This is a genomic window from Arcobacter caeni (assembly GCF_003063245.1).
Lineage (GTDB): Bacteria > Campylobacterota > Campylobacteria > Campylobacterales > Arcobacteraceae > Aliarcobacter > Aliarcobacter caeni.
The window spans coordinates 114,334-229,676 of record NZ_MUXE01000002.1 but is presented as its reverse complement, the minus strand read 5'-3'; the positions used below and the strand labels follow the sequence as shown (position 1 = coordinate 229,676).

112 protein-coding genes (2 of these 112 only partly in view) are annotated in these 115,343 nt (G+C 26.6%); 39 read left to right on the top strand and 73 right to left on the bottom strand.

Going from position 1 to position 115,343, the window contains the following annotated elements; translation table 11 throughout:
• The 11 genes from ftsH to B0174_RS02420 form a co-directional block, all read right to left on the bottom strand.
• Window positions 1–1,139, bottom strand: the 5' portion of a protein-coding gene (gene ftsH, locus B0174_RS02470; protein WP_108558058.1) for an ATP-dependent zinc metalloprotease FtsH. The gene continues 916 nt to the left of window position 1, outside the view; 1,139 of the gene's 2,055 nt are visible here — the first part of the coding sequence; the start codon lies at window positions 1,137–1,139; its stop codon lies beyond the left edge, outside the window.
• A gap of 3 nt (window positions 1,140–1,142) precedes the next feature.
• Window positions 1,143–1,961 (bottom strand): 50S ribosomal protein L11 methyltransferase, encoded by an 819-nt coding sequence (locus B0174_RS02465; protein ID WP_108558057.1) that lies wholly within the window; start codon window positions 1,959–1,961, stop codon window positions 1,143–1,145.
• Between the two features lie 93 nt (window positions 1,962–2,054).
• On the bottom strand, window positions 2,055–2,987 hold the full coding sequence (locus B0174_RS02460) for a tRNA dihydrouridine synthase (protein ID WP_108558056.1): 933 nt from the start codon (window positions 2,985–2,987) through the stop codon (window positions 2,055–2,057).
• Window positions 2,987–4,000, bottom strand: coding sequence for a hypothetical protein (locus B0174_RS02455; RefSeq protein ID WP_108558055.1), 1,014 nt, complete (start codon window positions 3,998–4,000; stop codon window positions 2,987–2,989). The genes B0174_RS02460 and B0174_RS02455 overlap by 1 nt, the downstream gene beginning before the upstream one ends.
• Before the next feature lie 64 nt (window positions 4,001–4,064).
• Window positions 4,065–4,520, bottom strand: coding sequence for a 23S rRNA (pseudouridine(1915)-N(3))-methyltransferase RlmH (locus tag B0174_RS02450; RefSeq protein WP_108558054.1), 456 nt, complete (start codon window positions 4,518–4,520; stop codon window positions 4,065–4,067).
• The gene (locus tag B0174_RS02445; protein WP_108558053.1) at window positions 4,510–5,118 is read right to left on the bottom strand and encodes a thiamine phosphate synthase; all 609 of its coding nucleotides are present in this window, start codon (window positions 5,116–5,118) and stop codon (window positions 4,510–4,512) included. The genes B0174_RS02450 and B0174_RS02445 overlap by 11 nt, the downstream gene beginning before the upstream one ends.
• 6 nt (window positions 5,119–5,124) lie before the next feature.
• Window positions 5,125–5,991 carry an acetyl-CoA carboxylase, carboxyltransferase subunit beta gene (accD, locus tag B0174_RS02440; RefSeq protein WP_108558052.1) on the bottom strand — a complete coding sequence of 289 codons (867 nt, stop codon included), beginning with the start codon at window positions 5,989–5,991 and terminating at the stop codon, window positions 5,125–5,127.
• A 19-nt stretch (window positions 5,992–6,010) separates the two neighbouring features.
• Window positions 6,011–7,219, bottom strand: a complete 1,209-nt coding sequence (gene metK / locus B0174_RS02435; protein WP_108558051.1) for a methionine adenosyltransferase — start codon at window positions 7,217–7,219, stop codon at window positions 6,011–6,013.
• A 202-nt stretch (window positions 7,220–7,421) separates the two neighbouring features.
• Window positions 7,422–9,224 (bottom strand): glutamine--fructose-6-phosphate transaminase (isomerizing), encoded by a 1,803-nt coding sequence (gene glmS, locus B0174_RS02430; protein WP_108558050.1) that lies wholly within the window; start codon window positions 9,222–9,224, stop codon window positions 7,422–7,424.
• An 85-nt stretch (window positions 9,225–9,309) separates the two neighbouring features.
• On the bottom strand, window positions 9,310–10,083 hold the full coding sequence (locus B0174_RS02425; protein WP_108558049.1) for an inositol monophosphatase family protein: 774 nt from the start codon (window positions 10,081–10,083) through the stop codon (window positions 9,310–9,312).
• A 56-nt stretch (window positions 10,084–10,139) separates the two neighbouring features.
• Window positions 10,140–12,785 carry an ABC transporter substrate-binding protein gene (locus B0174_RS02420; protein WP_108558048.1) on the bottom strand — a complete coding sequence of 882 codons (2,646 nt, stop codon included), beginning with the start codon at window positions 12,783–12,785 and terminating at the stop codon, window positions 10,140–10,142.
• Window positions 12,786–13,035: 250 nt separating this feature from the next.
• Between B0174_RS02420 and B0174_RS02415 the strand changes: the two genes are divergently transcribed.
• The 9 genes from B0174_RS02415 to B0174_RS02375 are packed head-to-tail and all read left to right on the top strand — an operon-like array spanning window position 13,036 to window position 20,988.
• A complete protein-coding gene (locus B0174_RS02415) occupies window positions 13,036–14,118 on the top strand; it encodes an ABC transporter permease (protein WP_108558047.1) in 1,083 nt (360 codons plus the stop codon).
• Window positions 14,115–14,738: an ABC transporter ATP-binding protein gene (locus B0174_RS02410; RefSeq protein WP_108558046.1), complete on the top strand. Its 624-nt coding sequence runs from the start codon at window positions 14,115–14,117 to the stop codon at window positions 14,736–14,738. Before B0174_RS02415 ends, B0174_RS02410 begins: the two co-directional genes overlap by 4 nt.
• Window positions 14,722–16,302, top strand: coding sequence for a heme-copper oxidase family protein (locus B0174_RS02405; protein WP_108558045.1), 1,581 nt, complete (start codon window positions 14,722–14,724; stop codon window positions 16,300–16,302). The genes B0174_RS02410 and B0174_RS02405 overlap by 17 nt, the downstream gene beginning before the upstream one ends.
• A complete protein-coding gene (locus B0174_RS02400) occupies window positions 16,290–17,258 on the top strand; it encodes a hypothetical protein (protein ID WP_108558044.1) in 969 nt (322 codons plus the stop codon). The genes B0174_RS02405 and B0174_RS02400 overlap by 13 nt, the downstream gene beginning before the upstream one ends.
• Complete coding sequence (locus tag B0174_RS02395) at window positions 17,251–17,775, top strand: YceI family protein (RefSeq protein WP_108558043.1); 525 nt, start codon at window positions 17,251–17,253, stop codon at window positions 17,773–17,775. The genes B0174_RS02400 and B0174_RS02395 overlap by 8 nt, the downstream gene beginning before the upstream one ends.
• Window positions 17,776–18,231, top strand: coding sequence for a hypothetical protein (locus tag B0174_RS02390; protein ID WP_108558042.1), 456 nt, complete (start codon window positions 17,776–17,778; stop codon window positions 18,229–18,231).
• On the top strand, window positions 18,228–18,956 hold the full coding sequence (locus B0174_RS02385) for a metallophosphoesterase (protein WP_108558041.1): 729 nt from the start codon (window positions 18,228–18,230) through the stop codon (window positions 18,954–18,956). The genes B0174_RS02390 and B0174_RS02385 overlap by 4 nt, the downstream gene beginning before the upstream one ends.
• Window positions 18,957–18,959: 3 nt before the next feature.
• Window positions 18,960–19,628, top strand: coding sequence for a response regulator (locus B0174_RS02380; RefSeq protein WP_108558040.1), 669 nt, complete (start codon window positions 18,960–18,962; stop codon window positions 19,626–19,628).
• A complete protein-coding gene (locus tag B0174_RS02375; RefSeq protein ID WP_108558039.1) occupies window positions 19,618–20,988 on the top strand; it encodes a sensor histidine kinase in 1,371 nt (456 codons plus the stop codon). The genes B0174_RS02380 and B0174_RS02375 overlap by 11 nt, the downstream gene beginning before the upstream one ends.
• A 307-nt stretch (window positions 20,989–21,295) precedes the next feature.
• On the opposite strand, the gene groL is transcribed toward B0174_RS02375, so the two are convergent.
• From groL to B0174_RS02345, 6 genes are all read right to left on the bottom strand, one after another.
• Complete coding sequence (gene groL / locus B0174_RS02370) at window positions 21,296–22,930, bottom strand: chaperonin GroEL (RefSeq protein ID WP_108558038.1); 1,635 nt, start codon at window positions 22,928–22,930, stop codon at window positions 21,296–21,298.
• A complete protein-coding gene (gene groES, locus B0174_RS02365; protein WP_108558037.1) occupies window positions 22,930–23,187 on the bottom strand; it encodes a co-chaperone GroES in 258 nt (85 codons plus the stop codon). Before groES ends, groL begins: the two co-directional genes overlap by 1 nt.
• Before the next feature lie 138 nt (window positions 23,188–23,325).
• Window positions 23,326–24,186 (bottom strand): polyprenyl synthetase family protein, encoded by an 861-nt coding sequence (locus B0174_RS02360; protein ID WP_108558074.1) that lies wholly within the window; start codon window positions 24,184–24,186, stop codon window positions 23,326–23,328.
• A 4-nt stretch (window positions 24,187–24,190) separates the two neighbouring features.
• Window positions 24,191–24,511, bottom strand: a complete 321-nt coding sequence (locus tag B0174_RS02355) for a YbaB/EbfC family nucleoid-associated protein (protein WP_108558036.1) — start codon at window positions 24,509–24,511, stop codon at window positions 24,191–24,193.
• On the bottom strand, window positions 24,504–24,887 hold the full coding sequence (panD, locus tag B0174_RS02350) for an aspartate 1-decarboxylase (RefSeq protein ID WP_108558035.1): 384 nt from the start codon (window positions 24,885–24,887) through the stop codon (window positions 24,504–24,506). The genes B0174_RS02355 and panD overlap by 8 nt, the downstream gene beginning before the upstream one ends.
• Window positions 24,888–24,901: 14 nt before the next feature.
• The gene (locus B0174_RS02345; RefSeq protein WP_108558034.1) at window positions 24,902–25,264 is read right to left on the bottom strand and encodes a (2Fe-2S) ferredoxin domain-containing protein; all 363 of its coding nucleotides are present in this window, start codon (window positions 25,262–25,264) and stop codon (window positions 24,902–24,904) included.
• A 145-nt stretch (window positions 25,265–25,409) separates the two neighbouring features.
• On the opposite strand from B0174_RS02345, the gene B0174_RS02340 reads away from it, so the two are divergent.
• Window positions 25,410–25,943 carry a peptidylprolyl isomerase gene (locus tag B0174_RS02340; protein ID WP_108558033.1) on the top strand — a complete coding sequence of 178 codons (534 nt, stop codon included), beginning with the start codon at window positions 25,410–25,412 and terminating at the stop codon, window positions 25,941–25,943.
• 37 nt (window positions 25,944–25,980) lie between these two features.
• On the opposite strand, the gene B0174_RS02335 is transcribed toward B0174_RS02340, so the two are convergent.
• The 15 genes from B0174_RS02335 to B0174_RS02265 all read right to left on the bottom strand — a co-directional run bounded on the left by B0174_RS02335 (window position 25,981) and on the right by B0174_RS02265 (window position 41,700).
• On the bottom strand, window positions 25,981–27,333 hold the full coding sequence (locus B0174_RS02335; RefSeq protein ID WP_108558032.1) for a response regulator: 1,353 nt from the start codon (window positions 27,331–27,333) through the stop codon (window positions 25,981–25,983).
• 23 nt (window positions 27,334–27,356) lie between these two features.
• Window positions 27,357–27,836, bottom strand: coding sequence for a chemotaxis protein CheW (locus B0174_RS02330; protein WP_108558031.1), 480 nt, complete (start codon window positions 27,834–27,836; stop codon window positions 27,357–27,359).
• 72 nt (window positions 27,837–27,908) lie between these two features.
• Window positions 27,909–29,162: an exodeoxyribonuclease VII large subunit gene (gene xseA, locus B0174_RS02325; protein WP_108558030.1), complete on the bottom strand. Its 1,254-nt coding sequence runs from the start codon at window positions 29,160–29,162 to the stop codon at window positions 27,909–27,911.
• Window positions 29,163–29,179: 17 nt separating this feature from the next.
• Window positions 29,180–29,890 carry a bifunctional demethylmenaquinone methyltransferase/2-methoxy-6-polyprenyl-1,4-benzoquinol methylase UbiE gene (gene ubiE / locus B0174_RS02320; RefSeq protein ID WP_108558029.1) on the bottom strand — a complete coding sequence of 237 codons (711 nt, stop codon included), beginning with the start codon at window positions 29,888–29,890 and terminating at the stop codon, window positions 29,180–29,182.
• A gap of 36 nt (window positions 29,891–29,926) precedes the next feature.
• Entirely contained in the window at window positions 29,927–30,166 is a 240-nt protein-coding gene (locus B0174_RS02315) for a hypothetical protein (RefSeq protein WP_228156399.1), read from the bottom strand.
• A gap of 5 nt (window positions 30,167–30,171) precedes the next feature.
• Window positions 30,172–30,963 carry a P-loop NTPase family protein gene (locus B0174_RS02310; RefSeq protein ID WP_108558027.1) on the bottom strand — a complete coding sequence of 264 codons (792 nt, stop codon included), beginning with the start codon at window positions 30,961–30,963 and terminating at the stop codon, window positions 30,172–30,174.
• An 86-nt stretch (window positions 30,964–31,049) separates the two neighbouring features.
• Window positions 31,050–31,874, bottom strand: coding sequence for a TIGR00282 family metallophosphoesterase (locus tag B0174_RS02305; protein WP_108558026.1), 825 nt, complete (start codon window positions 31,872–31,874; stop codon window positions 31,050–31,052).
• A 46-nt stretch (window positions 31,875–31,920) separates the two neighbouring features.
• The gene (locus tag B0174_RS02300; protein ID WP_108558025.1) at window positions 31,921–34,356 is read right to left on the bottom strand and encodes a PAS domain-containing sensor histidine kinase; all 2,436 of its coding nucleotides are present in this window, start codon (window positions 34,354–34,356) and stop codon (window positions 31,921–31,923) included.
• A complete protein-coding gene (locus B0174_RS02295) occupies window positions 34,357–36,288 on the bottom strand; it encodes a PAS domain S-box protein (protein ID WP_108558024.1) in 1,932 nt (643 codons plus the stop codon).
• 4 nt (window positions 36,289–36,292) lie between these two features.
• Window positions 36,293–36,670 (bottom strand): response regulator, encoded by a 378-nt coding sequence (locus B0174_RS02290; protein ID WP_108558023.1) that lies wholly within the window; start codon window positions 36,668–36,670, stop codon window positions 36,293–36,295.
• 1 nt (window position 36,671) lies between these two features.
• A complete protein-coding gene (locus B0174_RS02285) occupies window positions 36,672–38,075 on the bottom strand; it encodes a methyl-accepting chemotaxis protein (RefSeq protein ID WP_108558022.1) in 1,404 nt (467 codons plus the stop codon).
• Window positions 38,076–38,156: 81 nt separating this feature from the next.
• The gene (locus B0174_RS02280) at window positions 38,157–39,260 is read right to left on the bottom strand and encodes a BaiN/RdsA family NAD(P)/FAD-dependent oxidoreductase (protein WP_265734932.1); all 1,104 of its coding nucleotides are present in this window, start codon (window positions 39,258–39,260) and stop codon (window positions 38,157–38,159) included.
• Window positions 39,261–39,289: 29 nt separating this feature from the next.
• The gene (locus B0174_RS02275; RefSeq protein WP_108558020.1) at window positions 39,290–40,540 is read right to left on the bottom strand and encodes an ArsS family sensor histidine kinase; all 1,251 of its coding nucleotides are present in this window, start codon (window positions 40,538–40,540) and stop codon (window positions 39,290–39,292) included.
• Entirely contained in the window at window positions 40,537–41,217 is a 681-nt protein-coding gene (locus B0174_RS02270) for a response regulator transcription factor (RefSeq protein WP_108558019.1), read from the bottom strand. The genes B0174_RS02275 and B0174_RS02270 overlap by 4 nt, the downstream gene beginning before the upstream one ends.
• A 3-nt stretch (window positions 41,218–41,220) precedes the next feature.
• The gene (locus B0174_RS02265) at window positions 41,221–41,700 is read right to left on the bottom strand and encodes a Spy/CpxP family protein refolding chaperone (protein ID WP_108558018.1); all 480 of its coding nucleotides are present in this window, start codon (window positions 41,698–41,700) and stop codon (window positions 41,221–41,223) included.
• Between the two features lie 141 nt (window positions 41,701–41,841).
• On the opposite strand from B0174_RS02265, the gene B0174_RS02260 reads away from it, so the two are divergent.
• Window positions 41,842–43,950 (top strand): cache domain-containing protein, encoded by a 2,109-nt coding sequence (locus B0174_RS02260; protein WP_108558017.1) that lies wholly within the window; start codon window positions 41,842–41,844, stop codon window positions 43,948–43,950.
• Window positions 43,951–43,954: 4 nt separating this feature from the next.
• A complete protein-coding gene (locus B0174_RS02255) occupies window positions 43,955–44,956 on the top strand; it encodes an endonuclease/exonuclease/phosphatase family protein (RefSeq protein ID WP_108558016.1) in 1,002 nt (333 codons plus the stop codon).
• A gap of 4 nt (window positions 44,957–44,960) precedes the next feature.
• Here B0174_RS02255 and mfd read toward each other — a convergent pair whose 3' ends face one another.
• Together mfd and B0174_RS02245 are read right to left on the bottom strand one after the other, a co-directional pair.
• Window positions 44,961–47,948 carry a transcription-repair coupling factor gene (gene mfd, locus B0174_RS02250; RefSeq protein ID WP_108558015.1) on the bottom strand — a complete coding sequence of 996 codons (2,988 nt, stop codon included), beginning with the start codon at window positions 47,946–47,948 and terminating at the stop codon, window positions 44,961–44,963.
• Window positions 47,948–48,253, bottom strand: a complete 306-nt coding sequence (locus tag B0174_RS02245) for a hypothetical protein (RefSeq protein WP_108558014.1) — start codon at window positions 48,251–48,253, stop codon at window positions 47,948–47,950. The genes mfd and B0174_RS02245 overlap by 1 nt, the downstream gene beginning before the upstream one ends.
• Before the next feature lie 338 nt (window positions 48,254–48,591).
• Between B0174_RS02245 and B0174_RS02240 the strand changes: the two genes are divergently transcribed.
• On the top strand, window positions 48,592–48,846 hold the full coding sequence (locus tag B0174_RS02240) for a hypothetical protein (RefSeq protein WP_108558013.1): 255 nt from the start codon (window positions 48,592–48,594) through the stop codon (window positions 48,844–48,846).
• Between the two features lie 62 nt (window positions 48,847–48,908).
• On the opposite strand, the gene B0174_RS02235 is transcribed toward B0174_RS02240, so the two are convergent.
• Entirely contained in the window at window positions 48,909–52,037 is a 3,129-nt protein-coding gene (locus B0174_RS02235) for a DEAD/DEAH box helicase (protein WP_108558012.1), read from the bottom strand.
• A 200-nt stretch (window positions 52,038–52,237) separates the two neighbouring features.
• On the opposite strand from B0174_RS02235, the gene B0174_RS02230 reads away from it, so the two are divergent.
• Together B0174_RS02230 and B0174_RS02225 are read left to right on the top strand one after the other, a co-directional pair.
• Window positions 52,238–52,471 carry a hypothetical protein gene (locus B0174_RS02230; RefSeq protein ID WP_108558011.1) on the top strand — a complete coding sequence of 78 codons (234 nt, stop codon included), beginning with the start codon at window positions 52,238–52,240 and terminating at the stop codon, window positions 52,469–52,471.
• Between the two features lie 300 nt (window positions 52,472–52,771).
• Window positions 52,772–53,986, top strand: coding sequence for an ATP-binding protein (locus tag B0174_RS02225; RefSeq protein WP_108558010.1), 1,215 nt, complete (start codon window positions 52,772–52,774; stop codon window positions 53,984–53,986).
• Between the two features lie 25 nt (window positions 53,987–54,011).
• Here the strand turns inward: B0174_RS02225 and B0174_RS02220 are convergent, their stop codons facing one another.
• Window positions 54,012–54,719, bottom strand: coding sequence for a DUF445 family protein (locus B0174_RS02220; protein WP_108558009.1), 708 nt, complete (start codon window positions 54,717–54,719; stop codon window positions 54,012–54,014).
• 124 nt (window positions 54,720–54,843) lie between these two features.
• Between B0174_RS02220 and B0174_RS02215 the strand changes: the two genes are divergently transcribed.
• Window positions 54,844–56,547, top strand: coding sequence for a lysophospholipid acyltransferase family protein (locus tag B0174_RS02215; RefSeq protein WP_108558008.1), 1,704 nt, complete (start codon window positions 54,844–54,846; stop codon window positions 56,545–56,547).
• A gap of 26 nt (window positions 56,548–56,573) precedes the next feature.
• On the opposite strand, the gene B0174_RS02210 is transcribed toward B0174_RS02215, so the two are convergent.
• The 5 genes from B0174_RS02210 to hemP form a co-directional block, all read right to left on the bottom strand.
• Window positions 56,574–57,698 carry a PepSY-associated TM helix domain-containing protein gene (locus B0174_RS02210; RefSeq protein ID WP_108558007.1) on the bottom strand — a complete coding sequence of 375 codons (1,125 nt, stop codon included), beginning with the start codon at window positions 57,696–57,698 and terminating at the stop codon, window positions 56,574–56,576.
• Window positions 57,699–57,755: 57 nt separating this feature from the next.
• Window positions 57,756–58,862, bottom strand: coding sequence for an alpha-hydroxy acid oxidase (locus tag B0174_RS02205; protein ID WP_228156398.1), 1,107 nt, complete (start codon window positions 58,860–58,862; stop codon window positions 57,756–57,758).
• Entirely contained in the window at window positions 58,862–59,542 is a 681-nt protein-coding gene (locus B0174_RS02200) for a Fe2+-dependent dioxygenase (protein ID WP_108558006.1), read from the bottom strand. The genes B0174_RS02205 and B0174_RS02200 overlap by 1 nt, the downstream gene beginning before the upstream one ends.
• 89 nt (window positions 59,543–59,631) lie before the next feature.
• Window positions 59,632–61,920, bottom strand: a complete 2,289-nt coding sequence (locus B0174_RS02195) for a catecholate siderophore receptor Fiu (RefSeq protein ID WP_108558005.1) — start codon at window positions 61,918–61,920, stop codon at window positions 59,632–59,634.
• A 158-nt stretch (window positions 61,921–62,078) separates the two neighbouring features.
• The gene (hemP, locus tag B0174_RS02190; protein ID WP_205663484.1) at window positions 62,079–62,213 is read right to left on the bottom strand and encodes a hemin uptake protein HemP; all 135 of its coding nucleotides are present in this window, start codon (window positions 62,211–62,213) and stop codon (window positions 62,079–62,081) included.
• 205 nt (window positions 62,214–62,418) lie between these two features.
• On the opposite strand from hemP, the gene B0174_RS02185 reads away from it, so the two are divergent.
• The 5 genes from B0174_RS02185 to B0174_RS02165 are packed head-to-tail and all read left to right on the top strand — an operon-like array spanning window position 62,419 to window position 68,228.
• A complete protein-coding gene (locus B0174_RS02185; protein ID WP_108558003.1) occupies window positions 62,419–63,201 on the top strand; it encodes an ABC transporter permease in 783 nt (260 codons plus the stop codon).
• The gene (locus tag B0174_RS02180; protein ID WP_108558002.1) at window positions 63,189–63,938 is read left to right on the top strand and encodes an ABC transporter ATP-binding protein; all 750 of its coding nucleotides are present in this window, start codon (window positions 63,189–63,191) and stop codon (window positions 63,936–63,938) included. The genes B0174_RS02185 and B0174_RS02180 overlap by 13 nt, the downstream gene beginning before the upstream one ends.
• Window positions 63,938–65,173, top strand: coding sequence for an NnrS family protein (locus B0174_RS02175; RefSeq protein WP_228156397.1), 1,236 nt, complete (start codon window positions 63,938–63,940; stop codon window positions 65,171–65,173). Before B0174_RS02180 ends, B0174_RS02175 begins: the two co-directional genes overlap by 1 nt.
• Window positions 65,174–65,192: 19 nt before the next feature.
• Window positions 65,193–66,164, top strand: a complete 972-nt coding sequence (locus tag B0174_RS02170) for an ABC transporter substrate-binding protein (protein WP_108558000.1) — start codon at window positions 65,193–65,195, stop codon at window positions 66,162–66,164.
• 9 nt (window positions 66,165–66,173) lie between these two features.
• A complete protein-coding gene (locus B0174_RS02165; RefSeq protein ID WP_108557999.1) occupies window positions 66,174–68,228 on the top strand; it encodes a TonB-dependent receptor plug domain-containing protein in 2,055 nt (684 codons plus the stop codon).
• Between the two features lie 55 nt (window positions 68,229–68,283).
• On the opposite strand, the gene B0174_RS02160 is transcribed toward B0174_RS02165, so the two are convergent.
• Both B0174_RS02160 and fumC read right to left on the bottom strand, forming a co-directional pair.
• Complete coding sequence (locus B0174_RS02160) at window positions 68,284–68,475, bottom strand: hypothetical protein (RefSeq protein ID WP_205663483.1); 192 nt, start codon at window positions 68,473–68,475, stop codon at window positions 68,284–68,286.
• A 75-nt stretch (window positions 68,476–68,550) separates the two neighbouring features.
• Complete coding sequence (gene fumC, locus B0174_RS02155) at window positions 68,551–69,948, bottom strand: class II fumarate hydratase (RefSeq protein WP_108557998.1); 1,398 nt, start codon at window positions 69,946–69,948, stop codon at window positions 68,551–68,553.
• 142 nt (window positions 69,949–70,090) lie between these two features.
• Here fumC and B0174_RS02150 point away from each other — a divergent pair, with 142 nt between their 5' ends.
• On the top strand, window positions 70,091–71,068 hold the full coding sequence (locus B0174_RS02150) for a DUF438 domain-containing protein (RefSeq protein WP_165790379.1): 978 nt from the start codon (window positions 70,091–70,093) through the stop codon (window positions 71,066–71,068).
• A gap of 6 nt (window positions 71,069–71,074) precedes the next feature.
• On the opposite strand, the gene B0174_RS02145 is transcribed toward B0174_RS02150, so the two are convergent.
• Together B0174_RS02145 and B0174_RS02140 are read right to left on the bottom strand one after the other, a co-directional pair.
• The gene (locus tag B0174_RS02145; protein ID WP_108557997.1) at window positions 71,075–71,263 is read right to left on the bottom strand and encodes a hypothetical protein; all 189 of its coding nucleotides are present in this window, start codon (window positions 71,261–71,263) and stop codon (window positions 71,075–71,077) included.
• A 79-nt stretch (window positions 71,264–71,342) separates the two neighbouring features.
• Window positions 71,343–71,735, bottom strand: coding sequence for a hypothetical protein (locus B0174_RS02140; RefSeq protein ID WP_108557996.1), 393 nt, complete (start codon window positions 71,733–71,735; stop codon window positions 71,343–71,345).
• 268 nt (window positions 71,736–72,003) lie between these two features.
• Here B0174_RS02140 and B0174_RS02135 point away from each other — a divergent pair, with 268 nt between their 5' ends.
• The 9 genes from B0174_RS02135 to B0174_RS02095 all read left to right on the top strand — a co-directional run bounded on the left by B0174_RS02135 (window position 72,004) and on the right by B0174_RS02095 (window position 77,633).
• On the top strand, window positions 72,004–72,465 hold the full coding sequence (locus B0174_RS02135) for a Fur family transcriptional regulator (protein WP_228156396.1): 462 nt from the start codon (window positions 72,004–72,006) through the stop codon (window positions 72,463–72,465).
• Between the two features lie 84 nt (window positions 72,466–72,549).
• Window positions 72,550–72,864: a hypothetical protein gene (locus B0174_RS02130; RefSeq protein WP_108557995.1), complete on the top strand. Its 315-nt coding sequence runs from the start codon at window positions 72,550–72,552 to the stop codon at window positions 72,862–72,864.
• Window positions 72,865–73,572 carry a ferritin-like domain-containing protein gene (locus B0174_RS02125; RefSeq protein ID WP_228156395.1) on the top strand — a complete coding sequence of 236 codons (708 nt, stop codon included), beginning with the start codon at window positions 72,865–72,867 and terminating at the stop codon, window positions 73,570–73,572.
• Between the two features lie 3 nt (window positions 73,573–73,575).
• Complete coding sequence (locus tag B0174_RS02120; RefSeq protein ID WP_108557994.1) at window positions 73,576–73,812, top strand: YtxH domain-containing protein; 237 nt, start codon at window positions 73,576–73,578, stop codon at window positions 73,810–73,812.
• Entirely contained in the window at window positions 73,809–74,171 is a 363-nt protein-coding gene (locus B0174_RS02115; RefSeq protein WP_108557993.1) for a hypothetical protein, read from the top strand. Before B0174_RS02120 ends, B0174_RS02115 begins: the two co-directional genes overlap by 4 nt.
• Window positions 74,164–74,529 carry a hypothetical protein gene (locus tag B0174_RS02110; RefSeq protein WP_108557992.1) on the top strand — a complete coding sequence of 122 codons (366 nt, stop codon included), beginning with the start codon at window positions 74,164–74,166 and terminating at the stop codon, window positions 74,527–74,529. The genes B0174_RS02115 and B0174_RS02110 overlap by 8 nt, the downstream gene beginning before the upstream one ends.
• Before the next feature lie 2 nt (window positions 74,530–74,531).
• The gene (locus B0174_RS02105; RefSeq protein ID WP_165790378.1) at window positions 74,532–76,640 is read left to right on the top strand and encodes a heavy metal translocating P-type ATPase; all 2,109 of its coding nucleotides are present in this window, start codon (window positions 74,532–74,534) and stop codon (window positions 76,638–76,640) included.
• 181 nt (window positions 76,641–76,821) lie between these two features.
• On the top strand, window positions 76,822–77,052 hold the full coding sequence (locus tag B0174_RS02100; RefSeq protein ID WP_108557990.1) for a hypothetical protein: 231 nt from the start codon (window positions 76,822–76,824) through the stop codon (window positions 77,050–77,052).
• 62 nt (window positions 77,053–77,114) lie between these two features.
• Window positions 77,115–77,633: an ankyrin repeat domain-containing protein gene (locus tag B0174_RS02095; protein WP_108557989.1), complete on the top strand. Its 519-nt coding sequence runs from the start codon at window positions 77,115–77,117 to the stop codon at window positions 77,631–77,633.
• Window positions 77,634–77,669: 36 nt separating this feature from the next.
• Here B0174_RS02095 and B0174_RS02090 read toward each other — a convergent pair whose 3' ends face one another.
• From B0174_RS02090 to B0174_RS02075, 4 genes are read right to left on the bottom strand one after another with little or no spacing between them, the layout of a single operon-like run.
• Window positions 77,670–78,881 (bottom strand): ABC transporter permease, encoded by a 1,212-nt coding sequence (locus B0174_RS02090; protein WP_108557988.1) that lies wholly within the window; start codon window positions 78,879–78,881, stop codon window positions 77,670–77,672.
• Window positions 78,881–79,585 carry an ABC transporter ATP-binding protein gene (locus B0174_RS02085; protein WP_322873855.1) on the bottom strand — a complete coding sequence of 235 codons (705 nt, stop codon included), beginning with the start codon at window positions 79,583–79,585 and terminating at the stop codon, window positions 78,881–78,883. Before B0174_RS02085 ends, B0174_RS02090 begins: the two co-directional genes overlap by 1 nt.
• A complete protein-coding gene (locus tag B0174_RS02080; protein ID WP_108557987.1) occupies window positions 79,575–80,837 on the bottom strand; it encodes an efflux RND transporter periplasmic adaptor subunit in 1,263 nt (420 codons plus the stop codon). Before B0174_RS02080 ends, B0174_RS02085 begins: the two co-directional genes overlap by 11 nt.
• Window positions 80,837–82,018 (bottom strand): TolC family protein, encoded by a 1,182-nt coding sequence (locus tag B0174_RS02075; protein ID WP_108557986.1) that lies wholly within the window; start codon window positions 82,016–82,018, stop codon window positions 80,837–80,839. The genes B0174_RS02080 and B0174_RS02075 overlap by 1 nt, the downstream gene beginning before the upstream one ends.
• Before the next feature lie 153 nt (window positions 82,019–82,171).
• Between B0174_RS02075 and exbB the strand changes: the two genes are divergently transcribed.
• Genes exbB through B0174_RS02060 form a run of 3 tightly spaced genes read left to right on the top strand, consistent with a single transcriptional unit; the run spans window position 82,172 to window position 83,629 of the window.
• The gene (exbB, locus tag B0174_RS02070) at window positions 82,172–82,597 is read left to right on the top strand and encodes a TonB-system energizer ExbB (protein ID WP_407641245.1); all 426 of its coding nucleotides are present in this window, start codon (window positions 82,172–82,174) and stop codon (window positions 82,595–82,597) included.
• On the top strand, window positions 82,578–82,955 hold the full coding sequence (locus tag B0174_RS02065) for a biopolymer transporter ExbD (RefSeq protein ID WP_108557984.1): 378 nt from the start codon (window positions 82,578–82,580) through the stop codon (window positions 82,953–82,955). Before exbB ends, B0174_RS02065 begins: the two co-directional genes overlap by 20 nt.
• Complete coding sequence (locus tag B0174_RS02060) at window positions 82,952–83,629, top strand: energy transducer TonB (protein ID WP_108557983.1); 678 nt, start codon at window positions 82,952–82,954, stop codon at window positions 83,627–83,629. The genes B0174_RS02065 and B0174_RS02060 overlap by 4 nt, the downstream gene beginning before the upstream one ends.
• 20 nt (window positions 83,630–83,649) lie before the next feature.
• On the opposite strand, the gene B0174_RS02055 is transcribed toward B0174_RS02060, so the two are convergent.
• From B0174_RS02055 to yajC, 10 genes are all read right to left on the bottom strand, one after another.
• Entirely contained in the window at window positions 83,650–85,263 is a 1,614-nt protein-coding gene (locus tag B0174_RS02055; protein ID WP_108557982.1) for a cation:proton antiporter, read from the bottom strand.
• Window positions 85,264–85,280: 17 nt separating this feature from the next.
• Window positions 85,281–87,404 (bottom strand): DEAD/DEAH box helicase, encoded by a 2,124-nt coding sequence (locus B0174_RS02050; RefSeq protein ID WP_108557981.1) that lies wholly within the window; start codon window positions 87,402–87,404, stop codon window positions 85,281–85,283.
• Entirely contained in the window at window positions 87,391–88,563 is a 1,173-nt protein-coding gene (locus B0174_RS02045) for a bifunctional folylpolyglutamate synthase/dihydrofolate synthase (RefSeq protein ID WP_108557980.1), read from the bottom strand. The genes B0174_RS02050 and B0174_RS02045 overlap by 14 nt, the downstream gene beginning before the upstream one ends.
• Entirely contained in the window at window positions 88,564–89,091 is a 528-nt protein-coding gene (lptE, locus tag B0174_RS02040; protein ID WP_108557979.1) for an LPS assembly lipoprotein LptE, read from the bottom strand.
• A 7-nt stretch (window positions 89,092–89,098) separates the two neighbouring features.
• A complete protein-coding gene (leuS, locus tag B0174_RS02035; RefSeq protein ID WP_108557978.1) occupies window positions 89,099–91,564 on the bottom strand; it encodes a leucine--tRNA ligase in 2,466 nt (821 codons plus the stop codon).
• On the bottom strand, window positions 91,564–91,908 hold the full coding sequence (locus B0174_RS02030; RefSeq protein ID WP_108557977.1) for a DUF6394 family protein: 345 nt from the start codon (window positions 91,906–91,908) through the stop codon (window positions 91,564–91,566). The genes leuS and B0174_RS02030 overlap by 1 nt, the downstream gene beginning before the upstream one ends.
• A gap of 100 nt (window positions 91,909–92,008) precedes the next feature.
• Window positions 92,009–92,509, bottom strand: coding sequence for a hypothetical protein (locus tag B0174_RS02025; RefSeq protein ID WP_108557976.1), 501 nt, complete (start codon window positions 92,507–92,509; stop codon window positions 92,009–92,011).
• 515 nt (window positions 92,510–93,024) lie between these two features.
• The gene (gene secF / locus B0174_RS02020; protein WP_108557975.1) at window positions 93,025–93,993 is read right to left on the bottom strand and encodes a protein translocase subunit SecF; all 969 of its coding nucleotides are present in this window, start codon (window positions 93,991–93,993) and stop codon (window positions 93,025–93,027) included.
• Complete coding sequence (gene secD, locus B0174_RS02015; RefSeq protein WP_108557974.1) at window positions 93,993–95,558, bottom strand: protein translocase subunit SecD; 1,566 nt, start codon at window positions 95,556–95,558, stop codon at window positions 93,993–93,995. The genes secF and secD overlap by 1 nt, the downstream gene beginning before the upstream one ends.
• 79 nt (window positions 95,559–95,637) lie before the next feature.
• Window positions 95,638–95,907: a preprotein translocase subunit YajC gene (gene yajC / locus B0174_RS02010; protein WP_407641244.1), complete on the bottom strand. Its 270-nt coding sequence runs from the start codon at window positions 95,905–95,907 to the stop codon at window positions 95,638–95,640.
• Window positions 95,908–95,932: 25 nt separating this feature from the next.
• On the opposite strand from yajC, the gene B0174_RS02005 reads away from it, so the two are divergent.
• A complete protein-coding gene (locus B0174_RS02005) occupies window positions 95,933–97,165 on the top strand; it encodes an apolipoprotein N-acyltransferase (RefSeq protein ID WP_108557972.1) in 1,233 nt (410 codons plus the stop codon).
• 28 nt (window positions 97,166–97,193) lie between these two features.
• Here the strand turns inward: B0174_RS02005 and B0174_RS02000 are convergent, their stop codons facing one another.
• From B0174_RS02000 to B0174_RS01945, 12 genes are all read right to left on the bottom strand, one after another.
• A complete protein-coding gene (locus B0174_RS02000) occupies window positions 97,194–98,975 on the bottom strand; it encodes an Lnb N-terminal periplasmic domain-containing protein (RefSeq protein ID WP_228156394.1) in 1,782 nt (593 codons plus the stop codon).
• A gap of 4 nt (window positions 98,976–98,979) precedes the next feature.
• Window positions 98,980–99,417, bottom strand: coding sequence for a DUF3015 family protein (locus B0174_RS01995; protein WP_108557970.1), 438 nt, complete (start codon window positions 99,415–99,417; stop codon window positions 98,980–98,982).
• A gap of 68 nt (window positions 99,418–99,485) precedes the next feature.
• A complete protein-coding gene (locus B0174_RS01990; protein ID WP_108557969.1) occupies window positions 99,486–100,883 on the bottom strand; it encodes a CCA tRNA nucleotidyltransferase in 1,398 nt (465 codons plus the stop codon).
• A complete protein-coding gene (locus B0174_RS01985) occupies window positions 100,858–101,718 on the bottom strand; it encodes a mechanosensitive ion channel family protein (protein ID WP_108557968.1) in 861 nt (286 codons plus the stop codon). Before B0174_RS01985 ends, B0174_RS01990 begins: the two co-directional genes overlap by 26 nt.
• Before the next feature lie 10 nt (window positions 101,719–101,728).
• On the bottom strand, window positions 101,729–103,435 hold the full coding sequence (locus B0174_RS01980) for a proline--tRNA ligase (protein WP_108557967.1): 1,707 nt from the start codon (window positions 103,433–103,435) through the stop codon (window positions 101,729–101,731).
• A gap of 16 nt (window positions 103,436–103,451) precedes the next feature.
• The gene (gene hemA, locus B0174_RS01975) at window positions 103,452–104,750 is read right to left on the bottom strand and encodes a glutamyl-tRNA reductase (RefSeq protein ID WP_108557966.1); all 1,299 of its coding nucleotides are present in this window, start codon (window positions 104,748–104,750) and stop codon (window positions 103,452–103,454) included.
• On the bottom strand, window positions 104,751–105,650 hold the full coding sequence (locus B0174_RS01970; protein WP_108557965.1) for a polyprenyl synthetase family protein: 900 nt from the start codon (window positions 105,648–105,650) through the stop codon (window positions 104,751–104,753). It abuts the gene before it with no gap.
• Window positions 105,651–105,663: 13 nt separating this feature from the next.
• On the bottom strand, window positions 105,664–105,966 hold the full coding sequence (locus B0174_RS01965; protein WP_108557964.1) for a DUF2018 family protein: 303 nt from the start codon (window positions 105,964–105,966) through the stop codon (window positions 105,664–105,666).
• Window positions 105,967–106,011: 45 nt separating this feature from the next.
• A complete protein-coding gene (gene hisD, locus B0174_RS01960; protein ID WP_108557963.1) occupies window positions 106,012–107,313 on the bottom strand; it encodes a histidinol dehydrogenase in 1,302 nt (433 codons plus the stop codon).
• Complete coding sequence (locus B0174_RS01955) at window positions 107,314–107,823, bottom strand: shikimate kinase (protein ID WP_108557962.1); 510 nt, start codon at window positions 107,821–107,823, stop codon at window positions 107,314–107,316.
• Window positions 107,824–107,844: 21 nt separating this feature from the next.
• Window positions 107,845–109,773: a sensor histidine kinase gene (locus tag B0174_RS01950; RefSeq protein WP_108557961.1), complete on the bottom strand. Its 1,929-nt coding sequence runs from the start codon at window positions 109,771–109,773 to the stop codon at window positions 107,845–107,847.
• A gap of 19 nt (window positions 109,774–109,792) precedes the next feature.
• A complete protein-coding gene (locus B0174_RS01945; protein WP_108557960.1) occupies window positions 109,793–110,653 on the bottom strand; it encodes a 1-aminocyclopropane-1-carboxylate deaminase in 861 nt (286 codons plus the stop codon).
• 63 nt (window positions 110,654–110,716) lie between these two features.
• On the opposite strand from B0174_RS01945, the gene B0174_RS01940 reads away from it, so the two are divergent.
• The 3 genes from B0174_RS01940 to B0174_RS01930 all read left to right on the top strand — a co-directional run bounded on the left by B0174_RS01940 (window position 110,717) and on the right by B0174_RS01930 (window position 112,021).
• Window positions 110,717–111,190: a MotA/TolQ/ExbB proton channel family protein gene (locus B0174_RS01940; protein ID WP_108557959.1), complete on the top strand. Its 474-nt coding sequence runs from the start codon at window positions 110,717–110,719 to the stop codon at window positions 111,188–111,190.
• Between the two features lies 1 nt (window position 111,191).
• Window positions 111,192–111,584, top strand: a complete 393-nt coding sequence (locus B0174_RS01935; RefSeq protein WP_108558068.1) for an ExbD/TolR family protein — start codon at window positions 111,192–111,194, stop codon at window positions 111,582–111,584.
• A 218-nt stretch (window positions 111,585–111,802) separates the two neighbouring features.
• Window positions 111,803–112,021 (top strand): cold-shock protein, encoded by a 219-nt coding sequence (locus tag B0174_RS01930; RefSeq protein ID WP_108557958.1) that lies wholly within the window; start codon window positions 111,803–111,805, stop codon window positions 112,019–112,021.
• Between the two features lie 51 nt (window positions 112,022–112,072).
• Here the strand turns inward: B0174_RS01930 and B0174_RS01925 are convergent, their stop codons facing one another.
• Together B0174_RS01925 and B0174_RS01920 are read right to left on the bottom strand one after the other, a co-directional pair.
• On the bottom strand, window positions 112,073–112,447 hold the full coding sequence (locus B0174_RS01925) for a DUF779 domain-containing protein (RefSeq protein WP_108557957.1): 375 nt from the start codon (window positions 112,445–112,447) through the stop codon (window positions 112,073–112,075).
• A gap of 81 nt (window positions 112,448–112,528) precedes the next feature.
• Window positions 112,529–114,025, bottom strand: coding sequence for an aldehyde dehydrogenase family protein (locus tag B0174_RS01920; RefSeq protein WP_108557956.1), 1,497 nt, complete (start codon window positions 114,023–114,025; stop codon window positions 112,529–112,531).
• Window positions 114,026–114,244: 219 nt separating this feature from the next.
• On the opposite strand from B0174_RS01920, the gene B0174_RS01915 reads away from it, so the two are divergent.
• A protein-coding gene (locus tag B0174_RS01915; RefSeq protein ID WP_165790377.1) for an FIST N-terminal domain-containing protein crosses the window boundary here: on the top strand, window positions 114,245–115,343 show its 5' portion. 809 nt of this gene lie beyond the right edge of the window; 1,099 of the gene's 1,908 nt are visible here — the first part of the coding sequence; its start codon is at window positions 114,245–114,247; the stop codon falls past the right edge of the window.

Below are 115,343 nucleotides of genomic sequence, written 5' to 3'. Positions count from 1 at the left end.
CTTCCCTCATAATCAGGTTTATCAACTAAAACTTGTCTATCAAATCTTCCTGGTCTTAAAAGTGCAGGATCTAAAACTTCTGGTCTATTTGTAGCAGCAAGAACAATAACAGGAGCAGCATCAGTAGAGAACCCATCCATTTCAGCTAAAAGTTGATTTAATGTTTGTTCTCTTTCATCATTTCCACCCATTGGACCACCTGATGCTCTACTTTTACCAATAGCATCAATCTCATCAATAAAAATAATTGCAGGTGCAACTTTTTTTGCTTGTTCAAATAAATCTCGCACTCTTGATGCTCCAACACCTACGAACATCTCAATAAACGCAGAACCAGAAACCGATAAAAACTCAACATTAGCTTCACCAGCAACTGCTTTTGCTAAAAGAGTTTTACCAGTTCCTGGAGGTCCAACTAATAAAACACCTTTTGGAATTTGAGCTCCAAGTCTTACATATCTATCTGGTGATTTTAAAAAGTCAACAATTTCTTGAACCTCTTCTTTAGCCTCTTTATTTCCAGCCATATCATCAAAAGTTACATTGGGTTTTTCTGAATTAATCATTTTTTTAGATGAACCAATTCCAAGAATTCCTCCTGAACCTCCACCCATAGATTTTTGCATTCTTTTTGCAATAAACATCCAAATAGCAAAAAATATAAATATTGGTAAAACCCAACCAAATAAAATATCAGCTAAAACATTCTCTTCATTTATTCCACCATAAGAAATTGAATTTTTTTCTAATTCAGGAATTAATGTATCATCAGGAATAACTCTTCTTGCTGTAAAAGTTGTAACTTGTCCTGTTCCCATTTTAGAAACAGCTTTTATTTGTGTATTTCCAATTCCTACATATTCTATTTTTCCAGAACTAATTAATGCTTTTAAATCTGAATATGCAACTGTTTTATTTGAACTTTGTCCAAATGCTTGAATATTAGAATTTGTAGCATCACCACCCATTTGTTGTTCAGGGAAAATCGCTTTGAACGCAAATATTGTAACTATTGAAAAAATTACAAAGATTAATAATGGGTTATTATTAAAAAAATTATTACCATTTCCATTATTACCACTATTATTGTTATTGTTATTGTTATTAAGATTATTATTTTGTTGTTGTTTTTTAGCCATAAACTAAAACTCCTTCTTATTTTTAAATACTACACTCATCCACTCATTTTTATGAATAAGTTTGATTTGTTCTAAATCATTAAATTTACTTAATACTCTATTTATATGTTTATCTAAAATACCTGAAATAATCAATATACCATTTTCATTTAAACACTTTTTTAAATCAGAGGCAATCATCACTAAAACATCTGCTACAATATTTGCTATAACAACATCATATTTTTTTGCTGTTTTATTTGTTGAACCAATCCATGAATCATTAAAAGTCACACCATTTAATTCAAAATTTGCTTTTGTATCAATAACACAAACTTCATCTGTATCACAAATATCAACAATACATCCTTTTTTTGCAGCTGCAATAGCTAAAATACCGCTTCCTGTTCCTACATCTAATACTGTTTTATTCGTAGTTACAAACTCATCAATTGCTTCAATACAAGAAGATGTCGTCTCATGATGCCCCGAACCAAAAGATAAAGCAGGATTAATTATGATATCAATCTTCCCATCTTTTTTTTCTTCCCAAGATGGTCTGATATAAAAATTTCCAACTTCAACAGCTTTTACTGATTGTTGATATTGTTTTATCCAATCTATATTTTCTTTTTTTTCGTATGTAATTTGACATTTTGTATTTAATGCTTTAATAAACTCTTTAATTCCAAACATCAAATCATCAAGCTCTTCTTCGCTTCTGATTATCAGTATTCCATCTAGTTCTTCAATTGCATCTGTTGTTATAGCATTTACCAAATCTAGAAAAAGTTCATAATTAGCATCTGGTTTTAGTGTTAATTCATAATAGTATTTAGACAATTATTTCCCTTATTACAATTATATATAATTTTTCTTCATTTTTATAAAGAGATATATTTTATCTAAATATCTTTTGAATCATATTAAAAGAAATTAAAAAAAGTTATCTATCATATCTCGCATAACACTAATATCAGAGATTTTATTAACAATATCTCTAAATTCATTGGCTCCTGTATAACCTTTTGAATAAGAATGTAATAATTTTCTAAACATAATAGCACCATGAGGACCATGAAATTTTAACATTGCATCAAAATGTTCCAAAATTATCTCTTTTTTCATAGCATCTGAAATATCTTCAATTCCATGTTTTAATTGATAAAATACCCAAGGTTTACCAATAGCACCTCGACCAATCATTACACCATCTGCTTTTGTGTATTCTAAAACTTCTTTTGCTTTATCGTAATCTTTAATATCACCATTTGCAATAACAGGAATAGAAATAGATTCTTTCATCTGTTTGATTGCATCATAATCAACAGGTGCTTTGTATTTTCCTGCTCTTGTTCTTCCATGAACAGAAACAAAATCTGCTCCACAAGCTTCAACAGCTTTTCCAATTTCTACTGGAATTTTGTCATTCACACCAATTCTAACTTTTGCAGATGTATATTGTTTTTTTGAATATTTTTTTACAGTTGATAAAATCTCTTCAAGTTTTTTTAAATCTCCCAAAAGATTTGAACCTGAACCGTGATTATAAACTTTTGGTGCTGGGCATCCACAGTTTAAATCAATCCCATCAATTCCATCAACTTCATTTAAAAGCAAAACAGCATCACGAACCAACTCAACGCTATTCCCAGCAATTTGAACAAAATAAGGGTCTTCAGTAGGACATTTTTCAATCATTTTTAATGTTCGTTCTGATTTATAAACCAACGCATTTGATGAAATCATCTCAGAAATAGTTAAATCAGCTCCAAACTTTTTAACAACAGAACGAAACGGTAAATCGGTATATCCAGCAAGTGGCGCCAACACCACAAGGGGTCGGCTAAAATCAAGTTTTTTATTCATTATTTGTAAGATATCGCTTCTAAATTATAGTGTTTCCCAGCTTCTTTTAAATCAATTAATGCTTTAAAAGCAGGATATTCATTGTCTTTTGTATTTGCAAGAACTTCTCTTGCTTTATCAATCATTTCATATTCAAATAATACATGTAAATAAGCAGGAATAGCATCTTCAAGTTCTAATGATAATTTTTCAAATAGTGCAATTATTTGATCAGGTTTTAAAATAGTTTCATAATTTTTTGCTAATGCTAAATAATCATTTTTATCATAGTCTAAATCTTTTACAATTTTTAAAATCTCTTCACTTGTAAAACCAAATTCATTATTAGAAGCATCTTTTTCAAAAAGTTTTTTAGCCATATCTTTGTCTAATTTGATATTTTTATAAAGCTTTTTAATAGTTGTCATGCTTTTTTCTTCTAAAACATTTTCAAAAGATTTCAAGACAATATTTGAAGAAAAACTTTCTGGTTTTTTTAGAACATCAACTGCAAAATCTATTTGTTCATTTACTTTATTTAGCATATTTAAGTTTGCTAAGCTCGAAGTTTCATTTACTTTAAATGATTTATCACTTATATATTTACCATTTTTTACATCTTGAACATTTGCAACTATTTTATTTAATTCATCATCAAAACATGAAAATCTATTTTCTTGAACATCAATTTTTAGTTGAGAAAGAATTATTGCAAGGTTTTTAAAATCTTGAGTTTTAAATTTATAAACTTCGTTTTTTTCAAGTAAACTTGATTTTATCATTTTAATCATAGCTTCATGATCTTTTTTCACAGCTCTTTTTTTAAAATAATTAAGCATTGCGTACCATAAAATATGCAAATATGTTGCAAGAGCAAGTAAAGATATAGGAGATATTACCCACGCAGAAACTGGTAAAGAAAGGGAATATCCGAAAAATGAAACATTGTAATCACCCAACTCTAAACTATATACATAACCAAATACGGCAACAATTAAAATTATTGAGAAAATAAAATATTTCTTAAAACCCATTTTCTATCCTTTTTTTATTATACAAATTCTTATTATTTTTCCATTATACAAAAATGTTTATAAATTACTTATGATATGGATGATTATTTTGAATACTTAAAGCTCTAAAAATCTGCTCAATCAATACCACATTTGCAACTTTATGAGCCATTGTTAAATCACTTAAAGATATTGTAGTATCACATTTTGTTAAAAATTCTCTTTGAAATCCATAAGCTCCACCAATAAAAAAATTAACTTCATTTTTATCTTCAAGTAATGAAGAAAAAACATAAGTATCAACTTTTTTTCCTAAAACATCTAAAGCAATGTTATATCCTTTTAATAAAGGTTCATAAGTTTCGCTATAAGCTTGTTGCGCCTCTTTTTCTCCAATAGTTTGAGCTTTTGCAATATTTTTATTAAAAATATAAAAAACTTCAACTTTTGCATATTTAGATGACATTTTTATAAACTCTTTTGTTAAAACATCAAACTCATCTTTTGAGGGTTTAATTATTGAATAAATATTAATCTTCATAAAAACCACTCCCAACTACATTAAATCTTATGTTTTCGATAATATCTTCAACTTTAACTCCACCAATTGCACAAACTGGATGTTTTGATATTTTCGCTAAATATGAAATTTTAGAACCTAAGATTGTACTTACATCTTTTGTATTTGTATTTTTATAAGCACCAAGACCTATCATGTCTATTTCTAATTCATTAGCCTCTAAAATTTCTATTTCATTATGAGTTGAAAGTCCTAAAAGTTTATCTTTTATTTTTAATCGAACTAATTTTACTGCTAGTTTTTTATCTTTATGAATTTTAAGAAAATCTTCTTGACCCAAATGTAAACCATCTGCAAATTCAATTAATTCTATTTTGTCATTTATTATTATTGGAATATTAAGCTTTGATTTTAGATATAAAAGATTAGTTTTTTGTTCTTCTAATGATAAGATTTTATCTCTATATTGAAGAATTTTTACATCTTTTTTCTTACATAAATCTACAAAAATTTCAAGTGAGATATTTTTTTTAAGAAGTGTTTCATAATCACATAAAACATATAAATAATTAAAAGCTTTGAGTTCAAAACCCAAAGCTTTTTCTAAATTTGAAGTCATCAATTATTAACTAATTTTTTCTTTTTGAAACATACTTAATAAATCTGTTAAGGTTTGTTTCATAGCATTTCTATTAACAACCATATCAATAGAACCATTTTTAAGTAAAAATTCAGCTCTTTGAAAACCTGCTGGTAAATCAGCTCCTATTGTTTGTTTGATAACTCTTTGACCTGCAAAACCTATTAATGCACCTGGTTCTGCCATAATAATATCACCTAAAAATGCAAATGAAGCAGAAACTCCACCCATTGTAGGATCAGTTAAAATTGAAATATATGGAAGTTTTGCATGATCAAGTTTTTTTAAAGCTGCTGAAGTTTTTGCCATTTGCATTAAAGCAAATGTTGATTCTTGCATTCTAGCTCCACCAGATGCCGATATAATTATCACACCTTGTTCTTTTTCAATCGCTCTATTTACAGCTCGTACAATTTTTTCACCCTCGACAGAACCTAAACTTCCACCCATATAAGCAAAATCAAAAACAACTATTTGAACTGAAATTTCATTTATTTTTGCTTCACCACTTACAACAGAAGATGTTCTTCCTGTATTTTTAAGTGCTTCTTCTACTCTTTTTTTATAAGAAGTTTTATCTACAAATTTTAAAGGGTCATTTGGTTTTAATTCAGAATCATATTCAACAAAACTATCTTTATCAGTTAAAATCTCAATTCTTCTTTTTGCACCAATTCTCATGTGAAAATTACATTTTGGACAAATATTATTTTGACTTTCAACCTCTTTAAAAAACATTAAGGCACTACATTCAGGACATTTTATCCAATGACTTGGTGCATCGCTTTTTGTTGGTTGTTCTTTTGATTTACTATCAAAAGAAATTTTGCTAAATAAGTTTCTTAAATCCATTATAATCCTTTAATCATTTTTAAATATTTTCAAATTTATCTAATTCGTCAAGTTTTTCCCAAGGATAATCACTTTGTCCAACTTGTCCACGAGCTGCTACATCTGCATATAAAAATGTTTTTCCACTTGGTTTATCTAAAGCAAACTTTTGTGTAATCCATCTAGGTGTTAATGAGAATGTATCCATTACAAATTGTGATAATTTATCATCATCAAATTTTGTATAAGAACCCATTGTATCAACTGAAACAGATGTAGGTCTAGCTACTCCAATTGCATAAGAAATTTGTACAGTTGCTTTTTTTGCAAGTCCTGCTGCAACTATGTGTTTTGAAATCCATCTTGCAGCATATAATCCACTTCTATCTACTTTAGTATAATCTTTAGAACTTTGAGCTCCACCACCAATTGGTGCATATCCACCAAATGAATCTACGATTAATTTTCTTCCTGTTAATCCACTATCATGTAAAGATGAGTGATTTACATATCTTCCTGTTGGATTGATATGAATAATTGTAGATTTTTTATCATACATATGAGGAGGTAGTCCAGCATCATCAATTAATCCTTGAATTAATTCTCTTACTTCTTCAATTGGCATTGTTTCAACAGAAGGTGCACTTACAACTATTGTATGAATTTTTTGAGGATTACAATTTTCAAAATTTGCTTTTGTACCATAATCAACAGTAACTTGTGTTTTAATATCAACACCTAATTTTTGATTATGTTTTAAAGCATAATTGTAAACTTTATCACATAACATTCTAGCGTATGTAATTGCAGCTGGCATAAAATCAGCAGTTTCACTTGAAGCAAAACCGAACATAATTCCTTGATCACCTGCACCAATTTCTCCATCAACTTGATCAACACCTTGATTAATATCTGGACTTTGTTGATTTAATAAAACTTGAACTTTTACATCATCAGGATGCAAACATTGCTCTTTTGTAAAAGCAGATTTTCCATCGTATCCGATTTTTGCAAGTGCATCTAAAACTATTTTTTCATAATCTTTGTTTGATAATAAAGCTGATGATTTTACTTCACCACCAATTACAACATGTTTTCCTGCTACAAAAACCTCTGAAGCGACCCTGCTGTCTTTATCTGCAATAATTAATTTATCAACGATAGAGTCAGCTATTATATCTGCGCATTTATCTGGGTGTCCAGGGCTTACAACTTCACTTGTAAATAAGTATTGTGTTTGTTTTTCCATTTTTGTTTTCCATCCTTTGTTTTCCACAAGAGTAATCTTGAGTTGTTTTCCATCTTTTGTTTTCCATTTTTTGTTTTCTATATTTGTTAAGAAATTTAAAATAAAAATTTAAAGAATTCAATTTGCCAAAAAGGCAAAAAGTTACTAATATTAACTAAAAAAAGCTGTTATTTACTTTTTTTCTTTTAATTTTTTTTAAGATTTATTCAACAGTTACAGATTTTGCAAGATTCCTTGGCATATCAACATCATTTCCAAGTCTTATTGAAATTTCCATTGAAAATAGTTGTAAAACTATCAACATTTCAAAAAATTCCAACATATAATGATCTGTTTTATTTATTTTCACAAAATCATCTGCTAATTCAAAATCAAGTGGTGAAATTGCACAAATTGTACTATCTCGTGCGCTTAACTCTTCCACATTTGATTTGATTTTGTCATAAAGTAAATTTTGTGGCATTAAAGCAATTGTAAATAATTCAGGGTCTGCTAAAGCAATTGGTCCATGTTTCATTTCACCTGCTGGATAACCCTCAGCGTGTAAATATGAAATCTCTTTTAATTTTAAAGCACCCTCTAAAGCCAATGGGAAAAATACATCTCGACCTATAAAGAAAAAACCATGTCCATGTAAATATCTTTTTGATAATCTTTTCATTTTTTCATGGATTTTATCACTAATACAAAGTGATTTTGGAACTTCTCGTAAAGTGTGTAACTCTTTTTGTAAAACCTCATCTGAAATTACATTTTTTGCTTTTGCAAAATAAAGTGCTAACATCCATAAAACAACTGTTTGAGTTGAAAATGCTTTTGTCGAAGCAACTCCTTTTTCAATTCCAGCTCGTGTTAAAATCGTAGCATCTGCTGTTCTTGTCATTGAAGAGTTATCAACATTACAAACTACAAGTGTTTTAAGTCCTGCTTTTTTTGCCATTTTTAAAGCTTCCAAAGTATCGGCTGTTTCACCACTTTGAGAAATTACGATAAATAAAGTATCTTTTGTTAAAAGTGGATCTTTGTATCTAAATTCACTTGCAATTTCCACATTACATTTAACTTTTGAAAGTCGCTCAAACAAATAAGAAGCTGTAAGTCCTGCGTGATATGAAGTTCCACAAGCACAAATTTTGATTTCATTGATTCCATCTATTATTGAGGACTCAATTTCATCAAATAAAATTTCATTATCTTTAAGTCTTCCAATCATACAATCACTTACAACTGTACTTTGTTCATAGATTTCTTTTTCCATAAAAAATCTATATCCATCTTTTTGAGCAAATTGTTTAGATGTTGGAAGTGATGACCAAGAATAATTATCATTAAAAAACTCTATTTCATTTGCACTTGCAATTCCACCAACTCCATCTTCTAAATAAACTACACTTGAAGCTAATCCAATAAGTGGAGCATCAGATGATGAAAATAAAACTTCTTCTTTTTCATTTCCTTGTGCTACGATTAAAGGGCTTCCATGTTTAAAGAAAAATATTTTTGTTGGGTCTGCTTTTGTGATTAAAAGAATTGAAAAAGCACCTTCAAGTCTTGAAATAGTATTTTGAAAGGCTTTTTTTGTGTCGTTTAATTGGTTATAAAAATTTTCAAATAAGTGAACAATAACTTCTGTATCTGTTTGAGATACAAATTTATGTCCTTTTGAACTTAATTCTTCTTTTAATTCTTTGTAGTTTTCAATAATTCCATTATGAACAACATAAGAATATTCACCTAAATGTGGATGAGCATTTAGTTCAGTTGGTTTTCCATGAGTTGCCCATCTTGTGTGTCCAATTCCTAGTTCATAATCATTTGATGCTGATGTTTTTACTTTTTCTTCAAGATTAATTAGTTTTCCCAAAGCTTTAAAAACATCAATTTTGTCTTTTTTTAAAACAGCGATTCCAGCACTATCATAACCTCTATATTCTAATTCTTTTAAACCATCTAATAATATTTTTGTTGTCTCTTGTTTACCGATATATCCAACTATTCCACACATTAAAAAAACCTTTTTTCAAATTTTAATTGTAATTATTATATTTAATAGTTACTAAATATGTGCTTTTCGCACTTTTTTTATTATTTTATAAATTTAAATTTTTTATAAATTCATCGTGAATTTTACCATTTGAAGCAACTAAATATTTATCTTCAAATAATGTATAAGTATTTCCACTTATATTAGAAACTTTCCCACCTGCTTCTATAAGTATTAAAATTCCAGCACTTACATCCCATGCTTTTAAATTCATTTCATAATATCCCTCATAAGTTCCTCTTGCCACATAACATAAATCAAGTGCTGCTGAACCTAATCTTCTTAAATCTTGACATAAAGGAAGTACATCTTTTATTTTTTTTACCACATCATTTAAATCATCTTCATTTGTACCACTTGTATATGGAAATCCTGTTGCTAATAGTGCTTTTTGGAAGTTATCTTCATGGCTTACTTTTATTTTTTTACCATTTAAAAAAGCACCTTTTCCAATTTTTGCTGTGTACAATTCATCTAAAATCGGATTATAAACAATTGCTAAATATGGTTTTTTATTTTTATAAACTCCCACAGAAATAGCAGTATGGGGAACTCCATTTACGAAGTTTGTTGTTCCATCAATTGGGTCAATTATAATTGAGTTGTTAAACTGTATATTTGCATTGTCTGATTCTTCTGCAATGATATTAAAGTTTTTAAATCTTGTTGAAAATTTCTTTTTTAAAAAATTTTCAACAGCCACATCATAATCAGTAACTAAATCTTTTTTTGCTTTAAAAGTTATGTTTTTATCTGCATAAAATCCCTCTTTTAAAATCTTTCCTGCTTTTTTTATTATTTTTATTAATTCTTTTTTCATTATTTACTCTTTCTTGTTTTTTGTATTTTATCCAATATTAAACAAATCAATACTTACTATTTTATTTGTACTTGATTTCTTCCATTATTTTTTGCTTCATATAAAGCATCATCTGCTCGTTTAAAGCTCTCTTCTATTTTTTCATTTTCATTATAATTTGTAGAACCAATTGAACAAGTAATATGTTTTACTCCCTCAAATGAAGCTTCAGATATTGCATTTTTTATGTTTTCAAGAACTTTTTTTGCATTGTCTATAGATTTTACTTTTGTTAATAATAAAAATTCTTCTCCACCCCATCTTATTAATAAATCATCTTTTCTTGAAGATTTTTGAATAACATTTACAAATTGTTTTAATACTTTATCTCCAACATCATGGCCATAAGTGTCATTTACTTTTTTAAAAAAATCAATATCTAATATTGAAAGAAATACTAAATTATCTTCTTTTATATATTCATTTATAATCAATTTATAGTGAGTTTCAAAATATTCTCTATTGTATGCACCCGTTAATTTATCGTGTGTTGATTTATTCTCTAATTGAATTTGTTTTAAAATTGTATCGCTTATATCAGTTAGTGAAATCAAATATTGTTCATCTTCTAATTCAACTATTGAAACATTAAAAACTTTTGTTATTGATGTATTTGGATGTAATATTGAAACTATTCTTTTTTCAGATTTTAATCTTAAAATATTTTCAATCCAACTATTATTATCAACAATTTTTCCTAAATGAAAATACAACTCTTCTTCAATAAATGTTTGAGCAAGGCAAGAATGTTTTTTTTGAAACTCTTTTAAGTTTTTACAATCAAAAAAATCAAGGAAAAATCTATTGGCAAAAACTGGTTCTTTATCATTTACAATAAAAATCATATTTGGTTGAATATCCAAAATAGTATTAATAAACTTTTTTTGGTCTGATAACCTTGAATTTAATAGTTTTAATTTTGTATAAAAAAATACTCCAAATAAAAATATTAAAATAAAAGGAGTAATAATTTGCCAAAGTAAAGTGTAATCAACACCTTTTTCATAAATAGTTGAAGCCCATTTATCAGTTAATTCTTTTTTTTCTAAAGGAGTAATATTATTTACAACTTTTTGTAAAATATTAAATAAAATTTCATTATTATCTTTAACACCAATTGTAAATTCTAATTCATCATTAGTTTTTCCTGCAATTTTTAAATCATTAAAATATTCTGTTTGAATTTTATAAGAAACACTATATAAAGTCCCAATATAGCCATAAACTTTTCCTGCTTTTAATTGTTTTAGTCCTTCTTGTGTATTTTCAACTTCAACAATATTTAGGCTTGGATATTTATTTCTAAAATATTCAATATTTACATAGTTTTTTGCAATTGCTATTTTTTGATTTTTCAAATCCTCTAATTTATTAATAAAAGGAACATCTAATCTTGTAGCAACTACAAGTGGAACTTTAAAAATAGTTGATGTTAGTTTTAAACCATCTTCTATATTATGGGTATTAATTGTTAGAGATTGAAAATCACATTTATCATTTTTTATAAAATCCAAAACTTCATTTTGAGAAGTTGTTTTGATTAATTCAAATTTTGTTGATAAATTTTTTTCTAAAATTGCATAATAATCAGCAGCCATTCCTTTGTATTTATTATCATTTTCCATTTTTTCAAAAGGTAACCAGTTTGAATTAATACACATTTTAAGAGGTTGTTTTTTTTCTATATAACTTTTTTCTTCAGAATTCAAACTTGAAGCTGTAGTTAAATTCTCAAAAATTAAGTTATTAAAAGTTATGTTATTTTTTGCTAATCCTAAAAGTTTATATATATTATAAATTTTTTCTAACTTCTCAGCTTCCATTTTTCCCAATTCATTGGTATTGTGATAAGCTAATTTCTTTAATTCATTGGCTTCATAAATCAAAGCTTCTTTAGATTTTTTTTGAGGATTATATTTATTATAAATTATTTCTACACTTTCATTTATATTTGAAAAAGCATATTCCCAACCTTTTAAAGATGCTTCTCTGAATTTTCTTACTTCATTTTCTTCATTATGTAGGTATTTTTTACTTGTTGTTAAAATATCACTATAAAAATCAAAACCATAATCTTTTGGATTAAAAACAATAGGATTCCCACCTAACTCTTTTAAAGTAAAAGGTTCATTTGAAATATAAGAAGCGATTAAATCTGTTTTTTTATCAAGTAAATCTTGAGTATTAAAAGAAGGTGTTTGAATGAGTAAATCTTCAAGTTTTATACCATGAGAAAATATCATAGATAATAAAGAAACATCAGAACCTAAATCACCTGATGTCATAATTCTTTTATTTTTCAAATCACTTAATGAACTAATTCCAGAGCTTCTATCTGTTACTAAAACCAAAGGGCTTGATTGAAATATTGTTGCTAAATAAACAAGTTCTTTTCCCTTTGAAATATCAATCATTGATGTTGGACGAAGAACCGCATATTCTATTTTATTATTAGTTAAACTATCTATTACATCAACATTTTCATCCCACTGTTTTAACTTTACATCTAAATTTATATCTTGGTAAAAGCCTTTTTCTTTTGCAAGAATATATCCTGCAAATTGAAATTGATATTTCCAAGGCAATTGAAGAGAAACTTCTTTTAACTCTTTGGAAATCAAAAATGAGTATATAAAAATAACTAAAAATAATATTCGTATCATAAAATTAAAACCTTTTTTATTAATAAAATCAAATATATTTAGATATTAATAAATATTTTAATACCTAAAATAAAGTGCGGATTTTACTAAAATAATAATTAAATGTGAATTTATTTTATAAAGATTATTAATAAATTTTTATAATTCTTTAATAATTTTTATTTTTTCTATATGAACAAAAATTAATATTCTATTCATTGTATTTTCATATTCAAAGATTAAAATCTTTTAAAATAACAAAGGAAAACTATTGATTTTTTATGCAATAAAAGCATTATTAGCAAACAAACTAAAAACCACTCTTATTTATCTAAGTCTTGTTTTTTCAATTGTTTCTATTTTTTTGATAAGTTCAATTTCAAATGGAATAATTACAATGTATTCATCTATGCTAAAAAGTGACGGAGATATTATCATCACTCAAGCTAAGATTTCTGATACATTTTTTTCAAATGTAAATATAAATTTAATAGAACAAATAAATAAAATAAAAGATGTAAAAGAATCATCAGCTTTAATTGTTGGTGCAAGTCCCGTTGAAAAACTTCCTATTGTGGCTATTTATGGTGCAAGTTCTAATCGATTTAAAAATTATAAACTCCTTGAGGGAACTTATCCTTTAAAGGATGAAGTAATTATTGGAAAATCTATTTATGAGCAACTACTAAATAAAAATGAAATCCAAATAGCAAATAAAACTTTTAAAATTTCAGGTGTTTTCAAAAATGAAATTGGTTTTGAAAATGGTGGAGTTGTTTTAACTATTAGTGATGCTGGAGAAATTTTCAATAAATCAACTTCTATGATTTTAGTAAATACAACTCCAAACAGTGATATAGAAACTCTTATTCAAGAAATAAAAAAACTTGATGAAAAAATTGATGTTAAATCAACTCAAAATTTTGTGGATAATTATAATCAATTTAAAATCATAAAAACTTCATCGAATGTTATTTCATTTATTGCATTTTCTCTTGGATTATTAGGAATTGTGAGTTTAATGAGTATCACAATAAATCAGCGAAGAAGTGAATTTGGAATCAAAAGAGCATTAGGAATAAGTACTTCTAAAATCGTTTATTCTATTATGATTGAAAGTTTTATTTTGGGAGTTTTTAGTTTTTTAAGTGCTTTTGTTTTTTCAAATATTGTTTTATATTCTATTAAAAATATTTCTAGTTTACAAGGTTATGTAAATGGTGAAGTATCAAATTCTTTAGCTTTTTATATATTTATTACTTCAATTTTTATGGCTATTTTTGGCTCAATAATTCCTGCATTAAATGCGGCATTTACAGATCCAGTTGAATTGATTCAAGGAAATAAAATATGATTAAAGTAACAAATCTAAGTCACTATTATAATAAAGATTTAGCTTTAGAAAATATAAACCTAGAGATAAAAAGTGGTGAATTTATAGCAATAATTGGAGAAAGTGGAAGTGGAAAATCTACACTTTTATCTGTTTTATCAACTCTTTTAAAACCAAGTAGTGGAGATATTATTTATGAAAATATAAACTATAACGATATAAAAAATATAGATGATTTTAGAAAAAACAATATTGGATTTATTTTCCAATTTCACTATTTAATAAATTATTTAAGTGTAAAAGAAAATATTAATCTTGCAAATGAAAAAGCTTCAAAAGATGAAATTTTTGATTTATTAAAACTTTTAGGAATTGAAAATTTAATAAACAAATATCCAAATGAAATTTCAGGAGGGCAGAGACAAAGAGTTGCAATTGCAAGGGCTTTGATAAATAATCCAAAAATCATTTTTGCAGATGAACCAACTGGAAATTTGGATTCAAAAAACTCTTTAAATGTATTTGAATTATTCAAAACTTTTGCAAATACGGGAACAACTATTATTGTAGCAACTCACGATAAAAATTTAGCCCAATTAGCAAATAAAATTTATGAGGTAAAGGATGGAAAGATTGAATAATTTTAGTAGTTTTATAGACAAAAACTTCAAAATATCTATTGCTTTTTTTGCTTTAGGATTAGTTCTTGGAATTATTTATTCCATTAATCTTTTAGGTTTTAGCCTAAACTCTGAAACTTTAAATCCTGTAAATATAAGAGCTATTCATATTTCTTTAATGCTTTATGGTTTTATTCCTTTGATGCTTTCATATTTGCCTTTTTTACTTATAAATAAAGAAGTTGGATTCCACAAAGAAGGACTTAGATATTTAAATCTTTATACAATTTGTTGGTATATTTTTTTAGTTTTTATGGTTATTAGTTTACTTTTAGGGAAAAATAGAGGTTTAGCTTTTTATGATTTTGCCTATGAATTAAACTTTTTATTAGCTTTATCTGGAGTTTTTTATATCATCGCTTTATATAAATTTATTAGACTTTATAAGATTTTACCTTTATGGATAAAAGTATGTTTAAGCGTTGTAATTATTGCTCCAATCGCACTTTTAGTTTTAATGAACCCAATTATTGGGCAAGTTGAAAGTACAGTAACTGGTCCACATGGAGATAATACTCTAGGAATGAGTTTGGCTTTACTTCCAATTTATTATCTAATTATCAAACTTTTAAACCAAGGTGAATTTAAAGCTAGATGGAATATTTTATGGATTCTTCCAACACTTTTTTATTTTGGAACAGTTTTTTATAGAATCTTTTTTGAACCATTAACCTACGATCAAGAGTGGTTTGCTCAATATTTAACTCTTTTATATATTCCACTTTTATACAGATGGTATAAAGATAGCAATATTCAAAATCTTGCAAAAAAAGCTCTACTAATTTCAATATTGGCTTTTTTGTTTGTGGATATTGAGGGAAATATTATCTTTATTCCTGCAATCAGATGGATATTTCACAGAAATGATTTAATTGTTGCTCACGCTCATATGGCGATGGGAATATCAGTTTTTTTTATGGTTATTTCAATGTTCATAAATCAAATAAAAGAACTTCAAAAATCTATATATATAAACAGTTATTTGTTTGCACTTATTGGAATATTTGTTGTTTTATCAATTTCAGGTTTTACAGAAGCTGGGTTTTTAAATATTCCAACACAAAATCTTTGGATTTTACGAACTATTTTTGGATGTTTTTCTTTTATTTTTATTTCTGCTTTTATAAAAATAAATCTTAATACAAAAGATTACTCAAAACTGGAACTTTACAATATTATTGGAATTTTAAGTGATGGTTTTGGAGGAATATTTTTAATTTTATTTGCTAGTTTTATTTATCCACTTTTTGGATTTAGTTTTACAGGAGTTTATGAATATGTGGTTTTTACATTTGTAAGTATGACAGGAATCATTCATTATATGGCTTTAAAAAATCCATCAAGTCAAATAATTTTATCAAATTTAACTGTGATTATTAGAGTATTTGCAAGTTCTGTATTTTTTGCTTTATATGCTTCTGGGAAACTAGGATTTGAAGCTTTGCTTATTTCTCTTTTTGACCTGATTGTTGTTTTTGTTTATTTAATCTATTTTTACCAAAAAGAGATTGTATGCAAAGATTAATTTTAATATTTTTTATAGCAAGTGAACTTTGTTATTATTTATTAATAGCTCAAACAGGAGTTGTTGAATACTTTTCTTCAAATTTATTTCTAATTGCACCTCTTCCAATTGGTGGAATAATTGGCTCAATTGTAGTTTCATATATAAAAATAAATACAAAAAATAAAATCTCATTTTTTTTGATAATTCAATTAATAATGAGTTTTTTATATCCTCATTTCAATATTTTAACCCTATTTCTTTTAGGTTTTTCAATTGGAAGTTTAGCTCCACTTATAATAAATGAAATAAAAAAAACTTCACTTTTAGAATTAGGTTTAGCACTTAGTTTGTCTTATGCAACTGGAACAATATTATTTAATTATGAAGTTGCATCAAGGGGAATTATCGCAATTAGTTTAACAACTATTACATTAATTGCATCAAGATTTTTACCAAGAAATGAAGCTATAAATAAATCAAATCAAGAGTTTGCATTATTTATGATGGTTTTATGGGTATTTTTGGATTCAACTCTTTTTGAATCCCTTTCAAGGGATATTACAATTTCTATTTGGAGAGATGGTTTTACTTTTCAAATTGTTTTATTTCATATAATTGGAGTTTTTTCTGCTTTATTTTTTAAACTTGAGAAAAACCAAAAAACTTTATTTATTTTGACTTTGTTTGCACTTTCATATCTATTTTATTTTTTAAGACAAGGATATTTTTTATCAATGATTTATCCATTTGTAATTTCATATTATAATGTTGTGATTTTGCAAACTATATCAAAAAAAGATTTTAGAACCATTACATTTTATATGATTCTTATTGGTTGGATAGCTTCAGGTGCTGGACTTTTTGTAGCAATTACAAATTTAATTTTATTTGTTCCAATTGTATTATTAGCAATAATACTAAAAATAATGATAAGTGAATATAAACCAAATAACAAGGAGATAAAATATGTTTAAAATATTAGTAATTTTGAGTTTAACTCTATTTGCAAGTGCAAATAGCTTAACAGTACAAAATGGTGAGATAACAGCTCATACGGAAGTTTTAGGTGATAATCAAATCAATCCAAGTACAAAAGATGTTAAATCTGATTTAACAATGACTGATTCAATAGAATCAATCAAAGGAAAAATCTATTTTGATACTTCATCTTTAATTAGTGATAAAAAAACTAGAGATGAACATATGTATGAATTATTAAATATGGAAAAATCCAAAACAATTTCTTTTGATATTAAAAGTATCACGAAAATTGAAAATGATTATGAAATAAAAGGTGCTTTAACATTAAATGGCGTTACAAAAAATATTAAAGCAAAAATTTCTATTAATCAAAAAAATAATGAGATTTCATTAAATGGAAATTTCTCATTTAATCTTACTGACTTTTCAATGGAGCCACCAAAATTAATGTTTTTAACTGTTAGAAATCAAATAGATATTTCTTATCATATTAATCTTGAAGCTAAATAGATGTTAAAGAAACTTATTTTATCAATACTTATTTGTATTTATTCAAATGCAAATACTCTAAAAATAAATGATAAAATAAGTAACTTTTCATTAGCAAATCAGTTTGATAAAATTCATACTGTTAATAGTGAAATTTCTATGATTATAGTAACTTTCCAAAGAAATACTTCAAACCTTGTAAATGATTTTTTATCATCAAAAGATAGTGATTTTTTGCATAAAAAAAATACTATTTTTATAAATAATATTTCATCAATTCCATCTATTGTGACAAAAATGTTTATAATTCCAAAAATGAGAGATTATAAATATGATATTTTATTAATTTACAATGAAAATAATAAAAAATTCATAGAAGAAGAAAACAAAATCACTATTTATTTTATAGAAAATAGTTTTGTAAAAGATATAAAATATATCTCAACAGAAGAAGAATTAGAAAGTATCTTAAAATGACTCTTTCTAATCTTCAAACCGTAGAAATATTAGTTACTAATAAAAAATTAGATGATTTAAAAATCTTACATTTAAGTGATTTACATATAAATAAAAAAACAACTATTTCACAAATTGAAGAACTTATAAATATATGTAATGATTTAGTTTTTGATTTTTGTGTAATAACAGGCGATATAATCGATACAAAAGTAAAATTCATAAAAGAAAAACTAGAAATCTTGAATAAATTAAAAGGAAAAGTTTATTATATAAGTGGAAATCATGATCTATTTTATGGTTTAGAAGATTTGGAAAAAGGACTTTTTAATTTTATTTTTATGGATAATATTTGTAATGTAATTATTTATAAAAATGAAATCATACATATAGCTGGGCTTCCAGATAGATTTTCTAAGTTTTTTAAAATCAAAAGAGAAGAAAATAAAATAAAAAAATATCTTTTAAATGAACCTTCTATTCTTTTAGCACATCAACCAAAAGACTATAAAATAGCACTAAATTCAAATGCAAATCTTTTTTTATGTGGACATACACATGGCGGTCAAATTTATCCTTTTCATTATTTAGTAAGACTTGTTCAACCATTTATTGCAGGAATTTTTTACAAAAAAAATACAGCTATTTATGTAAATAAAGGAATTGGAACTTGGGGAATAAATTTTAGGTATAAAGCTGATGCCGAAATCACCATACTTAAATTAATATCAAAAAGTGTAAAATAATTTATGAAAATTTTAATAATAGAAGATGATATAAAAATAATTAACTTTTTAAAAAAAGGTTTAGAAGAAGAGTGTTATATAGTTGATTCTGCAACAAATGGTGATGATGGGTTATATCTTGCAAGTGTAAATGAATATGATTTAATTTTACTTGATATTATGCTTCCTATAAAAGATGGTATTGAAGTTTGTAAAAGCCTAAGAAGTGCTAAAAACCAAACTCCAATTATAATGTTAACAGCCAAAGATTCAATTGAAGATAAAATCAAAGGCTTAGATATTGGAGCAAACGATTATTTAGCAAAACCTTTTTCATTTGCTGAATTATTAGCAAGAATTAGAGTACAACTACGAACACAAAATGTAACTCAAACAAAAATTTCAATAGCTGATTTGGAACTTGATTTATTAAATAAAACTGCAATTAGAGCAAATGAAAATATCACTTTAACAGCAAAAGAGTTTGCATTACTTGAATATCTTATAAAAAACAAAGATAGAGTTTTGAGTGAAACAGCTATAAATTCGGCTTTATCTTCTTTTGAAGATTCAAATATTAGTAATATTGTAAATGTTTATATTTATAGATTACGAAATAAAATTGATAAAAACTTTGCTATAAAATTAATAAAAACCGTAAGAGGAATAGGATTTAAAATAAGTGATAAATAATCTATCAATAAAGAAAAAACTTTTAATTTATAGTTTTTTAATACAAGTTATCATTTTGGTAATTTTTTCTTTTTCCATATATAAAGCCTTAGAAATTTCCACTTTAGATAAATTTCAAGCTACTTTAAAAGTGATACTTCTTGATATTGTAGATGATTTAAAAGAAAAAGAAAAAATTACAGATAATGTATTAAATGAAGCAAAAGAGTATAATTTTAAACCTTTGTATATTAGAATTTTAGATAATAATACCCATTTAAAAATACTACAAACTTCAAATTTCCCAAGTAATTTCCCAAATGATAATGAATATTTAAACTCTTTAAAAGATGAAATTATTACCTTCCAAAAAGAAGATAATTATTTGATTAGTAGAATAAAAATGAATTCCAACAATAAAGAAAAAATTATAGTTGAAATTGCAACTACAAAAGATATGCTTTGGAAAACATTGGAAAATCTACTTTATATTTTATGTTTTTTAGTTCCAATAGTTTTAATATTTGCAGTTATTGGAGGTAAATTTTTAATATATAAATCCTTTTCTCCAATAGAAAAAATTCTTGAAGAATTAAAAAATATTACAGCTATTGATTTAACGGCTAGATTAAAAACTTCAAATAATCAAGATGAGATAAATCAGTTAATAAATGAAATAAATAATCTACTTGGAAGATTAGAATCTTCATTTGAAAGAATCTCTCAATTTAGCTCCGATGCTTCCCATGAATTAAAAACACCTCTTACAATTATAAGAGGAGAAATAGAAGTTACACTTAGAAAAGAGCGAACTATTGATGAATATAAAACTGCACTAAATAATTCTTTAAATGAATTAACTTTCATAGAACAAACTATAAATGATTTACTATTTTTAGCAAAAAATGAAAAAGATTTAATTGTAGATAATCAAGAAATTTTTTATTTTGATGAATTAATTGATGAATCAATAAATGAAATTAAAAGTTTTGCAAAATTACATGAAATTGAGATTAGCTTTATATTGGAAGATAGTATTGAGTTTAAAGGTTTTCCAAATCTTTTAAAAATCGCTTTAAAAAATGTACTAAAAAATGCCATTCAATTTAGTCATAAGAATTCGAAAATTATAATAAAAAGCTACAAAAAAAATGAGAGTTTAAATATCTCAATTCAAGACTTTGGAATAGGAATTCCAAAAAATGAACAAGAAAAAATATTTGAAAAATTTTATAGAACAGATAAAAGTAGAAATAAAAACTCAGGTGGAACAGGGCTTGGAATGTCAATTGTGAAAAAGATAATAGATATTCATAAAGGCTCAATCCAAATTAAAACTAAAGAGAATATTGGAACAACAATTATTTTATCTTTTCATTAAAATAATTTTTATAAATTCAGTTTGTTTTAATCTAAAAAGATGTTATAATTACATTATCTAAACAATATGGAGGTGTAAATGACGAAGAAATCACTTTTTATGGTTGTTAAACTTTAATTTAGAATATTAGATTTACTATTAAGTAGGTTTTAGAACACGAGTTTTGTTCTAATAAATAATTTTTTAATGGGTTTTTAGATTTATTCTAAAAACCCTTTTTTTATTGTAAAAATTTTACAATAAAAAAAGGGTAAAGTTCAAAACTTTACCCTTTTAAAATAAATAATTAATTAAAATTAATTATTTATTACATCATACCACCCATTCCACCCATACCCATATCAGGCATTGATGGCATTGAAGGTTTATCTTCTTTAATATCTGTAACTGTAGCTTCTGTTGTTAAAAGTAATGATGCAACTGAAACAGCATTTTGCATAGCAACTCTTTCAACTTTTGCAGGGTCAACAATTCCAGCTTCAAACATATCTACATATTCACCAGTTGCAGCATTAAATCCAATATTTTCATTAGTAGATTTTTCAACTTCATTTGCAACAACACCAGCATCATAACCAGCATTTGTAGCAATTTGTTTTAACGGTGCTTTGATAGCTCTAAAAATGATTGCAGCACCAATTGCTTCATCACCTTCAAGATCAAGTTTAACTTTAGCAGCAGCTCTGATTAGTGCAGCTCCACCACCAATTACAATTCCTTCTTCAACAGCAGCTCTTGTTGCACTTAATGCATCATCAACTCTATCTTTTTTCTCTTTCATTTCAGTCTCAGATGCAGCTCCAACTTTAATAACAGCTACTCCTCCACTTAATTTTGCAAGTCTTTCTTGTAATTTTTCTTTATCGTATTCAGAAGTTGTATTTGAAATCTCAGCTCTTATTTGACCGATTCTTCCTTTTACTTTTTCTTTATCTCCACTTCCATCAACAATAGTTGTGTTGTCTTTATCAATCACAACCTTAACAGCAGTTCCTAAACAAGAAAAATCAGCAGTTTCAAGTTTCATTCCCATTTCTTCAGAAATAACTGTTCCACCTGTTAATACAGCGATATCTTCAAGCATAGCTTTTCTTCTATCACCAAATCCTGGAGCTTTAACAGCTGCAATATTTAAAGAACCTCTTAATCTATTTACAACTAAAGTTGCTAATGCTTCACCATCAACATCTTCTGCAATAATTACAAGAGGTCTTCCAGATTGATTAACAGATTCTAAAATTGGTAACATCTCTTTTAATGAAGAGATTTTTTTATCATATAATAAAACAAATGGATTAACAAACTCACCAATCATTTTTTCAGCATTTGTTACAAAGTATGGAGATAAATATCCTCTATCAAATTGCATTCCCTCAACAACATCAAGTTCATCTGAAATACCTTTTGCTTCTTCAACAGTAATAACACCGTCTTTTCCAACTTTTTCCATAGCTTCTGCAATCATAGATCCAATTGCTTTATCAGAGTTTGCAGAAATAGTAGCAACTTGCTCAATTTCAGTTTTATTAGCAACAACTCTTGAAGCTTTTTTTAACTCAGCTAAAATAGCCTCTGTAGCTTTATCCATTCCTCTTTTTAAAATAATTGGATTAGCTCCTGCTGTTACATTTCTTAATCCCTCTTTAAAAATTGAGTGAGCTAAAATAGTTGCAGTTGTAGTTCCATCCCCTGCTTCATCAGCAGTTCTTGAAGCTACTTCTTTTACAAGTTGAGCTCCCATATTTTCTAAAGTATCTTTTAATTCAATTTCTCGCGCAACTGAAACACCATCTTTTGTAATTGTTGGTGCTCCAAAAGATTTTTGTAATAATACATTTCTACCTCTTGGTCCCATTGTAACTTTTACAGCATCTGCTAATTTTTCAACACCTGCATATAATCTATTTCTTGCGTTATCACTAAATATTATTTCTTTTGCCATTACATAACTCCTATTACATTTTCAAGATTTAAAATTAAATACTCTTGTCCATCAAGTTTAAATTCAGTTCCTCTGTATTGTTCAAATACAATTGTATCTCCAACTTTTACATCTTCAACTTTATTACCAATTGCCACAACTTGAGCTGTTTGAGGTTTTTCTTTTGCATTATCTGGAATATAAATTCCACTTGCAGTTTTATTTTCTACTTCTGTTCTTTTTACAAGAACTCTTTCGCCTAGTGGTTTAAAATTCATGGTATTTCCTTTTATATATGTGATAAATTTCTATTAAAACTTAGCATTTAGCACTCTAAATTTCTAAGTGCTAAATTTTATTAAAATTCTGGAATTTTGTCAAGAGGTTTGAGTTAATTTGACTAAGAGTTTAAAATTCTATTTATGTCTATTTATATATTTAAGAAGTAATTCTTCTAAAGATTCTTTTAAATTTGAATCAAAAGTTTCAAGTATATTTATGCATTCTAAAGCTAATTCATCTGCACTTTTTTTTGCACCATCCAGTCCTAATAAATTTACAAAAGAATTTTTTGAACTATCATTTTGTGTTGTTTTTCCAGCTTCAAGAGAACTACAAGTTTCATCTATAATATCATCTTGTATTTGAAATAAAAGTCCTAAATCAATACCAAAATTATAAAGTTTTTCTTGAGTTTGTAAATCATATTCACTAATAATTGCACCCATTTTTAAAGAAGCAGCAATTAATTTTGCAGTTTTATGAATATGCAAAAATTCTAATTGATTTAACTCCAACTTTTGATTTTCAAAATAACAATCAATTGCTTGACCAATTATCATGCCATCAATTCCACCATTTGAACTTAAACATTTAATTAAATCTATTCTAATATCATTTGATAATGAAGCATTTGAAATAAGATTAAAAGCTTGTGTATTTAAAGCATCTCCTACCAAAATAGCTGTAACTTCATCATATTTTTTATGTAAAGTTTGAAATCCTCTTCTTAAATCTGCATTATCCATAGCTGGTAAATCATCATGAATTAAAGAGTAAGTATGTAAAAATTCTAAACCTAAAGCAACAGGTAAACTATTTCGGATTAATAAACCTTTATTAGATTTTACAACACTCAACATTAGCATTGGCCTGAATCTTTTTCCACCAGCTTTTAACATATCAGCTAATGCCGCTTCAAAGTATGGATGAAAAGTTTTTGAGTTAGGAAGATTATTTAGTAAATAATCTTCAAATAAAGATAGTAATTCTTTCATATTGTTATTTTTGTCCAAAAGACCCTAATCCACCCATCATATTCATAGCTAACATTTTTTTATTTTCATCACTTTGTTTTATTACATCATTCATACAAGAAATCAATAAAATTTGTAATGAATCTTTATCTTCAAGAAGTGAATCATCAATTTTTAAATCTATTACTTCTGAATTTCCATTAATAGAAATTTCAATCATTCCACCACCAGCTTTTGATGTGAAAATTCTTGCAGCATTTTCATCTTTTGAATTTTTTGCCATATCTTGAAACTGGTTTAACATATCAGCTAAATTTAAGTTTTTTAAATCAATTCCCTCAAACATGATCACTTCCTACAAGTTCATGAGTTATTAATTCAATATTATTTTTTTCATCGACCAAAACAACTGTTGGTTTATAATTTTCAAGTTCAGATTCATTATAAGAAGCATACGAAATAACAATAATTTTATCACCAATTTCTACTTTTCTTGCAGCTGCTCCATTAAGACACATGTCTTTTGAACCAGCTTTTCCTTTTATTACATAAGTTTGGAATCTTTCACCATTATTAATATTTACAATATCAACTTTTTGTCCAACCCTTAAATTTGATGCTTTCATCAAATCTTCATCTATAGTGATAGAGCCAACATAATTCAAGTTTGCATCAGTTACTGTTGCTCTATGAATTTTGCTATATAGCATATCAAATGTCATATATAAATCCCTTTTTATTTTACTAATTTAACAGCTTCGCCCCAATATTGTGAAGGTATCAAATACTCTTCAACAGGGTTTCCACCTAATATATGTTCTTCTACTATTTTATCTATTTTTTCCTTAGATAAGTGAGAATACATGAAATGTCCAGGTTCTACTAACATCACAGGTCCCATTTGACATCTTCCTAAACATGAAGTCCGTACAATTTGTACAGGTCCCATTATTCCAGCTTTCATTAAACTTTGTGCAGCATGATTAAATAAATCTCTAGTATTTTCATTTACACATGAAGGTTTTGGCATTCCAGGAGGTGATGCTTGTTCACATTTGAATATATAAAATGTTGGTTGCGGGATACTTGGCATTTCCATAAATTTTCCTTTTTTTAGAGCATTCTATAACACTTTTTTGAATTTTAACACTTTTTTTTTAAATTCTACTAAAAAACCTTTTTTTATCTTTTTTTAAACCTAAAATAATATACTATTTCCCAAATTTACGAAATTAAGGATTATTATGAAAAAAATATTGTTTACTCTTTTTTCATTTGTTTTACTTTTAGAAGCTTCAAATCCTACAGCAATAGTTGAAACTTCAAAAGGAAATATTAAAATTGAATTAAGAGCAGATATGGCTCCAAAAGCTGTTGAAAACTTTGTAACACATTCAAAAAATGGTTATTACAATGGACTTATTTTTCATAGAGTTATAAAAGATTTTATGATTCAAGGTGGAGACCCAACTGGAACAGGTGCTGGTGGAGAATCTATTTGGGGTGGAAAATTTGCAGATGAGTTTGCACCAAATGCAGTATTTGATAAAGCGGGAATTCTTGCCATGGCAAATGCAGGTCCAAATACAAATGCTAGTCAATTTTTTATTACAACCGTGCCAACTTATTGGTTAAATGGAAGACACACGATTTTTGGTTATGTTAAAGAAGGTTTTGATGTTGTTAAAAAGATTGAAGCAGTTCCAACAACTAGTAAATATGAGGGAAATAAACCTTTAGAAGATGTAAAAATTATATCTATAAAAATAGAAGAATAAATCAAGATTTTCTTGATTTATTTACTTAAATTTTATTCTAACCAAATATTTTATTCATAAAATTTTTATCACCATGTGCAATTATTTGTTTTTCAAGATTTTCAATTTTAATTGTTTCTTGTTTTGCTTTTTCTTTCCAATATTCTAACTTTTGTAATAAAGTTTCATCAGTTTGAATAGTCTCTATTTTTTCAGTTAATTCATTTATTTTATCTGACAATTCACCAATTTTAGTCTCATAATTTACTCTTTGTTGTGAAATTGTTTTTTCACTATCTATTTGAAGTTGGGCTAATTTATCTTTTGTCTTTTTATTTTCTAATCTTAAATCACTATTTTCTTTTGAAAATTTAAAAGCTAAGTTTTCATCAGAATTCTTTTTATATAATCCCAATTCTGTTTTAAGATTTTTATTTTCTAATCTAAATTTTTCATTACTGTAAATATATTTATCAATAATTTTTAAAGATTGTGTTTCTTCTATTTGTGCTTTTTCTAACTTGTGTTTAAGGTCATTAATCACTTGATTTTGTTCTAGATTCCCCTCTTTACTTCGTATAAAAATGTCACTTTTTTCTTTCATCAAAGCTAATACAAGTTCTCTTTTTTTCTTTAATTCTTTTGTAATATCTCTTTGAATTGAAATAGCACCTATCATATCACCTGTTTCATCAAGAGTTGGAATCACAAAGGCATCTGTAGTAAAAGCTGTACCATCTTTTTTTATGTTTTTAAGCTTTCCTTGCCATGGTTTATTGTTTAAAATGTTTGCATATAAAGTTGTATAAATATCACTTGCCATATCTTTATATTTTAGATATTTCAACTCTTTTCCAATTAGTTCATCACTATTAAAACCTGATATTTCACAAAATAATTCATTTACATAAGTAATATTTAAATGAGTATCTGTTTTTATAACAATATTATTTGAGTTGATAATTTCTTTATATTTTTCTAGTTCTTCTCGTTGTTGTTTTAATAAAAATTCTTGGTATAAATTATTTACTATATCATTACATAAAGATAATAAATATCTAACATCAATTGGTTTTACAATATATTCTTGAACTCTTAGCTTTATAGCTTCTGCTAAAAATTCACTATCTGAGTGTGCTGTTGCAAAAATAATTGGTATTTTATTATCAAAAGAACGAATCTTTTTTATCATTTCTATACCATTTAATTCAGGCATATTAAGATCAGTTAAAATTAAATCTATTTCATCTTGATTTTCAAGATAAGTTCGTAAGCCATCTTTACCATTTTTTGCCACATGAACCATAGAAAAAAAGTTTGACAATAGCTGAGATAGCTCAACTCTTATTACATCATCATCTTCTACATATAAAAGTGTAAATTTTTTTAACAGATTCTTATCTATACTCATAAAATCACTTGTTTCTTATTTTATTAATCTTTTAACTCGTCTTTTGCAACAACTCTTTCAATATCCATAACTACAAGCATTTGATTATTTGCAAGTCTTATATAACCTTTTAAGTATTTTGATGGAATTGCTGAACCCATCTCAGAAACAGAAGCTAACATACTTGTATCAAGTCTTTGAACATCATCAACTAAATCTACAACTATTCCAATTATTCTCTTATCTTCTGTAATAACTGCAATTACTGATGTATTTTCATCATAAGTTCCAGGACCTGTATTAAATTTAAGTCTAACATCTAAAATAGGAACAACTTCTCCTCTTAAACTTATTAGTCCTTTTACCCATTTTGTAGTATTTGGTAAAGGAGTAATATTATCTGGATATGTTAAAATTTCTCTAATTTTTGGTAATTCAATTGCATACTTCATAGCACCCAATTCAAATGTCATAAACTCACTAGTATTTGCATAATCTATAACTTTTCTTTCATTATCTTCCATAATACATTCCTTTTTATAACCACAAGAGTTTTTACTTGTTTTTTATTATTCTACCTACTGTAAACTTAAATTTTATTGTTTTGCGATTTTGTTTAAAATACAGTTTGCAATATACTTTGGTGTTTGCAGTTGAATTTCATCCCCAATTTTTAAATCTTCTAAAGAAATTATTTTATTATCCTTAGAAATTTGTACAAATCCATTTTTATCTTTTTTATCTGGATGATTTAATTCAAAGTTTGATTTTAATAAATCAATTTGATTTTGTGATTTAACAAAAATTGCAGAAAAACTATTTTTAATACTATTTATTAGTAAATTTAACTCATTTTGAGAACTCAAAATCTTTTGAGATAAATCTGTTTTAAATGAAGATTTTAAAAGATTTATTTCTGTTTGAATATAATTAAATTTTGTTTCAATAGAGTTTTGTTCAAACAATCTTTTCATATTAAAAAGTTCTTGTTGTTTATTAAATAAAATATTTTTTAATCTAGTATTATATTCATTTGTCAAAGAATCTAAATAAATCCTATGTTCATTAATATCAGGCAATGCTATTTCCACTGCATTTGAGGGAGTTGCAGCTCTTATATCAGCCACAAAATCAGAAATCAAATAATCAACTTCATGTCCAACAGCTGAAATAATTGGAGTTTTGGCCTCATAAATTGCATTTGCTACAATTTCCTCATTAAATGCCCATAAATCCTCAATACTTCCACCACCTCGTCCTACAATCATAATATCACAATGTAATTTATCTGCAAATTTAATAGAATTTGAAATATCATTTGCTGCTCCCTCACCTTGAACTAAAGTTGGAACTAAAATAAACTCAACCAAAGGCCATCTGTGTGTTGCCACTTTTTTCATATCTTCAATTGCAGCTCCCGTTGGTGAAGTTACAAGTGCTATTTTTTTAGGATATTTTGGAAGTACTTGTTTATAATTTCCATCAAAATAACCTTTTGCTTCAAGTTTATTTTTTAATTGTTCAAAAGCAAATGCCAAAGCACCTTGACCTGCTGGTTCAATTTTATTACATAAAAGTTGATAATTTCCTCTTGGAGCATAAACTGTAATATTCCCATTTATTGCTATTTTTAAACCATTTTCAAGTTGAAATTTTAAATATTTTGTATTTCCTTTGAACATCACACACGAAAGTGTTGAACTTTCATCTTTAATAGAAAAATAAATATGTCCAGAGTTATGATAAGTTAGATTTGATATTTCACCCTCAACATAAACTTGAATAAAAGTAGTTTCTAAAAGTGATTTTATTTGAACATTAAGTGTTGATACAGAAATTGGTTTAGTCATAATAAAAGCTTAGAAAACTAAATTTTTCTAGCGATTATTAAAGTAGAGATATTCATTGAAAATGCTTTTACATGAATAGGTTCAAGACCCGCTATTTTCAACTCTTTACATAAATTCTCAGTTGTTAAAAATTCATCAATTGAGTTTGGTAAATATGTATATGCTTCTTTATTTTTTGAAATCAATCCACCTAAAACTGGAAGAATTTTATTCATGTAAAAATCTGTTAAATGATCAAGTAATTTCTCTTTTTTATTTTTTGTAAACTCTGAAATCACAACTAATCCATCTTTTTTTAAAACTCTAGCAAATTCATCAAATGCTTCTTGTCTTTGCACTACATTTCTAATTCCATAAGAGATAGAAATAATATCAGCACTTTCACTATCAAGTGGCATAGAAGCAGCTCCAGCTTCTATAAATTCAACATCAGGAAGTTTTTTCTTCCCTACTTCCATCATACCAACGCTTGGATCAACACCTACAATATTTTGCAGATTTATAGAATTTTCATTTGCAACTTTTTTCCAAAATAAAATCATATCACCTGTTCCACAAGCAACATCTACGATTTTTTCAATAGTTTTTTTTCCATAAAGATTAAAGGCTAAATTACAAGCTTTATTTCTCCATGATTTGTCAATTCCCATTGATAAAACTCTGTTTGCAACATCATAAGTTCCTGCAATATCATTAAACATTGATACGATTTTTTCTTGTTTTTCCATTCTTATTTTTATCCTAATTTTCTTATTTTTCTTATTTTATAAGAGATATTTACCTATTACTAATCCAATAATTAATCCAATATTCACAGCAACTGCAATATACATATATGATAATTTTTTGTCTGCATAAGGCAATTTACTTATAATATCTTCTTGGTGTTTTAAAGTTATATCAAAATTTTGTGATGACTTTTCAAAATTATCAACTGCTTTTCGTAAAGCAATTTCTGAAAATTCCATTCTCTCAACAAGCTCTTTTGCTTGTTTAAAACTCATATCACTCATTTTTTAATTTCAATCCATCTATCTAAATCACAAAAGATTTTATTTAAAGTATTTAATACATAATCTTTTGCTTCTGTTTGAATTCTTCTAAAAAATAGATATTTTCTAGCACTTTCAATGTCTCCCACTTCTTTTGCTTGAATAGCTTTTGCTGCAAAATCTGTGTTGTTATAAGCCATTTCCCAAACTGTTGAACCTAAATATCTACTCATTGTAATTACTTTATCATTTTTCACAGGGAAATATTTTGGGTCTTTTACAAAATCACAAATTACAGAATTTGACTCTAAATATTTATGTCCAAAAAAGTTAATAAACTGTTCATTATAATAATCTTCATCCATAGAAATAGCTCTATTTAAAGCAAAAATAATATTATCTTCTGGATTTTTTTCTATTTTTCTGATTTTTTTCATGGTTGCTATTGCATTTTTTCCATCAAGTTCACCATCACCTAAAGGAATAATCCACTTAATATTCCCAAAAGAACCTACTTTTTTTATTTCATCAAGAACTAAAGAAGATGTTTTATTTCCACCAACATCAACAATAACTTCATGGTTGTCATCCATTAAAATTAGTTCATCAAGTTCATTTAATCTATTTGTTCCAAGCATTTTCTTATTTACAATTTCTGTTCTTGTAAAAGATTGTGAATCATTATTTTCATCATCAATTTCAATATATGTAATTTTTTTTCCATGTTTTTTGTATAAATAAGGAGCAATAACCTGCATAGCAACAGTAGATTTACCTACGCCACCTTTTGTTTGTGGAATTATAATCATCAATTAAACCTTTGGATTTTGTTTGATATTTGTGTATAGTGTACTTATTTTATCCTAACTTATATTAATTTAGGATAGTTTAAATCTTAATCAATAAAAGCTTCTGTTATAAATAATTTAGGATTATTACAATATTTTTTTATTTTAAATGCACTTGATGCTTTTCCATCTTCTATATCAACAACCATCATTTGTAAAATTGATTTACACGAATTTGGAACTTCAAAATGCCCACCAATTCCCGTTGTTACTTTCTGAATTGGAATTTTACTTTCCATTCCAATTACATTATCTCTACATCCAGTTAATCCAATATCTGTTAAATATGCCGTGTTTTTAAAAATTTGTAAATCATCTGTTCCCACATGAGTGTGTGTTCCACAAATTGCACTTATTTGATTTTTAAACATCATTAACATTATTCTTTTTTCACTTGTAGCTTCTGCATGAAAATCTAAAAAGATGTTTTTAATATTTTGTTCATGAAGATTTGCTACTAATTTTTTTGCCCAATTAAAAGGATTTTCAACCGTTGGCATTCCATAAATTCCCATTAGATTTATAACTGCTAATTTTTCAATTCCATTTGCTGTTTGAATATCGCAAATTTTAACTCCGCTTCCAATAAGTCCTTCTGGGTAATTATCAGGTCTTAAAACATTTGAAGTTTCAAGTAAAACCATCATATCTTTTTTCTTATCGAAGCTGTGATTTCCACCTGTTATTAAATCTATTCCACTTTTTAAAAGCTCTTTTGCGCCCTCAATTGTTAAGCCAAATCCATGACTTGCATTTTCTCCATTTGCAATTACAAAATCAATTTCATACTCTTTTTTAATTTTTATTAAATTTTCTTTTATTATTTTTCTTCCAGGACGACCTACAATATCGCCAATAAAGCCTATTCTCATCTATCTTCTTTTGTAAAATTTTTCATAATTGTATTTAAATAACCTTTTATTCTTCTTCACACTTTTGTAATCTGATTTCAAACACAGCACCAAAATCTTGATTATAAGCTCTGATTTTGCCATCTTGTTCATCAACTATTTTTTTTGCAATATTCAATCCAACGCCCATTCCACTATGCTCTTTTGAAGAAATAAATGGTTCAAATATATCTTTTATGATTTCTGCTTTTATTCCACCTGCACTATCTTTGAATCTTATAATAACTTCATTTTTTTCTTCAAGAATATTTATATTTAAAATCCTTTTTTCATAATCATTAATTTTTACAAGTTCATCTAAAGCATTATTTATAACTATAATCCAAACTTGTTCAATTCTTTGTTTTTGAACTTTAGAAAAATATGTATATTCATTTTTATTTATAGAATCAATATCAAATAATTTGTCATTTAAATATATCTTAGAAACTTGTCTTGAACGATTATATGCCATTGTTAAAGAAGTTATCAAAGTTGCATAAATATTCGTTTTTTCTTTTATTTCTTTACTACTTTGAGACATTTCACGCATTGATTCAACAATATTTGCGATTCTATTTATCCCTTCTTTTATTTTTGAACTATCTTCTTTCATTCTTTCTTGAATTTCACTTTGTGGTAAATCAAAAATATCATATTCCATCAACTCCAAATTACCTTTTATATAAGTAAGTGGAGTATTTATTTCATGCGCAATTCCAGCAGCTAATGAACCAATTGAAGTTAATTTTGCATTTTTTATTTGTTCTTGTTGATGAAGTTTATCTTTTTGAATACTTTTTTCTACTTCTTGATTTATTCGTAATTCAAGATTTTGATTTAATTCTTGTAGTTTTCTTTTATCTTCCAAAGAATTAACTACAAATACAAAATGTTTTTTATCAGATAAAAGACTTAACGATAATTCTAAATGAATTAATGTTCCATATTTTTTTACAAATATCTTTTCAATATTCGAAATTGTCTCTATTTCTCTAGCTTCTTTTAGTATTTTGGATAAAAGTTCTTTTGAATTTTCAGGAACAATATCAATACATTTCATTTCCAATAGCTCTTCATTTTTATACTTCAAAAACTTACTAAAAGTGCTATTTATTTTTTTAAAATTTCCTTCTAAATCAATTAATGCAATTCCACTATTTACATTTTCAAAAATTGCATTATATTGCTCAACTTGATTGTTCATATTTTTATATAATTCTTCAATTTTCTTTTTATAAGTTGTATCATAAGTGATTATTGTATATCCAATGATTTGTTCTAAATTGTCAAAATTTGGTTCAACAAATAAATCAACCCAGAAAGATTCCCCATCTTTTTTAATTCCTTTAATTTCTCCAACATAAGATTTTCCATCATTTACAAATTTCCAAAGTTTTAAATAATCTTTCTTTTTTGTATCTTTATGAATTAACATTTTATAATCATGCCCGATTAATTCACCTTGAGAGAAACCTAAAAAATAGCAAAATGCAGAACTTACTTCTAAAATAATATTATTTTTACTCATTGTAATAAACATAATATGTTTATCAATAACTTTTTGGTTTTCATTTAATTCTATAAAACTTTTTTTAATACTTAAATCTAAGTTCTTATTTTCATCTTCAATTTTTTTATTTAATTTTGCTATTGGTTTTGAAAAAAGTAATGCTAAAATAATTGATAATCCCAAACCAATAATTATTATAGATTTGTAATATTCTTGTAAATAATTATTATTTTCATCTTCTTCAATATCTGTAATAAAAATAAAATATTTGTTCTCATTTAAGTAAATCTTTTTTGAATTAAATTGATTTGTTAAGATAATATCATCTTTTTTAATATTATTTATAACACTATTATTATCAAAAAAAACCAAAGTTTTTTTATCAAAATTTGTATAAACATCATTAAAGAAACTACTAAAATCAACCTTTAAAATTAGAAAATAATTTTTTTCTCTCAAAATAAAATTAATTATTGTTGGCTTTTCTAAATTTGAATTATCATGCCAAATTTCTTGTTCTTTTAAAGTTCTTATATTTTTATAATAAGAATTTGAATAAATATTTTGAAGTTTCTCTTCTGGAACAATTTTTATATTTCCCGAATCATTTGTAACTTTTATGATTTCTTGGGCATCCAAAGATATAACTTTAAATTCCAAAATATCTTTATTATTAAAAAGTATTTTTTTAAATATATTTAGTGATTTTTCTTTTTCATCTATATCCAAAAAATTCTTTTGATTTAGCAAAAAAAGTTTTTCATCAAAAAGTTTTACATAACTTTTAAAACTATTTTCTTGATGATTCAAAATATTTACTATATTTTCTTTATCTTTTTTTTGCTTGTCAAATTCATAGAAATTATTAAAAGCAAAAGAAGAAAAACCTAATAATAAAATAGCAAATATTATAAAAGCCAAAAAAAGTTTAATATAAAAAGAGACTCTCATTTAAATATTCTCATTTTTTAATTTTATATAATAAATCGTATCATAATTTGTACTTTCAAACCAAAAAAGACCTTTATTTTTTTCAATAAAAAGTTTTACTAAATATAAATTGCTATTTGAATATCGATTTTCATCTATTTTTTTATTTTCACCTTTGATATTATCTTCAATTTTAATCAATAAATCTTCTTCTTTTATGATATTAATTAACATAATAACTTCATCTTGATTATTTAACTTTTTTTGTTCTATACAATTTTTAATCATATTAAATATAATATTTTTTAGTTCATTAAAAGAATAATCAGTAGAAATTTCACTTTCTAAATCATATTTTATTTTTATATTATTTGCTTGAAGTTCTTCTTGTGTAGCTAAAATTGACTCTTTTATAATCTTTGTAACTTTTGATATTTTATTTTGGTTTTGTTGAAAAAGATATTTTATTTCATTTAATACTTCAGATAGATTTTTTAATTCAAACTCTGTTTGTTGAATTAATTCGAGTTTATCTTTACTATTTTCTTCATTTTTTATAATAGTTTTTAGATTATAAATCAATGAAGATATACTCAAAATTGGTTGTTTCCACTGATAATCTAAGGAATCTAATATTTTTGACATTAATTGAACTTTTGTACTATCAACTAATGTTTTATCTTTCATTTTTATTTCATTTAATTTATTTGATAAATCTTCTTTTAAAAGCTTATTTATTTTTTCTAATTGTTTTGTATCTGTAATATTTGAGCGAATTGAAACATAACCTATGATTTTATTATCAAAATCATATTTAGGGAAAATCACACCTTTTATCCAATAAGAGTTTCCATATCTATCTTGGTTTTTAATCTCACCTTCCCAAATATTATTAGTTTTTAATTCACTCCAAAGTTTTTGGAAAAAAGCACTTGCAATATTTGAATGTTTTAGAAGATTTACATTTCGTCCTAATAACTCTTTATGTGAATAACCTGAGATTTTACAAAATTGTTTTGAGGCATAAGTTATGATTCCATTTAAATCTGTCTCAACTTTGATTACATTATCATCAATTTGAGTGTGTAACTCTTGATACTCTTTTTCTATGCTTAATTTTTGCATTTTAAAATATTTCACTTTAAAAGAATAATAAAATATTATAAAAACAAGAAGAGTAATCACAACAAATAAAATATTAAAATATTTATTTATTTTTGCAATATTTGAATCCTTATTTAAATAATTAGCTACTAAATATAAACTATTTTCATTTGCAAAAGATTTTAATATTGGAATAAAAATAATAGGAAAATCAACAGAATGGCTTTTATTCAGCTTGATTTGATTTGAAGCTATCATGGAAAAAGAAAAATCACTGTTATATTCTAATTTTTTAATCAATGTTCTAAAATCAAACTCTATATTTATAACACCTAAAAAATTTAAATTTTCATCAAAGATAGGTTTTGAAAATAATAGATAATAATTATCATCAACTATTTTAAAACTACTCAACTCTTTTTTATTTAAAATAACCTCTGCAACAATTTCAGAGCTATCATTTTTGTTATTTTCTTGCATACTTAATAAAAGATTATTTGAAGATGAATAAAAACTTATATCATTTACATCTAAAGTTTTATAAAAAAGATAGCTATCTTTTAAATGATTATAAATCTCTTTTTTAGCATCTAAAAAGTTCATATTATTCATATTTTTAAAAGTTTTAACAAGTTGTTTATTTTTTACAAACTCATTAAAATATATAAGTTCAGAACTATTTTTATACTCATTGCTATATTTTAAATACTCTTTATGAACATTTTTTTTATAGTTTTCTAATGAATATTGAATTTCATCTTCTTTAAAAACATTTATTATAAATATAAAAACAAAAAGAGAAATTAAAAAATAAAATAAATACCTAATACTTAGGCTTTTATCACTCATACTTCTATGACTTTAAAACTTCTAATATTTTCTTTTCTAATGCTTGTAAAGAATCAAAAGGTTTCATAACATAATTTGTTGCACCCTCTTTATGAGATTTTAAAACCTTATCCAAAGTCGAATACGCCGTCATCATAATTACTTTTTGATTAGGTTCATTAGCTTTTAGCTTTTCTAAAACTTCTAAACCATTCATTTGGGGCATCATAATATCTAAAAGAACTAAATCAACTTTTGAATGTCCTATAGAACTTAAAGCACTAATTGGATTAGAATATGTAGTAACCAAGAAAGCTGGATTTCTTGTTAAAAATCTACTTAAAACATTTAAAATCTCAGTTTCATCATCTATAATTACAATAGAATATTTGTCATTATTCATTTTATTTTCCTTGTTCAAATAATTTATTTGCAGCTTCTTTCATAAGCACTTCATTTTTTTCTTCTAAAATTCTATCAAGATAAATAAATACTTGTTCGCTTCCATTTTCAATTAATTCAATCTTATCTTCAATTAGTTGTTTTGAGCAAGAAACACTATTTCCTGAACACTCTTTTGCTAATAAATTTGCTTCATGATGAACCGTATGATGATGTTTTTCTAAACCTTTGTATGATGGAACATAACTAAATTGTTCTTTTCCAAGTCCTGTGTCATACCATTTTCCAAGTCTACAATTATGATGATCAACCGCATTGAAGCTATGTTCTCCACCAAAAATCAATTGATATAAATTGTTTTTATAAATAACATGGTCAAGTTTTGCTAAGTTAATAAATATTTTATTTGAAATACTTTCAACTTCATAAACAGATCGGTTTGAATTTTTTTGGAAAGTATTCATTAGTTTACTCAAAATTTCAATTCTTGATTTTGTTTCATTTACTACTTCTGAAACTGTTTCTGAGCTATTTTTTATTTTTGCAGTTTCATTTTGAATTGAATTAACAACATCTTTTATCTGTTTTGCAGCATCCGCACTTCTATTTGCTAAGTTTCTCACTTCAGCTGCAACAACTGCAAATCCTCGCCCCGCTTCTCCAGCAGTTGCAGCTTCTACTGCTGCATTTAATGAAAGAATATTTGTTTGAAATGCTATTGCTTGAATAATATTAATAACTTGTGAAATATCTTTACTTTTTGAAACCAATGAATCTATAACATCATTTTCGATTTCAATCTCTTTATGTAAATTATTTGTATCTGATACTATTTCTGTAATTAAATCTAAACCTTGAGTTGAACCGGTTGCTGTTTCTTTTGATTCTTTTGACATTTCTTGAAGTTCATCAAGTAAAGATAAATATGTTTTTTGTGTATTATTTAAAGAGTTAGTCATGTTTTTATTGTGTTTGTCTAATAATCCACCATTTTTATTGTCATGGATTGAAGTCTTTTTTAATGAAACTATTTTGTAGTTTTCATAAGTTTTTATTGAAATATTTGCTTCACAATCTTCCATTATTAAGCGATTATTATTTTCTAAAATTGCAGTTAAAACTACATTATAATCTTTTATATTTGATTGAGCTAGATTATTTGAAAAAAATAGTTGGTTTTTATCATCAAAAACAACTAAACCCTCTTCTTGAGAATGACTGGCAATTTGTTTGAAAATTTCAACTTTTTTTTCATTTAAAGCAGATATATTTTCTAATTGTTTAGAAAAATCATTTTTTATCTCTTCTTTTTCTTGTTCTTTTAAAAGAAGTTGATTTTTTAAATCTTCAATCTCATTTAATAAAACAGAAACTTTGTCTTGCGAGTTTTTATTTCCAAAAAACATTTATAACCTTTTTTAATACGATATGAATTAAAAATGATAATAGCTAAATATTGTTAAATTATTTATAAAAAATAACTTTTTTTATTTATTCATTTGCCTTGCACAAACCATAGCTTCACTAAATGCAATTTGAAAATTAAATCCTCCAAGTTCCCCTGTTATATCTAAACATTCGCCTAAGAAATACAAATCTTTTTGTTTTAAACTCTCAAAACTATCATGATTTATCTCTTTTGTATTTATTCCACCTTTTGTAACCTCAGCTTTTGTAAAGCCAAAATTTCCAGCTGGTGGGAATTCATAATATTTTAATAATTTTAATTTTGCTTTTTCTTCATCTGTTAATTTTGAAATATTTTTATCTTCAAGTTCAACAGAAGCCAAAAACTCTTGAATAAATCTTTTGGGAAGAGGTAAAGATGAAGAGATTAGTTTATTTCCTTGAAAAAAAGTCTCTATTTTTTGTTTTGGTAAAAAATCAATTGCTATTTTTCCTTTTTTCCAATATAAAGAAGTTGTTAAAATAACAGGACCAGAACAGCCTTTATGGGCAAATAATAAAGAACCTTCAAAACTTTTTTCATCTACAAAAGTAAGAACAGGCATAGAAATACCTGAAAGATTCTTAAACCAAAACTGCTCTTTTTGAACAGTAAAACCAACAAGTGCAGGTTCAAGTTTTGTAATTGTATGTCCAAACTTTTTTGCAATATCAAAAGCAATTGAAGATGCACCTAATACAGGATAAGATAATCCGCCACTTGCAACTACTAATTTTTTGGCTTCTATGGTTTTTGAAGTGGTTTTTAATTTAAAATGTTTATCAAAAGTAACATCCAAAACTGTTGTATTTAGATATTTTTTTACATGAGTAGTTAGTTTTGTGAACATATCAATCACATCTTGTGATGAATTACAAAAATATGTTCCTTTTACTATTTTGGGATTTATTTTTGGGAAAACTGCATTTTTATTTAAAAAAGCTAATAACTCATTTTTTGAGAACTTTTCTAAAAGTTCTTTTACAAATTCTCTATCACCTAAATAATTATTACAAGTTACAAGTTCATTTGTGATATTGCATTTTGCACCACCTGAAACTTTTATTTTTGAACCAATTTTTTCATTTGTATCAATAATACAAATATTTTCAAATTTCTTTTTATCCAAATTTGAAGCCAACATCAAAGAACTTGCACCTGCTCCAATAATTACTATATCGTAGATAAGTTATCCTTTTTACATATAAATCTATTTATTCCATCAAAATATTCATACTCTAAAATATAATTATTTGCTTTTAAAATATTACTAATAATATACAATCCTAAACCAAAAGAGTCTTTTTGTTTATCTTCATTTGAGAAAAATGGTTCAAAATATTTTTCAAGTGGATATTTAAGAGCTTCACCACTATTTTCAAATATTATATTTTCATCTTCTGTTTTTATAACAACTTCTTTGTTTGGAGAATATTTAATTGCATTATCTATTAAATTTTTAACAGCAATTGAAAAAAGTTTAAAATTTATTTCTAATTTTTTATTTTCATATTTTGATATTACATATTCATCTTCAACCATCAAAATATCTTTCGCATTATCAACAATGTCATCTAAATAATAAAATCTTTTTTCTATATTTTTATTTGAAGAAATCAGTTCTTCTATTGATGCAAATTCATTTATCAAAGATTCTAAACGGTTAAAAACTGATTTTAATTTTTCGTTATTTTCTTCATTTTGTTCTAATTGTGTTAAAAACTTTCCTTTTGTAATTGGAGTTTTTAATTCATGCATAATATTTCTAATAAAAATATTTCTAGCTTCTTTTAAACTTTTTAATTTTTCTGCTGATTTTTTAAACTCAACTGCTAAGAGAGAAACTTCATCTTTTCCATCTGTATTACAACATTCAAAATCAAAATTTTCATCACCTAGCGTTTTTACTTTGTCTTTTAGAATTTTTAAAGGCATTAATTTTCGTAAAGTTATTAAATAAACCAAAATAATTGTGATAAATAAAATAGCAAAAACTAATATGATATAAATATGACTATTACTATTTGAACTATTATTATCTTCTATTAATAAAGTTTCTGCTCTTTTTTTCATATAAATATAGTTTTTATCATTTAAACTAAGAATTCTAAAAATATCATCAGATTTTGGATGAACTTTTTCAAATAATATTTGAGTTTTTTGGTTATATGTTATTGCATTTATATCAGTGATATTTACAAATAATTTATAGTTTATCTCTTCTAAACTTTTTATAAATTCATCATCAATTTTTGATTTTTCTTGCCTATTTATCATCTTCATAACAGGAACATATTTATCTAAAAGTTGTCCTTCTTTCATTCTGTAATCATGGGTTATTAGTATTAAAAAGCTAATTATTACTAAACAAATTGATATTACAAAACTTACGCTTATTGTAAAAAATATTGATTGTCTATTCATTGTATAAATTTATATCCCATTCCTCTAATTGTGTGCAAATATTGTGGTTCTTTTGGATTTTCTTCGATTTTATGTCTGATTCTATTTATTATTACAGCCAATGAGCCTGAACTTTCATAATCTTGGTTTAAAATATCTGAATTATCAAATATATCTTCTCTTGAAATTATAAAACCTTCTCTTCTTAATAATAATGATAAAACTTCAAATTCTGCGGCTGTTAATTTAATATATTTGCCATTTTTTGTTATCTCTTTTTTTTCAATATCTAAAAAGAAAGTCTTATTTATTGGTTCATCTTCTTGAATATTTGAGTGATTAAATCTTCGTAAAATTGTTTTTATCCGAACCTCAAGTTCTCGTGGATCATAAGGTTTTGGCAAATAATCATCGGCTCCAAGTTGTAAAGCTGTAACTTTATCTGTTATATCACTTCTTGCACTTGAAATAATAATTGGAATATCGAAATTTTTTACAATTTCTTTACAAACATCTAATCCATCCATTCCAGGAAGTGTTAAATCTAAAATAACAAGGTCAAATTTATTTATTTTTAAACTTGAAAGAGCCAAAAATGGCTCTTCAAAGTTAGTTACTTCCATACTAAATTGCTTTAAATACTGTGTTAGAACATTAGCTAATTCTAAATCATCTTCAATCATTGCAATTTTAATCAAAATTTACCCTTTTGTTTTTTCTTCAATTTTTTGATTCATTTTCTCTTTTTTTAAATCCATAAGAACTTTGAACTGTTCTTTTTGTTTAGCAGTTAAAATAGCATAAGATTTTTCGATTACTTCTGCTTGAGATTTTAACATATTATCTCTTTTTTCACTCATGATTTCAATATATTTAGCTTTATCAAATCCATCTTTTGTGAAAGCTTCATCTTCTGATTTCATATTTTTTCTGCTATCTTGCATGATTTGTTGTATTTTTGTTTCTTGTTCAGCTGTTAAATTTAATCCTCTAAATAAATGAAATTTTCCACCTCTTTGATTATTCATTTCATGCATTCTATTGTCATTCATCATACAATTATTATAATTACTTTGTTTAACATCACCTCTTTTATTCATATCAGCTGGTGCTGCATATAAACCACTTGATAATATTGCACTTAAAACTAATCCTGATATTACTTTACTTTTTGTTCTCATTTTCAATCCTTTTATTTTTGATATATGAAATTATGACATATAGATTTTAACAATTTATGAATTGAATCTTAACGCCAGATTAATGAAAAATAATAATATTTTTGGATATAATCAATTCTAAATATAATACAAGAATTCAATGTGCAATTATCCAATTTTATACGAAGAGTTATCTTTTCAACAGCTTTTATATCAACTTTTTTAGTTTTTAGTATTTCAATTATTTTTCAATATATAAATTTTGAAAATGATAAAATACATATTAGAGAAGAGTTTACTCAATTAAAAAAAGACCAAATTAAAAGAGAAGTTTTAAGTGTTTATAACTTAATTGAGCAAAAAGAAGAACTGCTAATAAAGTCAGAAAAAGAAAAACTAAAAGAAAGAGTTGGTCAAGCTAATAATTTAGCAATGGCTATTTACAATGAAAATAAAAACACAAAATCAGAAGATGAAATAAAGTTACTAATAGCAAAAGCTATAAACAACATAAACTATGAAACAGATAAAACATACTTTTTTATAAATAGCAATAAAGGTCAAGCTATTATTTTTAATAAAAAAATAGAACTTGATTCATATAAAGATGTTTGGAATTTAAAAGATGAAAATAATAATTTAATGGTTCAATCACAATCTAAAATTGCTTTAGAAAACAAAGAAGGATTTTTAATAAACACTTTTGTAAAACCTGATTCAAAAGATACTAAGCAATACTCTAAAATATCATTTGTAGAGTTATTTGAACCTTATGATTGGCATATTGGAATGGGCGAATACTTAGATGATATTAGAGCTCATGCACAAGATGAACTATTAGATTTTATTTCTACTGTTAGATTTAGCGGAGATAATTATATTTTTGTTAATACTGTTGATTCTGAAATTTTAGTTTTTGATGGAAAAAGAATAGTAATTCCATCTACTCATCCATCCAAAAATCTTTTTCATCAACAATTAGTTGCTGCCCAAAATCCTGATGGTGGATTTTTTTCTTATAAATTTAAAAAAATAAATACTATAAAAGAATTTGACAAACTTTCTTTTGTAAAAAAGTATGAGAAATATAACTGGATTGTTGGATGTGGAGTATATTTAGATGAAGTAGAAAATGAGCTGATTAGAAAAGAGGCTATTTTTAAAGAAACTATTATTCAACAATTGATTTATATGTTAATTATGTTTATTTTAATAAGTATTGGGTTATATCTTACATCAAGAAAAATATCGCAGTTTATTGATATAAATATAAACTATCTTATTTCATCTTTTGAAAAAGCTTCAAAAGAAAATAAAAAAATTGATACTAAAAACTTAACATATAAAGAGTTTATTTCTTTAGCAAATGATTTAAACATATCACTTGAGAATAAAAATGAAACTGAAAAAAAACTACAAGATCATATCCATATAATTAATGAAAATGTCATCATCTCTTCAACAAATAAAGAGGGATTAATTTTAGATGTAAGTGAAGCATTTTGTGAAATTTCTGGTTATTCAAAAGAGGAATTAATAGGAAAAAGTCATAAAATAGTAAGACATCCTGATACTTCTAATAAATTTTATCAAGAGATGTGGGAAAAACTTCTCTCTGGAAATATTTGGAAAGGTGAAATTAGAAATAAAAATAAAAAAGGAGTAGATTATTGGGTTTACGCAATTATAAAACCAATTTTTGAAAACGAAGAATTTATAGGTTTTACAGCAATTAGAACAAATATTACAAATAAAAAATATATAGAGCATTTATCAATTACAGATGAATTAACTCAACTTTATAATAGAAGATTTTTTAATTCTAAAATTATAGAAGAGATTAATAGAGCAAAAAGAGAGAATAATCATTTCTCATTTCTCATTATGGATATAGATTATTTCAAACAATATAATGATACTTATGGACATCAACAAGGAGATTTAGCACTAGAAAAAGTTGCTAATATCCTAAAAGAAAGAACAAATAGAGCAAGTGATTTTGCCTTTCGATTAGGTGGTGAAGAGTTTGGAATAATTACTGCTTTAGATAAAATAAAAGTTGTTGAATTTGCAAATTTAATCAAAAATGAAATAGAAAATTTGCAAATAGAACATAAAGCAAGTAAAATATCTAAATATTTGACTATTTCTATTGGAATAGTTTCAAAAGAGAATAAAGATATTCCAAGTAGCGATGAATTATATAAACAGGCTGATGATTGTTTGTATGAAGCCAAAAATTTAGGGAGAAATAGTATTTTTATACTTTAATAACATGAAAATAAGAATAGGAACTTTTAACCTTTTTCAATTTGTTGAACCACCATTTTCGTGGTATACAAAAAAAGAAAAATTCAATATTGAACAATGGGCAGAAAAAACAACTTGGATAAAAAATCAGATTTTAGAGATGAACTGCGATATTATTGGTTTTCAAGAAGTTTTTTCAAAAAAAGCTTTAAAAGATTTACTTAATGAATTGGGTTTTAAATATTTTAAAACAATAGATAGTGCAAAAATTGATAAAAAAAATGAAAAAGTTTATATAAGCACAACTGTAGCACTTGCTTCGAAATATCCAATAAAAAATCTAAAAAAAGTTGAAATAGATTTTTCAGCTTTGAAAAAACACTATTTGAATGGTTTTTTCAAATTTGCAAGAGCGCCAATAAAAGCTACGATAGCCTTGTCAAATCAAAAAGAATTAGATGTATATGTTTGTCATTTAAAATCAAATAGAGACAATGAATTTGAATATGTTTTTACAAAAGATGAAACTCTAAATGAAAAAAAAGAAAAAATCAAAAAAGCATTAGAAGAAAATTATTCAGTATCTTTAAAACAAAGACTTTGTGAAGCTAGTTCTATTTTTAGCGATATTAATAGAACTCAAAATCCAGCTATTTTAATGTGTGATTTAAATGATAAAGAGTTTTCTGTAACAATTGAAGCACTTACAAATAAAAAATATCATGATGAAACTTTGAAAAAAGATGATTATTTATTACTTGATGCTTATAATTATTTTAAACCAAAAATTTACAATCCACATCCAGAACAAAAAGAGATAAAACGAACTCCAACAAGTTATTTTGCTGGAAAAGGAAATGTTTTGGATTATGTTTTTGTTTCAAAATTATTTGATAAAAACAAACAAAATCATATAGGACAAATCACTTCTTATGAAGTTTTTGACAAACACCTGCAAAAAAATCAAAATGGCTCACTTTTTAATAGTGATCATGCGCAGGTTGTTTGTGAGTTAGAGTTTAATTAAACTCTTACTTTCTCAAATACCTCAAAGTTGTAGCAATAATATCGTCATCATCTTTGCTTGGTGATTTAATACTCTCTTTTGTAGCATCATCTTTTGTAAATGTTATATTCATTTCATAAGAGCTGATATTTTGGATTCCTAGATTTAAAGCTAGGATTTTTATGATGATTAACTCGATAAATTGTTTTGTATAAATATCAAGTTTTCCAAATCTATCTTCCATCTCTTCTTCTATTACATAAACTTCTTGAATATCATTTACCTTACTTAATCTTCTGTAAAGTTCGAGTCTAACTCTATCTTCAAGGATATAATCATCGCTGATATATGCTGAAATTGCTAGTTTTATATCAACTGATTTTTTCTCAATTTTTCCATTTTCACTTAAACTAGCAAGAGCATCTTCTAACATTTTTAAGTATAAACCATATCCGATTTGTTTGATATGTCCACTTTGGTCTTCACCTATTATGTTTCCTCCACCTCTGATTTCTAAATCTTGGTGAGCTAAGGCTGTTCCACTTCCTAAATATGAGTTTGACTCTAAAGCAACAAGTCTTTTTACGGCATCTGGTGTGATTTGTTTTTTATCTTCAACTATGTAATAACAGAATCCCTCTTTGTTACTTCGTCCAACTCTTCCTCTTAATTGGTGTAAATCAGCTATTCCAAATCTATCAGCTCCATCAATGATAATTGAGTTTGCATTTGGTAGATGAAGTCCTGATTCAACAATTGAAGTTGCTAATAAAATATCAAACTCTTTGTTTTCAAAAGCATCAATTACTTTTTCAGCATCTGCTGGTTTGATTTGAGAGTGGATAACTTGGATTTTGATATTTGGAACTATTGCTTCAATATCTTTCTTTTTAACTTCGATTGAAGCGATGTTATTATGCACATAAAAAAGTTGTCCACCTCTTCTTTTTTCCCTTAAAATTATCTCTTTGATTAGTTTTTCACTAAACTCTTTTACATAAGTTCGCACTCCCAATCTCTCCGTTGGTGGAGTTAGAAGTGAACTCATTCCTTTTAGTTTTGATAAAGCTAGGTTTAGAGTTCGAGGAATTGGTGTTGCACTCATTGAGAAAATATGCACATCTTCTCTTAAATGTTTTAGTTTCTCTTTTTGTTTAACCCCAAATTTATGCTCTTCATCGATGATTACTAAAGCTAAATTATCTGTTTGTATTTCAAGTAAAGAGTGTGTTCCAATTACTAATTTTATCTCTCCACTTGCTAAACCTTTTTTGATATGAGCTTTTTCTTTAGCAGATGTTTTTCCATCAAGTTTGGCAATACTTATTCCAAACTCAGAGAATCTTTTTTGCATACTGTGATAATGTTGTGTTGCTAAAAGTGTAGTTGGACACACAAATATTGCTTGAAAACCGTCTAAAATTACAGCTAACATGGCATTCATTGCAACTTCTGTTTTACCAAATCCAACATCACCTGAAAGAAGTCTATCCATAACTCGACCAGAACTTAAATCAGCAAATATCTCTTTAATACTTCGTTTTTGATCTTTGGTATAATCAAATCCTGCACTTTTTTGGAAATCTTCAAGGATTTTTTTATCTGTGTTGATTTTGATACCATTTACAAGTTCTCTTGCTGCTGCCATTTTGATAATATCATTTGCAATGGCAAAAAGTCTATCTTTTACTTTTTCTTTTAGTTTAGCAAAACTTCCTTTTCCTAACTTATCAACAACGGCATAAGAACTTCCATCGGCCACATATCTATCAATTAAATCTATGTTTTCAACTGGAATTAAAAGCTTGTCATCACCTGCATACATCACAATTACAAAGTCTCTTTTTGCACCCATAACTGTAACAGGCTCTATTCCTTTGTATTGACCAATTCCGTGTTTTTCGTGAACTACATAATCATTTAATTGAAGTTCATCAAGAACAAGTTTTACTTTTTTCTTTCTTCGTTTTTTTATCTCTTTGTTAAGTGAAATGATTACTTCGTCGTTACTTACTAGATTTAAAATATAGTTTTCAAAAACATATTTGATTTTTTTATCATTTAAATCTAAATCATAACCTTTTACTTTAGCCTCAGTTCCTGAAATAATTGTAATTTTTTTCTCTTTGTGAAAAGAGATAAACTCTTTTACATTTGCAGGGGCGATTTCTTGATAATTTTTACTAGAGTAGATTTGAGGTGTTAATAAAAACTTATCTTTATTTATTCTTTTTTCTTCAAAAACATAAACTTCATCCAGCTCTTCTAAAGCATCTTGAGTGATAAATGAGCTGAGATTTTGAGGTAAATATTCGCCCAATTCATCTAAATACCAAAAACCTAAAGAGTGAATATCTTTGATAAAAGCATCACTTGAAATATTTTCTATTTTTTCGTTTATTTCACTCAAAGAATTTTCATCAAGAGCTAAAAAAGCTGGGTTTATTGTAAAAAATTCTATTTCATCTTTTGTTGATTTTTGGTCTTCAATATCAAATTTCCTAATGCTTTCAACTTCATCATCAAATAAAGAAACCCTAAAACCAAAGTCGCTTCCAAGTGGACAAATATCGATAATATCTCCACGAATAGAGACTTCTCCCTCACTTGTTACAATATCAACAAAATAATATCCCCAATTGTAAAGTTTTGATTTTAACTCATCAATTTTGATTGTATCTGCAAAATTTATTGTAAAACTATCAAAACACTTCTCTTTTGGAAGGGCGTAAGAAATCGTTCGTATTGGTGAGATTAGGATTTTGTCTAGTTTTTTGTAAGAGTAATAAGAACTCAAAGTTTTTGTAATATCTTGAAGTTCATTTGAAAATGACAATAAATCATCCCCAAAATTTGCCCTAAAATCAGATAAAACAAAAGGTTTCAAACCCAAATATGCAACTATATCAGAAGCTATTTGTGCTTGTTTTTCATCATTTACGATTAGAAGTTGACACTCTTTTGTTCTTTTTTCATCTTTTAGATTTTTTAAAAATTCATAAATATTTTTCACTATTTTTCTACTTGTGCTAACTCAAAATCATTTGTATTTTTGTCAAAATAATATGTTGGATATGGCGTTTCATTTAATAAAAAAATCAAATTTGCATCATTAAAAACATTTTTTTGAAGCCCTTTTTTAAAGACTTCTAAAATATATGCTTTTGTAGAAAAAGTCGTAGTTGACGAAGTTGCCGTATATACAAAATCTTCTCCCTCAACAGTCTTAAAACCCTCTTTTTTCACATGTTTTTCAAACTTTTCTTTGTCTTGCAATCCACCAACATCTAATAAAACAACTACTTCAATCCCATCCATAATAACCCCAAAAAAATTTTGGCTTATTCTAACATATAATAGTTTTGTAATTGATTGTAATATAAATTTTTATACTATCTATTTAAAAACAATATAAAACTAGCAATTTAATGGAAAACATACAATTGGTATTCCTATTTGGGCAAGTATTGGCGCGATAGTTGTTGGAGGTACTTTACTATTTCTTTTTTAACTCCTATTTTCTACATAATATGCAAAAATTCTGTTATTTATTGTAATAAAATTCCACAAATCAAAGATTTTAAAGTAAAATAATATTCAAATACTATTTTTTATAATATGATATATATTATCGATTTTGTTTCAAAGGATTTAAAATGAACTATGAATTATTAAGCAAACTTGCGATGGAAGAAGCGCAAAAACATAAAAATGAAGCTTTAATTTTAAAAAGAAGAAATGAAATCATTCACGAAGAAATAGCAAAATTCGAGAATTTAATAGAAAAAATAGAGAAAGAAAATGCTCTTTTAAAAGAAGAAGTTAGCACTTTAAAAGAGGAGATTGATTCTTTAAAAAGTGTATTAGAATTCAAAAAAGATGAGAATTCTCATTATTCTCACTATTCTTAAGTTTGGTTATATTATTTTCTTTTTAAATTATAATAGAGAAATTGCTTATTTTTTAATTTTTATTAACCAACTGCCATTTTTGCAATATTCTTCCATAAAAATGCTGGTATCTCTTTTTCAAGTTCCCAAGTTATACTCATTGGTTGGGAACCATAATGATTTTTATAAAAACATTTTCCTAAACAAATATATGTCATAGTTTTTTTATCATTAGTATGATTTGATTCTCTTACAAATAGTATTATATTTTTATCATTTTTTTGATGATAAATATAACTTTGACCTTTTGAAGAATCTGGTTTTGTTGAATTCTGAGATTGCCAATGAAATAATTTTTCACTTATTGCATAATCATCATACATAGTTGTTGGTGAATATTTATCTTCTGTTTTTTCTAATGTAACAAATAATAACTCTGTGTTCTTTTCTTTTATATTTAAAACACCTTCTCTGCTACTTGATTTTTTATTTATAGTATTTTGTTCAAAAGCTGATAGTATTTGTTCTCTTGTATATCTTGAATGAACTTTTATAGGACAATTATAAGGTAAATCTAAATCATCTTCTAAATAATTTATTTTATCTATTAATAATTTTACAATCTGTTTCATTTCATCAACTAATAATCTATTTTGTCCTATATATTTTATTCCATCTTCTAATGTTTCAAATTTCTTAGGTTCTTGCCAAAAGTCATAATACAACATCGTAAGCATTAATCTTTCTGTTTGCGTTTTTATAAAATTTAAATCAAATTTATTTTCAATAATCTTTAAAATAAATTCAAAATAAGTTATTGATTTTGATAAAAGCCATTTTTTTGATATTGTTCTTAGTAATTCTATTTCATTAATTTCATCATAATCTTTTATCTCACCAGCTTCATAACAAAGTTTTGTAAAACTATCATTTTTATATAAATTTTCTAATGATATATGATTTATTTTCATAAAATTATCTATTGTTAATGGTAAAGTAGTATGGTTTTTAAAATCACGAATTTTAGATATTAATTTTTTTCGTCCAAAAGATGTAGCTTTTTTTATATTATTTAAAATATGTTCTTTTGCTTTCTTTTCTAATACAATTGAGCAACCTAATGGCAAATGAGGAAATTCATTCTCTATTTCATCTTTTACTGAGTTTGTAGTTTTTCCAATTAAACTTCTGAATTTACCCTCAAAATCATACTCATCCCTTGCATTTCCAACAAAATCAAGTACAGTTAAACACTCTTTGTTGTCAGAGAATCTAAGACCTCTTCCCAATTGTTGTAAAAATACTGTTAAACTCTCTGTTGGTCGCAAAAATAAAATTGTATCAATTTCAGGGATATCCACACCTTCATTAAAGATATCAACTACAAAAAGATAATTAATCTCTTTTTTTGATAATCTTGATTTTACATTATCTCGATTATTACTACCACTTATTAAATAATCAGCTTTTAATCCAGCTTCATTAAATTTTTCACTCATATATTTTGCATGTTCTTGAGTTACACAAAAACCTAAGGCAATAACATCATCTATATTAATTAAGTACTCTTCACATTTTTGGATTATATCTTGGACTCTATTTTGTGTTGTGAAAGCGTCTGTTAATTCACTTGCATGATATTTACCACTTTGCCATTTAATATTTTTTAAATCTACATTATCACTTATTCCAAAATATTGAAAAGGACAAAGTAATTTTCGATTTAATGCTTCAGGAAGTCTTATTTCTGAGGAAATAACTCCACAAAAATCATCTAAAATATTTTCATTATCCATTCTTTCAGGTGTAGCAGTAAGTCCCAATAGTATTTTAGGTTCAAACTTTTCCAAAATTGGTCTATAACTTTTTGCAGCGATATGATGAACTTCATCTATGATTATAAAATCATAATAATTTTTACTCAGATTTATCTCATTTATATTGTTCTGTAAAGTTTGTACAGAAGCAAAAACATATTCATTTGAAAGTGGAGTCATACCATCAACCCAAAATTCACCAAAATTATTATCTCGCAGTATTCCTTGAAAAGTAGCTCTTGCTTGAATTAGAATCTCTTTTCTATGCGCAATAAAAAGAAGTTTTGCACTACTATTTTGATTTTTAAATCTTTTGTAATCAAATGCACTAATTACAGTTTTACCAGTACCTGTGGCTGCAACTACTAAATTTTTATATCTATTATGAATTTTTCTTTGGACTTGTAACTCTTCTAAAATTTCTTCTTGATAATGAAATGGTTTTATTTCAAAATATGTAACTGCACTATTTTTATCAATAATTGAATCATTTTTCAATGCATTTTGAAGTTTTAGGGTATCTGCTTTTGTAAAGAGTTCAAACTCTTTATCTTCCCAATATGTTTCAAATGTTTTTTCAAACTTTTTAATAATATGAGATATTTCAGTAGAAGTAACTTTTAAATTCCATTCTAACCCACTTGTAAGTGCACTTTTTGAAATATTTGAAGAACCAATGTATCCAGTATGAAAACCTGTGTCTCTAAAGAACAGATAAGACTTTGCATGTAATCTTTCATTAGCTGTATTATATGAAACTTTAATTTGTGTATTGGATAAACTTGAAAGAAATTCAACTGCTTTTAAATCTGTTGCTCCCATATATGAAGTAGTAATAACTTTTAATTGTTTTCCTGAATTTGTAAACTCTCTTAACTCTTTTTCAAAAATTCTTATTCCAGACCATTTTATAAAAGAAACTAAAAAATATATCTTATCACTTGAAAGAATTTCTTTTTTTATTTCACTTTCTAATGATATACTAGCGTTACTACCTGTAAAAAGTTCACTTTGAGTTAGTCCTGTATATGGTGTAATTTCTTTTATAAAATTATCAAAATTATTTATTTTTGAATCTATTTTCGGTAACACCGCTTTTAAAATTGAAGTATTTGTATCTAATAAATTTTGTTCAAAATCTTGTTTTTCAATTTCATCTTTTAATAAAAGTATTATTTTATTAATAAGATTTATCTGTTTTTCAATACTATTTTCACCACTAATTAAATTTAATCCTAAATTTAATATTTTTGATAAATATTGTGTCAGAACTGTTGATGCTTCATTTTTATCTAGCTGAGTTGTTTTTAAATAAAATTTATTAGTGTCTAGTTGGTTTAATTTATTTGAAATTAAACTATTAATTAGTTGTTCATAGATACCAAATTGAAACATTATAATAAAACCCTTTGTCATGAAATAGTATATTGTAGTTAAAAAAACTTTAACTTGGGGTTTACAAAATCAATCAAAAATAACGAATTATAAATTGTTTATTTTAATTTTTATTATGAGAATATACTGTATAAGTTCAAAATAAAATTTTATATATTTAGATTATTAACAATAGAAAAATAGTTATAAAAAGGTTTTTTATGAAAAAAGAAATGATTTTGCAATTAGCATCTAAACTTAAAGAAGTTAGTAGAGTAGAGTTTGAATATAATAATTCATTTTATGAAATATTTGAAAGCACTGAGGGTGGATATATGATTAATATTTATTCTTCTAATGAAAAAGATGAAGATGATGAATATCTTTATGAAAACAATTTTGATGGAGGACTATGTACTGGGACTGCAAAAGATGCTATTCAGTTTATGTTATAAAAAAAAGAAAGAAAACTAAAAGTCCCTTTTTCTACGAAACCAACGCACTAAGCAATCCAATCAGTCCACAACCACAACATACATATATTTTTCTATATCTGTAAATGCTAGTCAATGTTCCTTGTATATTGAGTATCTAAAGCTTTTAACATCTATTTAATTTTTCAGATTTTCTACTTTTTTATTACAAAATATAATAAAAAACTAAAACAATGGGCTTTAATTCATATTTATTCTAAAATACAAGTTTAAAAGTATAAAAATTATAGTATTATAATCCATAAATTTAAAGGAATAAGAATGTATATTCAAAGATTAATTTTAGAAGATATAAAAGAATATCAAAAGTTTTTTCCAGTTTTACTTATTAGTGGGGCTAGACAAGTTGGAAAATCTACTTTAGCATTACACTTAAACATCGAAAATTATATAACTTTAGATGATATAAATATGTACGAAATGGCTAAAAATAATCCTAAAGGATTTATTGAATCATTATCTAAGCCAGTTGTCATTGATGAAATACAAAGATTACCCCAACTTCTTATATCTATAAAAGAGTATGTTGATAAAGACAGAATTAATGGAGAGTTCATTTTAACTGGTTCTGCATCACTTCAAGGCTTTAAAGAAATATCAGATTCCCTTGCTGGAAGAATAGGTATAGTAGAACTTTATCCTTTTTCATTAAAAGAAAAAAACCAAAGTAATGATAATATTATTGATATTTTTTCAAAAGATTTAAATAAATATCTTTTAACAAAATATGAAGATATAAGTATTGAAAAAGATATTATCGATGGGGGTTATCCTGAAATAAGTAAAATTGATAGCCAAAAAGGTAAATATCTTTGGTTTAGCTCATATATAAGAACATATATAGAATCAGATGCTAAAGAGCTTGCAAATATTAGAAATATGGATAAGTTTATAAATATGTATAAACATTGTATGTTTAGAAGTGGGAGTATATTTAATAAAAATGATATTCAAATACAAGTTGGACTTGATAGTAAAACATTTGATAGTTACTTTAGTGTTTTAGAACATACTTACCAAATTCAAAAATTACAGCCATATTTTAATAATCAGTTAAAAAGATTGGTAAAAACTCCAAAGATATTTTCTATAGATACTGGAGTATTATGTCATTTATTACAAATTAAAACAGAAGATGAATTTAATAAATCACCACTAAAAGGTGAAATATTTGAAACATTTATTTTTAGTGAATTACTAAAAGCTAATTCTTATGCTCAAAATAGAACTAATTTATATTATTACAGAACAACGGATAAAAGAGAGATTGATTTTATTTTAGAGTATTCAAATAAAATCATAGCACTTGAAATAAAAGCATCTAAAACAGTAAAAAAAGATGATTTTAAACATATATATAAATTAAAAGAAGAGATAAATAAAGAGTTTGATAAAGGGATAGTTTTATATATGGGAAATACATTTTTAGAAATTGATAAAAATATGTATGCAGTGCCAATTGGATTTTTGAGGTAAAGTAGATAGTTCTTTTATTTAAGAACTATACTATTAATGCACTAACCAATCCAATCAGTCCACCAAAAACTGCTCCCCAAATAACTAACCATCCTAAATGTTCTTTTATCATTTCTTGAACTATTTCTTTTACCATTTTAGGTGTTAGTTCTTCTAATCTTGTATTTACGATACGGCTTAGTTTTTCGTATACATCTGCTGTTAAATCTTCTGATTTAAGGGCTTCATTTATTACTTCTTGAAAAGCATCTGTTTGTGAAATTGAGATTATTGACACTTGTAGTTTTTTTGTGAAGGGTTCTCTTAAAGGTTCAAGTGCTGCTTCTCCACCAAACATTCCTAGCATTCCACCAAAAGATGATTGCATTACTGATTCTTTTAGAGATTCATAAGCTGGAGAAAAATCTGTTTTGTTTAGGATTTTTTCAAAATCTATTGTTTTTTTTGCACTATTCATTTCATCTTGGAAAAACTTTGTTAAGTGTTCTTTTGTGAAAAATTGATTCATAAGTAGATTATGAATTGAAATTTTGAACTGTGAAAATTTACTTTCAATCACACCACTTCCATATAAAAAAGGAACTTTTTCAAACAACATATGAATAGCTAAACTGTTTGTAATCGCTCCACTAAAAGCAAATAAACCAACCATATAAATTAAATTATTTCCACTTAAATATCCAAAAACCATAACTAAAACTGTGATTAGATTTGTAATATTTGATTTATTCATAAAAATTTTCCTTGTTTAAATTAAGAAAGATTTTATCATAAGTTTATAAAGCACTTCATAAACTGGTCTTGTCACCTTTTTGTAATCAAAAGAAATTAGAATTACGATAAATTAGGAGTATGAAATGATAAATATTCAAAAAGAAATTGAGAGAAAATTTCCAAATATAGAAAAAAAAGAAAATTTTCTAAAAAAATCTCTCTTTAAAATCGCAAAAAAAATAGTACACGAAGACTCAATAAACGAATTTTTATCACAAAATTCTCACTTAAAAGGATTTGAATTTGTCGATGCTGTATTAGATTATTTTGATTTTGATTATACGGTTTCAAGTAATGATTTGCAAAATATTCCCTCAAGTGGAAAAGTGGTAATTATTGCAAATCATCCTTTAGGTGGACTTGATGCTTTATGTTTGTTAAGACTTATAGGACAAGTAAGAAAAGATGTAAGAATCATCGCAAACGACTTTTTAGAAGGTTTTGAAGCTTTAAATTCTTTATTTATTACAATTAATAACTACAAATTAAAACAATCAACAAGTGATATAAAAAAAATCTATGAAGCTTTAAATAATGAAGAAGCTCTCATTATTTTTCCAGCAGGTGAAGTAAGTCGTGCTACAACAAAAGGAATAAAAGACCCAAATTGGAATAAAGGTTTTTTAAACTTTGCACAAAACTCTAATGCACCAATTTTACCAATATTCTTAGATGCGAAAAATTCAAAAACTTTTTATACAATTTCAATTATAAATAAAACTTTTTCAACACTTTTATTATCCAATGAAATGTTTAATAAAAAATCAAAAAGAATTGCTATTAAAATTGGGCAAATTATTCCAAATGAAAATATAACGCCAAAAGGAATAGATAAAAAGTTTTTATTAAATCTTTACAAAAAACATCTTTATAGTTTAAAAAAAGGAAAAAAGTCTTTTTTTGAAACTCAAAGTGCTATTGCACATCCTGTTAGTAGAATTGATTTATTGAATGAATTAAAAAAATCAAAACTAATTGGTCAAACTAATGATGGCAAAAAAATCTATTTATATGATTACACAGAAGATTCGATTGTTTTAAAGGAACTTGGAAGATTAAGAGAAGTTTCATTTAGAAAAGTGGGTGAAGGTGTAAATAAAAAAAGAGATACAGATAAATATGATATTTATTACCAACATATTATTTTATGGGATGAAAATGATTTAGAAATTGTGGGTTCATATAGAGTTGGGAATTCTGATTTTATATTTAAAAATATTGGAGTAAAAGGTTTTTATTCAAATACTTTGTTTAAATTCAACGAAGAATTTACTCCTTATTTAAAAGATTCTATTGAACTAGGACGCAGTTTCGTACAACCAAAATATTGGGGAACAAGAGCTTTGGATTATTTATGGTTTGGAATTGGAGCTTATATAAAAAATAATCCAAATATCAAATACATGTTTGGACCTGTTTCAATAAGTGGCTCATTACCAACTGTTACAAAAGATATGATGATATTTTATTACAATCACTATTATGGAGAAAAAAAGACTTTAATTGAAGCAAAAATTCCTTATTCTTACTCAAATAATCTAAATGAAATAAAAGAACTTTTTGACTTAAATGATAAGAAAAAAGATTTCAAATTTTTAAAATCAACTTTGGCAAGCATTGGTGTTTCAATTCCTACTCTTTACAAACAATACACTGAAATTGGACTTGTGGATGGTGTTAAATTTTTAGGATTTAATGTTGATAATAATTTCGCAGATTGTATTGATGGATTTATTTTAGTTGAAATTGCAAAAATCAAAGATAGCGCAAAACAAAGATATATGTAGAATTACGATAAAAAAGTAGTTTAAAACTACTCTTTTATCTCCCGTTTTTTCCTCTTTTTATGTCTTTTTAAATATAACATCACTCCTGTAACTGTAAAAAGTAACATAAAAAACGAGGCTAAAAACATACCAATTTGCCCAATTATTCCAAAATATTCACCGGTATGTAAAGGCAATATACTTTTCATTAATTGTTCATTTAATGGTTTATCTTCATATCTTTCGTGTTTTACTATTTGATTTGAATTTATGTCCAATTCTAAAGTATTTCTTGCTCTATAATGTGCTGAATCTACATCTAAATAACTGAAACTATAAACGCTTCCTTTTTGAGGGAATCTTATATTTGCGTCAGAATATTCTTTTTGAATTAAAACATTAAACAATTCAACTGCCTTTTGATAATCATCAAAGTTTGGTTCAGTTGAACCTTTTTGCATTTGAAGAGGCATATTTCTTTGAGGTTTTTCAACTCCTGCTATTTTATATAAAGTGGCGTTATACCACTCATAAGACCAATAAAGTCCAGTTAATGAAGCTAATAAATAAAATGGAAGAACCCACATCCCAATAGAACTATGCATTGTTGATAAAAATGCTCTTCCATGATGGTTAAAACTAAAAGTTAAACTTCTAAAAAATGCTCTTCTAACTCTTCCCCAATAAATATAAAGTCCACTTAAAGAAAGAATAATTAAAGAAATTGTACTAATTGCTACAACTTGTTTTCCAACTTCACCTAACATTAATCTTCTATGTAAATCTAAGATCAAAGAGAAAAATGCTTTTCCTTTGATTTCTGGCAAAATTTCAGCTGTATATGGATTTATATAATAACTCTTTCCCCTTTTTGCTTCTTTACCCTCACCTTTTCCTGCTACATTTATTATAACTGATGAGTTTACATCACTTGAAAAAGAAAGACTATTTATCTTAGCTTCTGGTAGTTTTTCTTGAAGTTTTTCTAATAATTCTTTTGTAGAAAGTTTTGCTTCATTTGGTACAAAAACCTCATAACTATCTTTATTTATAAATTTTGTTATCTCTTTTTCAAAAGATAAAATTGCTCCAGTAACTCCAACAACAAGTAATACGAAACCTGCTGTTAATCCTAAAATCATATGTATTTTAAACCATATTGTTTTATGCAAATTCTTGCTCCTTTTTTATTTTCTATGAAATATTAACAAATTAGTTTTAACAATTTTTTAATGTAATTGATAATTGTTATTAAAAGTGAGCTCTAATTTTTTAAGCTCTTCTATATTTTTACAACCTGTAAAAATCATAGAAACTTCAAGTTCTTCTTTTAAAATTTTTAAAGTATGAGCAACACCTAAAGCACCAGCTGTTGCTAAACCATACATTATTGGTCGTCCAATCATAACAGCACTTGCACCCAATGCAATTGCTTTTATAACATCTGTTCCTCTTTTTATTCCACCATCAAAAAGTATTGGAATTTTTCCTTTTATTTCATTTGCTATTTTTGGCAAAATTTCTATACTAGCAGGAAGTGTGTCCAATGTTCGTCCTGCGTGATTGGATACTACAATTGCATCAATTCCTAACTCTACTGCTTTTTTTGCATAAGAAACGCTAGTTATTCCTTTTAAAATTACTGATAAATTAGTATTATTTTTGATAAATTCTATATCTTTCCATGTTGGTAATATTTTTGCAATATCTAATATATTTTCAAAATTATTTGTTGTTTGCATTGGATTTATATTTTCAATATTAATTGCACAAATTTCATTTGGTAAATAAAATCCTGCTCTTTGTTCTGTGTTTCTAAGACCTGAAATTGGCGCATCTATTGTAATAACTAAGGCTTTAAAACCTAGATTCTCAGCTTTTCTTATAAGTTTTATATTTGTATTCATATCAGCTTGGATGTACAGTTGAAACCAAAGAGGTGAACTTGTAGTATTTGAAATATCTTCTAAAGTAGAACTTGAAAAGGAACTAACACACATACAAGTATTCATAGCATTTGCAGCTTGAGCGGTTGCTATTTCTCCATCAAAATCCACTAACTTTTGATAAGCAACTGGTGCTAAAAATATTGGTGAAGAATAAGTTTCTCCAAATAACTCTATTTTTGTATTTGCTCCACCTAAATCTTCTAAAGTGTTTGTTTCTAAAAAAATATTAGAAAAAGCTTCTTCATTTCTTCTAAAAGTTATTTCATCTCCTGCTCCACTACAAACATAAGCCAAAGAGTTTAAATCCATTCGCTCTTTTGCATATCTTTCATAATCTTTAAGTGATACTAAATCATTTGGAATAAAGTCTAACTTTTCTTTTATCATTAAAGTTCAGCCCACTCTTGAATTAATTTATGATAATGAATTGATAGGTTTACAGCCTCTTGTGTTTCTCCATATTTGGCTCTTAAACTTTGAATTGTATTATCAAGTTCAAATAAAATAGTTCTTTTCCAAGCACTTCTAATCATACTTTGAGTCCACATAAAACTAACCATTCGAACACCTTTAGTAACGGGTTCAACTCTGTGTAAAGAAGTTGAGGGATAAAGTATCATATCTCCAGCTGGAAGTTTTACTTCATGTGTTCCAAAAGTATCTTCTATTACCATTTCTCCACCCTCATATTCATCAGGGTCTGTGAAAAATAAAGAGCATGAAACATCAGTTCTATAGTGTTTTGCAACCGTTGCATCATATAAAATTGAGTTATCAACATGATTTCCATAAGCACCACTATTTTCATATTTATTTACAAAAGGAGAAATTATGTGATTTGGTAAGGCAGCACTTACAAATAAAGGATTTGTTTTTAAAGCTTGAGTTATCATCTGTCTTAAATATGCTAACAATTGGCTATCTTCTGCTAATTGAAGATTACTTTTTACATTAACGGCTTGACTTCCAGCTGTTAATTTTCCATCAATCCATGAAGCTTTATCTAACAACTCTCTGCACTCTTTTACTTGGTTTTGACTTAGTACATTTGGAATATGTAATATCATAGATTTTTCCTTTTTATTATTTTGTAAATAAAATTATTTGTAATTTTATTTACAAAATAATAGTTCAATCCCAAAAGGGATTGAACTAATTAAAATTTATATGCTAAAGAAATTAAACCACTTCTTGCAGCACCTGGTGTATATCTATTTCCATTTTTATTAACATTTGCAACATACTCTTTATCTGCTAAGTTATAAATATTGATTTGTGTAGATAAGTTTTTACTAATTTTATATGAAGCCATTGCATCATAAACCACATAAGCTTCAACTTCTGTAAGTCTTCCATCAGCAGGAGCAACTGTACCATTTTGATTAGCAGCAGATGCATATCCTGCATACATTTTCCCTGAATATCTAGCTCCCATTCCTGCTGTTAAGTCTTTTGTAAAGTTATAAGAAGACCAAAGTGTTGCTGTCCACTTTGGAGTATAAGCAAGTGCTGAACCAGTTGTTGCAGTTGTTCCTTTTGTAATTTCTGATTCACTTTTTGCAACTCCAGCTGTTACAGACCACGCATCTGTGATTTGACCTGCAAGACCTAATTCTATACCTTTAACTTCTCTTTCACCAACTTGTTCATATTCAGCAATACTTGTTGAACTTATATTAATTAATTCATTTTGATTAATTGTTTTATAAATCGCACTTGTTAAAGATAATCTATTATTTAATAAATCCCATTTTGTTCCAAGTTCTATAGTTTGTGCTTCTTGAGGATCCATTTCAGGATTTGCACCACTTGTTGCACTTGAACTTAAAGTAAAGTTAGCTCCACTTGGTGGTAATTGTGAATCTGCATAAGAAATATAAATACTTCCATTATCAAGAGGTTTATACACAGCTCCCACTTTCCAGCTTTTTAGAGTTCCTGAATCTTCTAAGTTTGATGGAACTAATGTTCCAACTGGAAGAGTTGGATTAGAAGTAGCTGTTGAAAGTGCTGTAATATCTGTTTTTGTTTCATATTTATCAAGTCTTCCACCACCTGTTAATATAACTTTTTCTCCAAGATTAATAGAATCAAAAGCATAAGCACCAAGGTTTTTTGTTTCTCCAAATGTTCTGGCACCTGTTGGGTCTAATGATAAATTAGAATATCCAATTGTTACTGGATTATAAAGATTTACCAATTTCTCATCTGCTGTTATACCATTTGCAGTTCTTATTTTAGTTGTTTGGTTTTCAATAGATACATCAAATCCACTACTTATATTATGTATAACAGAACCTGTTTGTGCTGATGTTTTAAAATTTGTTACATTTGCTAAGATTTCATTTTCCTGCCATCTTGCTTGTGCTACTCTTGTTGCTGTCCAATTTGATGGATTAGCATTTGTTAAAGTAAGCGCTGCACTTTGTGTTAAAAGTGAATCAATTTTTGATTTTCCATATCTTGTTGTATTTGTTACTGTTGTTTTATCTGATAAATCATGTTCAAATTTAGCTGTAAAAGTATCTGTTGTTACTTTTTCATAATCATTTGATGTTCCATAAAAGTTAGAAGTATCAACTTTATTTGCACCCATTAATGCGCTATTACTATTATAATAACCTTTTAATCCAATAACAGGAATTGCCCCATCTGGAACATCATCTTGTTCATATCTTTCATAAGAAAATGAACTTCTTGTATTTGTTCCTATTCCAAAAGCAACAGAAGCTGCAATACCAAGTCTATCAAGTTCAACTTCATCTCTTCCTGGTACTTCACCGTCTTGTTTCATTACATTTAATCTAACACCTGAAGTTTCACTTAATGCTTTATTTAAATCTGCTGTTAATCTTGAATTATCTGCTGTACCATAAGAACCTGTAACTTCACCTTTGTCTTTATTTGTTGCTGTTTTTGTAACTTGATTTATATATCCAGATGGAACACTAGCTCCATTATCAGCTCCAACTGTACCTTTTGTAATCTCAACAGCTTCTGTGTTAAACATATCTTTTGTTGCAGCATTTAAATCTTTTATACCATCTTTATAAATACTACTATTAACATCAAATCCTCTCATAGAAATATTATTTTTGTCGTTTGTATTACCTTGTTCACCCAATAACAAAGTAACACCTGGAGTATTTCTTAAAGCTTCTTGTAAAGTTGTAGCTTTTTGCTCTTCCATTACTTTTTTTGTAATTACTTGAATAGTTTGAGGAGTATCAACTAAATCTTGTACAACTTTTGCTGATGAAGATTTATTTACTTTATAAGTATCAGTATAATCTATAGTTTTATCTGTTTCAACTTCAACGCTTGGTAAAACTGTAGATTCGGCATTTAGTATAAGGGGTGTTGTTAATAAAACAGCAGCAGTTACAACTGATGCTCCTAGATAATTAACTGTTTTGTGTTTTTTACTTGTGATATATTTATTCAAATTTTTTTCCTCCATGGAAATAATTATAATTATTAAATAAACTTATTTATTTAATACCAGCGCGCTATAAAGTAAATTTATTACTGAACTTTAAAATTGGCTGGCTATTTGTAGGAGAACTTTACTATGGCTGGCTAGGTTTGTTTTTTATTTTGTAGTTACTTAGTGAGTATTAATTTGTTCGCTTTTGTAATTTTTAGATAATAAGATTGCCCATCATGTTTTATTTCAATAGTTTTTTCTTTTTCAAAAATTTCTTTTGAGTCTAAATGTTTATCTTTGTTTTCTTTCAATTTCAATACCCTATAAAATATGTACTTTGTTAACAAAATATTAACGGAATGCTAACAAAGTAAAACTTAATCTTTTATAAAATTGATAATAGTTATTAAAATTGATATTTGAGTCCAAACCTATATTATAAAATTGACATAAGTCAATGATAATCGTTATCATTCTTATTATAATTCGGAAAATATAATTAACTTTAGGAATTAAATGAAATTTTTATTTAAAATAATAAAAGACTTTCCCTCATATTTATGGAGTGGTTGGGGTTCTATTGCTTCAATCTTTCTATTTTTTGCATTATGGGATTTTGGAAATCAACTTTATGGAAATTTGGTTTTACCATCGCCTAAAGATACGATGATTACACTGTTTTCAATGTTAAATGAACCAAGTGCTTTAAATGATATGGCTATTACTATAAAAAGAGCATTTTTTGGTTTTTGTATTTCACTTATTTTTGGTTCAGCTTTAGGGTTACTAGCAGGGCTTTTTGTAACAGCTTCTATGATGAGTAGACCAATTGTAACTATTTTAGTTGGGATGCCTCCAATTGCATGGATTGTATTAGCAATGATTTGGTTTGGAATGAGCGATATGACAGTAATTTTCACAGTTGTTGTTGCATCTTTTCCTATTATTTTTGTAGGAGCATTACAAGGAACAAGGACTTTAGAGGGAGATTTAAAACAAATGGCTGATAGTTTTCATCTTCCATTTAAAATGAAAATGTTTGATTTATATTTTCCTCATATTTTTTCTTATGTTTTTCCAGCATGGATTAGTGCCTTAGGAATGTCATGGAAAATAGTTGTAATGGCGGAACTTCTTTCTGCAAATGATGGAATTGGCGCCGCCTTAGCCATTGCAAGAAGTCAATTAGATACAACAACTGCACTAGCACTTGTATTAATAATGGTTGGAAGTTTACTTTTAATTGAGTATTTAATTCTTGAACCTATAAAAAGAGAGGTTGAGGCATGGAGAAAATAGAAGAACTAAAAGTTGAAAATCTTAGCTTTTCATTTGGGTTTAAAGAGATTTTAAAAAACATAAATTTCAAACTAAATAAAGGTGAAGTGGTATCTATTGTAGGTCCAAGTGGTGGTGGAAAAACTACTTTACTTCATCTTTGTGCAAAATTATTAACACTTGAAGATGGAAAAATAAGAAATAGTTTTAATAGTTCATCATTTGCTTTTCAAGAAGCAAGACTTCTTCCTTGGAAAAATGTAATTGATAATATTGCTTTAGGTTTAAGAGCAAAAAATATAAAAAAAGAAAATGCAAATGACTTAGCAAAAAATATTGCTTTAAAATTTGGATTACAAATAGATGATTTTGAAAAGTTCCCAAAAGATTTAAGTGGAGGAATGAAACAAAGGGTTTCATTTGCAAGAGCTTTGGTTTTAAATCCCTCTGTATTATTTTTGGATGAACCTTTTTCAGCTCTTGATATTGGGCTTAAAAAAGAACTTCAATCTCTTTTGATTGAAGAAATAAATACAAATAAATTAAGTATTTTATTCATAACCCACGATTTAATGGAAGCTATAAAATTAAGTGATGAAATACTTGTATTAAAAGCTGAACCTGTGGGTCATATTGTAAAAAGTTTTAAAATTGATACACCAAGAGAAAAAAGAGATGATTCTTTTGTATATGAACAAACTGCAAAACTTTTAAGTGATGAATATATTATTAATACTTTTGAATTAGGATTTAAATAATGGAAAATGAAAAACAATACGCATCAAAACATTATGCATATTATCCCAAAGGGGATTTTCCTGTATATTTAGCTTATGGATTTAGACCAATTTTATTGCTTTTAGCTCCATATATTGTGATTTCTATTATTTTATGGTCATTAGCTTTTAGTGGTTATATAAATTTGAGTTTTATTTCAAATCTTTTAAATTGGCATATGTATGAAATGATTTTTGGTCTAGGAATTGCAGGAATTATTGCTTTTTTCCTAACAGGTGTTCCTGAAATGTTTCCAGAAAGTGTTCCAATAATTGGAACAAGATTGGTTTATATTGTAGGTTTATGGTCTGCTTCAAGAGTTAGTTTTTGGTTTATGGATTTTTTAGGCGTTTACCTTGTAGCTATTTTAAATATTTCTTTAACTATATGGATTATTGCATTAGTTATAAAACCAGTTTTTGCAGATGTAAACAAAAGACATATTTCTCTTGCTTTTACTTTAGTTGCAATTTTAATTATACAAACAATGTTTTTTTTAAGTGTTGCAAATATCATAACTATTGATGCTCATTCTATTTTGATTTTATCACTTGGGGCGTTTATAGTTTTGATTTTATTAGCTCTGAGAAGAATAAATATGGAAGCTATTAACGAATTATTGGAACAAGAAAATATTGATGAAACATTTTATTCAAGACCACCTAGATACAACCTTGCTATTTTTTGTGTACTTTTTTACACAGCAGTTGAGTTTTTATATCCAAACAACTCTATTTTAGCCTATTTAGCACTTGCTTGTATGGCTTCAATTTTAGGAATATTAAATGATTTTGTTTTAAAAGATAACAATATTTTACTTAAACCTTTTATCATTTATTTAATGAGTATTGTGGTTATGACAGCGCTTGGTTATGGTTTTTTAGGTTTTGATTATTTAAATGAAAAAATAAATGCTTTAAATCATTTTAGACATTTTTTAACAACGGGAACTTTTGGTTTAGTATTTTTTATAGTTATGATAATTATTTCAACAATTCATACAGGAAGAAAAATATTTACAAATAATTGGCTTCATCTTGGAGTTTTTCTAATAATTATCTCAACATTTATTAGAAGTTTTATTCCATTTTATGAAGAGTATACAATACCAGCTTACATAATTTCTTCAATTCTTTGGAGTATTCCATTTATTATTTACATGAAAATTTTTTACCCATTTTTACTAAGCTCTCGAGCTGATGGAATAAAAGGTTAATTTAAAAAGGAGTTTTATTTTGAAAAAAATATTTTTAATTTGTTTTGTTTTTTTATTCTCACTTTTTGCAAAAGATGAAAATAAAATAGTAGTTGCAGGTCCATTTGCAACAGTTTCTCATCCTATTATGCATATGATACAAACCGATGCATTAAAAGATTTAGGCAAAAAAGTTGAGTTTATATTATGGAAAAACCCAGATGAACTAAGAGCTTTAATACTAAAAGGCGATGTGGATTTTATTGCACTTCCTACAAATGTTGCAGCAACTTTATATAACAAAGAAGTTGATATAAAACTTCTAAATGTTTCTGTTTGGGGAATTTTAGGAATGATAAGCCGTGATCCAAATCTAAAAACACTAAAAGATTTTAAAGATAAAGAAATCGCTGTTCCATTTAGAGCTGATATGCCTGATATTGTTTTTCAAGAACTTGCTAAAAAAAGTGGACTTGACCCTAAAAAAGATTTCAAAATCCAATATGTTGCAAGTCCAGTTGATGCTATGCAAATGCTAATTTTAAGAAGAGTTGACCATGCACTTTTAGCAGAACCTGCCATTTCAATTGCTTTACGAAAAACAAAATCTTTTCCAATAAGTGTAGTTGCACCTGATTTATACAGAAGTGTAGATTTACAAAAAGAGTGGGGAGAATTATTTCAAACTAAAGCAAAAATACCACAAGCAGGAATTGCTTATTTAGGAGATACAAAAGGAAAAGAAAAACTAATAAATAGATTTTTAGCAGAATACGAAAAATCACTTAACTGGTATAAACAAAACCCTAAAGAAGCGGCTGCTTTAGTTGTAAAAACTCTTCCAATGTTGGAAGAGTTAGGACTTGCTGATTCAATTGAACATGTTTCTTTTGAAAGTATAAAAGCAATTGAAGCAAAAGAGGATTTGGAGTTTTTCTTTAATATTTTAGAAAAAAGTGAAGCAAAATCAATAGGTGGGAAAATTCCCGATTCAAATTTATATTACAAATAAGGAAAAGAAATGAAAAAATTAGTCTTGCTTTCAACAATCACGAGTTTTGTTTTAATTCAAAATAGTTTCGCAAATACGGCTTTAGAAGATGTTACTGTAACAACTGCCACAAAAACTGAAAAAAATATAGACGGGGTGAGTGCTTCTGTTATTGTTATAACACAAAAAGATATTGAAAAAATTTCAGCATCAACTTTAAAAGATGTATTTGAAAAAATTCCATCAATAAATGCCCAATTTGGAAGATTTCCACACCCAAGTTCAGCTTCAAAAGCTTCTGTTTCAATAAGAGGTGCGGGAGCAAATGGAACACTGATTTTAATTGATGGGAAAAGATTATCAGGAGAAACTGAAGGTCCTTATGAATTAAATAGAATTCCAGCATCTATGATTGAGCGAATTGAAATAGTAAAAGGTTCTATGTCTACGCTTTATGGTTCAGATGCAATTGGTGGAGTAATAAACATAATTACTAAAAAAGTTGATAAAAACAGCTCAACTCTTGATGTAAAATATGGACAAAATGGTCATGGTGAAGCAAAAGAAAAAAATGTAAACTTCACAACATCGGGAACAAAAGAAGATATAAAATATAAACTTTTTGGCTCAATCATTGATACAAGTTCATATTCAAAAAATAAAAGTTATACACAAGTTGCCACAAATCCAACAACGGGTGCAGTATTAGTAGCAAATCCACAAAATAATATTAGTGGAACAAACAAAGTAACATTTAGTGATGATGCAAATGTAAAAAATGTAGGAACTAGAATTGAAAAAAATCTAAATGATAATGTATCTTTAGGTTTTGATTTAAATTATTTAGACGAAAATAGAGAAGGAACTTATATAGGAAGTGCTGCTTTTTCTGGTGGTGGATTAATCAAAAACACACCTGTAAATTCAGAAGATAATAATAGAAGATTTGATGTTTCAAGTGATTTAAAATATCAAATAAATGATGATTTATCAGGACAAACTAAAGTTTACCGTTCATACTATAAAAAAAGGAATGAAACTACACCTATAAATTTTGCAGGTCCAATTAGTACAAAATTCAGTGCAAATGTGACAATTGATACTATTGAATCAAATTTAACTTATGTTTTAAATGATTCAAATATTATTACAACAGGTCTTGAATTTAGAGAAGAAACAAGAGATTCAAGTGCTATAAATCCAATTGCAAGTTCAAGTGATTTTATTACTAAAAGAGTACAGTATAAATCACTTTTTATTCAAGATGAAATAGCACTAACAAATAGTTTAAATGCAACTATGGGAGCTAGATATGACAAAATTTCAAACGCCGATAATAAAGCAACTATTCAAACAGGACTTGTGCAAAAACTAACAGAAAACACAAATCTTAGAGCAAATTATGCACAAGGATATAGAGCTCCTGATATTGCAGAATTATATGTGGTTTCACCATCATACAAAGATGGAAAAAGATTTGGTTCAGATGTTATTTTTGGACCTAAAACAAGTGCTTATGAATTAAAACCTGAACAATCACAAACTTTTGAAATAGCACTATCTAATAGAATGGATAAACTTTTCTCAGAAATTGTTTTATTTAACACAAAAATAGATGATAAAATCGAGCTTGTATCTTATGGTTCTGGAAATGCAAAATATTATACTTCTGAAAATTTAGATAAAGTTGATATAAAAGGTGTTGAGTTAAATCTTGATTATACACTTAATGATAATGCTGATTTAAATTTCAATCTAACATATCTTGATACAGAGGATAAAAGTACAAATAAAGAGTTGATATTTACACCTGATTTATCTGCATCTTTAGGATTTAATTACAAAATTCTATCAAATGTTGCAACAAATTTATCACTTAGATATTTAGGTGAACAATACTCAGATACTCAAAATACGGCAACAACAGATGATTATACACTTGTTGATGTTGGAGTAAAATATGATGTAAATAAAACTTTGACTTTATATACAGGAATTGATAATATTTTTGATACAAAAATTGAAGAAGAGTTAGGAACAAATGTAGGTGCTTATTATTTTGCAGGTGCTAGAATTAATTTCTAACACTATTTTAAAAAAGAAGAATCAACTAAAACGATTCTTCTTCTTATTATCTTTTTTAGCTTTCTTTAGAGTTTTTTACAAGATTTACATACCAATCTTCATGCATATCTTCAAGTTCTAAATCTTTTAGAACAATTTCCAGTTCATCATTTTTCATGTTTAATTCATCTATTTTTTCATCAGGAATAAACAAAACTTCCACACAATAATCAAATAATTGTTCTTCACAAATAAACTCATCATCCATTCCCCCAACCCTCTTCAAACTCATCAAGTAAAAAATATTTTTCTAACTCTTTCAATCATTTCTCCAAATTATAAATTATGCTTTTGCTGCTATCATCTCTTCTGGTTTTACATAAGAATAAAACTCTTCTTGGCTTAAAATCCCAAGATTAACCGCTTCTTGTTTAAGTGTTGTACCATTTTTATGTGCTGTTTTTGCAATAAGTGCTGCTTTTTCGTATCCAATATATGGATTCAATGCAGTTACTAACATCAATGAATCATTTAGATATTTATTTATATTTTCCAAATTTGGCTTTATTCCCACTGCACAATTATCGTTAAAAGCCAACATCGTGTCACTTAAAAGTCTAATTGATTGTAAAATATTTAAAGCAATCACAGGTTTAAATACATTTAATTCAAAATTTCCCTGAGATGCAGCTACTGAAACTGTTGTATTATTTCCCATAACTTGAACAGCAACCATTGTCATGGCTTCACTTTGAGTTGGATTTACTTTTCCTGGCATTATTGAGCTTCCTGGTTCATTTTCAGGAATATTAAGCTCACCAATTCCACATCTAGGACCGCTTGAAAGCCATCTTATATCATTTGCAATTTTCATTAGATTTGAAGCAAGTGCTGTTAAAACTCCACTTAAAACAACTTCTGCATCATGGGCTGTGAGCGCATGAAATTTATTTGGATGAGATTTAAAAGCATATTTTGTATTTGTTAAAGTATTTAATACTTCACAAACCATAGGTGAAAAATCAGGATGAGAATTTAATCCAGTTCCAACAGCAGTTCCGCCAATTGCCAATTCAACAAGATATTTCATGGCATCATCTATTTGATTTAAAGCTTTATCTAACATATCAACATAAGCTGAAATTTCTTGCCCTAGAGTAAGTGGAGTTGCATCTTGAAGATGTGTTCTTCCTATTTTTACAATATTTTCAAACTCTTTTGATTTATTTTCAAAGGTTATTTTTAATACATTTATTGCAGGAATTAATCTTTCTTGAATATCTAAAACAAAGGCTATTCTCATAGCTGTTGGAAAAGTATCGTTTGAACTTTGACCTTTGTTTACATCATCATTTGGATGTATGATTTTCTCAACTCTAAAATCTTTTCCTAAAATCTCACTTGCTCTTGAAGATATAACTTCATTTATATTCATATTTGATTGAGTTCCTGAACCTGTTTGCCAAACAACTAAAGGAAATTCATCATATAATTTTCCTTTAATAACCTCATCACAAGCCACACAAATAGCGTCTGTTTTAGACTCATCTAATTTATTTAAATTTTTATTTACAATTGCACAAGCTTTTTTTAAATAGGCAAAACCTTCAATGATTTTTTTTGGCATTTTTTCATCACCAATTGGAAAATTTTCCAAACTTCTTTGGGTTTGAGCGCCCCAATATTTGTTATTTGGAACATTAATTTCACCCATAGTATCTTTTTCAATTCTATAATCCATACTTTTTTCCTAATTTTGATATAGGTTATCATTATTATATATATTATCTTAATAGTTATTGAATTATTAACATCTTGATTAATATCATTGTTAATATACATCAATTTGCTATATTTCTCATAAATAAAAAGGAATAAACAAAATGGATAACTTAACTAATAATATAAACAACTTTCCACAAGGTCACCCTGTAAGAGTTTATCTTGAAGAAAACATCTTAATAAAACAACTTTTTGAAGAGCTTTTTAAAGTAGATATAAATACGGATTTTCAACTATTTTTCAATCTTTTCAACCAACTAAGTCAAGTTGAAAAACACTTTGCAAGAAAAGAGAATCAACTTTTTCCATATCTTGAAAAATATGGTTGGACAAGTCCTAGCCAAGGTATGTGGGCTTTTCATGACCAAATTAGAGCTGAAATAAAAAGTGTAAGAAAAAAAATCGAAGATAAAGATTTTGAAAACATATTAAATTCTTTAATTGTTGTATTTAATAGCTTATCTCAATTGATGTCAGTAGAAGAAAATAGACTTTTACCAAATGCTATGAATTTATTAAATGAAGATGACTGGAAAGAGATGTATGAAGGTGATTGTGAAATTGGTTGGATGTTTGCAACACCACCTGTTAGATACCCTGAAATTAAAGAAGAAGAGTATATTCACCCAAGTTTAGATACGAAAAAAAGAAAATTATCTTTTTCACTTGAAGATAGAACTCACTTTGATGAGGGATATTTAACTATGGAACAAGTTAATTTTATATTTAAATTTCTACCTGTTGATATTACTTATGTTGATGAAAATGACAAAGTTGTTTTTTATAATAGAGGTGATGAAAGAGTTTTCCCAAGAAGTGCTGGGATTATTGGAAGAGAAGTTAAGTTTTGTCATCCGCCAAAAAGTGTTGATCAAGTTTTAAAAATTCTTGAAGAGTTTAAAGCAGGACGACAAGACACAGCTGAGTTTTGGATTCAATTTAAAGGTAAATTTATTCATATTAGATATTTTGCAATTAGAGATGAAGAAAGAAATTATAAAGGTGTAATTGAAATGTCTCAAGATGTTAGTGAAATTAGAGCTCTTGAGGGTGAAAAAAGACTTTTAGACTGGAATTAAGAAAACTTAGGCTTTCTCCTTTTCCTGAAGGTTGGTTTTTCCACATTTAGGGCAAGGGTTTCCAGGATTTGAATAACAAGCATAACAAAATCTTGTATCACATCCCTCGCAAGTATATTTACAATGTTTACATACAAAAGTTCTTAAACGAACAACTTTTTTTTTCTCTTTGCTTTTAAATAACCAACCAAACATTGTACTTCCTTTTAAAAAATTCAAAGGAAGTATATTTGATAAAATTTATCTAAACAATGATTTATATCAAAACTATTTTTTATAATTTTATATTTCTACTCAAAAAAGAAATCATATCTTTATTTACTAAACTTAAAGCACTTTTTTCAACTCGTTCATTATCATTAAATTTTATCAAAGTATTTGTGTAGTTTTCAATTTTATCACTTAATTTTCTATCATTTATAAGTAAGATGATTTTTGCTGATGTTTTTCTTATTTCTCTTAATTGAAGAGTAATATTTGTAGAATCAGTTGATAATATATCTTCTGTTAATTTTGAAAATAATTCTACTTTTGTATTTCTAAGCCATTTATTTTGTTCTATTTTATTATTTATTTTTGAAGAGATTAAAGTATCTACTATTTTTGTAGCAACCGCTCCAACTAAGGCACTTTTTGCAACAGCTGTTAAAAGTGTAACATTTAACATAAAAATCCTTTTTATTTTTTTTGATTATATGTATAAATTACTTAATTTAGATTTAAAATGATAATTACAATCAATATTCTTTAAGATAATAAATGTTAATATCTACCTTTATAAAAGGAGTTATTTTGAAACAATTATTTAATCAAATAGACATTACAAATTCATCGTTATACAAAAAAAATGTTAAAATACATAATAATCTATGGAAATTATATGGTTTTACCTTATTTTTAAGTGTTATATTTATCTTCATAAAAGGTTTTAACTAATGGAAATTAATATAGAAAATAATCAAGAAATATCATTTGATATTTTTTTAAGAAATTTTAGAAACAATGTATCAAAGATAGGTTTAAAAAACTCAATTCAAAAAGATTATATATTAAAAATTTTATACTTTTCAAAAGAACATTTAACAGCTGATGAAATTTCAAATAAAATCAAACAAAATTATAATGTATCAATTGGAATCGCAACTGTCTATCGTGCTATGAAATTTTTCCATGATATAAAACTTATAAATCAATTAGATATTGGAGATGGTGTTATTAGATATGAACTAAATATTGCAGAACATCATGACCATCTTATTTGTACTTCTTGTGGAATTATTATAGAGTTTTCAGATGATGTAATAGAACTAAAACAAATCTCTATTGCAGAAAAAAATAATTTTATCTTAAAAGAACATGTTATGACTATTTATGGAATTTGTGAAACTTGCCAATAATAGAAGAATGATAATGATTTTTAATTTATAATAAGTTAAACTTAAGAGTACTTAAGAAAAAATACTAACAATGAAAGGATTATTTTGATTAGTACAGAAGATATTATAAAAATTGCTAGTTTTTTTTCAATTATCGCCCACACACCTGGAAGATTAAGAGTTAGAGTAAATCCTAAAATAAAAGATTCAGGTGGAAATATAACTATCAGTGATATTGAGAATTTACCAAATAAAATAGATGGAATAATTAGTATTAAAATAAATAAAATTATTGCATCTATTACAATCATTTACGAACCAACTATATTCAAACCAACTCATTGGGAAGATTTAGTTAAAAATGAAAATATAGATGAGTTATCTATATTAATAAATAGACTTGCAAAGGAGGTTATTTAATTGGAAACAAATTTGGAAACAAATACCGACGAAGCACTATTAATATCTGCTCGAATTGATGTAAATAGTCAAATTCCCATAACTTCTCAGATTTTAAGAATTGCTGTTTATGATGAATTTAAAGCTTATGAAACTTACACAAAAATAATTGAAAAATTTGGTTTAGTTCAACCTTTTGTAAATATAAAAGAAGCAGAAGCTGTTCATTATGCTGCACTTATAAAATTGATGGAAAAATATGGTGTTGAAGTTCCACTAAACGATTGGGCTTCAAAAATAGAAATCCCAAATACTTTAATAGAGTGTTGTGAATTGGGAGTTGCAGGTGAAATAAATAATATTGCAATGTACAATAATTTACTTGGATTTGCAGTTGAAAATGACATAAAAGATACTCTTTATAGACTTCAAGCAGCATCTTTTAATAATCATTTACCAGCTTTTAGAAATTGTGTTTTGACTCATTATAATAATGGAAATAATACAAATATTAATCCAGAAAATATTATGGAAAAACTTGGAGAATATCAAGTTATATTAGATGATATTATGAGTGGAAATATTGATGAAAGTTCAATCTCTAATATTTTTTCTAAATTAAATCTATCTATGGTTAGTGGTGCTGTTTTAGGAGCTGCAACAATTGCACTTTTAAATAATTACCTTTCAAAAAAGAATCTTACTGAAGAACAAGAAGAAGAGGAGTAGAAAATGCCTTTACCATTTATATTAGGATTAGCTGTGGGTGCCGGTGCTGTTGTTGCTTTTAAAAATAAAGATAAATTAAAAGAAAAAACTTCAAAATTATTTGAAAAATCAAAAGAGTTTGCAAATACTACTTTAGAAAAAACAAAAGAAAATGTAAACGAAATCAAAGAAACTATTTGTGCTACAAAAGAGTGTATAGAAGATAAGAAAAAAGAAAAAAGCAAGGATGAAGTATTATGAAAGATTTAACAATTAATACAGGAGCACCAAGAAATGTATTAGGACATGTAATTAGTGGTGCAGTTGCAAGTGCAATTATAAGTGGTGCAATTAATTATAAAAAAGCACAAAGTAGAGAAATCTCAAAAAAAGATGCTATAAAAGACACTATTAAAAGAACTTCACAAGGTGCTATTGTTACAGGAAGTGCGATTGCAACTGCAAACTATTTAGGTCAAAAAGGTGGATTGTTTAAAGCTCTTACAGCTGCAAGTATTGGAATGATGGGAATTTATGCAATTGAAGTAATTGAAGAAAAACTTGATCAAAAATATTTAACAAATGAAAATTGTCCAGTGGAAGAAGAAGATTATGAATAATCAAAATCATAATAATCAAGCAAGTCAATATGATATAAATATTGAGAATTCTAGACCAAAAAATAATCAAACAGGTGTTAATATAAATCAAAATCCGTATATTAATCAAAACTTTAATCCTTTACAAAATCCACAACAAACAAATATGACAACACAAAGTACTTTTACTAGTGGCGATTTTATAAAAGGAGCATTATTAGGAGCTGCTGTTACTTATCTTCTTACAAATAAAAATGCTCAAGATACTATCTTTAAGGCTTTTGGAAAAGGAAGTCAACTTTTTAGTGCTGGAATTGAAGAGTTAAAAGAAAGATATGAAGATACAAAAGCTCAAATGCAAGCTAATCAAGAACAGTAATTATGAATAAATTTATTAAAGTACATCAAACGAATCTAAGATTTAGATACAAATATTTTTTATTAAAAGATGAATTTATAGATGAAAATATCTTAAAAAACTATTTTGAAAAAATAAAAGATATAAAAAATGTACGAATAAATAAAAAAGCTTTTAGTATTATTTTTGAATTACATAAAGATATAAGTTTACAAATTGAAGAGATTTTAAATACTCTTACTATTGAGGATTTATTAAAATCTTGTGAAGATGAAGTGGCCGCTGTTTGTATTTCTTGTGTTGGAAGTGAAGAACCATCACTAAATGGAATAATAAGAGCAAGCAGTGCTTTGATTGCTGAAAGATTTATTAAAAATGATTTATTAAAAGCAGGAGTTACAACAGGTGCTTCAATTCCTTTATTAATTGAGGGTTCAAAAGAGCTTTTAAAACAGGGATTAACTTCAAAAGTTTTAGAAAGTGCAGCTGTTGCTATTTCTATTTATAGAAAAGATTATTTAGCTGCAAACTCTACAAATGCAATGCTTGAACTTGGTGAATATATTGAAGAAACAACTGTTCATAAAAGTGATGATTTATTAAAAGAACTTTCAAAACCAAATGTTGAAGAAGCTTGGATAGAAAAGAAAATCGATGGAAAAATCACTGAAATTTTAGTAAAAAGTAAAGATATTGAAATTGGCGATATTGTAGTTGTTGGAGTTGGAAATACAATTGCAGTTGATGGGCATATTGTTGAGGGAACTGGAAGTGTAAACCAAGTTTCAATGACGGGAGAAGCTGAACCTATAATAAAATATAGAGGTGATAGAGTAATTTCAGGAACAATTGTTGAAGAGGGAAGATTTAGGATTTGGGCTGAAAATGTTGGTGCAAACACAGCAACTCAAAGAATAAAACACTACATTGAAAACTCTTTAAATGAAAAATCATCTGTTCAATTAAAAGCAAATAAATTAGCAAATAAACTAGTACCTGTAACGCTTGGACTGGCGACTGTTTCATATATTTTTGCAAAAGATTTTGAACGAGTGGCTTCTATTTTACAAGCTGATTATTCATGTGCTTTAAAACTTGCAACACCCGTTGCATTTAAATCAACTATTTCCAAAGCTGGTCATAATGGAATTATGATAAAAGGTGCAAAATCAATTGAGGCTTTAAGTAATGCTGATACTTTTGTATTTGATAAAACAGGAACTTTAACAGGTGGAGAACTTGAAGTTATTTGTGTGGAATCATATGATGATAACTGGAGTGAAGATGAACTTTTAAATCTTACAGCTTCAACAGAAGAACACTATTTTCATCCAGTTGCAGAAGCTGTTGTGAAAGCCGCTAAACAAAGAGGTTTTGTTCATATGCACCATGAAGAAGTTGAGTTTATTGTAGCACATGGAGTAAAAACTGAAGTAAAAGAAAAATCTGTAATTATTGGAAGTCGTCACTTTTTAGAAGATGATGAAAAAATTGATTTTACTGAACATAAAGATAAAATTGAAAATTCTCTAAGAGATGGAAGAACTTTACTTTACATAGGTTACGATGGGAAACTTTTAGGAACTATTACATTAGCTGATGAATTAAGACATAATGCTAAAGCAGCAATTTTACGACTTAAAAAACTAGGTGTTAAAAATATCATTATGTTAACAGGTGATACAAAACAAAAAGCTCAAATGATTGCAGATGAGTTAGGTATTGATGAAGTAAAAGCTGAACTTTTACCACAAGATAAAGCAATAATAGTAAAAGAACTTATGGCTAAAGGTAAAAAAGTAGCTTTTGTGGGAGATGGAATAAATGATGCTCCAGCACTTATCTCAGCTCATGTTGGAATTTCTATGAGTAGAGGTGCTGATATTGCAAAAGCAACTGCTGATATATCTTTGTTAAAAGATGATATTATGGCTGTTGTTGAAGCAAAAGAGTATGCAAATAAAACTATGAATTTAATTAACAATAATTTTAATGCAACAGTAGGAATAAACTCTTGTATCCTAGCAGGTGCTACAATTGGAGTATTTTCTCCAATAGTAACAGCTGTTTTGCATAATGGAACTACAATTGGCTTATTGTTTAATTCAATAAAAGGTGTTAAAGTAAAATAGTATATGATAATAATTATCAGTTCTATTTAAGATTTCTTTGATAGAATTGTGATAATTATTATCAAAAGGAATACTATGCCAATATTATTATTAGCAACAGCATTAACAGCTGTATTAACTATGAAAACTGTAACTAAAACCGTAAAAACAATGGAACGAAGAAAAAAAAGGAACCAACGAGATGAAATTTGATTTAGAACTTCAAAAAGAAACTGCAAAAATTGGAATGACAGCAACACTTGGTGCTACTGTTGTAACTTCTATGTTCATGAAAAATAGCGTAGCTAAAAAAGTACATGTTGTAGCTGGTGTTGCATTTTGTGGTTTTGCACTTTGGCATCATATGCTTTACCAACCAAAAAAATCTAAACAACTTAAACAATCAAAAGAAATAAAACCTCAAATAGACTAAATTTAAACTTCACTTAAGATTCTTTATATTATGATATTGATTATCAATATAAAGGATTTAAAATGTCTAATAATATCTTTTTAAATAACAACATAGAAGAACAACTGTTAAATAAAATCTTCTTTACTTTAATAACAAAAGATAAGTGGGATACTTTATTAGAAGTATTATCACTCAAAGTTATTGATATAAATACAAAAGATTTTAGAGGAAGAAATGCTTTGTTTTGGGCGATAAACAAAGGAAATATTTCTTCAATAGAAAAACTAATGCAACTAAACATTAGTACAGAGGTTTCACCTAATTTATCAGCAATTAATTATGCTGTTTATAAAGACAATGTAAAAGTAATAAAATGCCTTAGAAATTGTGGTGTAAATTTGAATGAAATAGATGATATAAATTCTACTCCAATTATTTATGCAGTTTTATATAATAAATTAAATAGTATAAATTATCTAATTGATAATGGTGCTAATTTAGAACATGAAGATTTTCTAGGAAATAGTGCCTTAAATCTAGCGCACAATCTAAAAATAGAGTATCTAATACAAAAATTTAAAATCCTTCAATCAAAATAAAATCTTCTCTATAATAGAAAAGATTTTATTTCAAATTTATTCATATCTTAAAGCATCAATAGGATTTAATCTTGCTGCTTTTCTAGCAGGAAAATATCCAAAAACAACTCCAATAAGTGTCGAGAAGAAAAATGAAATCATAATTATTTGATTGTTTATGATAAATGGTAAATCTATCATAATTACAGTTCCATATCCAATACCTAAACCTAAGATTATTCCTATTATTCCACCCAAAGTTGATAAAACAATAGCTTCAACTAGAAATTGAAGTAAAACTTCATTTTCCATAGCACCAATAGCAAGTCTTGTTCCTATTTCTCTGGTTCGCTCAGTTACGGAAACTAACATTATATTCATAATTCCAATTCCTCCAACAAGTAAAGAAATTCCTGCAATTGAGCCTAAAAGATAAGTTAACATTTTTGTTGTTGATGTCATTGCTGAAAGTGTTTCTTGCATATCTCTAATATGAAAATTATCAGGTTCATCAACTCTTAAACTTCTTCTTTCTTGCATTAAAGATGTTATTTCAGTTTTTGCATTTTCAATAAATTCTCCATCTGTTATTGAAATCAAAATTGATGAAATATCTTTATCTCCCTTGATTTTTTGTTGATACATTTTAAGTGGAATTATTATTATTTCATCTTGATCATTTCCAAAAGCCGCTGCCCCTTTTGATTTTAAAATTCCAATTACATTACAACTTAGATTTTTAAGTCTTATATTTACGCCAATTGCGTTCTCTTCACCAAAAAGTTGTTTTAATATAGAAGTACCTATTAAGCAAGATGATTTTCCATTACTTAATTCATGTTCATCAAAAATTCTTCCATCTGTAACTTCCCAATCCTTGATTATAAAATAATCGTTACTTGTTCCAATAACAGAAGAACTCATACTTTTATTTCCATAAACAATATTTATTTTAGTTGAATTTTCTGCTGCAACTGCTTTTATATTTTGAACTTCATTTTTTATAGCACTAATATCACCTTCAGTAAATGGTTTTGCACTATTATCTTCTCTTGGACCTCCACGCTTCTCTTGCCCAACTCTAAGAGTCAACATATTTGTTCCAAGTTTGGAAATACTTTGTTTTACATTTTCAGTTGTTCCATCACCTATCATTACCATAGCAATAACAGATGCAACCCCAATTACAATCCCAAGAATTGTAAGAAATGATCTTAAAAGATTTCTTTTTATCTCTTTTATAGCTATTAAAAAGGCATTTATTAACATTATTTAAATCCTTTTTTTAAACTATCTTCAATATGTCCATCTCTAAAATATATAATTCTATTTGCAAAAGATGCCATTTCTTCTTCATGTGTTACCATAATTACGGTGATATTTTCATCTTCATTTAACTGTTTTAATAAATTCATAATTTCCATACTTTTTATACTATCAAGATTTCCTGTTGGTTCATCTGCTAATAATACTAAAGGAGATGAAACAATAGCTCTTGCAATTGCAACTCGTTGTTGTTGTCCACCTGAAAGTTGAGCAGGAGTGTTATTAACGACACTTTGAAGCCCTACTTTACTTAATGCTTCAAAGGCTAACTCTTTTCTTTGTTTAGATGGAATTTTTCTATAAACTAAGGGAAGTTCAACATTTTCTAAAGCACTTGTTCTTCCTAAAAGATTAAAACTTTGAAAAACAAATCCTAAATAGGTTCTTCGTAAAAGTGCCATTTGATTTCTATTTAAATTTTCTACATTAATTCCATTAAATAAATATTCCCCGCTACTTGGTTTATCTAAACATCCTATCATATTCATAGCAGTTGATTTTCCACTTCCACTAGCTCCCATAATAGCTACAAATTCTCCTTCTTTTATAGAAAGATTTACACCATTTAAAGCATAGGTTTTAGCATCCCCAATTCCATAAGTTTTAACTATATTTTTGAATTCAATAATAGTTTTTTTACTTTGCATTATCACTCTTTTGTGAAACAATTAGCTCATCATCAATTTTTAAATCATTAGATTCAACAGTTGTTGATTTTCCATCTGTTTCCAAAACCTTTACCATAATCTTTTTGGGTTGATTATTTTCTAAAATATATATAGGTAAAAACTCTTTTTTAGCCATTTCTTTAGGTGCATTTCCACCTTGTGGTCGTCTAGGTCCTTGCGAAAAATTCATCGTATTTGTTTTTTGTTCAGTTTGAATTTTTGGTTTAAATCTTAAAGCTGTATTTGGAATAATTAATTTGTCAATACTTTGTTTTGTAATAATTTGTGCAGTTGCTGTCATTCCAGGTCTTAAAAGTAACTCTTCATTTTCAACTCCAACAATTGTTTCATAAGTAACAACTCCATTAACAGTAACAGGATTTAGTCTTACTTGTTTTATTTTTCCTTTAAAAGTTCTATTAGGATAAGCATCCACAGAGAAAGTTACAGCTAAATCTTTTTTTATATCAGAAACATCTGATTCATCAATACTTATAATTAAATCCATTTGAGTCAAATCTTTTGCCAAAGTAAATAATTTTGGAGCAGACATTGTAGCTGCTAAAGTTTGTCCAACTTCAACAGCTCTATTTAAAACTATTCCTTTGATTGAAGATTTTACATATGCTTTATCTAAATTTTGTAATGATGTTTTTAAAGTAGATTCAGATTGTTGAACTTTAGCTTTTGAAGCCTCCAAAGATGAAGAAGCAGCTTCATAAGCAAATCTTGTATCATCAAGCTCATTTATTGAGGGATATTTTCCACCTGAACTGTTATACATCTTTAAAGTTCTATCATAAACTACTTTTTTATTTCTAAGATTCACTTCACTCTCTTTAGAATTAGCTTTTGCAATAGCTAAAGAGGCTAATTGTCCATCTACATCTGATTGTAGTTTTCTTGTATCAAGTACAGCTAAAAGTTGCCCTACTTCAACTTCATCATTAAAATCAACATAAATCTCTTTTAATGTTCCTGATACTTCAACCCCAATTTCAACACTATTTGTTGGATTTAAAGTTCCAGTGGCACTTACAATTACAGACAAATCTCCACGAGTTACTTTTTTCATATTATATGAAGCAATTTCTACTTTTTGTGTTTTATTTATAAAAAAGTAATAAAATCCTGTAGCTAAACATAAAATTATAAAAATTATAAAATAATATTTTTTCCAAGAATTTTTATTTGAATAATTATTTAATTCATTTTGTAAATTTGTATTCATTAAATATCAGCCTTTGTTTTAAAGTATAGTTTTGAGTATTGAAGTTTTTTATTAATATCATTTATTTGTAAATCATATTCATTTATTATTTTTGTATTTTGTAAAACTTCTAAATCAAAATCAGAAGTCATTCCAGCAGAATTTGAACTTTTATTAACCATAATCAAATCATCATATAATTTTAAATTACTAGCAATAGTTTTCCCCTGCTCTTCATAAGTATTTATTTGAGCTAAAATTTGTTCATATTCATAAACTAACTCATTTTGTATATCCGTTACATTTACTTTTTGTTTTAATACTTCCAGTTTTGATTTCTCTAGTTTTGCATCTTTTGTAATATCAAATAAAGGCATTGAAGCAGTTAATCCAATACTTCCGGCCTCATTATTTTCTTGATTTTCATTATTTTTATATGTAGCATTTGTACTTAAACTTACTTTTGGTAAATATGAACTTTTTAGTTGTTTATAACTTGTATCAAATAGATTAATTTTTGAGTTTTCATATCTAATATTTAAATTATCTTTTACAAATTTATTTTTATCAATAATTCTAAAATCAATGATTTTTATTTCATCATATTTAAAACTAGTATATTTTGATAGTTCATATTCTTTATCTTTTAAAGAATTTTTTAAAGAAATATTCTCTTTTTGTTGATTGTTTTTTGACATAATTGCATTATTCAAATCAATAATATCAACTTTTCCTGCTTCATATTGAATTCTTTTTAAAATAAGTTCTATATCTTTATTTTTTAATGCATAATCACTTTGTTCTATTTGAAGCTTTAGTTTTTTTATATTTAAAAGTGTTTCAAAAATAGTTTGTAAAATCGCAATATTCTCATTTTCCCATGCTATTGTTTCTGAAATCAACTCTTCGTTAGCATATTTAATTCCTAATTCTATTCCACCTGATTCATATATACTTTGGGTTAAACTCAACCCAACACTTCTATTCATATCTGAATTTTCACTTACTGTAAAATCACGGCTTTTACCCAAACTTGAACTTAAATTAATTGTTCCAATCCAATCATCTTTTGCACTCTCGTACTTCTTTTGTATAACTTCTTTTTCTATTTGTCTTAACTCTTTTTTATCTTTTTGCAAAAGATCTAACTCATTTGAAAAGAGTAAAGAACAAAGTAAAGAAGGAATAATAATTTTCTTCAAAAAAGCTCCTTTTTTTAATTATCGCAATTGTATATGATTTGTTTTAATGAATCTTTAACAAAATATTAACTTTCTATTTCAATTAAGATAATTATTATCAATATTGTATTATTATTCCCTTTATAAAATCTAAAAAGGATCGCAAAAATGGATATGAATATAGAAACTCTAAAACATACAGTTGACTATGGAGTAATAGGACTTCTTGTTTTTATGAGTTTTATTGCTGTTTGGTTTTTTATAGAAAGAATTTTCTTTTATAAAAAAATCAACATAACTTCTTATAAAAATAAGAAACACTTAGATGTTGCATTAACAAAACATCTTACAATTATAGGCACTATTGCTTCAAATTCTCCTTATATTGGACTACTTGGAACTGTGTTAGCAATTATGCTTACATTTATGACTATGAGTAATGGTGACATAGAAGCTGCTAAAATTATGGCATCTTTAGCTTTAGCTTTAAAAGCCACTGCAGTTGGTTTAGTTGTGGCAATTATTTCAATGGTATTTTATAATATTTTAAGTAGATACGCCGAAGTTTTGGAGAGTTTATATGAAACTGAAGAAATATGATTCAATAAATGTAATACCATTTATTGATGTTTTACTTGTACTTTTAGCAATTGTTTTATTAACATCTACCTTTATTTCAAAAGGTATTATTCCTATATCTTTACCAACTGCTTCAAATGCAGACAATCTAAAACCAGATAAAGAGATAATTTTAGTTATTCAAGAAAATGGTGAAATACTTATTGAAAATAAAGTAGAAATCTTAGAAGATGTAGAAAGAATAATTTTATTATCATCAAAAGAAACTCCAATACATATAAATACAGATAAAAATACAAAGTTTGAATCTTTTGTTCAAGTTTTAGATTTATTAAAAAAACATAATTTTTCAAATGTTTCAATAGTGACGAAAAAATGACTAGATATTTAAACTCATTTTTTATAACTATGGTTTTATACCTATTTGCTGTATTTTTTTTCTTTTTTCTTTTTGCTGATTCAGTAATTATTCCTGAAAAAGAAGAAAGAATAATTTCAATTAATCATATTAAAGTAGCACAACAACAGCCAACTCCTCAAGAAAGTGTTAGTGAGCCTGTGCCTGAGAAAGAAGTTGAGCCTGTGCCGATAGTTGAAAAGAAAATTCACAAACCTAAAAAAGAAAAAAGACATGAAGATAAAAAGCGTGAACATAAAAAACCAATACAAGAACCAATAAAACAGATTGTTGAAGAGCCAAAAGAAGAAGTTATTCCAAATATTAAACCAGTGGAAAACACTCCGATTTCAAATGAACTAGAAAATCTTGAAGCTTTATATTTATCTCAATTAAGAGCTAAAATTGAAAAAAATAAGGTTTATCCAAATAGCGCAAAAAGATTAAATCAAAAAGGAAAAGTTTATGTAACTTTTACTCTTTCAAAAGATGGACAAATCACAAATATAAAAATTAGTAAAAGTTCAGATTTTGATAAATTAGATGAAGCAGCTTTAAAAATTTTAACTGATATAAAAGCAATTGAACCAATTCCTAAAGAGTTAAATAAAAACAGTTGGGAAATAACTGTTCCTATTGTTTATCAAATCAAATAACTAAAGAAATTAATCTTTAGTTATGTAAGCCTACAATACATTATTTCATCAACAACTGCTCTTGCTATTTGTTTTGTTTCAACAATAACATGTTTTAAATGCAGACCTTTTAATGCCTCTCTTTCTTCATCTGTTGTAACAGTTACAATTGTTTTACTATTATGCGTTAAATCATTAACTGCTTGACAAATAAGATGTAAAATATCAGGATTATTAACAGCCACAATTACTGCTGATGCTTTTTTGATATTTATTGAATTTAAAATATGTCTTTGTGCCGCATTTCCAAAAACTATTGGCTCGCCTTTGTCTTTTCCTATTTGATAAAATTTTACATTATGCTCTAAAACAACATAATTTTGACCAAATGTTTTTAACTCTTCAACAATTGCCTGACCAAATCTTCCATATCCTAAAACAACAACATGATTTTCTGTATCTTTCGCGACATTATATGTATTTGTTATCATCATAACATCTTCAGGAATTAATCTAGCCGTTGCTTTTGAAAGATTTTTTAGAATAATTGGTGTTAAAATCATTGATATTACAATTGTTACGATTAATATTTGAGAATATGTTATATCAATTAAATTTTGACTACGCGCAAGTTCTAAAATAGCCAATGAAAATTCACCTATTTGTATCAAAGAAAGTGCTGTTTTAAAAGCTACTCTTTTATTATCTTCATATCTTACGAGAGTATAAATTACTACAAATTTTAATCCCATAACTAAAGGTAACAAAATAGCAATAATCCAAGCATATTCAAAAATTACTTTAAAATTTATCTGTAACCCAACTGTTATAAAAAACACACCTAAAAGTATATTTCTAAAAGGAATAAGGTCAGCTTCAACTTGATGTTTAAATTTAGTTTCTGAAATCATCATTCCTGCAATAAATGCTCCTAAAGAATATGAAAATCCAAAATAATATGCTAAATAAGCAGACCCAACAGCTAAAAGTAAAACAGAAGCTACAAATAATTCATCAGATTTTGTACCTGATACATATCTTAAAAATGGCTCTAACAAATATCTACCACTAAAATATAATAAAGCCAATAACACAATAGCAGCTAAAATAGTTTTTCCAATAGTAAAAATCAAAGCCCCTTCTTCTGTCATAGAAAAAAATGAAATCATTAAAAGTATTGGAATAACTGCAATATCTTGCATGATTAAAATTCCAAAAACTCTTCTTCCATGTGGTTTATTTATTTCTTTTGTTTCATTAAAAGTTTTTAAAACAATTGCCGTTGAAGATAATGATAAAACTGTTCCAATAATTAACGCCGTTTGAGTATTAAATCCTATTACAAATCTTGCAATTAAATATACAAAAATTGTCGTTATTACAATTTGTAAAGTTCCTGTAAAAAACACTTCTCTTCTGATTTTTTTTAAATGATTTAAAGAAAATTCTAAACCTATTGTAAACATTAAAAAAACTACTCCAAACTCTGCAATCTCTTTTAATTCATGATTATCAGCAGCTGAGTGTAAATTAAAAGTGTAGGCAATAATTGTACCTGTTAAAATATATCCAATAATTGTGGGTAATTGCACTTTTTTTAATATTAGATTTAAAACTAGAGTAATAAGTGTTGTTGCAACAATAATTCCTAACATTTAATTCCTTTATAAATTTATTTGTAATGCATTTGTTTGTATCCCTCAAGCCTTTTTTTATAAGCTGAGTTTAACATTGCATTTTTAGAATCTAAAAAATCAACAGCTAAACACTCTTGATTCCCTCGACCTATTCGTCCTAGATATTGAACAAGTCTTCCATAGTATGAAATTGGAGTTACAAACATAATCGTATTTAAATGTGGAAAATCTATTCCCTCACCAAAATAAGAAGTAGTTGCAATAATTAATGATTTTGTATTTACCAATGCCATATTAGAAACTTGTTCTTTTTTATTTAAACTTCCATGAACACAAACATAATCTAAATTCTCTTTTTGTAAGAGATTTTCTAAAATATTTATATGTTCTATTCTATCGGTTAAAACTAAAATTTTTCTTTGAATATTATCTTTTATAGCCTGTATTATTAAATTATTTCTATTTTCGTCTAAACACAACTCATTTATTATTGTTGCGTAGTTATCAGCTGTACTTTCAAAATCTGTTCTTATGATTTGAAGTTTGTTTGTGTGAGTTCTTTTTTTCTTATATTCATAAGAAATTTCGCCTAATTGTTGATATAAAATCGGTTGTAAATCATCTTTTCTATTTGGAGTTGCACTTAAACCTAAAATATATTTACCTTTGAAATTTTTGATTATTTGCTCAAAAGTAATAGCTGGAATATGATGACATTCATCAACTATCACAAAAGAATAATTATTTATTATTTCAGGAGAATTTTTTAGGCTTTGCATTGTTGCCACATCAATTATTCCATTTAATTTATTTTGACCTTTTCCTAAATATCCAATATCTTTTTTGTCATAACCAAAATAGTCCACAAACCTTTCAATCCACTGATTTAAAAGCATATTTTTATTTACAACAATTATAGTGGTAGTTGCTCTTTGTTCAAAAATCTTAGCACCTAAAAGTGTTTTTCCAAAACCAGGAGGTGCTACACAAATTGAAAAATCTGTTTTTTTTATCTCTTTTATTGCATCTTGCTGTTCAGGTCTTAATGTAAATGTAACTTTTTTAGTTTGAACTTCTTTGAAATTTCTTTTATCCAAAAATGTAAAATTAAGTGCATTTGAATTAAAAAAATCTACAATTTTCTCTTTTAAACCTCTAGGAAGCATCAAATATTTTTCATCTTCATCAAAAGATTTGATATATTTAGGAGTGTTATACAAAGGTTTTCTAAGATTTAAAAGAACTTTTATTTGGGGATTTTCAAAGGTTGCAAAAGATTTTAATTTATTCAAAAATGATTTTGATAAATTTAATGTTGGAATATAAATAAAATCATGTAAAATTATTTCCAAATTTTGCATAGGAAAACTAATCTTTTCAAAATCTTTTTCATAATTTACAGAATTAGAATTTTCATTAAAACTATAAACAATCTGCTTTGAAACTTTTTGAACACTATTTAATAATATCCACTGGTCTTCATAAATTTTATTTGTATTTACATCAATAAAAACAGTTTTATTTTTATCTCTTAGTTTTAAATGAAGTGGAAGTTCAATACTATTTCCCAAATTCTCTTTTGTTGCAAACTCTTTATTTGGGTAAATTTTTGCACTTATATTTGCTTTTTTTAATATAAATGAAGCAAAATTAAAGACAATTTTTGAGGGAAGTTCTTCTTGCAAAAAAATCCAAACAAAAACACCATTGTAAGAATTTAGTTCATAATAAGCATTTATATTTAAAGAATTTAGAGTTATTTGAAGTTTATATTTATCTTCATCTAAAATCTCAAAAACTATAAATTTAGAAATATTTTGTAAATTTATACAATAAGAGGCTAAAAAAATATTTCCTCTTAAATGCTCTTCAATATCTTTATTTGTCAAAGGAAGATAATCTTCACCTTGAAAAGTGGCAGTTACAGGATAAAAACCTTGTTTGTTTCCATCTTTACTAATCCATTTTTTTGCGTAAATATCAAAACGACCTACAAATAAAGATTTAAAAATTTCTATTTTTTCATTTTTTGTAAAATCTTTTTTTAGAACTACTTTTTCTTTTTCAAGTTTGATTTTCTCTTTTAAAAGCTCTATTTCATCTTCAATTTTATTTTTTTGAATATAAAGATTTTCTAGTTGTTTCTCATAAAAATTCATTGTAACCAATCAAAGATAAGAATTTTTCGACAACTAAAAATGAACCGAAAACCAAATATTCTTCATTTTCTTTTATATTAATTGTCTCTATATTTGTTATATTTAATTGTTTAATAACTTTTTCTAACTCATCTTTTTTTACAACTCTTTTATCATTTAGTTCAATTATCACAAGTTCTTTTATAATTGGTTTTAGAATTTTTAAAACCTCAGAATAATCTTTATCAGCATAAGAATTATATATTAAAGTTATCTTCTTATTTTCGAACTCTTTTGCAATTACAGTGGCAGCCAGTGGATTATGTCCCACATCAATAGTTATATTTGAAGCTATTTTTTGACATCTCCCAAAAAGTGGAACATCATCAAAGAGTTCTAAATTTATAGGAATTTTCAGTTCATTTAAACAAGTTATTACAAGATGCAAATTTCGTTTTAAATATGAAGCAAATTTATCATTTATAGCATATTTCTCAAAATCTTTTACTTCAATAATTTCTATATTTCTATTTCGTTGCTCTAAAATTTGTTCTTTTACTTTATAAGCTGTTTTTACAACTTCTGGAAAAACTTGACAACCAATAATCATTTTATTATCAACAGAACGCATTTTTGTAGCTGCTATTTCTTCTACTGTGTTCCCTAAAAAACTTTGATGATCAAGTCCAATAGTTGTAATTAATGAAATATTATTAGGAACCACATTTGTAGCATCAAATTCTCCACCAAGACCAGCTTCTAAAACTAAATAATCAAAATCTTTTGATAAATAAAAAGCTAACAAAGTTGTATATTCAAAATATGTTAATTTTTCTAGTAACTCTATTTCAAATAAATTTTGTAAAAACTGATGGGCTAATTCTAAATTTTCATCACTAACATCAAAACCATTTATCCAAATTCTTTCATTAAATTTTAGAATATGTGGTGAACTATAATGTAAAACTTTGAATTCTTTTTTATATAAATAATGAGCTAAAAATCTTCCAGTGCTTCCTTTGCCATTTGTTCCAACAATATGAATCACAAAAGGAAGTTTTATTTTTTTTGATAGTTTTTCCCAAGAAGATTTTACAATCGTAAAATCTATCTTGTCATAATAAAGAGTTTTATATTTCAAAAACTCTTCTAAGTTTGCTTTTTTAAAATCTACTAACATCTATTTTTTAAATGAAGCTACTGCAATTTTTGATAATACTTCCTCAACAGCTTTATCTGAAGCTTTTTGAATAGCATTATATCTTTGAGAGTCATTTATTGAAGTACCATTATCTATAGAGAAGTTATAATCTCCATCAACTGTAAATGATTTTCTTTTATTATCACTTTTCTTAAAATAAGAAACATTAATAACTACAACTGCTCTATATAGTTTATTATATCCTGCCTTGTCGTATTGTAAAGATTGCATACTAACACTATTTACAACAACATTCATAACAGTATCTGCTAATGATTCTTTATCCACAAGATCAGCATCTAATTTTTGTATTAATAACTTATTTATTTCATCTTTAATTAAAACAGAGTTTTGAGGATCTACTAAATCAATAGTAACTTTTAGAAATACTTTTCCTGAAATTTCTTCTTTTGCATAATAAGTTGCAGGTTTATATCCACATCCAAAGAATGAAATTGAAATAGTAAAAGTAAAAAGTACAAATAGCACTTTTTTTAAAATATTCATAATAGTGTTATCCTTTTATTACAAAGTTCACAAGTTTATTTGGAACAACTATCTCTTTAACTAATTCACTATTCCCTAACCATTTAGCAGCTGCTATTTTTGCAAGAGCTAAAACTTCTTCTTTTGAAGCATCAGGAGAGACTTCGATTTCACATCTTTTTTTACCATTTACAGTAACTGCTAAAATTATAGAATCAAAAGTGAAAACTTCTTCTTTTACAATAAGTTCTTTGTTAAAATTCTCAAGATTAAATAACTGTTTGGATAATTCCCAACAAGCATGAGGAATAATTGGTTCTAAAATATTAGTTAAAATATAATAACCCTCAACCCAAACAGCTTCATTTTTTTGAGCTTGTAATGCATTTAAAGCTTCCATACAAGAAGCAATTAAAGTATTAAAAGTATAAGTTTTATTAAATACTTCATTTGATTTAATTAAAGCATCGTAAACTTTTTTTCTAGCTTCTTTTTCATCTTTAGACAAAGATGAATGTTCAAGACTAGCAAAAGTTTCTAAACCACTTTTCGTAACATTAGCAGCTCTTTCATAGAATTTTTTAATAAATCTATATGCTCCATCAACAGCACTATCATTCCATTCAAGCTCTTTTGTAGGAGGTGCTGCAAACATCATAAATAATCTTGCAGTATCCGCACCATATTTTTCAACTATTGAATCAGGATCAACAACATTTCCTTTTGATTTAGACATTTTTGCCCCATCTTTTAAAACCATACCTTGAGTAAGTAATCTTTTAAATGGCTCTCTTGAATTTGTATAACCTAAATCGTTTAATACTTTTGTAAAAAATCTAGCATATAAAAGGTGTAAAATTGCATGTTCAATTCCACCAATATATTGATCAACATCCATCCAATAATCACTATCAGCTTTTGAAATACCAACTTCATTCCAAGATTTTGGATTTGTTGCATATCTTAAAAAATACCAAGATGATTGAACAAAAGTATCTAAAGTATCTGTTTCTCTAAGTGCTGGTTTGCCACATTTTGGACAAGCACAATGTTTCCATGTTGGGTGATTATCAAGTGGATTTCCCTCACCTGTAATTTCTACATCTTCTGGTAATGCAATAGGTAAATTTTCAGTTTTTTCAGGAACTAATCCACAAGTATCACAATGTACAAAAGGAATTGGCGCACCCCAATATCTTTGTCTTGAAACTCCCCAATCTCTTAGTTTAAAATTAACTTGTTTTGCACCTAAAGAGTTTTGCTCAAAATGATAAATAATTGCTTTTTTTGCTTTTATATTTGATAAACCTGTGAATCCTTCACTATCAATTAAAGTGCCTTCATTTGTATATGCTTCTATTTGTTTCGCAATTATTCCATCAGCTCCTACAATTACTTGTTTAATTGGTAAATCATATTTTTTAGCAAATTCAAAATCTCTTTGATCATGTGCTGGAACTGCCATAACAGCACCTCCACCATAAGATGCTAAAACAAAATTAGCCACCCAAACAGGAATTTTTGCACCAGTTAAAGGATGCATTACATCTATTTCTAAAGAAACACCCTCTTTATCTTGAGTTGCTCTATCTCTTTCTGTAATTTTTTGCATCTCTTTGATTGCTTTTATTTTATTATCAGGTAAAAGCTTATTCTCAAGTATATATTTTACAATTGGATGTTCAGGGGCTAAAGCTGAATATGAAACTCCATAAATAGTATCAGGTCTTGTTGTAAATACAGTATATTTAGAAAATTGTCTTTCAAGTTTTACTTTTGAATCTTTTGATAATTCAAATTTAAATTCTAAGCCTTCACTTCTTCCTATCCAATTTTCTTGCATAGTTAAAACTTGACTTGGCCAATCATTTTTTAATAATTCTAAATCATCAAGTAATTCTTGAGCATATTTTGTAATTCCTACATAATATCCTGGCATCTCTTTTTGTACAACTTCTGTTCCGCATCTCCAACAACAACCATCTTCTAATTGTTCATTTGCTAAAACTGTTAAATCGTGTGGACACCAGTTTACTGTTGCAGATTTTCTATAGATGATTCCTGCTTCATACATTTTTATAACGAACTCTTGTTCCCATTTTGTATAAAGTTCGTCACTTGTTGCAAATTCTCTTGTCTCACTAAAAGATAATCCTAAAGCTTTTAACTCATCTCTCATATAATCAATATTTTCGTAAGTCCATTTTTTTGGATGAAGTTTATGTTTTATTGCTGCATTTTCTGCTGGCATTCCAAAACTATCCCAACCAATTGGATGTAAAACATTAAAATTTGATTTTCTAAAATGTCTAGCAAAAGCATCTCCTAGACAATAGTTTCTTACATGTCCCATGTGAATTCTTCCACTTGGGTATGGAAACATACTTAAAATATATTTTTTTTCTTTTGTTTGATCATCACTTGGTTCAAAAGATTGGTTTTCACTCCAAAAATTTTGCCATTTCTTTTCAATCTCTTTTGAAATATATTCCATTAAAACTCATCCTTATTTTGACTTTTTGAACTTTCTATTAAAGCTAAAGCAATAGAAAACACATTAGCAACAACTGCACCAATTGCTAAAGAAATAGCTAAAGGTAAATCATTTGAAAATGTAAGTACCATAAATGCAGGAATTAAGTGTAAATCAGCAACCAACGAACTAGCTAATAATTCAGCAGCAAGTAGGTTTTTAACTCCAAGTTTTAATATTGTAGAGATTACATTAACCCCAGCTGCGATAAATAGTGCGATAGCATTTGGTTCATATAAGAAACCAGCAGTTGTAGTTAAAGACATTAGTGAAAAGAAAATATAGGTTACTTTACCCCAATCCATTTTTATCCTTTTATAATTTTTGCTTTTGTTAAGGCTTTTATTTTAGCTAAAAAATGATAAAAAATTCCTTTTTATGGTTCTTTGGAATATTTTAGATGTCTTATTTTCTTCTTGTGTTTTGTCTTATTGAGATGATTAATTGGTAGATTAAATATGCTATTGTAATTTTGTAAATTAATATTCCAAAGGTTAATTCTTTTTCAAAATTTGAATTCTTGAAAATTGCTAATTTTTCAAATGTTGTGTATTCAAAATTGATATTTTCTTTAAATAAAATATTTGAATTAAAAATCATGCCGTTTAAATCTATATTATTGAATTGACACTCATAAAAACTTATTTGAGAATAATTTTTATTTAATAATTCTTCAAAATTTTCTTTATATACACATGGAAATATAAAATTTGAAATTTTGATTGATTCTTTACTATCACTATCTATATAGCTACTAAATTCATTCCAAAAATTCATATTTTTAGAATCATCTTTTTCACAATGTAAAATACATTTATTTTCATTTTTTGTTATTTGAAATTCTTTTTCATCAAATTCTTTATTACAACTTTCATATTTACAAGTATATTTTTTTATTTCTTCCATAAATCTCTTTTATCGATTATTTCTTAGTAAGATTATACATTTCTTATTCTTTGAGGATTCTACTTTTCTTTTTAGTAAAGAAAAGTTAGCAAAAGAAAAGCGTTCGCAGGGATTCAAAATAGCTAAAAAATCTATATAAATTCTTTTTAACGCTATTTTGAAAATGCTCACCTCTTTTTTCTTGATATTTCTTTATTCAAAAAAAATTGATAAAAATTTAAAAGTATAGATGAGCAGGATTATAGTATCGATTTGTATTTTGAGGATCAGATTTATTGATTGATGAGCGTAAAGAAATTGCAACTGTTTGAGCGACAGCGAGTTTTGCAATTTTAGCGAAGATTGAAATAAATCCCTCAAAATACAATTTTCGATACGCTTTTCTTTTTGTTACTTTTTCTTTACTAAAAAGATAAAGTAAGAAGCATCACAACAAACAAATCCAAGAAATAAAAAAAGGGAAAGAGTAAAAAACTCTTTCCCTCATAAAAAACATGAAATTAAACTAACAATTTTTAAAGTGAACCTTGTTCAAACATAGCTCTATTTTTAGCTTTTTCTTTTTGAATTCTTATTTTCTCAACTTCTTTTGCACGATAATTAGCAATTGAGAATCTAAAATTAACTAAGAAAGATGAAGCAACAAAGATAGAAGAATATGTACCTACGATTACTCCAACTAACATAGTAAAGGCAAATCCATTTATTATTTCTCCACCAAATAAATAAAGAGTTAAAACTGTAAAAAGTACTGTTAATGATGTTAATGTAGTTCTTGGTAAAGTTCTACTAACTGATTCATCAATTAATTTCTCTAAATTATCTTCTTTTGTAGTTTGAATAACTTCTCTGATTCTATCAAAAATAATAATTGTATCATTTAATGAATACCCTAAAAGTGTCAAAATTGCTGCTAATATATCTAGATTTACTTCTACATTAAATAAAGAAACAGCACCAATTGCGATAATAACATCATGAATTAACGCAAGTAAAGAAACAAGTGCAAATTTCCAGTCAAATCTAAAAGATACATAAATAATAATTCCAACAAAAGCCAACAGTAGTGACATTAAACCTTTTTCAGCAAGTTCACCTCCAACTTTTGCTCCAACCATATCAACTCTTCTAATTTCAAAAGTACCAGTATTTGCTAAAGTTGTTTTTAGTTCTTCACCAATGTCACTACCTAAACTACTATTACTACCTGTAATTCTAATAATTATTTCTTGGTCACTTCCAAATTTAGTAATTGCTGCATTTGAGTGATTAGTATCTTTTAAAATATTTCTAATATCAGAAATTGGGGCTTCTTTATCATATTTTATTTGAATAACTGTTCCACCTGCAAAATCAATACCAAAATTTAATCCCTTAGTAAAAAGAGAAACTAGTGAAATAATTATTAATAATGCAGAAACTGCTGTAAGCGGTATTCTTTTTGCCATAAATCCATAAGTTTTATTTGTTTTGAAAATTTCCATTATTTAGCTCCAAACCACTTATTTGTATTTTTCGTATTAATACCCTTAGCTATTAATGCTTGATAAATTCCATGTGTTCCTAAAATTCCAGTTACCATTGAAGTTATAATACCAATAGATATTGTCACTGCAAATCCTTTTATAGGACCTGTTCCATAAACATATAAAACAACTGCAACTAATAAAGTTGTAACATTCGAGTCAACAATTGCTCTAATTGCATTTGAATATCCATCTTCTATTGCTTTTGGTATAGAGGCACCTTCTCTTAATATTTCTCTAATTCTTTCAATTATAATAATATTCGCATCAACTGCCATACCAATTGTTAGAAGAATTCCAGCCATTCCAGGAAGTGTTAAAGTAGCTCCAAACATTGCCATTATTGCAATAATTAAAAAAACATTTGCAATTAGTGCAACATTTGCAACAATTCCCGCACCTTTGTAATAAACAATCATAAATCCAAAAACTAATAAAAATCCTGATACTAAAGCTATTGATGAAGCTCTAATTGAATCAGCTCCCAAAGATGGTCCAACACTTCTTTTTTCAAGTAAAGTAACAGTTGCAGGTAATGCACCACTTCTTAAAGCAATCGCAACATTTCCAGCTTCAGCAACTGTAAAGCCACCTGAAATTTGTCCGCTTCCTCCACCAATTCGCTCTCGTATATTTGGTGCTGAATAAACTTTTCCATCCAAAACAACAGCTAATCTTTTCCCAATATTTTTAGAAGTAAATTCTCCAAAAATTCTAGCACCCGTTGAATTTAATGTAAAATTGATAATTGCTTGATTTCCTTGGTCAAAAGCAACTTGTGCATCAATTACTTGAGACCCATTTAAAATAGGAATCTCTTTTACAAGATATTTTAAATTTGGATTTTTTGTATCTTCAAGAATAACATCTCCATAAGAAGAAGCTTGAGAATTTGTCATATTATTAACTTGGTCATTTTTTTCTTCATCAATTGCCATTAATTCAAGGTTTGCAGGTTTTGAAATAAGCTCTCTCGCTGCTTTTTCATCTTCTGCTGTTTTAATTCCTGGTAATTCAACAACAATATCACTTTCACCTTGTCTTACAACATTAGGTTCAGACAATCCAAATTGATCAAGTCTATTTCTAATTGTTTCAACAGCTTGTGCAACTGCTAAATCTTTTGTTTTAATAATATCTTCTGGAGTTAATTTAATAGTATATTCTAAACCATTTTTTGTAATAGCAAGTCCTTTAATACCACTTAACATTGTATCAATTTTTACTATTTCATCTGCGTCTAATACACTAAATGAAACATTATCTTCATTTATTAATAAGCCATCGATTAACAACTCTTCATCATCTGAAAAATATTTTACTGTTGTAGCTATTGATTTGATTTTTGAACCAACTGCTTCGTGTGTATTAACACCTAAAAGCATATGCAATCCACCTTGTAAATCAAGTCCTAGTGCTATTTTTTTTCCTGTATTTGTTTGTAATAGAGATGGAATCGAGAAAACAACACCAAAAATAATACATAGTAGTAATATTATAAGTCTATAATTAAAGATTTTCAATTTTTTTCCTTAGTTTAGGTTTTAAATTTGAAGTAAATAAGATATGTAAAATTACATATCTTATAGATTTTGAAGAGAATTATTCTACTAAAAGTTTAGCAACAAACTCTTTGATAAGTTTCATTTCAGTATTATCACTGTTTTTAACTACAAAATAAGTATCTTCTACTTTTGCAACTTCTACAATTAAGCCACCATTTGTTACAATTTTGTCACCCTTTTTTAAATTAGCAACCATTTCTTTATGAGCTTTCGCTTGTTTTTGTTGTGGTCGAATAATCAAAAAGTAAAAAATTGCAAATAATGCAACTAGAGGTAGCAATGAGCTTATTAAATCTGTATTCATCAAATTCCCTTTTAAAAAGTAGTTTATTATGTTTTTACTAAAACGCGATTATTCTAACAAAAACTTCATAATAAAAGGCTTCATCAGCTCCATTTTATTAAGTTCTTTTATATATTTGAGTTATTTCAATATAGAAATCAAATTTTTAAATACAATCGTAGCACTATTCGCTTTGTATTTTTTATTAATTATTCCTAAAAAAGCCCTATTTATTAGTGGATTTATGACAGGGATTTTATGGTGTTGGTGGATGGCTGTTAGTTTACAATACTATGATTTGGTATATCTAACTCCTGTTATTTTAATCTGTATAGGAATTGTATTTGGATTAATTTTTTACTTTTTTGCTTTATTTGATAGATTAACCTTTAGAATATTGACTATTTTTGCTTTTACTTTTTTTGCTCCTTTTGGTTTTAATTGGATGAAATTTGAACTAATTTTTATTGATTCGTACATTGGTATTGATAAACTTAGTTTTATTTTGGTTCTAATTTCATTTTATTTTATTATAAAGTTAAAAAGATTCAAAATTTTGGGAATTATTCCTCTTTTGTTTGCTTTATCTTTTCCAAAAGGTCATTATATTCAAAATCCTAATGCTAAAATTTATATGCCACAAATGAATGTAAATCAAAGCCTAAGATGGGATAAACAATATAAACCAACCCTTGAACAACAAAACTTTGATGAAATAAATTATGCTATAAGTCAAAATAAAGATTTAGTAGTTTTACCTGAAACTGCATTTACAACTCCATTAAATAGAAATGAAATCTTATTTCAAAAATTAAAAGAATTATCTACGCAAATTGATATTATAACGGGTGCTATTTATATAGAAAATGACCAAATTTATAATGCTTCTTATCATTTTAGTAATGGCGTTGTACAAATTGCTAAAAAAGTTGTTTTAGTTCCTTTTGGAGAAGAGATTCCTTTTCCTAAATTTTTAGTTGATTTTATTAATAATATTTTCTATAAAGGTGCGCAAGATTATTCAAAAGCTAGTGAACCAACTGATTTTATGATAAAAGGTGAGAAATTTAGAAATGCAATTTGTTATGAAGCAACAACAGATAAAATATTTGAAAATTTAGGTGATACAGAATATATGATTGCAATATCAAATAATGCTTGGTTTACACCATCTATTGAGCCAACATTACAACATTTGTTACTTAAATATTACTCTAAAAAATATAATGTAAATATATATCATATTGTAAATGGAAGTCAAAATAGAATCTACCGACCATAAAAGATTAAAGAAAATTTTCTTTAATCTTTTAGAAATAATAAAAGATTCCAGCTTTTACTCTTTCTTTATCTTTTTCATATAAATCATCATTTATATATTTTATATTTAATGCAAGATTTCGATCTATTTTATAAGTTGTAAATATTTCAACTTCATTATTTTCAAGACTTTTATTATATTTATCATAAGAATATTTAATTCCTAGTTTTATATCCTTGAATTGATTTGTTATAAATCCAATAGAGGTTCCAAGAGAATACAATTGCTCACTATTTTTATAATAAAGATTTGAACCAACCATAGTATAAATAAAATTCTTTTCATTTCCAAAAGTAAGACCAGCTTCTGGTTTAATTTTCAAATAATCACTTTGGTCTTTAAAATGTTCATATCCTAAATCAATACCCCAAGAAAATGGTTTAAAAATCATATCTTGTTGAGCTAATGACTTTATCTTTAAAAGTGTAAATTTATCTAATTTAATATTTTCATCTTTTGTTTTTTTAATATTTAAATCAAAAAAATCAATATAAGCACCCTCTAAATAACCATCACTTATGTCATAAATATCCGTATAAACTGGTTTTAATCCCAATTCAAAACTATCAGTTGAATCATAAAAAAATGACACTTTAGCAGAATCATGTGAATCTAAAGGATTAAATGGAGTTTTTATATCATAAGAAGAAGCTTTAGAATAAGAACTTCTCTGTTTCAATAGTTGCAAATATTTATTTAAATACTCTTTTTTATCATATTCATTATTTGCTCTTTGGTATTGTAAATACAAAATTTTAAAATCTAAATAAGATATTTTATCATCAGTGCTTAATGAGTCATTTAAAGGTTCATTTTCATTTACAAAAGTTTTTAAATACTCTTTATCTTCTATTTTTTTTTCTAAGATATTTTTCATTTTTCCCATATTTGAATAACGAAACTTTGAATCTTTAATTAAATTATATGATTTTAATATTTTAATAGAATCAAGAGGAACTGTTTTAAAAGTAAAATAACTAACTAAATCCAAATCATTTCTTGCAACTTCCAATAACCACAAAATATTATAAGAACAATTTTCTTTAAAAAAGAAATAATCAGAGTAAGAATCTTTTAATTCAAAGGCATGTAAAACCAATCTATCTATTTGCTCTTGAGTTAAATCTAAATCATATTCCCAAATATCTCTTTGTTCTAAATTATTATATTCTTTGATTTTTTCATAATATGGCAAAATTGAATATCTTCCTTCATATTCTCCAAATAAACCTTTATAAGCAAAAATAAAACCATTTGTATCATCTGTTTTTGCAGCAAAATTTATCGCATTTGATATTAATGGTGTATCTTCATTTGAAGAAACTCTTAAAAAAGTATGTCCATACATTGAAGCTGGTGAATTTATATGAGCGGTAGGAAAAACCATTGTCACATATTTTGCATCAACAGAAGAAATATATTCATCCAATTCAGTACAAGGATAAGTAACAATATCTTTTTCCAAAGATGGAATATTTTCTTTTAACCACTTAACTCTTAATGGAAATCTACACAAAACATTATTTTGAGCATTTTCTAAAGAGTTTATAGTCTCAAATAACTCTTTTTTTAAGTCAGTTTTACCATCTTTTGATATAAAAAAGTTATCTGAATCTATTTCACTTTTACCATTTGTATAATGCAATAATTTTGACCAATATGGATTTTCATAAAGTTTGGTCTGTTCAATAAAAGAATCTGTGGTTGAAGAAGAAAAACAAAGAGTAGAAAATAGAAAAGTAAGTAAAAAATACTTACTTTTTCTATTCAAGAAATTACATATATTTAGCAATTGAATCAATAACAGTAGCTGAAGTTACATTTTCACTTGTATAAATAGTTGAAAAATTTGCTTGTAATTTAGCAGAAAATTCAGGTGTATTTTCTACATTCATAAGTTTTGCAACAGTTGATAAAGTTTCACCTTTTCCTGATGAAATATCCATTGCTAATTCATCCATATTTTCAGAAACAAATCTATTTAACTTATCATTTGATACGAAATTATTTGGTTTTGCACAATTTGATGTACCACTTGTTATACCAAAAGTTTGACTTCCTGAAGTTCCATTTGTAGTTGCAGCTAATACTTGAAGTGCCGTTGTACTTTGATTTTTGATGATAAGTGAACCTAATCCACAACCTGTATTTTCATTTGCATAAAGAGATGCTGTTAATCCAGCAACTGCTAATAATGTGATAATTTTTTTCATATTTTTCTCCTTTTAAATTTGAACATATTTTATTGTTTTTATTTAAAATTTAGCTTAAATAAATTACTTTAATATTTTTCAATAATTTTTTTTATAATTAATTCTTTTTCTAAATGAAAATCCAACTGTAAATCAAAAGCAAATTCTAGAATTTCTTTAAATTTATTACTTGGTTTAAACCCAAGATTTATTAAATCTCTTCCTTGAACTATTGGTCTTATAGGTTCATTATGAATATCTAACTCTTTCGCTTTTTCTAAAAGCCAAGAAGTTGCTTTTGGACATTTTTCTTTATCTTTTATTGTTCTTCCTAAACAATCAGCCAAACAAACTAAACATAAATCTTCAATATTTACTTTTAAAGAGAGTCTTTTTACAGCTTTTAAAGATGATTCTGTTTTATATAATTGAAAAGGAGCAAGATGATTTTTTACCAATGAACAAACTATTTCTATAAATTTTTTTTCATTTGTGAGTTTTGATAAAAAGCTAATTGTAGGTTCTATTCCTAAATTTTCATGTTTAAAAGAAGTTATTTTTCCATTTATCTCTTTTGTACAAAATGGTTTTCCTAAATCATGACAAAGAGTTGCATAAAATAGATAAAGTTTTTTATATTCATCTTCTATTTTTTCTTCTTTTAAAATTCTTGCCATTTCATCTAATGCCATCATCGTATGAATCCAAACATCACCCTCAGGATGATATTCAGGCTCTTGAATACAATCTATTAAAAGTTTTAACTCAGAAAAATATTTTAGAACTCCTAATTCTCTCATCAGTTCAAAAGCAATTGAGGGTTTTGATGATTTTAAAAAAAGTTTTTTGAACTCTTCATAAATTCTCTCTTTTGGTAAAAAATCTAACTCATTTTTAAACACTATTTGTTTACAAAGTTCTTTTGTTTTTTCTTCTATTTTAAAATCAAATCTACTAGCAAATCCAACAGCTCGATAAACTCTCAAAGAATCTTCAACAAAAGTTTTATCATTTATATGTTTTATTGTTCTGTTTTTTAAGTCTTTTATTCCATTAAAAGGGTCTAAAAACTCTTTTGTAGAAAAATCATATCCTATTGCATTTATTGTAAAATCTCTTCTTAAAGCTGCTTCTTTGAAGCTTAGATTTGCATTTGTTATTACTTCAAAATCTTGATGAGTATTTCCAACTTTTTTTTCAGTTCGTGGAAGTGCAAAATCAAAATCGTACTCATTTACTCTTAGAGTTAAAACTCCAAATGACTTTCCAACAAGTTTAACACAACCATATTTTTGTAAGCAATTTTGAATAATTTCAAGGGAGTTTATTCCAAAAATTTCAATATCATAATCTTTGATTGGAATATTTAAAAAGTGGTCACGAACACTTCCACCTACTAAAATTGGAGTTGCTCCAATTTTTTGTAGGGCTTTTAGAATCTCTTCTAAAATAGAAGGTAAATTAAATTTTGTTATAGTGATGCACATCTTGTTGAGGATAAGGAATAGAAATTCCTTCTTTATCAAATGTAATTTTGATATTTTCAGTTAAAGCAAATTTTACATCCCAATAATCAGGTGTATTAACCCAAACACGAACTACAAAATTTACAGAATAATCAGCAAGTTCAGAAACAGCAACGGTTGTTCCTTTATCAAGTAAAACTTTTTCATTTGATTTAATAATTGTATTTAAAACATCTTTTGCTTTTTTAATATCATCGTTATAACCAATTCCTACAACTAAATCTATTCTTCTCGTATCATTTGCATTTACATTAGTTATTGAACCTTTTGTAATTGCTCCATTTGGAACAATAATTTTTTGGTTATCACCTGTTAAAAAAATTGAATTAAAAATACCAACTTCTGTTATAGTTCCAGTAACTCCAGCTGCTGTTACTAAATCTCCAACTTTAAAAGGTTTGAATAAGATAATCATAACACCTGATGCAAAGTTTCCTAAAGAATCTTTTAATGCTAAACCAATAGCTAAACCAGCAGCTCCTAAAATCGCTAAAAATGAAGTTGTTTCAACTCCTAATTTTCCAAGAGCAGTTAAAAGAACAACAATCATTAAAGCGTAATAAACGATATTTTCTAAAAATCTAATAAGAGTTTCATCCATACCTTTTACTTTTCTTAATACTTTTCCTAGCAACGAAACGATTTTATGTACAGCCCATTTTCCAATAATAAAAACTAATAATGCCATTACTAAAGAAAATGCATAACCACTAACTATTTCTACAATATTATGTGGAATATAAGAAGTTATATCTTTTGTTATAACATCAATATTTTTTTCTAAATCTTTTTCCAAAGTTATCCTTTTATTTAATTAATTCTAATATTTTTGAAACTACTGATTCAACTTTAACATCAGTTTTTTCTAAAGTTTTTCTATCAACTATTTCTACGAATCCCTCTGATAATCTTTTACCAATTATAATTGCGTATGGAAAACCAATAAGTTCAAAATCACCCATTTTAAAACCAAATCTTGCATTTATTCTATCATCTAGAAGTACTTGAACCCCAGCTGTTTTTAAATCTGTGTAAATTTTTTCACCAGCAATTGCTTCATCTTCTTTTTTAGAATTTGAAACAATTATATCAACCATAAAAGGTGCTGTTTCTTTTGTCCAAATACAACCTTTTTCATCATGGTTTTGCTCAATTACAGCAGCAACTAATCTTGAAACACCTATTCCATAACATCCCATAACAAAAGGTTTTGCTTTTCCATTTTCATCTAAAAAGTTCGCATTCATAGCACTTGAGTATTTAGTTCCAAGTTGGAAAATATGTCCAGCTTCTATTCCTTTTGTATATTTTAAAGTTCCACCACAACAAGAACAACTATCATTTTCTTGAACTGCAACTAAATCAAAATATTTAACATCATTTAGTGTTGATAAATCTGTATTTATTAAATGATAATTTATTTCATTAGCTCCACTTGCCAATCCTTTTGCATTTTTGATTTCATTATCAACTACAAAAGTAATATTTGAAGGAAGTCCAAAAACTCCACAATAACCAGCGATTAATCCAGCTTCATTTATCTCATTTTCAGAAGCATCATCTAATTCTAAAGCACTAACAGCATTACAAGCTTTTGTCTCTTCAAGTTCATCATCACCTCTTAAAAAGAAAACAACAATTTTTGTTTTATCTTCATAAATAGCTTTTTTTATAACTGCTTTAATTGTTTGTGATTTTGAAATATTTAAAAAATTAGCAACTTCTTCAATTGTTTTTGTATCAATAGTTTCTACTTTTTTCAATTCTTTAGAATTTGAATAATCAAAAACTCTTGGTTTTCTAGTAGCTGCTTCAATATTTGCACCATATTCACAATCAGGACAAACAACTATTGTATCTTCTCCTGAGTCTGCTAAAACATGAAATTCTTTAGAACCACTTCCACCAATTGCTCCTGAATCAGCAGCAACTACTCTAAAATCTAAACCTAATCTTGTATAAATCTTTTTATATGTACTTTCCATAAGATTAAATTCTCTTACTAAATCTTCTTCACTAGAGTGAAAAGAATAGCCATCTTTCATTAGGAATTCTCTTCCTCTCATAAGACCAAATCTAGGTCTTGCTTCATCTCTAAATTTTATATTTATTTGATAAAGATGAATTGGTAAATCTTTATAAGAAGTAATTCTATTTTTTACCATATTTACAACTGACTCTTCATTTGTAGGAGATAAAACAAAATTTGTATTCTTTCTATCTTTAAATCTAAGCATTTCAGAACCCATAGTATTAGCTCGTCCTGATTCTTCCCAAAGTGATAACGGAGTTACAAAACCAAACTGAACTTCATTTGCTCCTGCATTATCCATCTCTTCTTTTACGATAGCTCTAATTTTATCTAAAACAATTTTTCCCAATGGCATAAAATCATAAATACCAGCACCAGTTTGAGCTATAAATCCACCTCTTACTAAAAACTGATGAGATGGAAGAGTTGCATCATTTGGTGTTTCTTTAGTTGTTGGAATAAAAAGTTTACTAAATTTCATTAATCATTTTCCTATTTTAATTTTTTATTAAATGTTCACATTTATATTTAATTGGTGTACTTGAATCGTTTTTTAATCCAAACATACTTTGAACAGCTCCAACTACAATATCACACTCCATATTTCTTGAAATATCTTTTAATTGTTTTGATGGTTTATGTAAATATTCAGTTATTATTGTTTGACAAAGCTTTCTAATATTTTCTTCATCATCTGCTTTTATAAAACCTTTTTTTATAGCCGTTTTTAATTTTTTGTCAATTATTGATTCACCTTTAACATAAAGATGTTTTACAACAGGTTCAATTTCTAAAGACTTTAACCATTCAAAAAACTCTACTGACATACGACTTACAATTGCATATGCTGTTTTAGCTTGTTCTGCTCGTAAACTCATATTTTCATTCACTATATCTTGTAAATCATCAACTGAATAAATTCTTAAATCATTAAGACAAATATTTTCATCAATATCTCTAGGAACTGCTATGTCAAACCAGTATCTTTCAATTGATGAACTTGGAGCATTTTCTTTTGTAATTACTGGATATGGAGCTGATGTTGCTGTTATCATTACAGGTGTTTTTGCTAATAAATTTGTAAGTTCACTATAAGGTTCAACACGAATATTAGCCTCAAAACTTGAAGCTAATATTTGAGCTTTTTTAATATCTCTACTTGTTAATATTACATCAAAACCAGAAGAAACAAGATGTTTAATTGTAAGTTCACTCATTTCTCCTGCTCCAATAACTAAAGCTTTTACACCTTTTGTATTGCCTATTATATCTTTTGCTTTTGCAACAGCAGTTGAAGCCACAGAAACAGAACCTGTTCCTAAAGAAGTAGCAGTTCTTACATTTGCAGCACATTTAAAAGCATAATGCATTACTCTTATTATGTTTGAAGAACAGTAATTTTTTGCTTGTGAAAATCTAAAAGCATCTTTTAATTGCCCAACGATTTGCGTTTCGCCAATTACCAAAGAATCAAGTGCTGAAGCCACCGAAAATAGATGATGAACAGCTCCATCATTATCATAAATATCTGCTCTTTCATACAAAATATCAAAATCAAGTCCAGAATATGAAGCCAATTTTTCAATAATATTCTTAGCACTTACTTTAATATTTGATGACCTTGTAATAATTTCAACTCTATTACAAGTTGATAATAAAACAACTTCTTTTGTATATTCATTTTCTAAAAGTACTTTTATAAATCTATCTTTATCTTCAACACTACCAAAAGCTAATTTTTCTCTCATTTTAATATCAATATTTTTGTGAGAAAAACTAATTATTAAGTAACTCATCTAAAACTCTCTTTCAATCATTGCTTTCATAATAAATATTAAAGTTTCACTATCATTTTCATCTTTTACAGCATCAATCGCAATATTTCCTATTTGTTTTGCTAAAGTAATTGAATCTTCTAAAGCTTTTGTAATAGTCATTTGCTCTTTAATCCATAAACTTTCATCGTTAGTTAACTCTTTTTTATATAAAGCTTCTAATTTTGTTTTATTTTCTATTCTTTCGTGAAGTAAAAGATAAGGGATGGTTACTTTCCCCTCAACAAAATCTAACATTGCTGGTTTTCCCAAAGTTTTTGAATCTTGTGTAATATCCAAAATATCATCAACCATTTGAAAAGCAAGTCCTAGATTTTTTCCATATAAAGCATATTTATTTTCATCTTTTTTTGACAAAATCGCTGCTGCTTTAGCAGAAGCTTCAATTAAAGATGCTGTTTTTTTATAAATCATATCAAGATATTTGTCGTAAGACTTGTTAAAAGTATTTGTTAAATCAACATCCATCATCTCACCAATACTTAAAAGTGTTACAGCATTTGAGATTGTATATGCAATATTTTTATCCATTTGAGATAATTCTGTAAATGCTCTTGAATACAAAATATCTCCAAACATTATAGATGTTTTATTGTCATAAAGTGCATTTACACTAGGCTGACCTCTTCTTGTATTAGCTTCATCTATTACATCATCATGTAAAAGTGATGCTGCATGAATCATCTCTACGATTGCACAAAGTTTTATACTTTCTAGTGAAACTCCAGCAATTTTTAAAATAAGTTTAGATCTTAACATCTTTCCAGTTGCTAATTTTTCTAAAAGCTCTAAACTTTTTTGATGATTACAAACACTTACAAATTCTCTTATTTGATTTTTTACTTTTTCTAATTCTTCCACTTAAATCTTTACCTTATGAGTCTAATCTACAGATGATTTCACCAGTAAATTCCACATATAAACCTTTTTTCATAGCTTTTACTTCTGCCATATTATCTAAAGTATAGTCTTGAATGTATTGATTAATATCAAAGCTTTCACCTTTTCCTTCACTAATAATCATTTCTAAAACTGCTAATTTTTCAATAATTTTATCAATCTCTTCTTCAACTATATCTTTTGAAGCTTCTCTTGAAACATCAAAAAACTTTGATTTTGGGCTTCCCATAAAAATATCATCTTCATCTTCATTAAACCAATCTTTAAATGATGCCATTTATAATTTCCTCTTTAATCTTTATATTTTTTAATTTAATTCTTATTATTTATTGTTATTTTCTAATCTTACTCTAACAGCTTTTGCATGAGCTGTTAAACCTTCTGTATCAGCAAGTAAGGCACAAGCTTCACCTAATTCATTTATAGCATTTTTTGAAAAATTAATTATTGAGCTTTTTTTCATAAAATTTTCCACATTTAAAGGACTATAAAATTTTGCTGTACTTCCTGTTGGAAGTGTATGATTTGGACCAGCTAAATAATCACCAATTGGTTCAGGAGTATTTTCACCTAAGAAAATCGCACCTGCGTGTTTAATATATGGTAAAAGTTCAAATGCATTTTTTGTCATAACTTCTAAGTGTTCAGGTGCAATTTCATTCATAAGAGCTATTGCTTCTTCCATAGAAGAGGCAACTATAATAGCCCCTCTATCTTCGATTGATTTTCGTGCAATTGTTTCTCTACTTAAAGTTTTTAAGTACTTTTCAACTTCCTTACTTGTAAGAAAAGCTACCTCATCACAAGTTGTAATCATAATTGAACTTGCCATCTCATCGTGTTCAGCTTGTGATAATAAATCAATTGCTAAATAGTGAGGTTTTGCTGTTTCATCTGCAAGAATTCCAATTTCACTAGGACCTGCAATCATATCAATATTTACTTCACCAAATACAAGTTTTTTTGCAGTTGCCACAAAAATATTCCCTGGACCTGTAATTACATCAACTTTTGGAATAGTTTGTGTTCCATATGCCATTGCAGCAATTGCTGATGCACCACCAACTTTATATGCTTTTGTTATTCCACATAAATGACAAGCAGCTAATAAAAGCTCATTTATTTCATTATTTGGAGTTGGTGTACAAACAACTATTTCTTTTACACCAGCTACGATTGCTGGAATTGCATTCATTAAAAGTGAACTAGGATATGCAGCTTTTCCACCTGGAATATAAAGCCCTGCTCTATCAACAGCACTCACTTTTTGTCCTAAAATAGTTCCATTTGCTTCAAAATCTAACCATGATTTTGGAATTTGTTTTTCGTGATAAGTTTTGATTCTATTATAAGCAATATGTAAAGCATCTCTTAATTTTTCATCAATATTGTCATAAGCTTTTTTCATATCAGCAGGATTTATCATTAAATCTTCATCTGATTTAACTTCCCATTTATCAAACTTTTCAATATGTCTTTTTAAAGCAGTGTTTCCATCAAGTACAATTTCATCAATAATATTCATAACAATTGTTGAAACACCTTTGATGTCACTTTTTGCTCTGGCTAAAATTCCATCAAATTCAGTTTTGAAATTTGTATCTTTTGTATTAATTATTTTCATTTATATTTGTCCTAAAATCTCTTTTACAATATCTTTTATATCTTTATTTTCAACATCAACTATAATTTTTGCAACTTTTTCATACTCTTTTGCTCTTAAATTATAAAGTTTTAAAGCCTCTTCCATATTTTGTAAAAGTGGTCTTTTTTTCAATTTATTTTCTGCATTTGGTGCATTATTTATTCTGTCTAAAATACCTTGGAATGATGATTTTAAATAAACAACTTTTCCAATTTTATTTATATTTTCTTGTTTATAAAATCCACCACCTGTTGAAATAATTGTGTCAAAAACACTTTTTTCCAACCATAAAGCAGCCTTTTTTTCTAAATTTCTAAAATATGGCTCTCCCTCAACTTCAAAAATCTTTTTGATTCTTCGGTTTTCCATACTTTCAATTAAATCATCAGTATCAATAGCAAACATATTTGATTTTTTAACCAATGCACGAGCTACTGTACCCTTACCAACACCCATAAAACCTATTAATATTATATTGTTCTTTTTCATAGTTTTGGATTATATCTAAACTTATTTAAATATTTTTTGTTTATTAGGAAATATTATTGAAAAATTAGCTCCAGCGTAATTATTTTCTTTATAAAGATAATTTTCATTTTTAACACTAAGATTCCCTTTCATATGTTTTTCTATAATTTCTTTTGACATATAAAGACCAATTCCTGTGCCTTTTGATTTAAATTTAGTTGTAAAATATGGTTCAAACACTCTATTTATAATATCTTTTTCAATTCCACCTGCATTATCTTTTATACTAATTATTATTTCATCTCGTGTAATTTTTGTATCAATAAATATATATTTTTTCTCAAACTCTTTTCTTTCAAATTCATCTTTTGAATTATTTAAAATATTTATTATTACTTGTAAAAACTCATTTTCCATTCCAAAAATAGTAACATCATCAATATCTTTTATTACTTGAATATCTTTTAAATGCAATTGAGGTTCCAATAAATCTGAAACTTTTTCAAAAACATTTCTAAGATTAAAATCTCTAGCTTCTTTTTTAGGATTAAAATAATCCCTAAAATCATCAATAGTTTGTGATAAATATTTTGTAGTTGTGGCTATTGTATTCATTGATTTTATAACTTCTTCTTTTTTTATCTCTGAATATTCATATTGAATTTTAATTCCAGTAGAAATTGTAGAAATTGTACTTAATGGTTGTCTCCATTGATGGGCAATATTTTCAAGCATTTCTCCCATTGCTGCCATTTTTGATTGTTGGGCAAGAATAGTATCTTTTTCTCTGCTTTTTTTAATATAACTAAAAACTTGGTCTTTATATTTATAAAATCTTTTTTCAAACTTTTTTGAAATATAAAAAGAAATGACAAGAAAAATAGCTGTTAAAAAAAGGCTTATCAAAAATAAATTTATCAAATTTTTTGTATATCTATCTTTTATTTGTATTTGTTTTTCAATAATTTGCTTTTCTAATTCATCTGTATAAAAACCTGTCGCAATTGCCCAATCCCAATCTTTAAAACCTTTTACATAGGTTATTTTCTCAGATGAAAGTTTTGTTTCTGGTTTTACTGTTGCAATATATTTCAAATATCCACTATTACCATTTTTTGCAAGTTCTACAATCTCTTTTGTAATCATAAATCCATTTTTATCTTTTAATTCTATTCTATTTAATCCATTATAAGATTTATCAAGATGACTTAAATATAATCCATCTTTATCAACAACAAAAACATAACCATTCTTATCATATTTAATAGTTGAAACATAAGATAAAACTTCTTCTTTTGTTATATTTTCAAAATCATTTAAATACTCACCTGTTCCTATAATAAAATTATATGGTTCAAAAATTTTATTAAAAGTGATTTTTTTATATTGACGATTTGGATTTTCTGGTTTCTGCCAATAGATTGTTGTAAAAGACTCTTTTTTATTTTTTAAATTTTTTATTACATCTTGTAAAACAAAATTTCCAAAACTATCTTTATAATTAATAGCCGATTTATTTTCAAATTCTGGGTTAATAGGATGAAGAATATTAATTCCTTCCATACTATTTATATAAAAATATCCACGATTATCATTAAATCTAATAGCTCTTAAAGAATCTTTTATTCTATTAATAATTTGTTCTTTACTCTCTTTATCTTTATATTTTTCATAAATATAATTGGCCAAAGAAGAAGCTTCTTCAACTCTTGCTTTTAGGTTTTTTCTTAAATCTTCTTCACTATTTAGTTTTTTATGTTCAATATAATCAAAAACTTTTTGTACTTCATTTTTTATAATTTCTCTATTTTTCTCTAAATAATCTTTTTGTAAATTTTCTAAATCTTGTTTTAAAGAGATATTCTTTTCAATAGATAAAAGAGTAGTAATAATAAGACAAATAATTCCTACTATAAAAATAGGCGTATATTTAATAAATTTAATAAGTTTGATTTCTTTTTTTGATAACATAATGGAATACTATCTTTTTTTATATTAAAGAATATTTGTGTTTATATCTATCATACATTGATTCATTTCCAATAATTCCACCTTGATGAATATATAAAAAAGTTGTATTTTCTTCTTTTAATTGTTTCACATAATTTTCAAAACAAATCCAACCTAAACTATCATAAAGAAAATCAAACTCTATTTTTGTTTGATTTAAAAGTTCATTATGTATTTCATAAAACTCTTTATAAAGCTTACCAAAATAGTATTTTTTATCTGTTTTTATAATTGTTGGATGATAATTCTTTTCAAGAGATTCAAACTGTTTTATCAAATATTCTTCATTTCCAACACAAGCACAAGTTAATACTTCAAAAGGAAGAAATTTTTGTAAAAAAAGAGCTGTAGTTCCAGTACCACTTGGAAGAAAAATTTTTATATTTTTTATATTATTTTGATTTATCCAAAGTTTTATCTCATTGGCTAAAATTTCTATACCGTAAGCTGCTTGCGCTAATGCTCCACCTTCATTTATAAATAAAGTTTCTTTATCAAAAAAATCTGGTAGTTTACTTTCTATTATATTCATTGAATTTTTTATTGCATATTTATAATTTCCACTTGGATTTTCTTTTAAAAATGATGCTGTATGGTCAACATAATAATCAAATTGCCAATTTTTTAATTTACATAAAACAGATAAAGAATACATCGCATTTGATTGGCTTGAGCCATGCGATACTACTTTTTTTATATTAGGAAAATCATTTATTAAGTAATAATAAAATTTTCTAGCTTTATTTCCAGAGAAATCAGGATTTAATAAATCATCTCTTTTTATAAAATATTTTTGTTTGTTAAAAGTTACTTCGTGAATTTGTGAATTTGTGTAGTTCATGGCTAAATTGTACCATCTATTAATAAAAATTTTGTACAATACAAAAAAATGATTGGGGTTAATATGAATTTAATGAGTTATATAGATAAGGGTGGAATTATTGTTTATATTTTAATTATATTAAATATAATTGGATTTACTATAATCTTATGGAAAGCCTTCACACTTCCTAGAAAAAATAAAATACTTTCTGATATAAAAAGAAAAATAACTCAAGAAACATCTGTTCCTGCTCAAATTGAATATGAAGTAAAAAAACTAGAAAGCGGACTTACTGTTATAAAAAATATTGCAATTATCTCTCCTTTATTAGGTCTTTTAGGAACAGTTATTGGAGTTTATATATCTTTTGAAGAAATTACAGTAAAAGGATTAGGTGATCCAACTATTTTTTCAAGTGGAATAGGAATAGCCTTAATCACTACAATTGCTGGAATTATTGTAGCAATTCCTCATCAAATTGCTTACAATCACTTTATTGTAATGATTGATAATATAGAACTAAAAGCAAAAAAAGAGCTAGTTGGAAATAACTAAAATGAAAAGAAGAGAATCATTAGGTTTAGATTTAACACCTGTTATTGATGTTGTTTTTATTCTTTTAATATTTTTCATAGTAACTTCTGTTTTTAAGAAAGAAGAACTAGCACTTATCTTAGATTTACCAACATCAAATGCAAAAGAAATGAAAATTGATGATGAACAAATTTTTATTGAACTTAGTAAAAATAAATTAGCTATTAAAGGTATCGAAGTATCTTTTGCATCTTTAGAAGATAATCTAAAAGCTATAAAAAACAAAGAAAAAGCCGTAATTGTAAGGATTGATAAAAAAGTAGAGTATGAAAGAGTAGTAAAAATATTAGATTTATTACAAAAGTATGATCTGAAAAACCTAGCTTTAGTGACAAATGAAGAGGCAAAAAAATAGATATTTTTATAAAAAAGAAAAAAAATTTATGAAAAAAGTTTTTTTTTTAATTTTTGTGCTATAATTTCTGTATTGAATGATGGTTTAGGGTTCATCTATAGTTTATGTTTTTCTTGTAACGCTAGTTTTAAGTACACTCAATCTAAAGAATTCTCAATTTTATATCTTCAACACTTTAGAAATGAAGTATATTTTAACAAAAAAGAAAAGGAGTTACAATGGCAACATTAGTAAACGGAACAGTAAAATGGTTTAATAGCGAAAAAGGTTATGGTTTTATCGAGCAAGAAAATGGTGGTAAAGATGTATTCGTACATTACAGAAACATCAACAATTCTGGTTATGGAAGAGTTTCATTAAATGACGGTCAAAAAGTAACTTTTGAAGTTGGTCAAGGTGAAAAAGGTTTACAAGCAGAAAACGTTACAGCTTTATAATTTTAGCTTTACTGTTTAAAAAGGGAAAGAGTTTTACTCTTTCCCTTTTTTTTAATCTATTTTTTCTAAAGAAGCATATTCTTCATCAGTAAAGATTCTTGATTTTGTAATAAACTGATAACCCAAGTCTATTTCTAGAGAAAATGAATTCCCAAAAGCAGCTTTTTCTTCTCGAACATCTATAGTAATAAAAGAGTGTTTAAAATATTCAAATTGGTCTTTATCTATAAAAAACTCACAACCACAAATTTCACCCATTTTTACATTTCGACTAGGAACATAAAAATCACCTTTTTCATAACACATAGGAGCAGTTCCATCACAGCAACCACCACTTTGGTTAAATACTAATTCACCATGTAACTCTTTTAATTTTTCTATAACTTCTGCAGCGGCAGGTGTTACATCTACTCTTTGTGTTGACATTTTATATCCTTTACACAACGAAAAAAACCCATAGAGGAGAACTTTCTATGGGTTTTTGCGATTTTCTTCTAGAATTAAATCCTAAAAGAATCCTAATTTATTTTTATTGTAAGAAGTTAAAATATTTTTTGTATGTCTGTAAGAGTTTAACATCATCATATGAGTTTCTCTTCCGATACCTGATTTTTTGTATCCACCGAATGATGCATGTGATGGATAGATATGATAACAATTTACCCAAACTCTACCAGCTTCAATTCCTCTTGAGAATTTATGTAATTGGTGAGCATCTCTTGACCAAACACCTGAACCTAAACCATAAATAGTATCATTTGCAATTGCTAATGCTTCTTCTTCATCTTTAAAAGTTGTAACTGCTAGAACTGGACCAAAAATTTCTTCTTGGAAAATTCTCATTTTGTTGTGACCTTTAAATAAAGTTGGTTGAATATAAAAACCATTTGGATTAGTTTCTGATTCGTAAACATCACCACCGATTAATAATTCAGCACCCTCTTCTTTACCAATTTTGATATATTCAGTAATTTTTTCTTTTTGATTTAAAGAACATTGAGCACCCATCATACAATCTGTATCTAAAGGATTTCCTAATTTAATAGCTTTTACTCTTTCAAGTACTCTTGCCATAAATGGCTCATAAATTGACTCTTGAATTAATGCTCTTGACGGACAAGTACAAACTTCTCCTGAATTAAATGCAAATAAAACTAAACCTTCAATTGCTTTATCAAAGAATTCATCATCCGCGTCCATGATTGATTCTAAGAAAATATTTGGTGATTTTCCACCAAGTTCTAAAGTTGAAGGAATAATATTTTCAGTTGCATATTGCATAATTAATTGGCCAGTTGTAGTTTCACCTGTGAATCCTACTTTTTTTACTAATTCATGTGTTGATAAATATTTACCAATTTTTCCACCTGCACCATTAATGATGTTAATAACACCCTTTGGTAATACTGATTGAATTGTTTCCATTAGAATTAAAATTGACATAGGAGTAGCACTTGCTGGTTTCATTACAACACAATTTCCAGCAGCTAATGCAGGTGCTAATTTCCAAGCAGCCATTAATAATGGAAAATTCCAAGGAATGATTTGAGCAACAACACCAAATGGCTCATGAATTTCTTGTGAAATTGTATTTTCATCTATATCAGAAACTGTTCCAGATTCTGCTCTTATAACTGATGCAAAATATCTAAAATGATCCACAACTAATGGAACATCAGCAGCTAGTGTTTCTCTAACTGCTTTTCCATTATCTAAAGTTTCTGCAATTGCAATATTTACTAAATTTGATTCAATTGCATCTGCAATTTTATTTAATAAAGTACTTCTTTCAACAACTGATGTATGTTTGAATGATTGAAATGCTTTATCAGCAGCTAAAATAGCAGCTTCACAATCTTTTTCATTTGATCTTGGAATTCTTGTTAAAACTTCACCATCAACTGGAGAAATATTGTCAAAATACTCACCACTAATTGGAGCTAGCCATTCTCCACCAATGAAGTTTTCATATTGTGCTTTATATGTTGGTTTACTATAGATCATTTTATACCCTTTTTATTTATTTTTTTTTGGAAAAAGTCGTTAATTTTATTAACTTATCTTTTCGCTTAATGAAATTCTACACGAGAAGTATAGCGTGAATAAAGCTATAGTATAGCATGAGTATAGCAGTGATTAGATTTGTTACAAATCACTTTATTTTCGTGCTTTTTAAGAGTTTTTTTTCTTTGTATTTTTAAAAATATCTGCTAGACTTTTTCTATGAAAACATTTAATTACACACTAAATCAAAAACCAATCGAAAGAATAATAGATTTCTCTATTTTTAAGAATGAGAAAAATTTATTAATCCAAATATTTTGTGGAGAAAAAAAAGATATTTTAGAATATATCTTAAATGTAATCGCAAAAGAGTTACCACAAGCTATTTGTATAGGTTCATCGACAGATGGGGAAATAAATGATTCGCAAATTACTACATTAAATACAGTGGTTGCAATTTCTATATTTGAAAAAACCACATTAAAAATCGTTTCAGTAGATGAAATTGACTCTTTTTCAAATGGTGTAAAATTAGCCTCAGCACTTTGTAGTGAAGAAACCAAACTATTAATTACATTTACAGATGGAGAAAAAACAAATGGTGAAGAATTTTTAAATGGAATTAGCTCAATCAATGATAAAATAATTGTATGTGGTGGAATGGCCGGTGATAATGCTGATTTTATGCAAACATTTATTTCTTGTCAAAATAAAATATTAACACAAGGAGCAGTTGGAGTTTCTTTGAACTCAACATCTTTAAAAGTTACTAATGCCTATAATTTTAATTGGTCACCTATTGGAATTGAGCATGAAATTGAAGAGGTTGAGGGAAATAGAGTTTATAAAATTTCAGGACTTACTCCTTTAGATTTTTACGAAAAATACTTAGGTACTTATGTAGCTAGTTCACTTCCTGCAACCGGAATTGAATTTCCATTAATTGTACAAAAAAATAAAATTCCAATTGCAAGAGCAGTTATTGCAAAACATGAAGATGGAAGTTTAAGTTTTGCAGGAAATCTTCACAAAGGAGATATTGTAAAACTAGGATTTGGAAATGTTGAATTAATTATGAATAATCCTTTGAAGTCCTTATTTACAAAAGGTTATATAAAAGATACAGAAACTTTTTTTATATATGCATGTATGGCAAGACGAAGATATATGCCTGATTTAATAAATATAGAAATAAAACCTTTTTCAAAAATTGCGTCAACTGCTGGTTTTTTTACCTATGGGGAGTTTTATCATAATAAAGGGAAAAATGAACTTTTAAATCAAACACTAACTATATTAGCCTTAAGTGAACAAGAAC

What these genes read in the sequence shown, in the direction of transcription:
- B0174_RS02460 (WP_108558056.1), bottom strand. Translation starts at nt 2,987, where the DNA reads ATGAATAAAAAACTTGATTTTAGCCGACCCCTTGTGGTGTTGGCGCCA.
- B0174_RS02455 (WP_108558055.1), bottom strand. Translation starts at nt 4,000, where the DNA reads ATGGGTTTTAAGAAATATTTTATTTTCTCAATAATTTTAATTGTTGCC.
- B0174_RS02450 (WP_108558054.1), bottom strand. Translation starts at nt 4,520, where the DNA reads ATGAAGATTAATATTTATTCAATAATTAAACCCTCAAAAGATGAGTTT.
- B0174_RS02445 (WP_108558053.1), bottom strand. Translation starts at nt 5,118, where the DNA reads ATGACTTCAAATTTAGAAAAAGCTTTGGGTTTTGAACTCAAAGCTTTT.
- accD (WP_108558052.1), bottom strand. Translation starts at nt 5,991, where the DNA reads ATGGATTTAAGAAACTTATTTAGCAAAATTTCTTTTGATAGTAAATCA.
- metK (WP_108558051.1), bottom strand. Translation starts at nt 7,219, where the DNA reads ATGGAAAAACAAACACAATACTTATTTACAAGTGAAGTTGTAAGCCCT.
- glmS (WP_108558050.1), bottom strand. Translation starts at nt 9,224, where the DNA reads ATGTGTGGAATAGTTGGATATATCGGTAAACAAGAGACAACAAAAATA.
- B0174_RS02425 (WP_108558049.1), bottom strand. Translation starts at nt 10,083, where the DNA reads ATGAAAAAAGAATTAATAAAAATAATAAAAAAAGCAGGAAAGATTTTA.
- B0174_RS02420 (WP_108558048.1), bottom strand. Translation starts at nt 12,785, where the DNA reads ATGATACGAATATTATTTTTAGTTATTTTTATATACTCATTTTTGATT.
- B0174_RS02410 (WP_108558046.1), top strand. Translation starts at nt 14,115, where the DNA reads ATGATTAAAGTAACAAATCTAAGTCACTATTATAATAAAGATTTAGCT.
- B0174_RS02405 (WP_108558045.1), top strand. Translation starts at nt 14,722, where the DNA reads ATGGAAAGATTGAATAATTTTAGTAGTTTTATAGACAAAAACTTCAAA.
- B0174_RS02400 (WP_108558044.1), top strand. Translation starts at nt 16,290, where the DNA reads ATGCAAAGATTAATTTTAATATTTTTTATAGCAAGTGAACTTTGTTAT.
- B0174_RS02395 (WP_108558043.1), top strand. Translation starts at nt 17,251, where the DNA reads ATGTTTAAAATATTAGTAATTTTGAGTTTAACTCTATTTGCAAGTGCA.
- B0174_RS02390 (WP_108558042.1), top strand. Translation starts at nt 17,776, where the DNA reads ATGTTAAAGAAACTTATTTTATCAATACTTATTTGTATTTATTCAAAT.
- B0174_RS02385 (WP_108558041.1), top strand. Translation starts at nt 18,228, where the DNA reads ATGACTCTTTCTAATCTTCAAACCGTAGAAATATTAGTTACTAATAAA.
- B0174_RS02380 (WP_108558040.1), top strand. Translation starts at nt 18,960, where the DNA reads ATGAAAATTTTAATAATAGAAGATGATATAAAAATAATTAACTTTTTA.
- groL (WP_108558038.1), bottom strand. Translation starts at nt 22,930, where the DNA reads ATGGCAAAAGAAATAATATTTAGTGATAACGCAAGAAATAGATTATAT.
- groES (WP_108558037.1), bottom strand. Translation starts at nt 23,187, where the DNA reads ATGAATTTTAAACCACTAGGCGAAAGAGTTCTTGTAAAAAGAACAGAA.
- B0174_RS02360 (WP_108558074.1), bottom strand. Translation starts at nt 24,186, where the DNA reads ATGAAAGAATTACTATCTTTATTTGAAGATTATTTACTAAATAATCTT.
- B0174_RS02355 (WP_108558036.1), bottom strand. Translation starts at nt 24,511, where the DNA reads ATGTTTGAGGGAATTGATTTAAAAAACTTAAATTTAGCTGATATGTTA.
- panD (WP_108558035.1), bottom strand. Translation starts at nt 24,887, where the DNA reads ATGACATTTGATATGCTATATAGCAAAATTCATAGAGCAACAGTAACT.
- B0174_RS02345 (WP_108558034.1), bottom strand. Translation starts at nt 25,264, where the DNA reads ATGGAAATGCCAAGTATCCCGCAACCAACATTTTATATATTCAAATGT.
- B0174_RS02340 (WP_108558033.1), top strand. Translation starts at nt 25,410, where the DNA reads ATGAAAAAAATATTGTTTACTCTTTTTTCATTTGTTTTACTTTTAGAA.
- B0174_RS02335 (WP_108558032.1), bottom strand. Translation starts at nt 27,333, where the DNA reads ATGAGTATAGATAAGAATCTGTTAAAAAAATTTACACTTTTATATGTA.
- B0174_RS02330 (WP_108558031.1), bottom strand. Translation starts at nt 27,836, where the DNA reads ATGGAAGATAATGAAAGAAAAGTTATAGATTATGCAAATACTAGTGAG.
- xseA (WP_108558030.1), bottom strand. Translation starts at nt 29,162, where the DNA reads ATGACTAAACCAATTTCTGTATCAACACTTAATGTTCAAATAAAATCA.
- ubiE (WP_108558029.1), bottom strand. Translation starts at nt 29,890, where the DNA reads ATGGAAAAACAAGAAAAAATCGTATCAATGTTTAATGATATTGCAGGA.
- B0174_RS02315 (WP_228156399.1), bottom strand. Translation starts at nt 30,166, where the DNA reads ATGAGTTTTAAACAAGCAAAAGAGCTTGTTGAGAGAATGGAATTTTCA.
- B0174_RS02310 (WP_108558027.1), bottom strand. Translation starts at nt 30,963, where the DNA reads ATGATTATAATTCCACAAACAAAAGGTGGCGTAGGTAAATCTACTGTT.
- B0174_RS02305 (WP_108558026.1), bottom strand. Translation starts at nt 31,874, where the DNA reads ATGAGAATAGGCTTTATTGGCGATATTGTAGGTCGTCCTGGAAGAAAA.
- B0174_RS02300 (WP_108558025.1), bottom strand. Translation starts at nt 34,356, where the DNA reads ATGAGAGTCTCTTTTTATATTAAACTTTTTTTGGCTTTTATAATATTT.
- B0174_RS02295 (WP_108558024.1), bottom strand. Translation starts at nt 36,288, where the DNA reads ATGAGTGATAAAAGCCTAAGTATTAGGTATTTATTTTATTTTTTAATT.
- B0174_RS02290 (WP_108558023.1), bottom strand. Translation starts at nt 36,670, where the DNA reads ATGAATAATGACAAATATTCTATTGTAATTATAGATGATGAAACTGAG.
- B0174_RS02285 (WP_108558022.1), bottom strand. Translation starts at nt 38,075, where the DNA reads ATGTTTTTTGGAAATAAAAACTCGCAAGACAAAGTTTCTGTTTTATTA.
- B0174_RS02280 (WP_265734932.1), bottom strand. Translation starts at nt 39,260, where the DNA reads ATGTTGGCTTCAAATTTGGATAAAAAGAAATTTGAAAATATTTGTATT.
- B0174_RS02275 (WP_108558020.1), bottom strand. Translation starts at nt 40,540, where the DNA reads ATGAATAGACAATCAATATTTTTTACAATAAGCGTAAGTTTTGTAATA.
- B0174_RS02265 (WP_108558018.1), bottom strand. Translation starts at nt 41,700, where the DNA reads ATGAGAACAAAAAGTAAAGTAATATCAGGATTAGTTTTAAGTGCAATA.
- B0174_RS02255 (WP_108558016.1), top strand. Translation starts at nt 43,955, where the DNA reads ATGAAAATAAGAATAGGAACTTTTAACCTTTTTCAATTTGTTGAACCA.
- B0174_RS02245 (WP_108558014.1), bottom strand. Translation starts at nt 48,253, where the DNA reads ATGGATGGGATTGAAGTAGTTGTTTTATTAGATGTTGGTGGATTGCAA.
- B0174_RS02240 (WP_108558013.1), top strand. Translation starts at nt 48,592, where the DNA reads ATGAACTATGAATTATTAAGCAAACTTGCGATGGAAGAAGCGCAAAAA.
- B0174_RS02235 (WP_108558012.1), bottom strand. Translation starts at nt 52,037, where the DNA reads ATGTTTCAATTTGGTATCTATGAACAACTAATTAATAGTTTAATTTCA.
- B0174_RS02230 (WP_108558011.1), top strand. Translation starts at nt 52,238, where the DNA reads ATGAAAAAAGAAATGATTTTGCAATTAGCATCTAAACTTAAAGAAGTT.
- B0174_RS02225 (WP_108558010.1), top strand. Translation starts at nt 52,772, where the DNA reads ATGTATATTCAAAGATTAATTTTAGAAGATATAAAAGAATATCAAAAG.
- B0174_RS02220 (WP_108558009.1), bottom strand. Translation starts at nt 54,719, where the DNA reads ATGAATAAATCAAATATTACAAATCTAATCACAGTTTTAGTTATGGTT.
- B0174_RS02215 (WP_108558008.1), top strand. Translation starts at nt 54,844, where the DNA reads ATGATAAATATTCAAAAAGAAATTGAGAGAAAATTTCCAAATATAGAA.
- B0174_RS02205 (WP_228156398.1), bottom strand. Translation starts at nt 58,862, where the DNA reads ATGATAAAAGAAAAGTTAGACTTTATTCCAAATGATTTAGTATCACTT.
- B0174_RS02200 (WP_108558006.1), bottom strand. Translation starts at nt 59,542, where the DNA reads ATGATATTACATATTCCAAATGTACTAAGTCAAAACCAAGTAAAAGAG.
- B0174_RS02185 (WP_108558003.1), top strand. Translation starts at nt 62,419, where the DNA reads ATGAAATTTTTATTTAAAATAATAAAAGACTTTCCCTCATATTTATGG.
- B0174_RS02180 (WP_108558002.1), top strand. Translation starts at nt 63,189, where the DNA reads ATGGAGAAAATAGAAGAACTAAAAGTTGAAAATCTTAGCTTTTCATTT.
- B0174_RS02175 (WP_228156397.1), top strand. Translation starts at nt 63,938, where the DNA reads ATGGAAAATGAAAAACAATACGCATCAAAACATTATGCATATTATCCC.
- B0174_RS02165 (WP_108557999.1), top strand. Translation starts at nt 66,174, where the DNA reads ATGAAAAAATTAGTCTTGCTTTCAACAATCACGAGTTTTGTTTTAATT.
- B0174_RS02160 (WP_205663483.1), bottom strand. Translation starts at nt 68,475, where the DNA reads ATGGATGATGAGTTTATTTGTGAAGAACAATTATTTGATTATTGTGTG.
- fumC (WP_108557998.1), bottom strand. Translation starts at nt 69,948, where the DNA reads ATGGATTATAGAATTGAAAAAGATACTATGGGTGAAATTAATGTTCCA.
- B0174_RS02150 (WP_165790379.1), top strand. Translation starts at nt 70,091, where the DNA reads ATGGATAACTTAACTAATAATATAAACAACTTTCCACAAGGTCACCCT.
- B0174_RS02145 (WP_108557997.1), bottom strand. Translation starts at nt 71,263, where the DNA reads ATGTTTGGTTGGTTATTTAAAAGCAAAGAGAAAAAAAAAGTTGTTCGT.
- B0174_RS02140 (WP_108557996.1), bottom strand. Translation starts at nt 71,735, where the DNA reads ATGTTAAATGTTACACTTTTAACAGCTGTTGCAAAAAGTGCCTTAGTT.
- B0174_RS02135 (WP_228156396.1), top strand. Translation starts at nt 72,004, where the DNA reads ATGGAAATTAATATAGAAAATAATCAAGAAATATCATTTGATATTTTT.
- B0174_RS02120 (WP_108557994.1), top strand. Translation starts at nt 73,576, where the DNA reads ATGCCTTTACCATTTATATTAGGATTAGCTGTGGGTGCCGGTGCTGTT.
- B0174_RS02115 (WP_108557993.1), top strand. Translation starts at nt 73,809, where the DNA reads ATGAAAGATTTAACAATTAATACAGGAGCACCAAGAAATGTATTAGGA.
- B0174_RS02110 (WP_108557992.1), top strand. Translation starts at nt 74,164, where the DNA reads ATGAATAATCAAAATCATAATAATCAAGCAAGTCAATATGATATAAAT.
- B0174_RS02105 (WP_165790378.1), top strand. Translation starts at nt 74,532, where the DNA reads ATGAATAAATTTATTAAAGTACATCAAACGAATCTAAGATTTAGATAC.
- B0174_RS02100 (WP_108557990.1), top strand. Translation starts at nt 76,822, where the DNA reads ATGAAATTTGATTTAGAACTTCAAAAAGAAACTGCAAAAATTGGAATG.
- B0174_RS02095 (WP_108557989.1), top strand. Translation starts at nt 77,115, where the DNA reads ATGTCTAATAATATCTTTTTAAATAACAACATAGAAGAACAACTGTTA.
- B0174_RS02090 (WP_108557988.1), bottom strand. Translation starts at nt 78,881, where the DNA reads ATGTTAATAAATGCCTTTTTAATAGCTATAAAAGAGATAAAAAGAAAT.
- B0174_RS02085 (WP_322873855.1), bottom strand. Translation starts at nt 79,585, where the DNA reads ATGCAAAGTAAAAAAACTATTATTGAATTCAAAAATATAGTTAAAACT.
- B0174_RS02080 (WP_108557987.1), bottom strand. Translation starts at nt 80,837, where the DNA reads ATGAATACAAATTTACAAAATGAATTAAATAATTATTCAAATAAAAAT.
- exbB (WP_407641245.1), top strand. Translation starts at nt 82,172, where the DNA reads ATGAATATAGAAACTCTAAAACATACAGTTGACTATGGAGTAATAGGA.
- B0174_RS02065 (WP_108557984.1), top strand. Translation starts at nt 82,578, where the DNA reads ATGAAACTGAAGAAATATGATTCAATAAATGTAATACCATTTATTGAT.
- B0174_RS02060 (WP_108557983.1), top strand. Translation starts at nt 82,952, where the DNA reads ATGACTAGATATTTAAACTCATTTTTTATAACTATGGTTTTATACCTA.
- B0174_RS02055 (WP_108557982.1), bottom strand. Translation starts at nt 85,263, where the DNA reads ATGTTAGGAATTATTGTTGCAACAACACTTATTACTCTAGTTTTAAAT.
- B0174_RS02050 (WP_108557981.1), bottom strand. Translation starts at nt 87,404, where the DNA reads ATGAATTTTTATGAGAAACAACTAGAAAATCTTTATATTCAAAAAAAT.
- B0174_RS02045 (WP_108557980.1), bottom strand. Translation starts at nt 88,563, where the DNA reads ATGTTAGTAGATTTTAAAAAAGCAAACTTAGAAGAGTTTTTGAAATAT.
- lptE (WP_108557979.1), bottom strand. Translation starts at nt 89,091, where the DNA reads ATGAATATTTTAAAAAAAGTGCTATTTGTACTTTTTACTTTTACTATT.
- leuS (WP_108557978.1), bottom strand. Translation starts at nt 91,564, where the DNA reads ATGGAATATATTTCAAAAGAGATTGAAAAGAAATGGCAAAATTTTTGG.
- B0174_RS02030 (WP_108557977.1), bottom strand. Translation starts at nt 91,908, where the DNA reads ATGGATTGGGGTAAAGTAACCTATATTTTCTTTTCACTAATGTCTTTA.
- B0174_RS02025 (WP_108557976.1), bottom strand. Translation starts at nt 92,509, where the DNA reads ATGGAAGAAATAAAAAAATATACTTGTAAATATGAAAGTTGTAATAAA.
- secF (WP_108557975.1), bottom strand. Translation starts at nt 93,993, where the DNA reads ATGGAAATTTTCAAAACAAATAAAACTTATGGATTTATGGCAAAAAGA.
- B0174_RS02005 (WP_108557972.1), top strand. Translation starts at nt 95,933, where the DNA reads ATGTTTTTACTAAAACGCGATTATTCTAACAAAAACTTCATAATAAAA.
- B0174_RS01995 (WP_108557970.1), bottom strand. Translation starts at nt 99,417, where the DNA reads ATGAAAAAAATTATCACATTATTAGCAGTTGCTGGATTAACAGCATCT.
- B0174_RS01990 (WP_108557969.1), bottom strand. Translation starts at nt 100,883, where the DNA reads ATGTGCATCACTATAACAAAATTTAATTTACCTTCTATTTTAGAAGAG.
- B0174_RS01980 (WP_108557967.1), bottom strand. Translation starts at nt 103,435, where the DNA reads ATGAAATTTAGTAAACTTTTTATTCCAACAACTAAAGAAACACCAAAT.
- hemA (WP_108557966.1), bottom strand. Translation starts at nt 104,750, where the DNA reads ATGAGTTACTTAATAATTAGTTTTTCTCACAAAAATATTGATATTAAA.
- B0174_RS01965 (WP_108557964.1), bottom strand. Translation starts at nt 105,966, where the DNA reads ATGGCATCATTTAAAGATTGGTTTAATGAAGATGAAGATGATATTTTT.
- hisD (WP_108557963.1), bottom strand. Translation starts at nt 107,313, where the DNA reads ATGAAAATAATTAATACAAAAGATACAAATTTCAAAACTGAATTTGAT.
- B0174_RS01955 (WP_108557962.1), bottom strand. Translation starts at nt 107,823, where the DNA reads ATGAAAAAGAACAATATAATATTAATAGGTTTTATGGGTGTTGGTAAG.
- B0174_RS01950 (WP_108557961.1), bottom strand. Translation starts at nt 109,773, where the DNA reads ATGTTATCAAAAAAAGAAATCAAACTTATTAAATTTATTAAATATACG.
- B0174_RS01945 (WP_108557960.1), bottom strand. Translation starts at nt 110,653, where the DNA reads ATGAACTACACAAATTCACAAATTCACGAAGTAACTTTTAACAAACAA.
- B0174_RS01940 (WP_108557959.1), top strand. Translation starts at nt 110,717, where the DNA reads ATGAATTTAATGAGTTATATAGATAAGGGTGGAATTATTGTTTATATT.
- B0174_RS01935 (WP_108558068.1), top strand. Translation starts at nt 111,192, where the DNA reads ATGAAAAGAAGAGAATCATTAGGTTTAGATTTAACACCTGTTATTGAT.
- B0174_RS01930 (WP_108557958.1), top strand. Translation starts at nt 111,803, where the DNA reads ATGGCAACATTAGTAAACGGAACAGTAAAATGGTTTAATAGCGAAAAA.
- B0174_RS01925 (WP_108557957.1), bottom strand. Translation starts at nt 112,447, where the DNA reads ATGTCAACACAAAGAGTAGATGTAACACCTGCCGCTGCAGAAGTTATA.
- B0174_RS01920 (WP_108557956.1), bottom strand. Translation starts at nt 114,025, where the DNA reads ATGATCTATAGTAAACCAACATATAAAGCACAATATGAAAACTTCATT.